The following is a 93,032-nucleotide window of genomic DNA, read 5'->3' as shown; positions in this document are numbered from 1 at the left end:
GGGCGGGGAAGGGTGCGAGAGAAGACCCTTCCAGCGGATGCCGCCGCGTTACAGCTTTCTTCCTCGACACCCCCGCCCCACCGTCATGGCGACCGTAGCGAAGCAACCCCGGGGCGCTGCGCGATCTTAAGCTGGTGCATCACCGGGTCGCTTCGCCGTGCTCGCAATGACGGCGTGAAGCGCGCATGATTCGGCCAGAAGCTATCCACAGACACGTCGATCACGCGCTGTAGCGAGCCTGGAAACTCGTCGTTCTCAGGTGCGCTCGCTCACTCGGAAAAGCGCCCGTCAGCCCTCGATCCCCGCCCGGTCGAGGGCCGCTCGGATATCGTCCGCACTCAGCGTCCGGATCACCGGACCCGAGGTCCAGATCAGCATCGGCCGAATCGTCCGCTCCGGATAGATCTCGCCGAGCAGGCGCGCGTAGAGCGCGATCTGTCCGGCTTCCGCAGGCGGTAGCGGCGCGTCCTCGGGCGGCGGGCGGCCGGTCTTGAAGTCGGCGATCCGGATCGTGTCGGTCGCGACGGAGAGGCGGTCGACGCGGCCCTGCACCACCCGTTCGCCACCGCCGGCTCGCACCCGGCCGGACAGGTTCACCTCGGCCCGGGCGTCGGGTGCGAAGAGCGGGGCGAGGTCCGGATCGTCGATGATCCGCAGCACCGAGCGGACGATTCCGGAGGTTGCCGGCCGCGGCAGGCCGGGGGCGCGGGCCCGCACGAAAGCGAGGCCGGCCGCTTCCCGGCGCCCGGTCTCGACCCGGGGCAGGTGCTGCAGCAGGGAATGGATCAGGATGCCCCGGCGCCGCGCCTGGGCGTCCGCGAGGCGGGGCGGGGGCACCCGGGCACCGTCGGCCGCCTGCAGGGCGCCGGACGGGTTGAGAACCGGGATCTGGGGTTCCGCCGGCACGGGGCTGCGCAGCCAATCCGGCTCCGGCTTCGTCGCCGCGATCGGCGACGGCACGTCCGGCGGACGGTGCTGCGTCTCCGCGCCGTCCTGCCACAGCGTCGCGGGTCCGTAGGGCAGCTCCAGGGTCTGCCCGGCGCCGAGGGCGGCTTCCAGGCCGGCCCGGACCATCCGGCACCACGCGGCCTCGCTCTCGCGCTCGTGGCCCCGGAACGGCGCCACGATCAGCCGGTCGGCGGCCCGGGTCATGGCCACGTAGAGAAGGCGGTTGTGCTCCTGGCGCGCCCGGGCGAGCAGTGCCGCGCGGGCCTCGCCGGTGGCGGCGCAATCCTGCGTCTTCCCGCTGGACCAGACCGGCGGCAGCATCGCGCGACCGACCGGCAGCGGCAGCAGCGGCGGGTCGTTGCGCCCGAGCGGCTCGCAGCCGTCGATCACGACGACGACCGGCGCCTCCAGGCCCTTGGCCCCGTGCACCGTCATCACCCGGACCTCGTCGCGGCCCGATTCCATGTCGCGCTTGACCGTGTGGCCGGCCTCGGTGCCGACGTAGCGGGCCAGGAAGCCGCCGAGCGAGGGTGCGTCCTCGCCTGTCTCGGCCTGGGCGGCGGCGGCGAGGAAGACGTCGATGGCGTCGCCGGCCTCGCCCCCGAGCCGGGCGACCAGCTTGGCCCGCCCGCCCTGCGGCCCGAGCAGCCGCGCGTAGAAGCCGAACGGGCCGTGAAGACCCGCCAGGGCGATCCAGTCCGACAGCGCAGCGAGCCCGCGGATCGCCGCGGCATCGCCGGCCGCTGCGTGCCGGTGCAGGGAATCCTCCAGGGTCTCGGACAGGTCCCGGCGCGCGGCGAGCCGGACCAGATCCTCGTCGGTGAAGCCGACCAGCGGCGTCTTGAGCGCGGTGGCGAGCGTCAGGTCGTCGGCCGGCAGCAGGCCGGCGCGCCCGGCGGCCACGAGGTCGGCCACCGCGATATGGGCCGAGACCTCCAGCCGGTCCTGGCCGGCGACCGGGACGCCGAGGCCCTTGAGGGCGCGGATCACCTCCTCGAAGGCCGGCCCGCGCTTGCGGACCAGGATCAGCACGTCGCCGGGGCGCCAGACCCGGCCGGTGGCGTCGCCCTGGATCGTCCAGGTCCGCACCGCCTGCGCCACACGCCGCGCGGTGACGATCGCCGGGGCGCTGGTCTCGGGGGCGTCCACGGGCGCCGTCCAGGCATCCGGCTCCGGGGCAGGCTCGGGCTCGGCGATCGGCCACAACTCGACCGCCCCGGGGGCGCCGGGCCGGGCGCTGGCGTGGACGGTCCGGCGGGCGACGTCCTCGAACGACAGGCCCTCGTTGTGCGCGTCGAGGGCGAACACCGCGTCGACCGCCTGAAGCACCATCCCGGTCGAGCGGAACGACAGGGTCAGCGGCACGTCCTCGAAGGTCAGGCCGGCGGCTCGCGATTCCTGGATCCAGGCCGCCCGGGTGAGCGCGAATTCCCGCGGCTCGGCGCCCTGGAAGCCGTAGATCGATTGCTTCGGGTCGCCTACCGCGAACCGGGTCCGGGTCCCGGCCCGGGCACCCTCGCCGGCGGCGAATTCCTGGGTGATCGCCCGCAGGATCTCCCACTGCTCCGGGTTGGTATCCTGCGCCTCGTCGACCAGCACGTGGTCGATGCCGCGGTCGAGCTTGTAAAGTACCCACCCGGCCCCGACCCGGGCCAGCAGGTCCAGGGCCTTGTGGATCAGGTCGTCGAAATCGAGCGCGCCGAGCCGGGCCTTCTGCGCCTCGACCCGGCGGTGGATCTCGGCGGCGAGCTGGAACAGGGCCTGGGTGCGGGCATGCGCCCGTGCGGCGCGCAAGCGATCGAACAGCGGTTCCAGCCGATTGCGCTCGGCGATCAGGCACGCCTTCACGTCCGCCGGGACACCCTTGGTGCCGAGGCTGGTATCGGCCTTGGGCTCGTCCTTCTGGGTGAAGAACACCCCACGGTAGAGATCGAGCGCTTCGGACCGGTCCGGCAGATCCTCCGATCGCGCCCGCTCGGCCTCGGCCGCCGCCAGGGCGTCGGCCAGCTTCTCGTCGTTGGCCTTGCCGGTGCGCAATCCGTCGATCAGCGCTGCCCGGTCCTCGGGTCTGCAGCCTGGGCCGCCGTCCAGGATCGCGGCCTCGACAGCCTCCGCGTTCTCTTCGTCGGCTAGCCCGAGGGCCCCGTGCAATTCTTCGAAGGAACGCTCCATTCGGGCGCGGTCGCCGATCAGACTTCGCGCTCGCAACGCGGAGCGGATCGCCGCCCGCAGGGTGTCGCCCGTCGCCTCCGGGGTGACCCGCGCCAGCGCCGCACTGAGCGGCGTGTCGCCGTTCGACACCGCGTCGGCCAGTACGTTGGCCATCTCGATGTCGAAGATCTCTCTCGCTTTGGTCTCGTCGAGCACCACGAACCGGGCCGGCACGTTCGCCTCGAACGGGAACATGTGGAGCAGCCGCTCGCACAGGGCGTGCAGAGTCTCGATCTTGAGGCCCCCCGGCGTCTCCACCGCCCGGGCGAACAGCCGCCGCGCCATGCGCAGCCGCTCCGCGTCGGCCCGCTCGCCGGTCAGCGCCGTGAGCTCCGCCGCAAGCGCGGCGTCGTCCAACGTCACCCAGCGGCCGAGCAGGCGGAACACCCGGATCGCCATGTTGGCAGCCGCCGCCTTGGTGAACGTCAGGCACAGGATCCGGCCCGGGGGCGCCCCGTCGAGGAGCAGGCGCACGACGCGGTCGGTGAGGACCTTGGTCTTGCCCGCACCGGCATTGGCCGATACCCAGGCCGAGGCGCGGGGATCGGCCGCCCGGCGCTGGTTGGCCTGGGTCAGGTCGTCGACGACGAAGGGTCGGGGCGCGGGTACGCTGCTCAAGGTCTCGTCCGGATCGGCTGTCGGACCTCTCTACAACAGAAACGCCCCTGCGGGCCGAGCAAGGCGTCACACGAGGCGTTGCGGGATTGCCCCCAGCGCGGTCGCACCGCATGGATGCAGGCACCCGCCACGCGACACCGAAAACGCCCGTGACCCAGCCGACATCCGAGCCGGCGCGCCCGCCGATCCGCTTCCGCGGCCGCTCCTTCATGGCCACCGTTCTCGCCCCCGTGCCGCCCGTGGCCGAGTGGCTCGGCGACCTCGACGCCCTGAACCGCCGCGCGCCCAACTTCTTCGCCGGCCGGCCGGTGATCCTCGACCTCGCCGGCCTGCGGCTCACCCGGGAGGACCTCGACGGCCTGCTCGCCGAACTCGCCGCCCGCCGGATCGCGATCCTGGGCATCGAAGGCGCGCCGCCCGCGATCCTCACCCCCGAACTGCCGCCGGCCCTGTCGGGTGGCCGCCCCGCCGGCGAGGTCGCCACCCCGGGCGAGGATGCACCCGCCGAGCCGGCCGCCAAGGAGATCGCTCGGTCGCTGATCCTGGATGCGCCGGTGCGCTCTGGCCAGACCGTGCTGCATCTCGAAGGCGACGTGACTGTGCTCGGCGCCGTGGCCTCGGGGGCCGAGGTGATCGCGGGCGGGTCGATCCACGTCTACGGCGCCCTGCGCGGCCGCGCGGTCGCGGGCGCCGCCGGCAATCCCGGCGCTCGGATCTGGTGCCGTCGATTCGAGCCGGAACTGGTGGCGATCGACGGCCTCTACCGCGCCGCCGACGACCTCGATCCGACCTTCCAGGGGCAGGCCGTGGAGGTGCGGCTCGTTGAGGACGCGATCAAGCTCAGTCTGTTCGAGCGCGGGTAAGGAAGCGGCTTACCATCTTCCCGGGCGCCCGCCCGACGAACGGTTGGAATCCATTTCCCTGCCGGATGGTCTGACGCCGGACTATTCGAAGATTTGACGGTTCGATCGCAAACGCGAGGCCTGAAACAGCGCCGCGAGAAAAACCTTTTTTTTGTCGTTGTTTAAGAAGAATCGGCCGGACCCGTCAGGCGCTTGCGTGTCGACGGCCGGGACGCAAACGCTGAGGTGCGGAGTGTCCCCGATGACGGGGTCCAAGGACCGCACAGATCCGCCGATACCAGGATCCCGGCAGAATTTGCCGACCGGATCCAAAACTTAACCCTTCGGTAACCATGCCAGCCGTCAATGGTCCGGTAAGGACTCTTAACGGGCCGACATGAGCGAAACCCTCCCCGAGCCGATCGACGACCCGCAGACCGCCCCCGCGGCGGCTCCTGCGCCCCGGCCGCTCAGCCTTCGCGGGCGGGCGTTCAAGGGCCTCGCCCTCACCCCCGAGCCGCCGCTTCCCGAGTGGCTCGCGGGCCTCGACGCGGCGCTGAAGCGCTCGCCGACCCTGCTGAAAGGCCGGGCCGTCATCCTGGATTGCGCCCAGTTCAAGCCCGAGCCGGACGCGCTCGAAACGTTAATGAACGAACTCAAGGCCCGCGGCATCACGGTCCTGGGGATCGAAGGGATCGACGCCGTCGCGGCCGGATTTCCGCCGCTGCTGGTACAGGGGCGTCCGTCGGACACGGTCGAGATGCCGGCGGCGCCCGCCGAGCCGGAGCCGCAGGTGGTCACCTCGATCACCGTGGAGGGCTCGGTCCGTTCCGGTCAGAGCGTGATCAACCCGACCGGCGACGTCACCGTGATGGGGTCGGTCTCCTCGGGGGCCGAGATCCTCGCCGGCGGTTCGATCCACGTCTACGGCGCTCTGCGCGGTCGCGCGATCGCCGGTGCCGCGCGCAACCCGCGCGCACGAATCTACTGCCGCAAGTTCGAGCCCGAGTTGCTGGGGATCGACCGCCTCGTGCGGACGGCGGAGGACATGGGCACGGCCCTGCGCGGCAAGGCCGCCCAGGTCTGGCTCGATGGCGGCAACATCCGAATGGCAAGCTTAGACTAATCCAAGCTTAGAAATCAGGGAGATCCACGCGTGGCAAAGGTTCTCGTCGTCACATCGGGCAAGGGCGGCGTCGGCAAGACGACGACGACCGCGGCCCTCGGAGCGGCCCTGGCACAGGGCGGGCAGAGCGTGTGCGTCGTCGATTTCGACGTCGGCCTGCGCAACCTCGACCTGGTCATGGGTGCCGAGCGCCGGGTGGTCTATGACCTCATCAACGTCGTCAACGGCGACGCCAAGCTGCCGCAGGCCCTGATCAAGGACAAGCGGCTCGACACCCTGTTCCTGCTGCCGGCCTCGCAGACTCGCGACAAGGACGCGCTCACCGATGTCGGCGTCGCCCGGGTGATGGAAGAGCTGCGTGAGCGGTTCGACTGGGTGGTGTGCGACTCGCCCGCCGGCATCGAGCGCGGCGCCCAGCTCGCCATGCACCACGCCGACGTGGCCGTGGTTGTGACCAACCCCGAGGTCTCCTCGGTGCGCGACTCCGACCGGATCATCGGGCTGCTCGATTCCAAGACCGCCAAGGCGGAAAAGGGCGAGGAGATGGAGAAGCACCTCATCCTCACCCGCTACGACCCAATGCGGGCCGACCGCGGCGACATGCTCAAGACCGAGGACGTCCTCGACATCCTGTCGATCCCGCTGCTGGCGATCATCCCCGAGAGCCAGGAGGTGCTGCGCGCCTCGAACCTCGGCTGCCCGGTCACCCTCAACAACCCCCTCTGTGCCCCGGCGCGGGCCTACGCCGATGCGGCGCGCCGGCTGAAGGGCGAGGACGTGCCGATGAGCATGCCGACCGAGCGGAAGTCGTTCCTGGACAAGCTGTTCATGCGGAGGGCGGCATGAGCATCCTCGGCATCTTCCAGAAGCGCAACTCCGGCGCGGTCGCCCGCGACCGCCTGCAGCTGATCCTCGCCCACGAGCGCGCCGAGTCGGGCCGCCCCGACCTGGTGATGCAGCTCCGCGACGAGATCCTGGCGGTGATCGCCAACCATGTCTCGGTGGAAGCCGACAAGGTGAAGGTCACCCTGGAGCGTGGTGAGGGCGTCTCGACGCTGGGTCTCGACATCGAGCTTCCGCTCGGTGTCTCGGCCAAGCTCGATGCGAAGCTGGCGGCCAAGCTGGCCGAGGTCGCAGCCAACAGGGGTGGGCGCAAGCCCGCCGCCAAGAAGGCCGCTTGAGCCGGACCGGGATCGTCACCGCCGGCACGAACGTTTGCAAGCCGCGTCCGCCGAGCCGGGCGCGGCTTCGTCATGTCGGTCTCGACCGCGCGTGATTGCGCCCCATCTCGATTCGGCGGCGGCGATCGGTCGTCGATCGCGTCGGGAGAGTAGACCGTGCCGAGCGCCACCACGGATGACGGGATCCGCCTCCATTACGAGGAGAGCGGAAGCGGCACGCCGCTGATCTTCGTGCACGAGTTCGCGGGAGACCACCGCAGCTACGAGGCGCAGCTTCGCCATTTCGGCCGACGCTATCGCGCCATAGCGTTCAACGCCCGGGGTTACCCGCCGTCCGACGTTCCGGACGCCGTCTCGGCTTATTCGCAGGCCCGCGCCGCCGACGACATCCTGGCGATCCTCGATCATATCGGCGCTGCGCGCGCCCACGTGGCCGGAATCTCGATGGGCGCCTTCGCGACCCTGCATTTCGGGCTGCGCCATCCCCACCGCGCCCTGTCCCTCTGCCTCGGCGGCTGCGGCTACGGCGCAGAACCCGACCGACAGGAGCTGTTTCGCGCCGAGGCCGAGGCAACCGCGACGATCCTGCGGCGGGACGGCATGGAGGCTTTCGCCGAGCGCTATGCCTACGGGCCGACCCGGGTCCAGTTCGAGACAAAGGATCCCCGCGGGCATGCCGAGTTCAAGCGCATGCTGGCCGAGCATTCGGCGACCGGATCGGCCAACACCCAGGCGGGCGTGCAGAAGGGACGACCGTCCTTGTACGACCTGCAGGATGCGCTGGCGCAGATCACCGTGCCGACCCTGGTCGTTTCCGGCGACGAAGACTGGCCCTGCCTGGCTCCGAGCCTGATGCTGAAACGGGTCATCCCGTCGGCCGCGCTGGCGATCCTGCCCAATACCGGCCACGCGCTCAGCGTCGAGGAGCCCGACGCCTACAACCGCCTGCTGGGCGAGTTCCTGGCGCAGGTCGAGAGCGGGCGCTGGCCGATGCGGGATCCGCGGGCGATCTCGACCACCATCACGGGAATCAAGGGTTGATCGGTTCCCGCGGGACGAGCCGGAACTTCGCGAAGCGCTGGGGCTGCGTGGTGACCACGGCGTGGGGCAGGATCGGCTCCCGGTCCTCCAGTTCGAGCCGGAACCGGGCCAGCAGCCGGGCCAGCGACAGCACCGTCTCGATCAGCGCGAATTGGGCGCCGATGCAGACGCGCGGGCCGGCCCCGAAGGGCAGGTAGGAGAACCGCGCCGGCGGCTTCGCGCCGGGCAGGAAGCGCCCGGGGTCGAACGCTTCCGGGTCCGACCAGAGCAGCCGGTGCCGGTGGAGCACCCAGGGGCTCACCATCACGATGTCACTCTTCCTGACCGGATGGCCCGCAAGAATGTCCGGGCCGAGCGCCCGCCGGACGATCACGAATGCCGCGGGGTACAGGCGCAGGGTCTCGTCCACCGTCGCCCGGATCAATGGCAGTCGCCCGTCGCTCTGGCAGCCGGTCGGATCGCTGAGGTCGGCGGCCTGCGCCTCGGCGGCGAGCCGCTCCTGCAACTCGGGGGCGAGCGCCAGCATGTAGGCGGCCCAGAACAGGGTGCCGGCCGTGGTCTCGTGGCCGGCCAGGATCATGGTCGCGACCTGGTCCCGCAATTCGGCCGCGCTGAACGGCGCGCCGGTATCGGGGTTGCGGGCGGTGGCAAGCAGGTCGAGCAGGTCGCCGGAATGGCCCTCGTCCCGCGCCGCCGCCTGGCGGGCCGCGATGATCCGGTCGAGGAACGGGATCCAGCGTCGTCTGAACCGTCCGCGGGCCCAATCGAGCGGCACCGGCCAGCCGGGCGGGATCACGATGTCGAGGAGGTGCGGACGCCCGATCTTGACGCTGTACTCGGCGATGAAGTCGCGCAGCTCCGGACCGTACCGGTCCATCCCGACCGAGAACATGCTTCGGCCGGCGATCTCGAGCGCCAGCCGATGGAAGGCGGCGAACAGGTCGATCGGACCCGCAGCCGCCTCCGAGACGATGCGATCCATCCCGTCGTTCACGGCGGCGGCGATGTGCGGCACGAGGCCATCGATCGCCCGGGGCGTGAACGCCGGCGCCAGGGTGCGGCGCTGATGGCGCCAGGCCGAGCCTTCGCTGATCAGCAGGCCGTCACCCAGGATCGGCCGCAGGATCCGCATCGTCCCGGTGGTGCGGGCGTAGTTGGCCTGGTTCTCCACCAGGAAGTGCCGGATCGCCTCGGGATCGTTCAGGACGTAGCTCGACCGTCCGAGCAGGCCGCGCCGGGTGATCGGCTCCTCGAACGCGCGCCGGGGGAAGCCCGCCAGGCCGTTGTCGCGGATGGAGCGCAGGTAGGCCGGGAGCGGAAGCTCGTGCTCCGCCAGGGCCGGGTGCGGCGGCACCAGGCGCGGCAGGCCGGCGAGGCTCGGATGTGTCCGGTCCGAAGTCGCGATCGCGTCCGATGATGGGGGCATGTCGGACCATCCTGTGCCGGAGTCGCGCCGCACTGTAAACCGCCGGCTCGCGCCGGTCGTGCGCTGCGGCACCGTCAGGCCTGGGTCACTCGGCGGCGTTGCGCAGGCGGGACTCGTTCGGCCGAAGCTGCAATCGCGCCGGGAAGCGGGCCGCCTCGGCTTCGCTGGACAGGCTGGCCACGAGACTGCCTTGGGGCAGCACGGCCCCCGTCACGTCGAGCAGCGTGTCGACCCCGCGCTCCAGCTGCTCGCTCACCCGGTCGACCACCAGGATCTCCGGATCGCGCAGCAGCGCCCGTGCCAGGCCGATCCGGACGCGGACGCGCTCGGTGAGCAGCTGGCCGCGGTTGCCGACCTCCTTGTCGAGGCCGCGCCGCTGGACCGGGCGCTCCAGGTCGAACTCGCGGAACACCGCCCGGGCCTCGCGCTGGATGATCGCCTCGCCGTGCATGCGCGCCGTATCGATGCGGCCGAACAGCAGGTTGTCGAGGACGGTGCTGCGCGGGTTGATCCGATTCGGGTCGTACGATTCGATGTCGCAGCCGTCGTGTCCGTGCATGAACGCCTGGACCACACCCCGCGCCCCGACGATCCGGAGCTGCAGCGGATGATCGAGCAGGCCGAAGCGCATCCGCGGCTCGACGTAGGCGAGCGCGAGAGCCATGAACGCCACGCTGTCCGCCTCGTCCAGCCGGCCCTCCGCGGGCAGGCGGGCGAGCCGGCGGAGGTAATCGGGCAGGGCGTCCGGGGTGATCAGCGAGAAGCGCCGGAACAGCGGGTGGCCGGGCGGCACGTCGGCGAAGATGTCCTTGAGGTTCTGGGCGATCGCCACGCCCATGCGGTCGAGTTCGTCCAGCAGCTTCACCCGCTCCAGCGCCTCGCGGAACAGGCGCACCCCTGCGAGCCGTCGCGGATCCGTCAGCGTCGGGTCGCGCGGCACCCCGAACATCAGGTTCTCCGCGACGGTCGCCTGCGCGTTGTAGCTGCCGCGCGAGAACGGGATCACGAGGTCCGCGAGCCCGCTCTTGGCGAAGTGTTCGCGCAGATGATCGCGGGCGGCGATCATGCGCTGACCGGCGGGCGTATCGTGGACCACCGTGCTGAGGGCACCGAGGCCGAACCGGTAGAGGTCGTCGCCGAGATCCAGGCGGAAGAGCAGGTCGAGCAGGCGTTCGTCGAGTTCCCGGGCATCGCGGATGCCGAACCGGGCGTAGTCGATCCAGGGATCGTCGATGCTGTCGGCCGGGTTGCCGGTCTTCACCGCCTCGTTGATCCGCGCCTTGCTGAGATCGATGCCACGGGTCCGCAGCGGCTGGATCCGCAGCCCGTACAGCAGGTTGTCGCGCACCGTCCCGGGGAACAGGACCGGTTCGAGATCCGCGAAGGCGATGCGGCGGGACCGGACGGCCCGCGGCAGGGTCGACAGGTCGTGGTCGCCGATCCGGATCGTGCCGCTGGGCGGGACGCGCAGCCCGGCCAGGACCCGGGCGAATTCCTGCGCGATCGGTCCCGGCGGCGCCAGGGCGAGCCGGCCCGGCAGAGCGGCCTCGACGTCCGTCGTCTCGATCGGCAGCCCCCCCTGGGGATCCCGTAGCGCCAGCGCCTCCACGCGCAGCGGTCCGCCCAGGCGCGGCGGCGTCGCCCGCGAGTCCCGCTCCGCGGGCTGGAGGCGCTGCGGCCCGAAATGCGCCGCCACGGTCTCGTACTTCACCTCGACGTCGAGGCGCTGCTGATCCCAGTCGATCAGCTCCTTCAGGGGCGGCGGGAGATCGCGATAGGCGGCGAGCACCGCCACGAGCTGGCCGATATCGAGCTCGCCCTTGAGGGCGAACACGCCGCCGATGGCGTAGAACAGGAACGGCGTCACCTGCGCGAGCAGGTTGTTCAGGTACTTGACCGCGAATTTCCGCCGGTAGATGCGCAGGCGCAGGTCGTAGAGGCTGTACAGCCGGCCGCCGATTTCAGCCCGTTCCCAACGTCCGGTGTCGTTGAGTGTCACCGCCGGCAGGCCGTCGAGCACCTCGGCGACCCGGCCCGCGAGGTTGCGCGAGGCGATCTGGCGCTGGCGACTGAGCAGGATGATCTGACGCCGCAGGCGCGGGATCACGGTCATCTGCACCGCCACCATCCCGCCGGCTGCGAGGCCGAGCCAGATGTTCTGCATCATGATGAAGGCGAGCGCGGTGGCCGCCTGGGTGCCGAGGAAGACCGGCACCACGATCGCGTCGCCAATGAACGAGCCGATCGGCTCGACCTCGTCCCGGATGATCGTCGCCGTCTCTGAGGATTTCACCTCACGCTGCGCCTCCGGGGTGAAGCGCAGCATCAGGGAGAACAGCTGGAAGCGCAGGCGGCGCAGCATCCGCTCGCCGAGAATTCCCTTCTGCAGGTTGATCCAGAACTTGAAGGCACCATTGATCAGGACGAGCGTCAGGAACAGGGTCGAGAGGCCCAGCAGCAGCTCGAATCGGTCGAACTGGAAGCCCTCGAACAGCCGCGTCGTCCCGCCGCCCAGCAGGTCCGGCCAATCGACCGTGATCTCCAGGAAGGGAGCGGTCGCCTCGCCGTGCGCGAAGGCCTTGCCGGTGATGGCATCGTTGACGATGCGCTTGGGCAGATCGAGGGAGGCGAAGTAGAACGGCAGCGAGGCCAGGACCACCGCGCAGATCTTGAGCTGGTCGGCCTTCGAGTAGCGCCAGATATACGGGAAGAGCCGCGGCTCAAGCTCGCGCATCGGATCCGTCCGGTGAAAGCCCGTCCTGGCGAAATCGATGCGAGCCGGGTGTGCGCGCACGCACAGATCTGAGCGAAAACTCCATCGAACGACGCGGTTCCATCCATCGGGCTCGAAGACACGCGAGATCGGCCGCGCGGCGTCACGGTGACATCGCTGACCTGAGGAGGGCCGGCAGCGTCATCGCGGCGTCATATAGGGCATGCCGGCCGCGCGGCGGCACCCAGCGATCACGGAACCGCTACCCGCGCGGACAGCATGTCCGTACGCCGCCGCGGATCGGAGCGGCCGCGTCAGGTCGCCGTGAACGCGCAAGCTCCGGCCGGTGCATCTCGGCCGCACCAGCGGTAGCGGGCAACGTGAGCGACGCCGCGCTTAATCGAGGCGGGCGGCCGACGCATCCATGCCGCTACCGAGTGCTGTCTCGCCTGCTACCTTTCCGTGCATCGTGGTCGCCTCCGCGCGTTTCGGCCCGTATGCCAAGCCCGCCGTAGAGCGGGGAGGGGCGGCGAATCGCCACCGCCCGCCGGTCCGCGCGGACGACGGCCAATCGCCAGTGGAACGGCGCCCGAAAATCACCGAGCGCGGGGTCCACGAAGATACACGTGTGCGAGCGCGCGATTTCCGGTTTCTCCCGCCAGTGAATTCTCTGTCGCGACCTGTGGTTTATTGGGGTATGGGCGTTCCGTAATACACCGGCATGCGTGCGGCGGCCTTGCCGCGGGGCGCGCGGGCTTATATTGCGACGCAACCACCACGACTCCGTACCTCACCCGGCGCGGACGGCCGCGCCGCGCGGCCGCCAGGGAGCCGGCACAACCCGTTTCGGGCCACCATGAATCTGCGCAACATCGCCATCATTGCCCACGTCGACCACGGCAAGACGACGCTCGTCGACAAGCTGCTGGCCCAATCCGGCACCTTCCGCGAGAATCAGCGGGTCGAGGAGCGGGCGATGGACTCCAACGACTTGGAGAAGGAACGTGGCATCACGATCCTGGCCAAGGCGACCTCGGTCGTGTGGGAGGACACCCGCGTCAACATCGTCGACACCCCTGGCCACGCCGATTTCGGTGGTGAAGTCGAGCGCATCCTGTCGATGGTCGATGGCGTGATCGTGCTGGTGGATGCCGCCGAGGGGCCGATGCCCCAGACCAAGTTCGTGGTCGGCAAGGCCCTCAAGATCGGTCTCCGCCCGATCGTGGCGATCAATAAGGTCGATCGTCCGGATGCGCGCATCAACGAAGTCGTGAACGAGGTGTTCGACCTGTTCGCGGCGCTCGACGCCACCGACGAGCAGCTCGACTTCCCGATCCTGTACGGGTCCGGCCGCAACGGCTGGATGGCCGACGCCCCCGAGGCGGATCCGTCGGTGGGCCTCAAGCCGCTGTTCGAACTCGTGCTCAAGCACGTGCCGCCGGCGCGCGTCGAGGAGGGTCCGTTCCGGATGCTCGGGACCCTGCTGGAGGCCAACCCGTTCCTCGGCCGCATCATCACCGGCCGCATCGCCTCCGGCACCGTCAAGCCGAACCAGCAAATCAAGGTGCTGTCGCGGGACGGCAAGGTGGTCGAGACCGGCCGCGTCTCGAAGATCCTGGCCTTCCGGGGCCTGGAGCGCGCGCCGATCGATATCGGCGAGGCGGGCGACATCGTCTCCATCGCCGGCCTGATCAAGGGCACGGTGGCCGACACGTTCTGCGACCCGCAGGTGGACACCCCGATCCAGGCCCAGCCGATCGATCCGCCGACCGTGACCATGTCGTTCATCGTCAACGATTCGCCGCTCGCCGGCACCGAGGGTGACAAGGTCACTAGCCGCATGATCCGCGACCGCCTGTTCAAGGAGGGCGAGGGCAACGTCACGCTCAAGATCGAGGAAGCGGCCGACAAGGACTCGTTCTACGTGTCCGGCCGCGGTGAGCTTCAGCTCGCCATCCTGATCGAGACGATGCGGCGCGAGGGCTTCGAGATCGCGGTCTCCCGTCCCCGCGTCGTCTTCGAGAAGGACGAGAACGGTGAGCTTCTCGAGCCGATCGAGGAGGTCGTGATCGACGTCGACGAGGAGCATTCCGGCGTCGTCGTCCAGAAGATGTCGGAGCGGAAGGCCGAGATGCTGGAGATGCGGCCTTCGGGTGGCGATCGCCTGCGCCTCGTGTTCCACGCCCCGACCCGCGGCCTGATCGGCTACCAGGGCGAGCTGCTGACCGACACCCGCGGCACGGCGATCATGAACCGCCTGTTCAAGGCCTACGAGCCCTTCAAGGGCGAGATCGCGGGCCGCCGCAACGGCGTGCTGATCTCCAACGACAAGGGCGAGGCCGTGGCCTACGCCATGTGGAACCTCGAGGACCGCGGCCCGATGATGATCGAGCCCGGCTGGAAGGTTTATCAGGGCATGATCATCGGCGAGCACAACCGCGAGAACGACCTCGAGGTGAACGTGCTCAAGGGCAAGAAGCTCACCAACATCCGCACCACCTCGAAGGACGAGGCTGTGCGCCTGACGCCGCCGATCCGCATGACCCTGGAGCGCTCGCTCGCCTGGATCCAGGACGACGAGCTGGTCGAGGTGACGCCGAAGTCGATTCGGCTGCGCAAGACGGTGCTGGACCCGAACGACCGCAAGCGCGTCGAGCGGTCCTCGAAAGACACCGCCGCTTGAGCTGAATGCGCGGCAACCGGGCACTCAGCTCCGGTTGCCGACGGGACTTTAGGTTAGTCCCTGGTTGACCCACCGAACGGCACTACCGGGCCAGATCGCCCGGCAGCCCGTCCGGTCCGGGCCGCGTGAACCCTGTGACACCGATGCCCATCGCCACGCATGCCAGTCAGCACGTTTGTCCCGCCGCACCCTTTCGGGTCGGTCAGGACGGAGACGGTCGCTGGATCGCCGTAGAGATCGGCGGCAGGGCAGGGGGGCTGTTCCGCACCCAACGCGACGCCATCCGTTACGCCTGCGCCGAGACCGGCTGCCGTCCGGATGAGGTCGTGCTGTCCGTCGAGCCGCTCAGTTTTGGCGTGTCGTAAGCATCGGGGGCGCATCTGCTGCGTGATCGGTGAATGATGTCCGCTCCGGCCGCTACGACTTTCACTAGCCCCGAAACGTTCGGCACCAGACCGGCACGCTTCAACGCCGTAACTTTCTAGCGACAATCTGCCGGTGGCGAAGAGGCCCAATCCCATCGCCACCTCTCCGTGAACGGGCTCTCAGCTGCTGCCCGGATCGGTCTCGTCGTTCTGGCTGTCTCCGCCCTGGGGCCCCATCCCGGGCTTTCCGTCTGTCTTCTCGTTCGGGTCCTTCACCGCGTCGGGGGCAACGTTGGCCGGCTTCTTCGGCTTCGGATCTTCGCGCTCGCTCACGATTGATTCTCCTGCTCGACGCGATAATGGCCGTTCGCGACTTTCTCATCGGCGGCGGGGCCGCGGGACGCTTTCTGGTCCGAATGACCGCCTGAGGAACCACCGACCGCGGGCGGTGCCCGTCCGGCCTCGCCGGATTTGCCCCAGCCTTCCTTCGGCTCGGTCTTCGGCGCGCCGCCCCCGCCCATATCGGTGATCGCCGCCTGTTCGGAAGTTTGATGACCGCCACCCGCAGGGTGTTCACCCGGTGTGCCGACCGTATCGTCGGGCTTGCGGGTCACCGTGCCGGAATCGCTGGTGAGTCGGGCCATCAGCGCTTCCCGTCGTCCTGGCCGACCGCCGCGGTGGCACGGTCGATGGCCTTGGTCATATTCGCGCCCGTGCCGAAATCGCCCTGAAGCTTCTTCAGGTTCTCCGGGGGGGTCTCGGCCTCGGTGGCATCCGTGGCATCCGATCCGGGCGTTCCGGACGCGATCCGGGCTGCCTCCGCGTCGCCGGCCGGATCACGCTTGAGGTCCGCTTGTGTGTTGGCCGCCAATCCCACGTCGAGGGGCGAGTCCTGGCCGAGGTCCTGGCCGTTGCGGTCGGCATGAGCGTCGAAATCCTTCAACGACGGCCGTTTCGTCTGATCTGCCATGGCTCATGCCTCTCGTGCGTCACGCTGTGGCGGGACAACGGGGGCGGGTGACCAGGGTTGCGTCGGGCCGGCCGTTCCGGCTCGGGTTGGTCGTGCGACCTATGCCTCAGGGGCCCACGATCTTCGGGACAACGTTCTGCGTCAGCGCCAGCACCGAATCCTCGGCATGCCCGGGATTGTCCGCCCGGGCCTGGATCGTCAGCAGGTCGCCGTCGCGCAGGATCACCGCGGTCGACCCCCCGCCATTCGCCAAGGCATAGACGGTGATCCACCCGACCGCCGGACTGACCGGCAGGGCCGAGAGGCGGCAATCGGGGTTCTGCTTGATGCAGAGCGATTCGAGTTTCGCCAGGGATGTCTCCCCGGATCGTACGCGCTTCTCGGTCCCGTCAGTCGAGCGTCCGACCTGTATCTCGACGGACGGTGACCCCTTGCACGAGGCGCAGGTCAGGTTGAGGTCGAGCGGTGTCGCCTGCACCGCCGCATTGCTGCCGATCGCGACGCGAATTGGGTCTACGAAGCCCGTGAGGTCGTGACTGACGAAGCCCTGCGCCTGTGCGGCCGGGGCAACGAGACAGCCGAGGAGAACGAGAAGCCAGCGCATGCGGACAGATCCGTCTTGTCGTCAGGCCGCCCGCGGCGCGCCAGCAACCCGGGACTCAGATGACCCATGCGCGAAGGTTTTCCAAGATTGCCGCAAGTGATGGCCCTCTTGCGGCACGTGTGCAACCAATGACGCGAAGACGTAGTTTGACTGTATAGATCCGCGTCAGACTTATAATCGCGCGCAATTAACTATTTAATTAAGCCATTTTCTCGTAAATAAAAAAACAATACTGCCTTAAGGTGATTGAGGAAAATTGGCCGGGCGGCGGTGAGATCGTCGTGCAAACTCTCATGACGAAACGGCCATTCGGCCATCCGCTGTGCCAGGGTGACGCCTTGAAAAGAAAGGCCGCACCGCCTCCGAAGAGCCAATGCCGCCTGACACCCAAGATGCGGCGCGGGCTGCGCGCCGCAGCGATGGCGGATCAGCCGATTCCGTCGAACAGGGCCGACGAGATGTAGCGCTCGGCGAACGAGCAGGCGATCGTGACGATCCGCTTGCCCTGGAACTCCGGCCGCTTCGCCAGCTCCAGTGCCGCCGCGACGTTGCCGCCGGTGGAGATGCCACCCGGTATGCCCTCAAGGCGGGCCAGCGCCCGCGACGTCTCGAAGGCGGTGTCGTTGGAGACCTTGAGCACGCCGTCCAGGATGTCCGTGTGCAGGTTTCCAGGGATGAAGCCCGCGCCGATACCCTGGATCTTGTGCGGACCGGGCTGGCCGCCGGAGATGACCGGGGAATCCACCGGCTCGACGGCGAACACCTGCAGGCCCGGCAGGCGCGGCTTCAAGACTTCGCCGACGCCGGTCACGGTCCCGCCGGTGCCGACGCCGGCCACGAACGCGTCGAGCTTGCCGCCCGTGTCGGTCCAGATCTCCTCGGCGGTGGTCTTCCGGTGGATCTCCGGGTTGGCCGGGTTCGAGAATTGCTGCGGCATCACCGAGCCAGGGATCTCCTTCAGCAGTTCCTCGGCCTTGGCGATGGCGCCCTTCATGCCCTGCGCGCCCGGGGTGAGCGCCAGCTCAGCGCCGAGGAACGCCAGCATCTTGCGCCGCTCGATGGACATCGTCTCGGGCATCACCAGGATCAGCCGGTAGCCGCGGGCCGCGGCCACGAAGGCCAGCGCGATCCCGGTATTGCCGGATGTCGGCTCGACCAGCGTACCGCCGGGTTGCAGCTTGCCCGAGGCCTCGAGGGCGTCGATCATGTTGACGCCGATCCGGTCCTTCACGCTGGCGATCGGGTTGAAGAACTCGAGCTTCAGCAGGATCTCGGCATCGACGCCGTGCTCCTTGGGCAGGCGGTTGAGGCGCACCAGCGGGGTGTTGCCGATGGTCTCGGTGATCGAGCCGTAGACACGGCCGTGGCCGACCTTCGCCGGCGCGTTGAGGGAATCGGCCATCGCGGAACTCCTGCAGGTGACGGGTCGAACTGATGTCGGGTCCGTGCGGTCCAGGCCAAGGGGTGCCTCGGCCGACCGGCGGACAGGAGGCTGCGATATCGCGTCGCCGAACCCGGGGCAATTGGGCTAAGTGGCCTGCACGAAAGTTCTTTTTGCAGATTCCGTGGATTGCAGGCGAATATGGGAGACCGTCGCTGACGCGCAATCGTTTTGTGGAATATCTTTCTCCGGACGTGATCGAGGTAAGCTTTCGGATCGAGGTCCCATATGGAACGCGATTGTGCCACAGCGACTCGCCGCGTGGCTCTCACGGCGGCTCTCGGCCTTCTCGTCACCCGAACCGCGCGGGCCGCGGAGCCGGTGCGCGTCGTGCTCGCCACCGCAACGGCCGGCGGCGGCTTCCCCGCTTTCGGGGATGCCTTCGCGGCGGCGATCAAGGCGGCGGATCCCGAGCTGACCATCGAGACGCGCGCCAGCGGCGGATCGGCGGAGAATGTCGCCCTCCTGCGGGCCGGCCGGGTCGATCTGGCGCTGGTCCAGGGAGAATACGCCTATCCCGCATTGGCCGAGCCCGGGGACCTCACGGTCCTGGCGCCGATGTATCCCACGCCGGGGCTGTTCGCCGTCCCGGCGGGAAGCCCGATCCAGGCCGTCGTGGATCTGCGCGGGCGAACCGTGGTGCTGGGCACGCACAATTCCGGATTGACCGTCATGGGCCGCAGCGTCCTCGAAGCCTCGGGTCTCGACCCGGCGCGCGACATCCGCCCGATCCTGCTCGACCGAGCGGGCGACGGGCCGCCCATGGTTCAGGATGGTCGTGCCGACGCGCTCTGGGGCGGCGGTCTGGGATGGCCGGGTTTCGTGGCGATGGCGAAAGCGCCGGGCGGCGCGCGCTTCTTCGGGCCGTCCGAGGCCGGTATCGCGCGCCTCGCGCAACCCGGCACGGCCCTCAAGCGCCTGACCGTGCCGGCCTGCAGCTTCGCAGGTCAGCCCGCCGCGATCGAGACGGTGGGCTCCTGGAGTCTCATCCTGGCGCGGCCCGGCTTCGAACCGGAGACGGCCTTGCGGATCGTCCGCACCCTGGCCCGGACCGACATGGCCGCGCGGCATCCACAAGGTGCCGACACCCATCCAAGAAATCTCGTCGGGGTCGTGCCGGCATCCCGGCTCAGCCCCGGCACCCTGCGCTATCTCAACGAGACAGGCGTTCCGGTCCGCTGACGCCCTGTCCCTACCGGAACGAGGCGACGCGGCGGTCGCGCTTGCGCTCGGCTGCGGGCTGGTAGGCGATCTCGGCGTGGTGGGTGCAGTACGGCAGCCCGGTGATCGAGCGGGCGCCGCAGAACCGGAATTCCGGCGTGGTCGGATCGCCCAGCGGCCAGCGGCACATCGATTCCCGCAGGTCCATGATCGTGACCCGCTTCGACACCGCCAGCGCCACCGGCTCGGGGGCGGGAGCGGGCGTCGGGAAGACCGGTGCCGGACGATGCGATAGGATCGCCACCGGCTCAGGAGCCTGCGTCTCGACCACCGCGATGGCGGTCTCGATCTCGACGGCCTTGGGGGTCGGCGTCGAAGCGGGAGCCTCCTCGGCACCCCGGGCGCGACCACCCAGGCCGAGGCGATGCACCTTGCCGATCACCGCGTTGCGGGTGACGCCGCCGAGCTGCGCCGCGATCTTGCTCGCGCTCTGCCCGTCTTCCCACAGCCGGCGCAGGAGCGCCACGCGATCATCTGTCCAGCTCAGGCCCGCTTCCATAGTCCCCCTCCGCCCCTGCGGCCCGCGCGCTCTGCCGAGGTGACGCTATGCGTTCCGGGCCGATCAAGACCCTCGCAGCTCATAAGAGCCGTGCGAACAACACCCGTGCGCGTCACCCGTGCGCGTCGGCTGCCGCACCACGTGCGACACCCTGTCTCGTCAGGCCACGGCCGGACCCTAGCGCGGCGCTCGCGGCGCTTGCAAGGGCGGCCCGTTGCCCGAGTCGCCCCCTGTCCACCGGCAATGACCGGTCGGCCTCGGAAGGTGGTTACCGCCGCCGGGGGGCGTCGCGCACCCCGACGTCACGTGTCGCGGGCGTCACAGGCCGACGTAATCGCATCACAATCGTACCGAATGCTAAGCTTAGCCGGAACGAGGTCACGGCCGAGCTGCTTCCTTGTGGCAGAAGGGGCAAGCGTTGCTGTTTTCCGAGGTGAGGACGATGGGTTACCGTCAGGGGGGTCTGCGCGTGTTGCTCGCGCTCGGGCTGGCCGGCCAGGTCGCGGCCTGCGGCAGCGTCCCGCGCACCGCCTACACCGCCGAGCAGGCGGCGCTCGCCAGCGTGCCCGGGATACCGGGCGCGCGCGTCTACGCCGACGCATCGGTCGATACGATCGCCGAACTCGCCGGCAATCCGCTGCGCCGTTCCGCGGGCTTCAACTATCTGGCGCTGTCGGGCGGCGGCGGCGACGGCGCCTACGGGGCCGGCGTCCTGAACGGCTGGACAGCCTCGGGCACGCGCCCGGAATTCACGCTGGTCTCCGGCGTGTCGACCGGGGCGCTGATCGCCCCCTTCGCGTTCCTGGGGCCGGTCTACGACGCGTACCTGACCGAGTTCTACACCAGCGGCGTGGCCGGCGAACTCGTGACGTCGCCCAGCATCTCAAACATCCTGTTCGGCTCCGGCCTGTTCGGCGACGGGCGCCTGCGCAACCTGATCGCCCGCTACGTCACCCCGGAACTGCTCACCGCCATCGCCGAGGAGCACGCCAAGGGGCGCCGCCTCATGGTCGTAACGACCAACCTCGATTCGCAGCGCTCGGTGATCTGGAACATGGGCGCCATCGCGTCGAGCGGTGCGCCGAACGCCCTCGATCTGTTCCGCGACGTGCTGGCCGCCTCCGCCAGCGTCCCGGCGGTGTTCCCGCCGCAGATGATCGACGTGACCGCCGCCGACGCGCGGTTCCAGGAAATGCATGTCGACGGGTCCGTGGTCACCCCGGTGTTCACGCTGCCGCAGACGCTTCTGCTGCGCGACGGGAAGATCCGCACCGGCGGCAAGGCCAACATCTACGTGGTGATCAACGGCCGGCTGGAGCCGGACTTCGAAGTGACGAAGGACAACACCCTGTCCATCGTCGAGCGCTCGTTCACGACGGCGAGCCGCGCCCGCTCACGCGCCACGCTGACCGCGACCTACGCGCTGGCCCGCAGCAACGGGATGAGCTTCAACCTCACCTATATCGACGAGAACGGCCCGAAGGCCTCAGCCGCGAAAGGCTTCGACACCGCCTACATGCGGGCCCTCTATCAGGAGGGTCTCGAAAAGGGCCGGACCGGCACCTTCTGGCAGCACACCATCCCGGCCTCGCCGACGCTCAAGCAGACCGCGGCGGCGGTCGCGAACTGACGGATGCGAACAGCAACGCCGCGCACCCGAGCGGGCGCGCGGCGCGGCGACTGAGGTTACTTGCCCAGGATCTTGGTGACCAGGCGACCGATCGGCGTCGCGGTGCTGGCGTTCCGGTCGTCGCGGTCGAGGGGGCGGTTCTCGTTGCCGAGAAGCTTGGTGACGATGCGTCCGATCAGGCTCATGGGTCTCTCCCGGCGTTCGCGCCAAAACGGCGCAGCTTGCCCATTAACGGGCGATGCGCGCGCGGCGTTCCCCGCTGAACGGCGTCAGACCTGCATCAGCCGGATGTTGTTGGTGTTCCCAACAGTGTGGAACGGGATGCCGGCCGTCACGACGATGATGTCGTTCGGCTTGGCGAAACCTTCCGCCCGCGCGTACTCGCCTGCTTTGGCGGTCATCTCCTCGTAGGAATCGACGTCGTCGGTGAGGACGCTGTGTGCCCCCCAGAGCAGGCACAGGCGCCGCGAGGTGGCGAGACTCGGGGTCAGCGCCAGGATCGACGAGGCGGGGCGCTTGCGCGCGACCCGGGCGGCCGTCGTCCCGCTGGTGGTGTAGGTCACGATCGCACTGGCGCGCACCGCCTCGGCCAGGTCCGCGGTGGCGGTGGCCACGGCATGGGGCGGGGTCTCCTCCTCGCCGGGCTCGGAGGCCGCCACGATCGAGTGGTAGAGCTTGTGCCCCTCCACGCTGCGGATGATCCGGTCCATCATCGACACGGCCTCGACCGGGTACTTGCCGGTGGCCGATTCCGCCGACAACATCACCGCGTCGGCGCCGTCGTAGATCGCCGTCGCGACATCCGACGCCTCGGCGCGGGTCGGGGCGGGGGCCTGGACCATCGAGTCGAGCATCTGGGTCGCCACGATCACGGGCTTCACGGCGAGCCGACAGGCGCGGATCAACTCCTTCTGCCGCCCGGGCACGTCCTCGTGCGGGATCTCGACGCCGAGATCGCCCCGGGCGACCATCACGGCATCCGAAAGCCGGATGATGTCGTCGATCCGCTCCAGCGCCTGCGGCTTCTCGATCTTCGACATGATACCGGCCCGGTCGCCGATGATCCCGCGCGCCTCGATCAGGTCGGACGGCTTCTGGACGAAGGACAGGGCGACCCAGTCGACGCCGAGGTCGAGCCCAAAGGCGAGGTCCGCACGGTCCTTCTCGGTGAGAGGCGACAGGTCCAGGAGCGTTCCCGGCAGGTTGACACCCTTGCGGTTCGAGATGACGCCGCCCGTGATCACCTCGGCGGTGATCGCGTGTCGATCCGGCCCGAGGACGCGGACCCGCACCCGCCCGTCGTCGATCAGGAGTTCCTGTCCGGGCACCACCGCGGTGAAGATTTCCGGGTGGTGGAGCGGGATCGCCTGCTTGTCGCCCTCGGCCCCCTCGAGGACGAAGCGGATCGTCTCCCCGGCGACGAGATCCTGGCGTCCGCCCTGCAGCGTGCCGATGCGGATCTTCGGTCCCTGCAGGTCCTGCAGGATGCCGATCGGGCGGCCGACCTCCCGCTCGAGGGCGCGGATCGCCGCGTGGACCTTGGCGTGGTCGTCCTGCACGCCGTGGCTGAAGTTGAGCCGGAAGGTGTCGACGCCGGCGAGGAACAAGTCGCGCAATCGGTCGGGTGCCGAACTGGCCGGGCCGACGGTGGCGACGATCTTGGCGTGGCGGTGACGGCGCATGCGGGCCTCTGCCATGAAGACGATCTCCGGGAATCGGCCGGGCGATCGGGCCCGCCGATGGCCCCCACATTGGTAAGGATGAGCACGGAGGCGAGCGTTTTCTGGCGGTCCGGATAAATTCGCCGCTCGGACCGTCTCCTACCTGGCGACCTCCCGGGCGATGCCGGCGAGCCCGTCATCATAGATGCCGGTGATATCCTTGAGGGCGTCGGCGTCGCTCATGCCCTCGGCGTCGAAGGTCGCGGTCCAGACCACCGTGGAGCCCGCGCCGTTCGGGCGGACCGCCAGGGTCGCGTTGTAGGCGCGCACCGGCAGCGGGCCCTGGATGAAGCTGTAGCTGTAGCTCATGGCCGCCTCGTCGCGGGCGGTCTCGACCTCGACGATCGTACCGAGGCCGCCCTTCGCCACCAGGCCGCGGATCTGTGCGCGGATGCCGTCGTCGTCGTCCTCGCGCGACAGGATGCAGCGTTCGACCTGCGGGTGCCACAGGCCGATCGCGCAGAAATCGCCGATCAGCGCCCAGACCGCGGCGGGCGGTGCCGGGATGTCGCGGCTGCGGGTGACTTCGAGGGCGCAGGCCGGGCCGGCCGCCAGCAGGCCTGCTGCGCAGATCGCCCACGGGGTGGGTCGCTTCACGATGGGGCCTCCGCCGGATGTCGCAGGTTGGAAGTAGGGCGCCTGCCGAACGAAGCCCATGCGGACACCGGCCGCCGATCCCTGGAAACCGCCCGGCTCAGCCGGTAAGACGGTTGGGTCGAGCCGGTGGCTTGCTCGACGGGATTCGTCGCTGCGCGCGCAATGACGGCGGATCAGCGTTTGATCTGAGCTGCATGTCAGGCTTGGAGCCGGAGACGCCGTTGGACGATCGCATCATGTCGGCTTCCACATCGCAGCGAGGCAGGCATACGGGCTTTCGCGCTCTCAAGCTTGGGATCGCAGGCCTGGCGCTGGCTCCGGCGCTGGCCGTCGCGGCACCGGAGGCGGTCCCGTCGTCCGTGCCGACCCCGTCCTTCGAAACCTGCCGCACCGACCTCATCGCCTGGGCTGCCGCGCACGAAGTCCCACAAGCCGTCGCGCAGGCGCAACTGGGCGACCTGCAGCCCGACCCGGACGTGCTGGCCGCAACGCAGAATCAGGGTGAGTTCGTCCGGCCGATCTGGGACTACATCGAAGCCAGCGTGACTCCGGCGCGGATCGAGGCCGGTCAGCGCAAGCTCGTGGAACTGGCGGCGCCGCTGGCGGCCATCGAGGCTCAGTACGGCGTCGACCGCTACACCCTGATGGCCTTCTGGGGCGTCGAATCGAGCTACGGCGCCGTGCTCGACAACAGCGCCGTGGTGCGGCCCGTGGTGCGCGCGCTCGCGACGCTCAGCTGCGGGGACCCCACCCGGGCGTCCTACTGGCGCGACGAGCTGACCGCCGCCCTGCAGATCGTCGCCCGCGGCGAGGCGCCCCTCGACCGCATGCCCGGCGGCCTGACCGGGTCCTGGGCCGGCGCGATGGGCCATACCCAGTTCATGCCCAGCGTCTACCAGCGCTACGCGGTGGATTTCGACGGCGACGGGAAGCGGGACATCTGGACCTCGGCCCCGGACGCGCTCGCTTCCACGGCGAATTACCTGCGCGATCACGGCTGGCGAACCGGCGAGGGCTGGGGCTATGAGGTGGTGCTGCCGGACGGGTTCGACGCCGCGCTCGCCGACGAGATTACGCCGCGCAGCCTTGCGGCGTGGCGGGACCTCGGCGTGAAGCCCACACGGGATCGCCCCTTCCCGGACGAGGCCGCGACGGCGACCCTGATCCTGCCCGCGGGACTCCGCGGGCCCGCCTTCCTGCTCCGACCGAACTTCTCCGTGATCCTGCGTTACAACACGGCGTTGGCCTACGGCCTGACCGTGGCGCTGCTGTCGGACCGCCTGCGCGGCGATCCGGGTCTGTCGCGCGACTGGCCCCGGGGCGACCGGCCGCTCACCGGGGACGAACGCCGCGACCTCCAGACCCGGCTGATCGAGCGCGGCTACGCCACCGGCGGCGTCGACGGGAAGATCGGCCCGAAGACCCGGGCGGCCCTGCGGGCCTACCAGGGCTCGCAGGGTCTGCCGGCGGATGGCTACGCCGACGCGGTGCTGCTTGACCGCATCCGCGCAGCGCCGTGACGGACGTTCAGGCCAGGAAGGCCGGCTCGTCCCGGGCCAGCACCCGCTTGACGCTTTCGAGGTGCAGGCGCGCGCTCTCGGCGCGGCCGGCCGCCTCCTGCGCGGCCACGTGCTTCACGATCGCCTCGGGGACGATCTTGAGGGCGCGGCCCGTGCTCATGGCGAGCACCTGCGCCTGGGCGGCGCGCTCCAGGTAGTAGAGGTCGTCCCAGGCCTCCGCGATGGTCTCGCCCAGCACCATGACGCCGTGGTTCTTCAGGAACACCACGTCGGCCTCGCCGGCACTCCGGGCGATCCGTTCGCCCTCGCTCGAATCGAGTGCCAGCCCGTTGTAATCCTCATCCACGGCGATGCGGCCGTAGAAGCGCAGGGCGGTCTGCCCGGCCCAGAGCAGCGGCTGCCCCTCCAGCATGGCGAGCGCCGTCGCGTAGGGCATGTGGGTGTGGAAGGCGGCCCGGGCGTTCGGCTTCAGCCGGTGCAGCTCGGCATGGATATGGAAGGCCGTCGCCTCAGGCTGGCCGTCGCCCTCGACGACGTTTCCGTGAAAATCGCACAGGAGCAGACTCGACGCCGTCACCTCGGCGAAGGCCAGGCCGTAGGGGTTGACCAGGAACAGGTCTGGACGCTCCGGCAGCACCGCCGAGAAGTGGTTGCAGATCCCTTCTTCGAGGCCGTTGCGCGCAGCCCAGCGCAGGCAGGCGGAGAGGTCGATGCGGGCGCGGCGGACGCTGTCCGCGTTCAGGGGCTCGTTGGTGCGCAGGGGGGGCGTGCCAGAGGCTGTGACGGCGTGCGCCATGCGGGAAGGCTCTCTCTTTCTCGGTTCGAATCCGGGCCGCCGGAATCAGGCAGCCCAACATGATACGCGTTCGCGCCAGGCTGCGGACCACCGTTGCGTGCAGACCGTCAGGCCCGCCCGTCGGTGACGCCGCCGACGAGGTTGAGGCCCAACAGGAAATCGGAGGCGAAATCCGTGCGGACCACCGGATCACGCCGCACCGGCTCCCGCAACGCCTCGCGCTCGTTTCGGCGCGCGGTTACCGCCTCCGCCACGGTGAGGCTCCGGAACGACAGCATGGTCCCGCCCTGCGCCTGAGCGAGGCGCCCGAGATCCGGCCCGATCACGGTGGCGATCTTCGGATAGCCGCCGGTGGATTGCCGGTCGGCCATCAGGATGATCGGCAGGCCGTTGCCGGGCACCTGGATCGCGCCCATCGCCACGCCGTCCGAGACGATGTCGTGACCCTTGGCATGCCTGAGCGGTGCGCCGTCGAGGAAGCAGGCCATGCGGTCGCCGCGCGGCGAGACGGTCCAGGGCCCGGCCAGGAAGGCATTGAGCTGATCGGAGGCGAAATAGTCGTCCTGCGGGCCGAGCACGACCCGAATTTCCTTCGGATCGCGGTCGAGCCAGGGCGCCAGGAGCCGGTGCGGCGAGGCCGTGCCGGGCCGGACCTCGGCCACGGGAAGGCGGTCGCCGGCCGCCAGCCCGCGCCCGTCCAGGCCGCCGAGGCCGGAGCGGGTATGGGTCGCGGTCGATCCGAGCACCGGCGCCACGTCGAGCCGCCCCTGCACGGCGAGGTAGCCCCAGGCGCCGGACGAGCCGGCGCGCACCGTCAGCGTCCGGCCCGGCTCCAGGGTCAGCGCCACCGCGTCGGGAAGCGTAACTCCGTCGAGGGTGATCCGGAAACTCCGGGAGACCATCGCGATCCCGAGCGGCCCGCCGTCGGCCGTGACGGTGAGGCCGCCGGTGGAGACCTCGATAGCGGTGGCGTCCAGGGGATTGCCAGCCGCGCGGTTGGCGGTGGCGTGCATCAGCGGGTCCATCGGGCCCGCGGCCGTGATGCCGTAGCGCAGGTAGCCGTGCCGGCCGCCATCCTGCAGCGTCACGCCGGGGCCGGCAGCCTCGATAACGAGGGCGGTCATCGATCGGCCTCCCCACGGCGGGCGACCGGCTCGCCCACCGCCTCTCGGGCGGTGAGGGCATCGAAGGTCGCGACGTCCACGGCCTCGAACCGGATCAGGTCGCCGGCGCCGACGAAGAAGCTCTCGGTGCGCTCCGGGGCGTAGAGCCGGGCCGGGGTGGCGCCGATCACGTACCAGCCCGTGGGCATCGGCACCGTGGCCACCGCGGCGAGGCCGCCGCCGATCACCACCGCATTCTTCGGATGCGGGGGCCGCGGGCTCGCGCGCCGGGGTACCGCGAGGGTCTCGGGCAGGCCGCCGAGATACGCGAAGCCCGGCGCGAACCCGTACATGTAGACCCGGTAGGTGGCGCCGGCATGGGTCGCCACAACGGCGTCGGCGGAGAGCCCGGTGCGTTCGGCGACCTGCGCGATGTCCTCGCCGTGGGGAGCGTCGTAGCAGCAGGGCAGCGTCCAGAGGGTCGGCGTGCCGGCGCGGGCGACGGCCCCGGCGACCAGCGTCCGGACCCGCTCCGCCAGCGTCTCGCGGTCGAGCACCAGCGGGTCGTAGTGAAGCATCAGGGAGCGATAGGTCGGCACGCGCTCGCGCAGGCCCGTTGGCGGGTCGGCGCCGAGGGCGTCGTCGAGTGCCAGGACCCTGTCGCTGATCGTGGGATCGACGGTGCTACCGAACTCGACCACCAGGGCAGCCTCGCCGGAATCGAGCAGCCGTGGTTCGCTCACCGGGTCGCTCATCGGCGGAACGGCGCCAGGGTCACGCCGGCGCCTTCCAGGCGGGCGCGCACCGCCCGGGCCGTGGCGACCGCGTGGGCGGAATCCCCGTGGACGCAGACCGAGCGGATCGGCGTCGGCAGGGACTTGCCCGAGGCGGTGAGGATCGCCCCGCCCTCGACCATGCGCAGGACCCGGTCCGCGGCCGCATCGGCCTCGGTGATCAGCGCGCCGGGCTGGTCGCGCGGGATCAGCAGGCCGGCTTCGGTGTAGCCGCGATCGGCGAAGATCTCTTGGTGGACTTCCAGGCCGCAAGCCTCGCCGGCCGCCACCTGTGCGGTGAGCGCGATCGCGAGCAGCGCCAGGTCGCGGTCGACCGCCCGGACCGCCTTGGCGATGGCGTCGGCCACCGCACGATCCTCGGCGGCGAGGTTGGCGAGTGCCCCGTGGGCCTTCACGTAGGTGATCCGGTGGCCGGCGTAAGTTGCGAGCGCCTGGGCGGCACCGACCTGGTAGGCGACCAGCCGCTCGATCTCGGGCGGGGTGAACGGCATGCGGCGGCGTCCGAAGCCCCAGAGGTCGGGGAAGCCCGGATGGGCGCCCACCGCCACGCCGCGATCTTTCGCCAGCGCGAAAGTGCTGGCCATGATCTCGGGATCGCCCGCGTGCAGGCCGCAGGCGACGTTGGCGGAGGTGACGACGCCGAGGATCGCCGCATCGTCACCGCAGGCGTAGGCGCCGTAGCCCTCGCCGAGATCGGAGTTCAGGTCCACGCTGGCCAACGGACTCGTCCCTTCCTGCTGCGCGCCGGTCCGGGCAGGCAGGCCGGGAGGGCGGCCCGCATCGCGACCGGATCACGCTCCTTCCACACCGCCGACGCTCAGAAGTCGAGAGCGCCCGGCCGCCTGGAAGCGTGAGAGCACGAGCAAGGCCGATGCCGCGCAGTCGTCTCCGAGGTCCGGCAGCCCTTCGTGCGCAACGCAGATCTCAGTGAGGTTGGCCGGATCCGGGCTGGGCGATGAGCCGGCGGCCCAGCAGGGCCAGGGTCGCGCGTCGCCCGAGCTTCATCATCGGATAGAGCAGGCGGGCGCGGGAGGGGCTGCGCAGCAGCCGCGACAGGGCGCGGCCGATCGCGCCCCGGTCCTCGCTGAGGGTCGAGAGCAGGACCAGGGCGTCCGGGCCGTAATACAGGGTCCGGCCGTGGCGCACGACCATGCCGTTGTTGAGGTCGTAACCGCGGCGGGTCAGGTCTTCGACCACCGGGCCTCCCTCGCGGGCATCGACCAGAGCCACGGTCCCGACCGACCGGCGCAGGGCCATCAGGCGCACGTAGTTGCTGCAGAACGGGCATTCGCCGTCGTAGACGACCGTGAGGGCTGCGTCGGTCATGGCTTCAGATCGATCCGATGCTCGGCTGCCGAGACCAGCCGGCGGACCGGCACGCCGTCCTGCAGGCTGAGGCAGACGGATTCACGCCGATAGATGTAGGCGACGATGTCGTGCAGGCCCACGCCGTCGAAGCTCGCGCCGTGCTGGAGCGGGACGAAGAAGTGATGCGGGTAGAAGGCATGGGGAAACGACCCCAGCCTGTCGGCGATTCCGGCGACGAGGCGGTGATAGCCGCGGATATAGGCATCGACTGCGGGCCGATCGATCTCGTTCTTGGCGAGATCCTGCCCGGCGCCGTCCCGGGCGGTCAGGACCGGAACGTCGCAGGACAGCGACGCGAGCACCTTCCGGTAGACCTGGGTTCCGCCATTCGGGTTGTCGAGAGCGAAGGCGGTCTCGGCATCCGGCGATCCGTAGGCCATGTGGGCGAAGGGGTATGAGTAGAAGGTGAAGAAGTTCGTCGGGACGTAGTGGCGTCCGCCGTCCTTATCGACCGCCTGGAAGTACAGCTTGTTGTTCGCGGCGGTGTCGTACCAGCCGAGCCGCGCCTGGGTCATGAAGCTGTTGTCGCTCAGGATGAACAGCACCGAGAGCACCCCGACCATCAGCGGCGGCCGCTGGTAGTGCCGGCTGATCACCACGGCGCCGATCGCCAGGTTCAGCAGGATCCATGGGGCGAAGTTGGCGCCCATGACGACCACGATGGACAGGTGCATCGCGTCGAAGCCGAGCAGCAGGACCACCAGCCAGCGCCGCGGCATCAGGATGCCGACCAGTGCCGCCCCTTGTCCGACCAGGATGAGCGTGTTCGTGAAAGGTCCGGCATGGCTCAGGATCGCCCGCATGCCCTCCACCGGCCAGGCCCAGCCCGCGTAGAAGACGTGGTTGTTGTCGAGGCCGACGCTGAACAGTTTTCCGGGGTCGTTCGCGAGCAGCCAGGATGTCGGGCCGGCATCCAGCGTCACCTTGGCCAGGAAGGATGAGTAGTAGTTCCCGAGGTGGATGCTGATCGCGGCGGCGATGAGAACCTTCGAGAACAGCGCACTGGCGGTGGCGATGTCGGACCTGGCGGCAGCGGGCACGCTCGGCGATGCGCTCACGCGGGTTGTGAGGGCGACGACGCCGAGACCGGCCAGCAGGCAGAAGCTGACCTCCGCCAGGGGCACGACGTCGATAATGTGCCCATGCCAGAGCCCCGTCACCCGGCTGACGGCGAGCTTGCTCCAGACCAGGTAGGCCGCCCCCACCACGCCGAGCGACGGCCAGCGCAGGCACAGGATCCCGCAGGCCACGGCGGCGATCCAGAGGCCCACGAGGGCGCCCAGCGTCGCCATCGCCTTGAAGCCATGCTCGACCACCGGGAACAGCGGGTAATGCACGAGGGCGTAGGCCCCGGAGATCACGCCGATCAATTGGAGCAGCCGGACGGCGGCGGTGTCGGCGTCAGCGTAGGTCCGGCGCAGCATCGCGGCCGCCAGCATCAGCGGCAGCACGATGATGTAGTAGTTGTTCCGCTCGTCGACGATCCGCGACAGCTTGATCACCATCAGGAGTGCGGTGATCTGCGCGAGCAGGATCAGATACGGCCGGGCCTGCGCCAGCGAGAACGGTCCGGCCAGCCAGGACTCTCGGACCGGGAAGGTCTTGGTCGGATCCGAGCTTGAGAGAGATCTGCCCATCGTCGCGCTTCGCTGCCGGAGTGTGATGGCGGCCGCAGCGGCAGCGCGGCGACCGGGTGGCTTCAGAGGGCGCGGCGGCGGCCCTCATCGCTTCGACAGCCAGAGTGCCATGGTACCGGCGCGGGCCAAGGGTTAACTCGGGTACGTATGGCTACGTCTTTGGGTTGTATTGCTGGCTTGGCCGCCACACCCCGGCCCTGGAGGAGAGGCGGCCACGGGATCCGAGCCGCCCCGCGCGGCGGCGTGTACTTCGCTTATCCGAATGGATCGTCGGCGCTCTGCGTTCGTTGAAAACGCTGAACTGAGTGAGCCCCAAGCGGCGCAAGTCGGACCCGGAGGCTGCACCGGATCGACCGACGTATCGTTGCCGACGATCCCGCACGCGAGGGGCCGACTGGATGCGGTCAAGACCGTTGCGGAGAACGGCCCTGCAGCGGCCGCTGCTACGGGGACATCGTCGAGTAGGGTGAGACTTCGTCGACGAACACCGTCTGGCCCGCCATGCGCGCGGTCAGAAAACGGCGCCGGGCCGCCAGCAGCGGTTGGAACAGGCGATTGCTCTTCAGGAAGCCGCCGACCCGGGACCCGGATGTGAAGACCGTCGATTCGAACGGCTTGATCGAGACCGGGTTCGGGGACATCACCCGGGCCCGGGCGATGGCTTGGCGATCGAAGAAGTATTCCCAGTTGTCCGCCGCCGCCACGACGGGCCGGTTCACCTTCAGGATGCCTTCCGCCGCCTGCCGGGTGATCACGTAGGCGGCCGTCGTTCCGAGTCCGGCCATGTTCATGGGCAGGCACAGCCGGTAATCGCCGATCGGGTCGGCGTTCACGGTGCTGAAGGCGGCGCGATGCTGCGGCCGATTGTAGAGCAGGACGACGTCGCCCCGGCGCAGGGTCGCCTCGACCCGGACCAGGATGTCGTGGATGTCCGACGGCAATACCGCGTCGTCCTCGACGATGAGGGCCCAGGGTAACTTGCGATCGATCATGGATTCGTAGGCGGCTAGGTGCGAGAGGGCGCAGCCTACCTGTCCCGCGCTAAGATCGGATTCGGGCGACGCGTCACGGCCCGCTACAGATCCATCGATACCGAGGATTTCGAAATCCGCCCCCCATACCGTATGGAGATGCCGCGTAATATAAGCATGTCTCTCGCGGAATCGCGGGATTGATATTGCAATGCAGCACATTGTACCATCCTTCGACGGGGAATGATGCGCTGACGTTAACCGTTTTGCAATCATATTTTACGTTCGAATTCAGTAATCCTCGTTTGAAATTTCCACGATGAGCAAATGTCTCGGCTTGCAGACTTTTCCGGGATAACAAATACGTCGAATCGGTTGGGGTAGTAGGCCAGGAAATCAATTTTCGAGCAAAGAACGGACGATCGCAAAATTGTCGCCCAGGGCGCGACCCATATCCACAAAAAATGTTCGCGTGATACTGTATAAGGCCGCATGCGCGGGCCGGACCATACGCTGCGCGTCCTGCTGCCGGCGACGTGGTGGCCTCGGTTTCACCTGGTCAAGCCGTCGGCCGTTGCCGCAGGACCGGAAGGATCGCCGCCAGCAGGAACTGATGCATCCCGTGATTCATGAATAGAGGGCACTCGAAGCAGATGAAGACGACGAGCTGCGCGAGGAACAGGATCGGCCAGGCTTCGACATAGCCCGGCGACCGGGCGAAGTGCGAGATGACGCGGCGCGCCGTATCGAGCAAGACGCCCGTGAAGATGATCAGGCCGACGACGCCGAATGCCACCGCAACGTCGATGAAGTTGTTGTGGAAGAACCAGAGCTTCTGCTTCGTGGTGAAGTGGAGGTAGGGCGCCGTCGTGATCGGACTTTCCCAGTAGGCCTTGTATCCGATCCCGAAGAGGGGCTCCCGCCAGAACTGATCCATGCCGAACTGCCAGAGGATCGTGCGGCCGGTGAGCGTCGTGTCCTTGCCGAGGTCGGAGAGCAGGCTGGCCGAGAGGTCCGCCCCGTAGGTCGCGGCGACCAGGATGCCGATGCCGGCGAGCGCGATGGCGATCCCGAGGCAGAAGCCGGTCACCAGGTTCCCCTGTCGCCACGCCGTGACCACGCAGAGCGGGGAGAGCCCCACGGCGCCGGCCACCAAGGCAGTAGCGGAATGGGACGAGACGAGGAGCAGCACGGCGCCCAGGAAGGCCGCCCCTGTCAGGAGTCGGTGCCAGCCCTGGAGGAACAGGGAGGCGGCGCAGAGGAGCTGGAGGCTCATCAGGCTCCCGAGCACGTTCTTGTGCGAGTAGATCCCGGACCATTCCCCGCTGAGGCCGCGCGTCATGCCGGGGGCGGCAACGCCCAGCACCACCGACAGGATCTGCCCGCCCAAAAGCCCGAGGAAGACGATCCTGACGACGCCCGAAAGCCCCATCGTGGCGCGCATCGCGATCCCCGCCACGATCGTGGCGAGCAGCTGGAGGCCGTGATAGGCCGAGATGTCCGGGGTCAGCGACCAAGCCGCCGACATCACGGCGAGCGCCGGCCAGAGCAGGATGACGGGCCGGCTGCCGAACAGCGTGCTGGCGAGATCGCGCCGCAAGACCAGGAAGGCGAGCGCGGCCAGATCGGCGCCCAGCCAGACCGCCTTATCCAGACCCGGGAGCTTGACCTGCTCCCCGCTGATCGGCGCGAGCAGGATCAGCAGGACCCAGAGTATCGCGGCCGGCTTGAGCCGTGGCAGACCGTGCGCGCCGAGCCTGCAGCGCGACGGGCGGGCGGCATGCCACGCACCATGCTCATCGAGCCCGCCGGTTGGAAGCCAGGCCGGTCCGGTCTCGTCCGGTCCGAAACCCGCCATGTCTCGACGAAACGCCATCACCCTCAGCCTTCGACGTCCCAGGCGCTCCGCGCCGACGCTCGGCCGAGGCTCCCGACGGCTTCGCTTGGAGGCGAACCGTCAGCCGGTCCAATTCCGCCAAACGAGGTAGGCCGGTCCAGCCGGCCCCGCGCTGCGCGCCGACGACAGGGAGGCGCCCCGGATTTGGGACGGACGGATGCACGCCGCCGTGGTCGGCGTGGACCGACTTTAACCTGCTCGCCAGCGTCGGTGCGACCGGTGGGTGGGACCGACCAGTGAATCAAACCGAGCCCCGGCCAGGATCCAGGTTCCGCCATTGACGAAAGCACGCCCGCACAATAGATGATGACCATCATTTTTGTGAAGGATCGGATCGATGTGGAGGCGGGCCATGGACGTGAGATGGATGCTCGCGCTTTCCGCATCGGCGCTGGTGGGCTGCTCGCCGGCCGAGACCGCCGTGCCTCAGGAACCTCCGTTGGTGCAGACCGTCGAGGTCGCCCCGGGAACGAAGGGGGTCGCGCGCTACACCGGCGTCGTCCGGGCCCGCACGGAGAGCAATCTCGGTTTCCGGGTCGGCGGCAAGATCTTCGAGCGCCTCGTCGACCCGGGGGATCACGTCCGGCTCGGGCAGCCCCTGATGCGTCTCGACCGGACCGACTTCACCCTGGCGCTCAACGCGGCGCGGGCCTCCGTCGAGGCCGCGCGCGCCCAGATGATCAAAGCCAAGGCCGACGAGGAGCGCAGCCGCAAGCTGGTCGGCGACGGCTGGACCTCGAAGCAGACCTACGATCAGAACAAGGCGGCGGCGGATGCCGCCATCGCCCAGTTCGCCAACGCCGAGGCCCAGGCGAGCCAGGTCTCAAACCAGGCCGGCTACTCCGAACTCCAGGCGGATGCCGATGGCGTCGTCATGGAGGTTCCGACCGAACCCGGTCAGGTGGTCGCCGCCGGCCAGACCGTCGTCAAGCTGGCGCGCGATGGTGCCCGCGAGGCGGAGGTGTTCCTGCCGGAGGCGAGCCGCCACCTGGCACGGGGCACCGCCTCGGCGACGCTCTACGCCGAGGGCGAGACGACCTATCCGGCGCGGCTGCGCGAACTGTCGGCAACCGCCGACGCGGCCACCCGTACCTATAGGGCACGCTACATCCTCGCCGGCGGCGGCGAGGATGCGCCGCTGGGCGCGACCGTGACGCTCCGGCTCAAGCCGGCGGAAACCGGACGTTCCGCCTCGGTCGAGGTGCCGCTCGGGGCCCTGTTCGACCTGGGGCAGGGCTCGGCCGTCTGGAAGTTCGATGCCGGCACGAAGACGGTTTCCGCCCAACCGGTCTCTGTCGCCCGCATGTCCGAGGAAGATGCCGAGGTCGTGTCCGGCCTCAGCCCCGGCGACCGCATCGTGTCGCTCGGCGCGCATCTCCTGAAGGCCGGAGAGACCGTGCGCCAAGCGCCCCCGAGCCTGACGGGAGTCGCCCGATGACCGGCTTCAACCTCTCAGCCCTGGCGGTCCGCGAGCGGGCCGTCACGCTCTTCCTCATCATCGCGGTGACGGCCGCCGGCTTCTTCGCTTTCCAGAAGCTCGGCCGCGCCGAGGATCCGGCCTTCACGGTCAAGACGATGGCCGTCTCGGCCTCATGGCCCGGCGCCACCACCGACGAGATGCAGCGGCAGGTGGCCGACCCCCTGGAGAAGCGCCTGCAGGAACTCGTCTACTACGACCGCGTCGAGACCACGGTTCGGCCGGGCCTCATGCTGATGAAGGTCTACTTCAAGGACAGCATGCCGCCGGCCAAGCTCCAGTCGGAGTTCTATCAGGCCCGCAAGAAGCTGTCCGACCAGGCGTCCACCCTGCCGCGTGGTGTGATGGGGCCGCTGTTCAACGACGAGTTCTCGGACGTCTACTTCGCGCTCTACGCCCTCCAGGCCCAGGGTCTGCCGCACCGGAACCTCGTGCTGAAGGCCGAAGATCTGCGCCAGCGCCTGCTGCGGGTGCCGGGGATCGAGAAGATCAACATCCTGGGCGAGCAGGCGCAGAAGATCTTCGTCGAGATCTCCTATCAGCGCCTCGCGACGCTCGGCATCACTGGCCAGCAGCTCCTGACCGCTCTGGCCAACCAGAACGACGTGACCCCGGCAGGCTTCGTCGAGACCGCCGGACCCCGGGTCTACCTGCGCCTCGACGGTGCCATCGACAGCTTGGACGTCCTGCGAAACCTGCCCGTGAGTGCGGGCGACCGCAGCCTCAAGCTCGGCGACATCGCCGAGGTGAAACGCGGCTACGAGGATCCGAAGGTCTTCGCGATCCGCAACGACGGCGAACCGGCCCTGATGCTCGGCCTCGTGATGAAGCCCGGCTTCAACGGGTTGCAGCTCGGCGAAGCGTTGAACGCCGAGGAGGTGGCGATCCACCACGCGTTGCCGACAGGCATCACGTTCACGAAGATCACCGACCAGGCCAAGGTGATCGACGAGGCCATCCACGAGTTCATGGTGAAGTTCTTCACGGCGCTGTCCGTGGTCATCGTGGTCAGCCTCGTCGCCCTCGGGTTCAGGGTCGGCATCGTCGTGGCGCTCGCCGTTCCGATCACACTCGCGGCCGTGTTCGTGGTGATGATGGTCACCGGGCGGGATTTCGACCGCATCACCCTCGGGGCTCTGATCATCTCGCTCGGCCTGCTCGTGGACGACGCCATCATCGCCATCGAGATGATGGTGGTGCGCATGGAGGAGGGCGCCGACCGCATCGAGGCGGCCACCCATGCCTGGAGCGCCACCGCCGCGCCGATGCTTACCGGCACGCTCGTCACCATCGCGGGGTTCCTGCCCGTGGGCTTCGCCGCCTCCACGGCGGGCGAATACGCCGGCAACATCTTCTGGGTGGTCGGCTTCTCGCTGATCATCTCGTGGATCGTGGCCGTGACCTTCACGCCCTATCTCGGCGTCAAGCTCCTGCCCAATATCAAGACGGTGGAAGGCGGCCACGCGGCAATCTACGCCACGAGGAACTACCAGCGCCTGCGTCGGATCGTGCGGGCCTCCGTCGATCACAAGTGGATGGCGGCCGGCATCACCGTGGCGCTGTTCGCGGTGGCGGTGGTCGGCATGGGCAAGGTCGAGAAGCAGTTCTTCCCCAACTCGGAGCGCCCGGAACTCATCGTCGAGGTGACCCTGCCGACGGGCGCGGCCTTCGCGACCACCGAGGCCAGCGTGAAGAAGGTCGAGGCGGCCGTGCGTCAGCTGCCCGAGGCGCGCGAGATCACCAGCTACATCGGCCAGGGCATGCCCCGCTTCGTGCTGTCCTTCGACCCGGAGCTGCCCGACCCCGCCTTCGCGCAGATCGTGGTGCAGACCGCCGACGCCGCAGCCCGTGACGCCCTTCGGCTCAAGGTCCGCAAGCTCGTGAGCGACGGCCTCTTCCCCGAGGCGCGCGTGCGCGTGCTGCAGATCGTGTTCGGGCCGCCCATCCGCTTTCCGGTCGCCTTCCGCGTGGTGGGGCCGGATCTCGACGTCATCCGCGGCATCGCGGCCGAGGTCGCCGAGGCCATGGCCTCCAACCCGAACATGCGGCTCGTGCACCTGGACTGGGGTGACAAGACCCCGAGCCTGCACCTCGTCCTCGACCAGGAGCGCCTGCGCCTGATCGGCCTGACCCCGAAGGAGGCTGGCCAGCAACTGCAGAGCTACCTCAACGGGACGCCCGCGACCCAGGTCCGCGAGAACCTGCGCTCCGTCGACGTGCTCCTGCGCAGCCCCGGCCCGGAGCGTCGCTCGCTCGGCGAGATCGGCGACCTCACGCTGGCCACCCATGACGGGCGCCAGGTGCCACTGTCCCAGGTGGCGCATCTGGAGAGCCGCAACGAGGATGCGGTGCTCAAGCGCTACAATCGCCAGACCTACATCCGGGTGCAGGGCGACGTGCTCGACGGCAAGCAGCCGCCGGACATCCACGCGCAGGTGCTGCCGCTCCTCGACCCGATCAAGGCGAAGCTGCCGCCGGGCTACCGGATCGACACGGCCGGTGCCGTGGAGGAGAGCGCGAAGGCGATGAACGCACTGGTGGCGGTCTTCCCCCTGATGCTGATCGTGACGCTGACGGTCATCATGCTGCAGGTCCGGTCGTTCTCGACCATGTTCATGGTGTTCGCGACCGCGCCGCTGGGTCTCGTCGGGGCGGTGCCCACGCTGTTGATCTTCCAGCAGCCCTTCGGGTTCAACGCGATCCTGGGATTGATCGCGTTGTCGGGGATCCTGATGCGCAATACGCTGATCCTGGTGGATCAAATCCATCACGACCGGGCCTCCGGCCTATCGGACTACGAGGCTATCGTGGAATCCACCGTGCGGCGGGCGCGGCCCGTGATCCTCACGGCGGCTGCCGCGATGCTGGCCTTCATCCCGCTGACGCACTCGGTGTTCTGGGGGGCGCTCGCCTACGTCCTGATCGGCGGCGTCGGCGTAGGCACGCTCCTGACGCTGCTGTTCCTGCCGGCGCTCTACGCCCTGTGGTTCCGGGTGGCCCGGGAACCCCGCACGGACAGCGCCGCCGCCGGCTCCGGCGCATTGCCGATCCGGTCCGAGGCGTAGCCCGGACTTCGCGGACCGCGCGTTCTGCATCGAAGGCGCGGTCGATCGAAATTCTCGATCCGCGTCGTCGGGCGCGCCGCTCGGTTGCCGGACCCCATCGACGGGTAACCGGTCACGCCCTTTTTTAGATGATCAGACGCATCTATATCGGTAGCAGGAACGCCGAAGGATCAGGTCATGCCCAGAGTTTCCCAAGAGCAGGCCAAGCTCAACCGCCGCCGCGTCGTCGAGGTCGCCGCGGCACTGTTTCGGGAACGGGGCCTCCACGGCGTCGGGGTGGCCGACATCATGGCGTCGGCCGGCCTGACTCATGGCGGGTTCTACGGTCAGTTCTCCAACAAGGAGGCCCTTGCCGCCGAGGCGTTCGACAGCGCGCGCGCGGGCTCCAAGGAGCGCCTCGGAAGTCTGGATGACCTCATCGCGAACTACCTGTCCCTCGGGCACGTCCAGACGCCCGGTAAAGGCTGTCCGCTCGCGGCCCTGGCGAACGACGTCGCGCGCGAGCCGATCGGCAGCCCCGTCCGGGCCCGGTTCACCGACGGCGTCCGGTATTTGGCCGACATCCTCGCCGGCCTGACGCCCATGGCAGCCAAGGAGCGCCGTAGGCAACGGTCCCTGGCGACGCTGTCGACGATCGTCGGCGCCGTCGTGTTGGCGCGGGCGGTCGACGACGAGGCTCTCGCGAGCGAACTGATCCAGGCGGCGCAGTCTGCCGTCACCGGATGACGTCCACCAGGCCGGCACGGCCCGCATCTCCCGCACGTGCGTCCTCTTCGCCTGAACGCGCGACCGTACCGCTCCTGCCGGGATCCGCATGTGCCGTGCGCCGTCCGCGGCATACCCAGAACTCCGCGAGAGGATGAAGATGCGCGAACGGATCGTGGTCACGGGAATGGGCGTCGTCTCCCCGCTCGGCTGCAGCGTCGAAGGAATGTGGCGCCGGCTCGTCGCATCGGAATCCGGCTTGCGGCGCTTGCCGGACGACCTCGTCCCCGACATCGATGCGAAGGTTGCCGGGCTCGTGCCGTCCCGGGATGAGGATCCGGACGGGTTCGATCCGGGCGCCCTCATCCCGGTCAAGGACCTCCGCAAGATGGACCGGTTCATCCAGTTCACGCTGACGGCCGCGGAACAGGCGCTTCGGCAGTCGGGCTGGAAACCCTCCAGCGAGCGGGAGCGGGTCCGCACCGCGACCATCGTGGCCTCCGGCATCGGGGGCTTCCAGACCATTACGGACGCCGTGGAGACCGTGCGCACCCGCGGTGCGCAGCGCCTGTCGCCGTTCACGGTGCCGGCCTTCCTGGTCAACCTGGCCGCCGGCCATGTCTCCATCCGCTACGGCTTCAAGGGACCGCTCGGGGCTCCCGTCACCGCCTGCGCGGCGAGTGTCCAAGCCATCGGAGATGCCATGCGCCTCATTCGCGCCGGCGAGGCCGATGTCGTCGTCTGCGGCGGTGCCGAAGCTTGCGTCACACGCGTCGCGCTCGGCGGCTTCGCCGCCGCGCGCAGCCTCTCGACGGCCTTCAACGACACGCCAGCCACAGCGTCGCGGCCGTTCGACCGAAGCCGCGACGGCTTCGTCATGGGCGAGGGCGCCGGCATCCTCGTGCTGGAAACGCTGACGCACGCGCAGGCGCGTGGCGCGGTCCCGCTGGCCGAACTGGTCGGGTACGGCACAAGCGCCGACGCCTACCACCTCACCGCCGGCCCCGCGGATGGCAGCGGCGCCCGCCAGGCGATCACCACGGCCCTGGCCATGGCAGGGTTGGAGCCCGCCGCCATCGGCTACGTCAACGCGCACGCGACCGCGACATCGGTCGGCGATTCGGGGGAGCTGGCGGCACTCAGGTCCGTCTTCGCCGAGGACGGACCGGCCATTTCCTCGACGAAGTCCGCGACCGGTCACCTCCTCGGTGCCGCCGGCGGGCTGGAGGCGATCATCACGGTGCAGGCATTGCGCGAAGGAATCTTGCCGCCCACCCTCAATCTGACCGATCCCGACGAGGGCGCGACAGGCCTGGATCTCATCGGACCGGAGGCTCGGCACACCACCGTGGACTACGCGCTCTCGAACGGTTTCGGGTTCGGTGGCGTGAACGCCAGCATCATCCTCAAGCGGATGAGCGCCGTTCGGGAGTTGACGTCCGGATACTGATATTTCGAGGAGAGATACCAGGGTGTTTGGAGCTTACTCCAATCTCAGCTAAATTGAGCCGAGGAATAAGGGGTCTACGATGCTGTGACCGGGGAGCGAGGCACCATGAACAAGGACTTCGTGTTCCAGCGGTATCGCGCGTAAGTCAGCCCGCGTTGCGCTGCAGGCGGTGGCAAACCTGCACATGTTGTCAAACCGGCTGCTGAGCGCATTCAGGCAACGAAAAACCCGCCAAGTCACTGACCGGGCGGGCTGAATTCGATGGCTGGGGGACCTGGATTCGAACCAGGACTAGAGGAGTCAGAGTCCACCGTTCTACCGTTAAACTATCCCCCATCGCGTCTGTCGGCCCAAGGTCGGCGCAACCGAGCAACGTCCGCGCCGACGTGTCGGCTCAGGCGTGGGCGGTGAGATAGGCGGAATGCGGAGACAGGTCAACCGCTCGTTCTGCGGTTGACGCGGCGCCCGGGGCCGCCATAACCGGTGTGCCGCAGGCGCGGCCGGGAAGGGTGGCCGAGTGGTTTAAGGCAGCGGTCTTGAAAACCGCCGTGGGGGCAACTCTACCGTGGGTTCGAATCCCACCCCTTCCGCCACCGTGCCTGCCTGCGAAGTGGACCCTCGACACCGGACATACGTTGCACTGGCTCGCTCGGCGGATCCGATGTGGTCCGATACGCACGATAAAGCTGTTCAGGGCCAGATTTACGCGGCCTTAACGATGCATTCGCAATCTCCGCGCGACGGGAGGGCGCGGAATGCTCGATCAGTATGGCGGGCGGGCACGCGGTGCTGCGTCGGGGGCGGCTGCCATGCGCAGCCTCACGAAGGCTCGGGACCATCGCGCCTCGGGGCGATTCGATCGGGCCGAGTCCAGCCTGCGCCGCGTGCTCGATGCCGAGCCCAATCATCCCGAAGCGCATTACGAACTCGGCCAGATCGCAGCCAGCCGCGCGCCCGAAAAGGCCGTGACCCATTTCGTCGCGGCGCTGCGAGGTGCCCCGGAGCGGCCGGGCTACTGGCTGGCGCTCGCCACCGCGTTGCTGGCCGTCGAACGGCAGCCCGATGCGCGAGCGATCCTGGAGCGCTACAAGGCGCAGGGTTTCGGGCCTGAGGCTCAACCGCTCGACGCCGCCTTCATGGAGCGTACCTTCGCGGCGGCGCAGATCCGCTACGACCAGGGCGAGTTCCGTCCGGCGGAGGCCCTGCTCGACCTGGTTCTGCTCCTCGACGACAGCCACGCCCACGCGACCTATCTCGCCGGCGCCATCGCGGCCCGGACGAACCGGCCCGAGCTGGCCTACGACCTGATCAGCATCGCGCTCTACCGCGAGCCGAAGAACCCGCTGTTCTTCAGCGGGCTCAGCTCGGTCCTGACCAACCGCGGCGACCATGACGGCGCCATCTCTGCGCTCGAGAAGGCTCTCGAACTCGATCCCGATCTCGCGATTGCCCATGCCAACATCGCCGGGGTCTATCAGCGGCGCTTCCGGTACGGCGAGGCCTTGCGGCATGCCGAGCGGGCGATCGTGCTCGAGCCCGGGAATGCCGGCGCGCACAGCAACCGCGGCAGCGCCCTGCTGGCCCTCGGGCGCCTGGGCGAGGCCGTGGAGGCGTTCGACCGCGCCCTCGGTCTCGACCCGTCGAAGCTGTTCGTCGCCTCCAACCGCCTGTTCGCAAAGCTCTACGCTGCGGATATTCCGCACACGGAATACGCCGAAGACGCGCTGGCCTATGGCCGCCGCTACGCGGATCCGCTGCTGCGCCGCCGCCCCTTCGCCAACGATCGCGACCCCGAGCGCCGGCTGCGCATCGGTTTCATCTCTGGCGATTTCTGCAACCACGCGCTGGTCCGCTTCTTCGAGCCGTACCTGTGCGCCGCCGACCGGGAGGCCTTCTCGATACAGGCCTACATGACCCACGCGAGCGAGGACGCGGTCTCCGAGCGGCTCAAGCCGCTGTTCGACGGCTGGACCAACCTCGCCTGCCTGGACGACGACGCCGCGGCTGACAGGATCGAGGCCGACCGGATCGACATCCTGGTCGATCTCTCCGGGCATAGCGCCGGCAACCGTCTGCTCGTGTTCGCCCGCAAGCCCGCGCCCGTCCAAGTCACCTGGATCGGGCATCCCGGCACCACCGGCCTCTCCGCCATCGACTATCGCCTGACCGACCCGATCACGGACCCGCCCGGCCTGGCCGAGCCCCTGCACGCGGAGCGCCTCTGGCGCCTGCCGCGGGTCACGGCGACCTATAGGGGCGTCGACGACCTGCCACCCGTCCGCGAGCGCGCGCCTTTCGAGGATGCGGGATACATCACCTTCGGGTGCTTCAACCGCCTGACCAAGGTGTGCGACGCGGCCCTGAAGACCTGGGCCGACATCCTGCTGGCGGTGCCTGACGCGCGTCTGTTCATGGTGGTGGGCGACATCGGGACCGTGGAAGTCCGCGAGGCGGTCGATAAGCGCCTCGCCGCAGCCGGGATGCCCCTCGATCGGGTGAACTTCCAGCCGCGCGTGAACAGCGGCTATCACGAACTCTACCACAGGGTGGATATCGCCCTGGATCCGTACCCGTACAACGGCGGCACCACGAGCTACGACACCCTGTCGATGGGGGTACCGTTCGTGACCCTGCGTGGCGCACACGCGGCGGCACGCACCGGGGTCTCGGTGCTCACGGCGATGGACCTTCCCGATCTGATCGCCGACACCGAGGACGCCTACGTGGCGATCGCCCGAGACCTGGCGACGAATCCGGAGCGCCTTCGCGCGATCCGGAACGGCCTTCGCGAGCGTCTGCATGGCAGCGCGCTCATGGACCACGCCAGCTTGGCCGAGGATGTCGCGACGGCGTTCCGGGGCATGTGGCGCGACTGGCTGTCCGGCGCGCAGGTCTGACGGCACAGCCGGCAGCGGGCTTCTCCGATGGCCGGCTGACGATCCGGGTCTCCGGTCCCGCGTGACGGCCGCATTGCGACGAGGCGCCCTCCCGTCCTGCAATGCAGCGATGATCGGGATGGACCGGTCACCCTATGTGGCGCTGAGTGCCTGCGCGCGCGGCCCGAGGTCCTGGATTCGAACCGTTCGCCGATGCCGAACCGGTATGCTTCTCAACGGCGAGCGCTCTGAGATCGAACTGTTCGAAGCGCATGCCGTGCACTCGCTGGTCGTTCAGACGGGCCGCCAATGGCTCACGACAGCACGCCTGTGACGGACCAGAGCGTCAGGAGGCGACGTTCGGATTTGCGGTAATCTGGGAATGATATCCAGAGCAATAACGGAAACGGTCTACGGCGTCTCCAAGTGCGAAAACAAACAACATTCTGAACATAGTCGCCCGGGGATGGTGCTTATTGCCGCAACGATTTTGGAGTTCTGACTTCGCGATCACAGTATTCGATCCAAATATCTGAAAATACCGCCCGCGTTCAATCTCGGATAAATATTTTTAACCATGCCGCGCAGATACATTTTTTGAGAGATCGAATTAATATCTCGGCAAGCGGTTGGGCGATACATCGCAGGAGCCGCCAATAAGACGGCTTCTCGATCAAAAGGATCGTCCCGATGTCTTCCAGCGTCACCCTCACCGCCGCCACCCGCCAGAACCTGCTCTCCCTGCAGGACACGGCTTCGCTGACCGCGACCACTCAGAACCGGCTCTCCACCGGCCTGAAGGTCTCCTCGGCCCTCGACAACCCGGTGAGCTTCTTCACCTCCCAGTCCCTCAGCCAGCGCTCGGGCGATCTCGGCAACCTGCTCGACGGTATCTCGAACGGGATCCAGTCGATCCAGGCCGCCAACCAGGGCATCACCTCGATCCAGAAGCTGGTCGATCAGGCCAAGTCGGTCGCCAACCAGGCGCTGTCCACGCAGATCACCACCACCGGCACCGCCTCGACCGCCTACTCGGCCCCGGCCACCGCCACCACCTTGAACCTCTACGTGAACGGCTCGGCGACTACCGTCGCGCTGGCCACGACCGACACCCTCGACCAGGCCCTGACCAAGCTCAACACCGCGGTCGGCGCCGGCAGCTTCTCGAAGAGCACGGACGGCACCAAGATCGTGATGAACGCGTCCTCGGACGTGGAATTCAAGACCTCGGCCGACCAGACGGCGCTCGGTTTCTCGGGCGGCACGGCGTCCTCCGGCCCGACCTACGGCACCACCGCCGCGGCCGGCCAGAGTTCGGACCTCAGCGTGTCGGGTGTGACGGCCCGGGCGACGCTCGCCTCGCAGTACAACAGCCTGCTGACCCAGATCGATCAGCTCGCCGGCGATTCGAGCTTCAACGGCACGAACCTGATCAACGGCAAGGGCGACAACAACAACCTGACGATCAACTTCAACCCGAAGGGCAACTCGAACCTCACGGTCAGCGCGACCGACGAGACCTCGAGCGGTCTGGGGCTGACCTCGATCACCAGCACCTCGGCGAAGACGTCGACGATCGGGCAGGGCAACTTCCTGCTCAATTCCGACATCAACACGACGCTGGGCAAGTTGACGACCGCCTCCAGCCAGCTGCGCACCGACGCCTCGACCTTCGGTTCGAACCTGTCGGTGGTGCAGAACCGTCAGGACTTCAGCAAGAACCTGATCAACGTGCTCGATACCGGCGCGTCGAACCTGACCTCGGCCGATCTGAACCAGGAGGCTGCGAACTCGCAGGCCCTGTCCACCCGTCAGTCGCTGGGCATCTCGGCCCTGTCGCTGGCGAACCAGGCGCAGCAGGGTATCCTGCAGCTCCTGCGGTAAGCCTCGGCTCACGCACGATCGGAACGGCCGGGGCCTCGCCCCGGCCGTTTCCGTTCGTGCCGCGTCCGGTTCTGTCCGGACGAAGGCGTTCTCAGCTTCGCTTGCCGGGCGTCGTCCCCGCCCGGCGGAGCGCATCCGCGAGGGCGCCCCCGGTCTCCGCGGGTGGACCGGAGCGCATTCGCTTCGGGTCCGGCGCCGGTTCGCCGGGGCGCCGCACCGGCGAGCCGGGCTCGATCGGGTCGTCGAGCCGCATCGACAGGGCGATGCGCTTGCGCGGGACATCGACGTTGAGCACCAGCACCCGGATCACCTCGCCGGTCCGGACCACCTCGGCGGGCGATGCGATGCGACGGCGCGCCATCGCCGAGATGTGGACGAGCCCGTCCTGGTGGACGCCAATATCCACGAAGGCGCCGAAGGCGGCGACGTTCGTCACGACGCCTTCGAGCTGCATGCCGGGGCGGAGGTCGCCGATGCTCTCGACACCCTCCTCGAAGCTCGCGGTCTTGAAGGCGGGGCGCGGATCGCGTCCGGGCTTCTCCAGCTCGCTGATGATGTCGCGCACGGTGGGGGTGCCGAAGCGCGCATCCGCGAAGGCTTCGGGGGAGAGCTGGCTCAGGGCCGCAGCGTTGCCCAGCAGCACACGGATGTCGCTCTTGGTCGCCTGCAGGATCCGGCGGACCACGGGGTAGGATTCCGGGTGGACGCCCGAGGCGTCGAGGGGATCGTCCCCGCCCTGGATGCGCAGGAATCCGGCAGCCAGCTCGAACGTCTTCGGGCCGAGGCCCTGGACCGCTTTGAGCGCCGTGCGCGTCCGGAACGCGCCGTTCGCGTCGCGATGCGCCACGATCCTGTCCGCCATCGACGTGCCGAGGCCGGAGACCTGTGCCAGCAGGGCCGGGGAGGCGGTGTTCACATCGACGCCCACCGCGTTCACCGCGTCCTCGACCACCGCTGAGAGCTGCCGCGACAGCTTCGCCTCGCTGATGTCGTGCTGGTACTGGCCGACACCGATCGATTTGGGATCGATCTTCACCAGTTCGGCGAGGGGATCCTGCAGTCGGCGGGCGATCGAGGCGGCACCGCGATGGGACACGTCGAGATCGGGCAGTTCCCGCGAGGCGATCTCCGAGGCCGAGTAGACCGAGGCGCCGGCCTCCGAGACCGTGACCTTGGCGAGCGTCAGGTCGGGATTGGCCGCCACGATCTCGGCGGCGAGCCGCTCGGTCTCCCGGGAGGCGGTACCGTTGCCGATGGCGATCAGCTCGACCTTGTGCGTGCGGCAGAGCCGTCCGAGGCTCGCGACCGCCTCCTTCCAGCGCCGCTGCGGCTCGTGCGGATAGGTGGTCTCCACCGCCACGATCCGCCCGGTCCGGTCCGCCACCGCGACCTTCACGCCGTTCCGGAAACCCGGATCGAGCCCCAACGTCGCCCGCCCGCCCGCGGGAGCTGCGAGCAGCAGATCCTTCAGGTTGCCGGCGAAGACCTTCACGGCCTCGTCCTCGGCGCGCTCGAACAGTCGGGTCCGCAGATCCTGCTTGATCCCGGTGCGGATCTTGGTGCGCCAGGCGACCCGCACGACGTCCAGCAGCCAGGCATCGGCCGGCCGGCCCCGCGCGGCGATGCGATGCCGGCTGCAGATCGCGGTCTCGAACGGGCCTGGGCGGCCGGGGTCCGATTCTTCACCGTCGGCGGTGAGGGCGACGTCCAGGATGCCTTCGCGTTCTCCGCGAAAGATCGCCAGGATCCTGTGCGAAGGCATCCGCTCCAGGCGCTCGCTCCATTCGAAGTAATCCGAGAACTTCGCGCCTTCCGCGACCTTATCCTTGCGGATCTTCGACGTTAGCTGGCCGCTCCGCCAGAAATCCGCGCGCAAGCGGCCAACCAGATCGGCATCCTCCGCGAGGTGCTCGATCAGGATGGCCCTGGCGCCCTCCAGCGCCGCCTCGGTGTCGGCGATGCCCGTCTCGGCGGACACGAACGCCGCGGCGGCGCGTTCGGGTGCGATCTCGGGCTTCGTCAGCAGCGCCTGGGCCAGAGGCTCGAGCCCGGCCTCCCGGGCGGTCTGCGCCTTGGAGCGGCGCTTCGGCTTGAATGGCAGGTAGAGGTCTTCGAGGCGCGCCTTGGTGTCGGCGGCGTCGAGGGCGGCGGCGAGCACCGGGGTCAGCTTCCCCTGGGCGCGCACGCTCGCCACGATGGCGGTGCGGCGGTCGTTGAGGTCGCGCAGGTAGACCAGCCGCTCGTCGAGCTTGCGCAACTGCGTGTCGTCGAGCCCCCCGGTATTCTCCTTGCGGTAGCGCGCGATGAACGGAACCGTCGCGCCGCCGTCGAGGAGCGCAACGGCGGCGGCGACCTGCGCCTCCCCAACCCCGAGTTCCTGGGCGATCAGCGCGGTCACGGATATCATGCGGGCTCCGACGGGCGAGGGGCGGGGCCCTGCCATAGCCTCCGCGCGGTCGGATGCAAGGCGCCGGGCGGCCGCCCCCCATTAGCGCTCGCGGCATTGCCGGCGGGGATGAAGTTCGGGACGCGCGATCGCTACGACGGATTGGCGATCGAACGCCCGAGATGCAGCAGCGCTAGCGTATCCCCAAACGCGTGCGGCGCCGTCGCCGCGCAAACATCTCCGGCGACGCTGCCCAGGGTCCGAGGCGCGAGGCTGAGCCGGTCGGCTGAGGATTCGTCGCCGCCCGTCATCACCCCGTCACCGATCGGTGCCGGAATCGGGGCGGCCTGTTCTGGACCGGCGAGCAGCCCATGCGCTTCGAGATCCGCGCCACCGACCGGACGCGCTGGACCTGGGTTCTCATGAACGAGACCGAGGAGCCGATAGCCGAGTCGCGGCGGGGCTTCCCGTCTCGGGCGCAGGCCACGGCGGCCGCGATGGCGTTCGCGCAGCTCGTTGCCCGGGCCGGACGTCATCTCGCCGGCGCTCCCCGGGCCAGCGGCTTCCTGTAGCGCGCCGGGCGTCAGGCGCGATGACGCAGCAATCCCATCACGCTCCAGCAGGCGATGAAGCAGCCGACGCCCATGGCGCCGAGGCAGCTGATGGTGCGCACCGGCTCCCCCCGGGCCAGCACGATGGCCAGGGCGAGGGGCAGCAGCAGGAACGCGAACACCAGGGTCATGGACAGCTCCGTTTGGGCTGAGCCGACCCTAGGTGCTGAATGGTTAATCAGCCCTCACGTGGGCCAATCCGACACCGCCGCGGATGTAGGGCCGGTCCGGCGACAGCGTGCGTGTCGAACAGAGCGCTCGGCTCCGAGCAACTCGGCCCGTGATGCGAGCAACCGCGTCACGGGCCGTGAAACGAGTCGTCGCCCACCTGTTCCAGCCAGGTCACGGCCTGGCCGTCCAGCCGCTCCTGGATGGCGATATGGGTCATCGCCGTCGTCGCCGTGGCACCGTGCCAGTGCTTCTCGCCGGGCTCGAACCAGATCACGTCGCCCGGCGCGACCTCCGCGACCGCACCGCCCTCGCGCTGGACCCAACCGCGCCCGAAGGTCACGATCAGCGTCTGACCGAGGGGGTGCGTGTGCCACGCGGTTCGCGCACCTGGCTCGAAGGTCACGCTCGCCATGGCGACGCGTGCGGGATCGGGCGCGCTGTGGAGCGGGTCGATCCGTACCGTGCCGGTGAACCACTCGGACGGTCCCGGGCCCGACGGCTGGCGTCCGCTGCGCTTGATGTCCATTCGATCGATCCTCCGTCGTCGCGTAAACGTCCCTCAGAGCGACCAACCGCCATCGACCGAAATCGACGCACCGGTCACGAAGGCGCCGAGGTCGGAACACATCCAAAGGACGGCTTCCGCAATCTCCTCGGGCCTGCCCAGCCGCCCGACCGGCTCGAGGTCGATCGCCTTCTGGATATCGCCACCGGTGAAGCGGTCCATCATCGGCGTCGCGATGTTCCCGGGCAGGACGGCGTTCACCCGGATGTTCGATTTCGCATAGTCGAGGGCGGCCGACTTGGTGAGCCCGATCAGGGCATGCTTGGAGGCGGCGTAGCTCGCCCCGCCCGCCACGCCCCGGATGCCGGCGCCGGACGCGGTGTTGACCACTACGCCGCCGCCCTGGCGCAGCATCTGCGCGATCTCGTGCTTCATGCACAGAAACGTGCCGCGCAGGTTGATGGCGATGATCCGGTCCCACGCGTCCAGGGCGATCCGGTGGACCGGAGCGGCCGTGTTCTCCACGCCGGCGTTGTTGAAGGCGCAGTCGAGCCTGCCGAATCGCTCGACGGTGGCAGCCACCGCGTTTTCCACGTCCTCCGGCACCGACACGTCGCAGCGGATCGCCAGCGCCTCACCGCCGCCCGCTTCGATCTCGCCGCGAAGCTGCTCCAGCGGAGCCTCCGTGCGGTCGCTGATCGCGACGCGCGCGCCCTCCTGCGCGAAGGCGAGCGCGGCGGCGCGGCCGATGCCGCTGGCTGCGCCCGTGATGAAGGCGACCTTCCCGGTGAAACGGCGCATGTCTCGATCTCTTCGCTGACCTCGATGAGGTGCTCGACGTAGACTCTGGACGGGTCGCCGGTCAGCCGTCCCTTCCTCATCGGATCGATGAGTCGAACTCATTGCCGGGTGGCGCCACCTCTACAGGCCGAGCGGTTTCACCGCGCGGATCAGGTCCAGGAGGAGGCGCAATCCCGTCGGGAGTTGGCGGCGTCCGGGATAGTAGAGGTGGAAGCCCGCGCCCGTCGGGGCCCAGTCCGCCAGCACGATGCGCAGGTCGCCTCGGGCGACGGCCGGTCCGACGCAGGGCTCCGGGAGATAGGCGAGGCCGCCGCCCGACATTGCGAGCGTCAGGGCGAATTGCGTGTTGTCGATCGTCACCGCGCCCGGAACGTCGTGCGCGAGCGCCTCGGACCCCTTCTCGAACTCCCACCGGTAGAGGCTCTCGTCGCCGAGGCGAATGCGCAAGCACCGGTGTGCCAAGAGGTCGGACGGATGGTCGGGCGTTCCATTCCGGTCGAGATAGCCAGGAGCGCCGACCACCACCCAGCGCAGATCGGCCGACAGGCGTTGCGCGACCATGTCCTGGGGCACCGTTCCGCCATAGCGGATGCCCGCATCGGCCCCGGTCTCCACGACGTCGAGCAGATCGTTGGACACCCGGACGTCGATCTCCACCCGCGGATGACGCGCTTGGAAGAGGGGCAGAACCGGCGCGAGCAGGAGCGTACTCGCATGTTCGAGCACGTTGAGGCGGATCCGCCCCGTTGCCTCTGCCGGCTCCCGGTGCCGGTTGAGCACGTCGAGGGCGCTCCCGATCGCCGCGAACGGTGCGTCGAGCGAAGCGAGCAGATCCTCGCCGGCCGCGGTCAGGGTCACGCTCCGGCTGGTGCGGTTGACGAGGCGGACGCCGAGGCGTGCCTCCATCGCCTTGAGCGCATGACTCAATGCTGACGCGCTGACGCCAAGCGCAAGGCCCGCCCGCCTGAAGCTACGGTGGCGCGCGATGGCGACGAAGGTTCCAAGGTCGGCGAGCTCGGTCCGATTGATCCGCATCGTCTTGTCCCGGCAGTCGGCGGCCACCGTTAGGGATCGCGTTCTAGCCGGGCGCGATCCGCAGCGCGCAGATCTCCGCGCCGCTCTCGTCCGTGACCCAGAACCGCCAATTCGGGCTATCCCAGAACGCTCCGCCGAGATCCTTCAGCATTTCGGCGGCGGCGACCACCGCCTGGACACGAGCCGCGTTCTGGTCGGCAAGCTCCAGACCGTCCTCGTCGAGGCTGGTCAAGTGATCCTGGTAGTGAAAGTAGTAGCGCGGCATCGGTAAACCCCCGTGCAGTTCGAGCGGGAGTCCAGACGAGTCTCTCAGCCATCGGCGCTCGTGCGGTCAGCCGACGATACTCAATCCTACCAGTAACGCAGCGCCTTGTCGCCGCCCGTGCGGCGATAGGTATCTGTGAGCGGGTGCTTCAGGACTTCGAGCCCGAAGCATCCGCGTCCCAGTATTCCAGTCCGTCATTCCCGAGCGTTGTCGTGCTCCAGCCGTACCAGCCGATCGAGTAGGGCACGGTCGTGAAGCAGCGCCATGCGTTCCTTCGGAGAAAGCCAGGCCCGAGCCTCCGTCACGGTCGCGGCCTCGCAAATCTTCGCGGTGGCCAGGGTCTGGTCTGGGTCGATGGCACCCCGGGGCCGTGACAGGCCGACGGGGAGCATGCGGGCATGGGCCTCGGCCAGCGCCGGATCGGCGTGGAGCGCGGCGAGTGCATCGGCCTCGTCGAGCCCCTGGCTGGCGTTGCGGGCCGCCAGGATGCCGGCCCGGACGGCGATCTCCGGCGGGGTCTCCTCCTCGGGTGTCGCGAGCAGGCGGCGGCGCTTGAGTGCCAGCCCGAGGCCGAGCTGACCGCTCGCCCAGGAGATCGGGATTGCCAGGACCAGACCCAGGATCGTGGGGCTCATCCAGAGGAACAGTGAGGTCGCGAGCGCGAAGGCCGCGATGCCGGCGACCAGGCCGAGCGCCGTATGCCAGCGATGGCGGGCCACGATGTCCCGCATCGGGATCGAGCCGTCGTCGCGGCGCTGCGGATTCCAGCCGGTATCGCGTCCGAGCAGGATACCCATCACCGATCCGGACTGGATCACCATGGCCACAGGCGCCACCAGGGCCGACAGCAGGACTTCGACGAGGCTCGACAGGATCAGCCGGCCGGCGCCGCCGCAGGCCCGCCGCACCGGTCCGTCGAGGAGGGCCAGGATCAGGCCCAGGAGCTTCGGGGCCAGCAGGACCGCCATGGTCAGGCCGAACAGCTGGAGCGCGCGGACGGGATCGAACCGCGGGAAGACCGGCGAAAACCCGGCGCCGCCAAAGTAGTCCGGCCGCTCCGTAGCGGTCTGCAGGACCAGCAGGATACCGACCACGAGCTGGCAGAGCCAGAGCGGGGAGGCGAGGTAGCCGGCGATGCCAGTGGCGAAGTGCTGGCGCGTGGCCGGGTGCAGGCCGGCAGCGCCGATCACCCGGGCGTGCTGCAGGTTGCCCTGCGCCCAGCGGCGGTCGCGGACCGCCACGTCGATCAGCGAAGGGGGGCTCTCCTCGTAGGAGCCGGGCAGTTGCGGGAGCATGTAGACCGCCCAGCCGGCGCGGCGGATCAGGGCTGCCTCGACGAAGTCGTGGGACAGGATGTGGCCGCCGAAGGGCGGCTTACCGGGCAGGTCCGGCAACCCGCAGGCCTGCGCGAACGCCCGTGTGCGGATGATGGCGTTGTGGCCCCAGTAATTGCCGTCGCGACCCGACCAGGCGGACAGCCCGGCGGCGATCACCGGTCCGTAGATCCGGGCGGCGAATTGCTGGAGACGGGCGAACAGGGTGTTGCGGTTGATGATCAGCGGCAGCGTCTGGACGATGCCCGAATCCGGGTCGGCTTCCATGGCGGCCGCGAGCGCCACCACGGCCGGACCGCTCATCAGGCTGTCGGCGTCGAGAACCAGCATGTGGTCGTAGTGGCCGCCCCAGCGGGTGACGAAGTCGCCGATATTGCCGGCCTTGCGGTGATGGTTCTTCGGCCGATGCCGGTAGTACAGCCGGGCATCCGGGCCGAGGCGGTGGCGCAGGTCGAGGAAGGCGCGCTCCTCGGCGATCCAGGCGTCGGCTTGCGTCGAATCGGAGAGTACGAACCAATCGAAGTGGTCGCCGAGCCCCGTGGCCTCCACGGCCTCGCGCATGGCCTCGACGCCGGCGAACGTCCGGGCCGTCGCCTCGTTGTAGACCGGCATCAGCACGGCGGTACGGGTGTGGAGCGCAGTCGGGACCGGGGCCGGGCGCGGCCGGCGCAGCAGCATCGCGAAGCCGAGCAGGCCGCTGGTGAAGGCCAGGGCGATCCACGAGAAGGTCAGGCAGAACAGCACGACCAGGACGAGCTGCAAGGCGGTCGGGCTGCCGGAGACCGACACGGTCTCGACCATCTGCCAGCCGCCATAGAAGGTGAGCGCCAGCGCGCCGCCGAACACGAACAGCCGGGCCGCCCAGGGAGTTTTTCGCGGTCGCGCCGGCCGGTGGCCGCCCGTGCGATCCCAGGTCGAGAGGTCCTGCACCGGCATCGCCAGGGGCGCCTCAGGTGGCATCGCAGCAGTCTTCTCAGGGCGCGCGGTGCCGGCATCCGGGCTGGATGCGGGCGGCGTCAACGTGGTGGTCTCGTCCAGGCGCACGGCGGGGTGTGATCCTCGGGGTGATGGGCGATTGAAAATCACGGCGTCCAGCGGAACAGCCAGGTCTCGCTGGCCCGCTCCTGTCCGCGCCGGAGCCCGAGGCGCAATTCGCTCGCCCGCTCGCTGCCGGGATCGAGCTCGAATAGCACCCGCAGGGTCCGGCGCTCGGGATAGGGGAACCGATCCTGCCGGGTGATCGTCCCGGCGGAGGCGCTGAGCGCCACCTCGATGTCCTCGGGCCGGGTCAGCCCGTCACCCTCGAAATCGACCGCGAACAGGCGCCGGTTGCCGGCGCTGCCGTGGCCGCAGCGGCTGTCCTTCACCCGGGCGAGCTCGGGGGGCAGCGGATCGGGCCAGCCCCTCGACCAGTGCTGGCGACAGAGGAAGCGCATTTCGCCGCCCTTGGCGAGCTTAGCCTTCGGGCGCCAGTAGGCGAACACGTTCTCGTTCAGCTCCGAATCGCTCGGGATCTCGAGGAGCGTCACCGCGCCCTCGCTCCAATCGTCCTGCGGCTCGATCCACAGGGACGGGCGCCGCTCCCAGTGCCGACGGTCGTCCTCGAAGTCGTCGTACGAGCGGGCGCGCTGCATCAGGCCGAAACCCTTCGGCCCCCGGTCCAGGAAGGCCGAGACCTGCAGCGCCTCGGGATTGTGCACCGGGCGCCAGATCGGCTCGCCGTAGCCGTTGCGGATCGCCAACCCCTCCACCGAGAAGGCGGCGGCGCGCAAGTCGTCCACCTTCTGCCGGTCGAGCGGACCGAACAGGTAGCTGCCCTGCATGCCGCCGAGGCCGATGTGGTCGAGTTCGGCCCGGGCGAACACGGTGCCGTCGATCCCGGCCACGGAGGCCTCGCGGCCCGGCGTCAGCGTGAGCTTGAACGCGGCGGCGGCCGATTCCGACTCGACCAGCGCGTGCACGACGATCGGCTGCCCGGGTGCGGGCGCCTCGATGAACAGGGCGCGGAACAGCGGGAACTCCTCGCCGCGGGAATCGGCCGGCCGCAGGGCCAGTGCCCGGGCGTTGATGCCGAAATCCTGGCCCTCGGCCACGAGGCGGAAGAACGAGGCGCCCTGGAACAGCGCGAAGTTCGACAGCTCGGTCCCGTCACCGAAGCGGGCGCGCAGGCGGAACCCCGAGAAGGCGGTGTCGGCGCTCAGCTCCGGCAGGGCGATGTTGGCGGCGATCAGGCTGTCCCTATCGTAGGCGATCGGCTGCACCAGCCCGTTCTCCACGACGAAGAGCGACACCGGCGTGTCGAAGATCGACCCGCGCAGCAGCGGCTCGACCTCGTAGCCGAAGTCCCGGCCGGCCCAGACCGCGCGGCCGGGCACCGGGTGGATCGCCTCGTAGGCGTCCCGGGACAGCCCCTTCAGCACCGCCGGCACGTCGTCGGTCTTCGGCGCCGCGTAGGGAGCGGAGGCCCGGGCCCGGGCGATGTCGGCGAGGGTCCCGGCCTCGAACGGCGCGCCGGCGCCCGGCAGGGTCGTCGCCGGGTTGGCGCCGGCCGGCTCGGCCGCGTGTGCGATCGCCGGCAGGGATCCCGCGGCGATACCCACGGCTCCGGCCAAAAGGGCACGGCGGGTGGGGGCGGCGGCGAATCCGTCGGCGGTGGTCATGAGGGCCTGCATCTCAGGTGTCGGAACGGTGCCTGTATACCGGGAGGCCGGCTGAACCCAGGGTTAAGCCGCGGTCCGGACGGAACGGACCCGACTCCGTTGACTTAGAGCAAGCCGGCTCTCTAATTCTCGGGACTGAATCGCACGGGGGAGGAAGCATGGGATCGTTGCGGGTCACAGGCCACGGCGTGGATCTCGGAGAGAGTCTGCGCGGCCGTGTCGATGAGCGGATGTCCGCGACTTTGACGAAGTATCTCGACTCGCACATGAGCGATTCCTGCACCGGCCACGTGACGCTCCGGCGCGACGGAACGGCCTACCGTACGGATTGCGTCCTGCACCTCGTGTCGGGGCTGACCATCGAGGCGGTCGGCGTCGCCCACGACGCGCGGTCGAGCTTCGAGCAGACCGCCGACAAGCTCGAGACGCGCCTGCGCCGCTACAAGCATCGGTTGAAGCAGCACGCCACTGGCCCCAACGATCCCGCGGCGATCGAGGCTGCCTACGCTGTGTTCGCCCCGCCGGACGAGGTGGACGAGGACGAGCCGGAGGACGGCGATGCCCACCCGCCGATCGTTGCCGAGAGCACCAAAACCCTGCAGCGCCGGACCATCGGCGAGGCGGTGACCGCGCTCGACATGACGGGATCCCCGGTGGTTGTGTTCGTCCACGCTGGCACCGGGCGCGTCAACGTCGTATACCGGCGCAGCGATGGCGCGATCGGCTGGGTGGACCCGCCGGGCGCCGTCGACTGACGCGTGTGGACCGGGAGGAACGGAGCCGGAACCGGCCCGTTCTCCGGCCCATTGATAGTCAGAGGCGTCGCCCAAGACGCCTCTGCGACGAGGCCCGTTCCGACGTGGATGGGTGACGGGGCAACGGTCGATCGATGCCAATTCTGGAATTCCTCGACCCCGAATCGGTCGTGCAGTCGCTGCGCGCGCGCGCCAAGAAGCAAGTGCTTCAGGAGCTCGCGTCACAGGCCGTGCGCCGGCTGCCGGCGCTCGACGAGCGGCCGGTCTTCGATACGCTGCTCCAGCGCGAGCGCCTCGGCTCGACCGGGATCGGTGACGGCGTGGCGATCCCGCATGGCAAGCTGCCGGGCCTCGACCGGTTGTTCGGCCTGTTCGCACGCTTCGACAAGCCGGTGGATTTCGAGGCCCTCGACGGGCAGCCCGTGGACATCGCGTTCCTGCTGCTCGCACCCGAGGGCGCGGGCGCAGACCACTTGAAGGCGCTGGCCCAGGTCGCCCGGATCCTGCGCGAGCCTGGCATGCTCAACCACATCCGCGCCGCCCGCGATGCCAGCGCGCTCTACGCTCTGCTGACCCGCTCGACGGCGCCGCAGGCCGCCTGATGCCGATCTTCCGTCTCGCCGCGATCCTCGTGATCCTCGGGGTGGCACCCGGCATCGCGCTGGCTCAGGGGGAAGCCACGTGCGGCCGAGATGTCCTGGTGGCGCAATCGATGCAGCGACAGGCCCTGGAGCAACTCGAGCAGGCGGATGGCGACGATGCCAAGAACTGCCGCGTTTGGCGCCGTCACGTCGATACGATGCGCCGGGTCGCGAGCGTCTACGGACGTTGCCTTTCGGGTTCTGAGCGCGCCCAGAGTCTCGCCCAGGTTCAAGGTTCGGATCGGGAATTCTCGGCGGCGATCAAGGCGCGCTGCGGCGCGCATTGAGGTCTGGTATCGAGAACACGCGTTCGGGTAGTGGTCGCCGCATCTGCTTCTCGCTCGAAAATCCGCCCTGTCATTCCGGGTCCGCGCAGCGGCACCCGGGATCCATAACTGAGACAGATCAAGGTTTTGCTCGGTCGGCGGCCCGGGATTCAGGGCTCGCCTGCGGCGCCGCGCAATGACCCGGTCGGTTCGATCGATCGGCCGACGAAACCTAACCGGAGAACCTCAATCGAGTCCGCGCATCATGAGCGGCTCGGCGACCATCTTCACCGGCTTGCCGCGGCCGATCAGGATCGCCGCCCGGGAGCGCTCCGGATCCTCCTCGAAGCGAGTGCGGACCCAGCTCGCCAGGAACTTCACGTATTCGGAGGCCAGAAGCCTGGCCGTGGGCGGGCTCCGCCACCAGCGGTCGGCATCCAGACCCTCGGTCACGACCGGATGCGGCAGGACGCGGTCGCTGTCCTGCAGCGCATGGTCCAGCTCGATGAGAGTGCGCGGCATGTGGTAGTTCGAAGTCACCACCGCGACGGTGTTGAAGCGGTGCGCCCGCATCCAGCGACGGGTCTCGATGGCGTTCCCGATCGTGTTGCGGGCCCTGTAGTCGAGATCGACGCAGCAGGCGATCAGGGCGCGCTGGGTGGGGTTCAGACGGGTGATCTCGTCGCGGCTGGTGCGCTCGTTGACGCCGGTGATCAGCAGGCGCCGCCCGTAGCCGCCGGCCAGCAGGTCGATCGCGTCGCCGATCCGCTGCGCCCCGCCGGTCAGCGCAACGATTCCGTCGGCGCGATCGGCCGGGCTCCGCTCGTGCCGGGCCAGCGCGCTGACGAAGATCAGGAAGCCGACGAAGAGGGCCAGGCTGCCGGCACCGGCGGCGAGGCCACAGGCCCATACGGCGAGCCGGTGCCGGGGATGGGACCGGGCCGGTACGAAGACGCGGCGCGGGAGAACCCACTCGTTCCAGGCCCAGCCGAGGGCGTCCGTCGGGTAGGGGGCCGGTGCGCGTTGCATCCGCGTGGTCATCCTCCGGAGGATCGGCGTCGAATGCGGCGGCCCGGAGGCGGCCCGATCGACCACATCCACACCGCCGCGATAACCTTTCCCAACCCTTAACGGTTTGCCGTGACCCCCTGTTTCCCGTGCATGCCCATGTTGTTACGCGCTCAGGACAGGAAGCGCCGGACGGTGATCCGCGAAACGATTCCCGTGACCAGCGAAGCGATCACGCCGATCAGGATCACGCTGGCATAACCGCGCAGCCCGACCTGGACCGCGCCGAACAGGGCTTCGACCTCCTGTCCGGCCGGGCCGGAACGGGCCGCCCGGGCCAGCAATCCGGCGATCGCGAAGGCCAGGATCGCCAGGCCGGCGCCGATCGCACCCCCGCGCAAACCCAGTCCGAAGAACCGGCGCTGGAACGCGCGGGCGATGTAGTCGTCGTCGGCGCCGACGAAGTGCAGCACCTCCACCACCTCGCGGTTGCCCGCCATGGCACCCCGCGTCGCGAATGTGACGGCCAGACCGGTGGCGACCAGCACCAGCACCACCATCCCGATGCCGATGCCCACGAACGCGTTGGCCGCCGTCGAGAGCCGTTGGAGCCAGAGCGCGTGGTCGTCGAGGCTCGCCACGCCGGGAAGCGCCTCGGTGAGGCGCGTGCGCAGGCGCTTCAGGTCCGCGCTCCGGTCGTCGGCGAGCTTGAGGGCGATCAGGCGCGGAACCGGGAGGTCCGACAGATCGAGGCCGCTGCCGAGCCAAGGTTCCAGGAGCCGCTCGGCCTCCGCCTTGGAGAAGACCCGCGCCTCGGCGATCCCGGGTTCGGACTTGGCGATGGTCTCGGCCCGGGCGACGTCGGCGTCGACCTCCCGGCCGGGGCCGGGCCGTACCTGGATCGTGACTTCCTGGGCGACGTCGCCCTGCCATTGTCCGGCATTGGTGGCGACGATCTCGGCGGCGCCCGCGCACAGGCCCGCCAGGAATGTCAGGATCGCGATGACGGCAGCCAGCGACCGCCCGGCCGCGGTGTCGGTGGGGACCAGGGCGGCGTTGCGGCGTAGGCCCGTGGGCAGGACCGGATCCGCCGGTCCGGACGCGGAGTCTGGTTTGGGCCGGGCCGTCGCGGGGGCGCTCATTCCTCGATCCGCAGCCCGCCTTCGCCCAGCACCATGCGGCGGGCGTCGACGGCGTCCATGATACCGAAATCGTGGGTCGCGATGATCACCGAGGTCCCGAGCTTGTTGAGTTCCAAGAATAGCCGCAGCAGGCGGCGCCCGAGGCTGGGATCGACGTTGCCCGTTGGCTCGTCGGCCAGCAGCAGGTCCGGACGGGCGATCAGCGCCCGGGCGATGGCGGCGCGCTGCTTCTCGCCGCCCGACAGGAGGGGCGGCAGGGCGTGCATGCGCTCGCCGAGGCCGACCCAGCGCAGCAACTCCACCACCTCGGCCCGGTAGCTGGTCTCCGACCGGCCTTGGACGCGCAGCGGCAGCGCCACGTTCTCGTACGTGGTGAGGTGGTCGAGAAGGCGAAAATCCTGGAACACGACGCCCATGCGCCGCCGCAGGCCGGTTAGCGCCTTCGCGGATATGCCGCTGACCTCCTCGCCGAAGATCGAGACGAGGCCGCGGGTCGGACGCACCGACAGGAGGATCAGGCGCAGCAGCGTCGTCTTGCCGGCGCCCGACGGGCCGGTGAGGAACTGGAACGAGCGGGGCGCGATCCGGAAGCTCACGTCCGACAGCACTTCCGGCCCGAGGCCGTAGCGCATGCCGACATTCTCGAACTGCACCACCGGCCGCTCCGCGCCTGGCAGCAGGCTCTTCATGCTCGCCTGTACGTTCAAAGCCGTGCCGGGTTTCGCCGATCCATGATGCCGAAATCGCCGGATGGGCGGGCGTTTTCAAGGCCGGTCAGCTTTCACTGACGCTTAACCCTGTTCGGGCACGCTTTCGCAACTGATTTTGCCGTCCGGCTCCGGCCGGGATGATCGGACGCGGGACTCGATCCCGGACGGAACCTGCCCGCCCGACCGGAGGCGAGCGCCCTGAGCGAATGGCTTGCGTATGCTGATCGTCTGCCCGAGCTGCGCCAGCGAATACCGGCTCGATGCCGGCAAGGTCGGCATGGAGGGCCGTTCGGTTCGCTGCGCCGCCTGCCGCGAGACGTGGTTCATCACCCCCGCCGACGTGCTGGCCGGCCACGAGGCCGAGTTGGCCGAGCGGGCCGAGGCGGAGCCCGATCCGGTCGCCGACGCAGCCTGGCAGGAAGCCTCCGCCACGGTCCGGGCGGCAACCGACGCGCCTGATCCGCCGCGGGTCCGCCGGCGCGCACCGCCGCGGGCCGACCGAGCCAAGGGCTGGCGCAGCGTGCAGGGTCTGTCGCCGTCCCTGGCCGTCGGGCTGACATTGCTGGCGGCGGTGCCTCTGATCTGCCTCGCCCGTGACAGCGTGGTCCGTGCGGTCCCGCAGAGCGCCGCCCTGTTCGCCCGGGTCGGTCTGCCGGTGAACCTCCGCGGCATAGAGATCCGCGATGTCGTGGCCTTCAGCAATCCGTCCGAGGACGGCCGTCCGGCCGAGCTGGTCGTCGAGGGCGACCTCGTCGGAATCGCCCGGACCGATGTGCCGGTGGCGACGTTGAGCGCCGAGATCCGCGACGCCGCCGGACGCGTGATCCGGTCCTTCCCGGTCGCGCCGCCGCGGGCCGTGCTCGGGACGGCCGAGACCGCGCGGTTCCGTGGCACGCTGATAAGCCCGCCCGCCTCAGGCCGGGCCGTGGTGCTGCACTTTGCCGATTCCGAACCGGCGCGCGACGACGCCCGAACCCCGACCGGCGGTCATTGAAGAGAATCGAAGTTGGCTACGGTCGGCCGGGCGTCGGATCGATCGACACCGTGCGTGGGGACGCCGCCGCGGGATTCTCTTGGCAGCCATTGACTTGCGGACCCGTCAGGACGGCAGACCAAATCCATCTGCCCGGCGTTCTCTGTCGTCACCCCGGAACGATCCGCACATCGCACGGCCTGCGGCGGCGCTAGATCTGTCTCCGGTGCCGCTGCCACGGACAGGATCAGTCGGTGGCGAAGAACGGCTGATCCTGATCTCGTCGTCCGGGTAGCGCGCGCGAGGGATGCCATGTGACGAGATTTGGGCGGCAGCGGTAATCTGTAACGGTCGGCGGTTTTCGAAACTCGTCGAGGGTTTCTCGTCGAATTTCAGCTGACGCAACGGGGCGTTTAAAGTTTGGAAAGTGTTTCCTTCCGCCGCGATCGGCGTCGGAAGGAAGCTGTTGCTTGCCTATTGCCTCTTGAGAACGGATCTGAAACTCTAGGTCTGCTGTCGTACGGCGAGCGATCGCCAGCACTCGAATTTAAGGTTGTGGGGCGGGTCCGCCGTGGTTGCCAAGAAAACCGTCCCGATCTTCTTCGGAACGACAGATGCCGTCGAGCCGAAACAGGCGTTCGACTATTGGCGCAGCACCGTCATGGCTGGCACCGACCTCGAACGACTTGACTCGGAGGTTCCGTTCGCAGCCTCGCGCATGGTCGCGGCATCCCGCCACGGATCGATTTTCCGGACGATCAGCCAACCCTTCAGCCTGGAGCGCAAGCCGCACCACGTCCGCGGCGACGGTCGGGACGAGATGGGCATCATGCTGGTCACCCGCGGCCGCGGCTACATCGAACAAGGCAACAACGGCGCGCTGCTCAATGCCGGCGACATCACCTTCCAGACCTGGGGACGGCCGGGCGGCGGCGGGAGCCTGTCCGACTACGAGGAAATCCGTCTCGCCGTGCCGCGTGCGACCTTCCTGGCGCATATCGGCAACGTCGACGACTTCGCCGCGAGGAAGTTCGCCGCCGGCCCCCTGAACGAACTCTTCGCGGCCTATCTGCGCGCGTTCGCGGGGTCGGTGGAATCGATGTCGGATGCCGAAACCGGGATCGCGGTCGAAGGTGCGCTCCACCTGCTCCGGGGTGTCATCAACGGCCAGAATGCCCGCGCGGACAACGAATTGTCGGCCAACGCGCTGCGGTCCCTGGCGCTGGCGCGGATCGAGCATCGCCTGCACGATCCGACGTTCGGCCCGGATGCCCTGGCAGCCGACCTTCGTATCTCCCGCAGCCGCCTCTACGCCGCATTCTCCGGCGGAGAGGGAATCGCGGCGACGATCCGCGACGCGCGGCTCGACCGGGCCCACGACCGGATCGTCATGATGCGCAGGGCCGGGGTCCGGGTGTCGTCGATCATGGCGACCTGCGGCTTCACCGACCCGGCCGCCTTCAGCCGCGCCTTCCGACAGCGCTTCGGCTTCTCGCCGCGCGACCTCCTCGCCCAGGCTGTCGCCTGAACGGGTCCGGGCCGCCATGACGCTGTCCGCGAGGGTGCGGTCGGACACGGTGACGGGCGACGGCCCGGTTCATAACCGTAGCGCGGCTCGAGGCGGCACGATGCGCTGCTTCCTGCGTCGGTGAAGCCGATAGCGGACCGCCGAGTACGATTCCCACCGGGGGAGCACACGTCACGCGGCGGGTTGTCGGCGGGATCGGGCGTTGCGAGGCGAGGGCGCCGTGAGTGTCGAGGCGAAGGTCCCCATCTTCATTCAGACGACGGATGTGGTCGGGCCGAAGCATGCGTTCGCATATTGGCGGGACGCGGTGCTCAGCGCCGCGACCATCACGCCGTTCGATCCGGCCGCCGCCTTCTCGGCCAGCCGCACGGTCGCGCCCTCCGCGAGGGGGACGCTGCTGCGCACCGTCAGCGCGCCGGTCGGCGTGGATCGCACCGCGCGTCATATCGGCCGCGACGGGCACGACGACATCGCGATCATGCTGGTGGCGGCCGGGCGAGGCTTCATCGAGCAGGGCACCAACGGCGCGATCCTGGGCGTCGGCGATGTCGCCTTCCACGCTACGGGCAAGCCCGGTATCGCCGGCAGCAGCGTCGGTTACGATGAGATCCGCCTCTCGGTGCCCCGCGCCATCTTCGCGGCGCAGGTCGGCGACCCGCAGGATCTCATCGGCACGAAGCTGAGCGCCACGCCGTTGCGCGGGCTGCTGAGCGCTCATCTCGACGCCTTCGCGACCTCTGTCTCCGGCATGTCGGAAGCCCAGGCCGGTATCGCCATCGAAGGCGCCCTCCACATCCTCCGCGGCATCGTCCATGGGCGGCGGACGACCGAGGACGGTGAGTTGTCCGCCGACGCGGTGCGCTCCCTGGCCCTGGCCCACATCCAGCGCTGCCTGCACGAGCCCGGGTTCGGCCCCCTGTCGCTGGCCGCATCCCTGCAGATCTCCCGAAGCCGGCTCTACGCGGCCTTTTCGGGCGGGGAGGGGATCGCGGCGACGATCCGCGACGCACGGCTGGACCGCGCCCACGACCGCATCGTCATGATGCGGACGGCGGGCGCCCGGATCGCATCGATCATGGCGAGTTGCGGCTTCACCGACGCAGCCGCGTTCAGCCGGGCCTTCCGGCAGCGCTTCGGTCTATCGCCCCGGGATCTGCTCGCTCAAGGGAAGGGATGATCAGATCCGCCCGGCCTGCGAATCGGCGACCGGCTGTGCCGTCGCCGTCGCCCCGCCGGCGGCCGACCGGGTCAGGCCCGCGAGGCGCTGCGCCATTCGGATCCCGGTGATGCCTATCCGCGCGAGCCGGATCTGGCCCGGCAACTGACGCGGACCGATCGGCCGGTACGCCAGACGCGGGCTGGCGCGCTCCGCCTCCGCGATGGCCTGACCGAGGGGGAGCTCGGCGATCCGGACGGCCTCCGCCCGGTCGATTCCGATGGCCTGCGCCCAAGCGTCATTCCTCCGCAGGCTGCCCGAGCCGTGCAAACGCCGGAACCGCCGCCGCCAGAGATGACGGCGCACCACCCGCGGAAAGGTCTCCATCCGGGCGTCGCAGAGCGCGTCCGGCTCCTCGCAGCGGGAGCGGATCGTGTCGGCCACGCCGCCAGGAGCCCGGCCGGTGAGCCGCGCCGAGATCGTCACGCAGACATCGGTGGCGTGCCGGACCCGCAGGCCGTGCTCGATCAGCCGCGCGATGAACGCACCGTCCTCACCGAGCGGGATCTCCGGCATGCCCCCGACCGCCCGGTAGGCGTTCCGGGTCACCGCCAAGGTCGCGCCGATCGCGGTCCGGTGGCAGGGCCATGGGTCGTTCGGGTCCGGATCGATCCGCGCTTCAGCCTCGGTGATCAGGGCATCGTAGATGTCCTCGAGGCGCCCGCGGGCGGGGAGGGATGGCGGCAGGAGCGCGGCCTCCGCGGCGTCGAGTTCGACCCGGCCGGCGACCGCGTCGGCGCCGGCCTCGATGGCGGCGCGGTTGCGGGCGACCCAGTTCGACGGGACGCGGCTGTCCGCATCCGTCGACAGGATCATCCCCGTATTCCCCGCATCCCCGAGCCAGGCGGCGGCGAGATCCATGGCCTTGCGCCGTGCCCAACCGGCATGCGCGCCGGAAAAGTCCTCGTTCGCGACCCGTACCGAGATCGACAGGGTCGGCACCAGCCGATCCACGAGGGCGTCGGTGCCGTCCGTGCAGTTGTTCAGGAACAGGACGAGGCCGAGGCTTCCGGGGGCGAGCCCGACCTGCGCGTCGATGGCCCGGAGGCAGGCCTCGATCCGCTCGACCTCGTTGCGCACCGGGATCGCGATGATCGCGGAGGGCGTGGAATCGGCTGGCTGGGTGGTGCGCGTCACCGGGGCGGTCTCCGTCTGGGCCCGCACGGATGGGACCGGACGCGGGCCTCCCGGCTATGCCCGACGCCGCCTGAACGAAACCGGAAAGCGCAGCACCGCCCGGATCGATCGATCAGAGGGTCTTTTCGAGCAGGCCCTCAATCCATTCCGGCTGGGTCTCGCCCACCGAGCGGCCCATCTCGGTCTCGCCCTTGTAGGCGATCAGCGTGCTCTGCATCCGCACATTGAGGCGCCGCAGCAGCTCTTTCTGACTGTCGAAATCGACATCGAAGATCTGGAGATCCTTGAAACGCGGCTCCCCGGCGAGCTTGGCCAGGATCGGCTTCTGTGTCTTGCAGATCGGGCACCAGGGGGCGCTGACCTCGATCAGGATCGGCTTGCCGCTCTTCTGCGCCGCCTCGAACGACGCCGCCGAGAACGGCATCGTCTCACCGGCAAGGGCCGGCGACAGGCTGGCGGCGAGGGCGAGACAGGCGAGCGCAAGCGCGGCGCGTCGGCTCTTCATGATGCATTTCCTCCGGCGCCAGGGCCTTGATGGTCTTTCGGCGTCCTCCCCGGTGTCGTTACACGATGGGGTCCGGAACGCGGCGCCGAAGGTGGGATCAGGCGCCGGCGCGTTGTCACATCATCGAGAGGCATCGCCCGATCGGTCCTGTTCGATCAGATCCGCGATGTCCTGCGCGTCCACGGCGTCCATCGGACGCCGGATCCGGAGTGCCCGCGTGGCGACACCGGCCCGCATCACCAGCACGATGGTCTCCATGTCGGGGCAGCCGGGATCCGCGCAGGCGATCTCGTTCACGGCCAGCGCGTCGGCCTCGCTCAGGCCGAGCGCAACGATCAGCTCCTGCTTGAGACGCGCGGCGATCCCGGCACGCTCCGCCGAGCGCGTGCGCCACGCTTTCAGACTCACGAAAGCCATGCCGAATGGTTTTCCCTGTGGCGAACGCGGCAGTACTATGCCCGTCTTTTAGAGGGTGCGACGCGATTCGACCGATTACGAGCCGATCGTGTTGCGCCTTTCAGGGCGGGTCAAGCAGTCGGCCCCCGTTCATGACCGAAACAAACGTCGTGCTCGACCGTAATGCCTGCGCGCGCGCAGAGGACATGAAAACTTGCGACCCTGGCGAGACGGACCGGGTGACCGGCGAAGCTATCACCACGGGAACCTCAAGGAGGCCCTGATCGAGGCCGCGCGCCGGTTCATCGCCGAGCGCGGGATCGGCGGATTCGCGCTGGTGGATGCCGCCCGCCTGGTCGGGGTGACGCCGGCCGCCCTCTATCGGCACTTCCGCGGCCGCGATGCGCTGCTCGAAGAACTGGCCGGGCGCGGCTTTGCGGAACTCGCGGCCCGGCTGGCGAGGGCGCTGACCTCCCGGGGTACGCCCCTCGAGCGCTTCACCCGGATGGGCGAAGCCTACCTCGCCTTCGCCGAAGAGGAGCCGGCCTATTACGCGGCGATCTTCGAGACCCGCGGCGCCGTGGCCGAGCCGTCCGAGACGGAGGCGGGGGCGCCCGGCCGCCCATCTCCGTTCGACCTGCTCGTCGAGGCGCTGCAGGCGACCTTCGCGGACGGGTTCGGGGGCGTGGCGCCCCGGTTCATCGCCCTCGAGGTCTGGGCGCTGGCACACGGCATCGCGACCCTGTCGGCCGCCGGGCACCTGCCGCGGGGACCGGGCTTTCCGGACAAGTACGAACTCCTGCGCGCTGGCGTGCTGGCGCTGGTCCATGGCGTTGCGCAACCAGGTGAACGAGCCCGGTCTTGAAAGCGCGCCCCGGCACCCGCATGTTAACTCCGTTCACATGAGCAGCGGAGCCAAGCCGTGACCACGCAATCTTCTTCCCCCTGGGCGACCGGCAAGCTCTGCCGCTCCGGCCCATTCCCCCGTCGGTCCCTCGAAATCGGCGCGATCGTCGTCGGGTTCATCTACTGGTGGCCGGTCGGCCTCGCGCTCGTCGCCTGGAAGATCGCCGGCTATCCCGCCTTCTCGGAACTGCGCGACGCCGCACGCCGGGGCGTGGCCGGCTTCGAGGGCAGCGGACGCTCGGCCTCGCGCTTCGCCCGAACCTTCGAGGCCGCCAACCGTGGCGGAACCGGCAATGCGGCGTTCGACGCCTATCGCCGGGCCGAGCTCGATCGGCTCGAAGCGCAGCGGAAGGCCCTGGAAGACGAGAGCCGCGCCTTCACCGACTTCGTCGAGGAGCTGAAGCGGGCCAAGGACCGCGAACAGTTCGACGCCTTCATGGCCAAGCGCCGCGGCGAGGGCGGCCAAGACCGCTCCTACACGGCCTGAACGCGAGCCAGATGCGGGGCCCGGCCGGACGGCTGGGCCCCGTTTTTATGAGGTCTCAGGCTGCCCGCACCGTATCGAGGAAGCGGGACACCTCCGCGGTGAGATGCTCGGATTGCCGCGACAGCTCGGAGGCCGCGCCGAGCACCTGCGCCGCCGATCGTCCTGTCGCCTCGGCAGCCTCTGCGACGCCCGCGATGTTGCTGGTGACCTCGCCGGTGCCGATCGCGGCCTGTCCGACGTTGCGGACGATCTCCTGCGTCGCCGCGCCCTGCTCCTCGACGGCGGCGGCGATCGAGGTCGCGACGGTGCTGATGTCCTGGATCCGCCCGGTGATCGACCCGATCGCCGTCACGGCCTGTCCGGTCGATCCCTGGACGCGGGCGATCTGGCCGGCGATCTCCTCGGTCGCCTTGGCGGTCTGCTCGGCCAGCGCCTTCACCTCTGACGCCACCACCGCGAAGCCACGCCCCGCATCTCCCGCGCGGGCCGCCTCGATGGTCGCGTTGAGCGCCAGCAGGTTGGTCTGGCCGGCGATCGACGAGATCAGCCCGACGACGTCGCCGATCCGGGCCACGGCACCGCTCAGTTCGTGCACCAGCGCACTGGTCTGCCCGGCCTCGTCGGCGGCTCTCTGGGCCAGCTTGGCCGATGCGTCCATCTGCCGGCCGATCTCCTGTACCGACGAGCCCAACTCCTCGGCGGCCGCAGCCACGGTGTTGACGTTGCTGGCCGCCTCCTCGGCTGCGGACGCGACCGCGCCGGATTGAGCCGATGTCTGCCCGGCCATGGCCGACAGCGCGCTCGCGGTGGTCTGCAGTTCCGTCGCGGAGGACGAGACCTGACCGATGATGCCGCCGACCGCCTTCTCGAATTTCTCGGCCATCTCGCGCATGCCGGCCTTGCGCTGCTCCTCGGCGGCGGCACGTGCCTGCGCGGTCTCGGCCTCGAGAGCGCAGGTGCGGATCAGGTTGTCCTTGAACACCTCCACGGCCGCCGCCATGGCGCCGATCTCGTCGTGCCGGTCACGGGCCGGCACCGTCACGCCGGTATCGCCGCCGGCGAGCCGGGACATGATCTCGGTCATCCGCTGGATCGGACGCGAAATCCGAAACAGGGAGAAGGCCGCCGCCGCGAGCGCCGCGATGACCGACAGGATGACGTTGCCCCAGGCGGCCGCGGACGCGGTCTTGGCCCGATCCACCGCCTCGTCGACCTCCCGGGTGGCGTTCCGTTCGTTCAGGGCGACCAGACGCGAGAGCGAGGCACGCGCATCGTCGTAGATCTTCACCGTGTCGGGTCCGCCGAGCTGCGCGAGCGCCTCGGCCTGCTTGCCGGAGGCGATCAGCCGCCGCATCGCGCCGTCGATCTGCTCATAGCGGCTCCATAGGGCGGCGAACGCGTCGTAAAGGCCCCGCTCCTCGGGCGTGGAGATCAGGCGCTCGTAGGTCTTGCGCCGCTCGGCGAGCTGCGTGAGCGTCACCGCGAGTTGCGTCTCGCCGGCCCTGAGGCTGTCGGGATCCTTGGAGAGGGTTATCAGGCGGAATTGCTTGATCCGCACCTCCGAGGCCGCGACCTCGACTTCGTTGATCCGCGACACTGACGGAAGCCAGTTGTTCGCGACCTTCGTCATCGCATGCCGAATGTCGGTTAGCTCGATAATCGATAGACTACCCTGACCTGCCGCAATAACGGCGAACAATCCAAATATCGCTGCAAGCGTCGTCTTGAGTGAAACGGTGAGGCGCATGGCTTTGAACCGATACCGCGGTGATGGCGCCAGCTAGCAGACCGGGTGTGTCTTTGAAAAGTCGTTCGAAAATGTTTGAGGGCAGTTTATGTTTCAAGTGGGCGTAAGTTTGTTTCGCATATTATAGAACAATCATGACATTGAGTTTGTATATTTGGCGGTTAGATCAAGGAAACAAATCAAGGAATTTATAGTTCGATCGAATAGTGATCACATCACGCAAAAATGAGCGTGGGTTTCTGCCGCAACCGGGGACGATTTTGTGAGGGTCGGGCGCGCATGCGCGTCGTCACCCGACCGCTGCCCCGTGCCGATGTAGTTCCGGGGTCCGGTGAACGCGTGGCCTCGATCGGGTTCGAATAGGTGTATTCGCGCCGTGTCACGTTGCGCCCCGGCGCTCGCTCCGGCATTCCTGCCCCTCTGGGGTGGAGGGATGTGCGATGCCGGCGAGTCGGGTCACGGTGGTCGATCACCCCCTGGTGCAACACAAGCTCACCTATCTGCGGGACAAGAACCGCTCGACCAAGGGGTTTCGCCAGCTGCTGAACGAGATCGGCATGCTGCTCGCCTACGAGGTGACCCGGGACCTGCCGCTGGAACCGGTTACCATCGAGACGCCGATCCAGCCGATGGAAGGCCGACAGATCCAGGGCAAGAAACTGGTCTTCGCACCGATCCTGCGGGCGGGCGTCGGTTTCCTCGACGGGATGCTGTCGCTGGTGCCCTCGGCCCGGGTCGCCCATGTCGGGCTGTACCGCGATCCCGAGACGCTCGAAGCGGTCGAGTATTATTTCAAGGCCCCGTCCGACCTCGCCGACCGGACCGTGCTGGTGCTCGACCCGATGCTCGCCACCGCGAATTCCGCCATCGCGGCGCTCGACCGGCTGAAGGCCCGGGGCGCCTCCGACCTGCGTTTCGTCTGCCTTTTGGCCGCCCCGGAGGGTCTGGCGAAGTTCCAGGCCGCGCATCCCGACGTCCCGATCTGGACGGCGGCGATCGACAGCCATCTGAACGACCACGGCTACATCGTACCGGGCCTGGGCGATGCGGGTGACCGGATGTACGGCACCCGCTGATCGAACAGCCCCCGGCTGGGCCAATTCTATCGATCAGTCCGCCGCTGTTTCGCACATTGGCTGGATGCACATTGTATTCATCTCGCCGAATGCTACAAAAATCGTCCGACCCCCGATGCGGCGCCAAAAGCCGCACGGCCCGGAGGAGGAATCAGCATGGCGATGGATCGCAGCGTGACGAGCCGGGCGGCGGCCCTGCTGGCAGCGGCCGGGTTGTTGGCCGCGGGTGAGTCCCGGGCGGCGGACCCGATCAAGATCGGGGTGATCGCGGAGGCGCAATCGGTGGTCGGGGCCTCGATCCCTCAGGCTGTCCAGCTCGCCGCCGACGAGATCAACGCGAAGGGCGGGGTCGACGGGCGCCAGATCCAGGTGGTCTCCTACGACGACAAGAGTTCGGCCTCCGACGCCGTCCGGGCGTTCCAGCGGGCGGTCTCCGAGGATAAGGCCCACGTCGTCATCGCCAGCTACATCTCCGAAGTCGTGCTGGCGCTGATGCCCTGGGCTGCCCGGCTCAAGACCCCGATGATCACCCCGGGTGCCGCCTCCAACGAAATCAGCCTCGCGGTCCACAAGGATTACGCCCGCAACAAGTACACCTTCCACGGCTATCTCACCTCGGCGGCTCTGGCCCAGTCGATCTGCGACTCGACCAAGGACATGCTCCTCGACCTGATGAAGGTGAAGACCGCCTCGATCATGAGCGAGGACGCGGCCTGGACCCGTCCGCTCGACGCGGCCTACGAGAAATGCCTGCCCGAGATCGGCGTGAAGGTGGTCGATCACATCCGGTTCTCGCCGGATACCGGCGACTTCACGCCGATCTACAACAAGATCGAGGCCGGCAAGCCGGACCTGATCGTCACCGGCATCTCGCATGTCGGGGTGCAGCCGACCGTGCAGTGGCGCAACCAGCAGGTGCCGCTGGCCATGACCGGCATGAACTCGCAGGCGACCTCCTCGACCTTCTGGGCCAACACCAACGGGGCGACCCAGGGCGTGATCTTCCAGAGCATCGCGGTGCCGGGCGCCGCGATCACCGACAAGTCGCTGGCCTTCAGCGAGGCCTTCAAGAAGCGCTTCGGCAGCGATCCGTCCTATGCCGGCTACATGGCCTACGATCAGGTCTACTACACGGCCGATGCGGTGAAGCGGGCGGGCTCCACCGAGGCCGACAAGCTCGTCGAAGCCCTGGAGAAGACCGACTGGGTCGGCACGGTGGGCCGGACGCAGTTCTACGGCAAGGACGACCCCTTTACGCACTCGATCAAGTACGGGCCGGGCTTCGTCACCGGGCTGATGGCGCAGTGGCAGGACGGCAAGCAGGTCGCGATCTGGCCGACGAGCCTGGCGCAAGGCAAGATCGTTCTGCCCCCGGCCGTGAAGGCGGCGGTGCGATAGGCCGGCCGCCTCGGCGCCGCGCTTGCCAAGCGCGCCCGTTGCCGCAAGTACAGCCGGACCGCGTCCCCAGGGGCGTGGCCCGGAACACGCACGCGTTGAGGACGCTTCGATGGCCAGCACCGCCCTGCCCGAGACCATGCGCCGGATCCACTTCACGGGACCGGGCGGGCCGGAGGTCCTCGCCGTCGAGACTGCGCCGCTGCCGAGCCCCGGACAGGGCCAGGTCCTGATCGAGGTGGTGGCCGCCGGCGTGAACCGCCCGGACGTCATGCAGCGCGCCGGCCTGTACCCGCCCCCGCCCGGCGCCACCGAGATCCCGGGCCTCGAAGTGGCCGGCCGCATCGCGGCTTTGGGGGAGGGGGTCCAGGGTCTCGCCATCGGCGAGGAGGTCTGCGCCCTGGTGATCAGCGGCGGCTACGCCGAGTTCGCAGTGGCCGAGGCCTCCCATTGCCTGCCCCGCCCCAAGGCGCTCTCGCTGGTCGATGCAGCCGGCCTGCCGGAAACCTTCTTCACGGTCTATTCGAACGTGGTCCAGCGCGGTCGTCTCGCGAAGGGCGAGAGCTTCCTGGTCCATGGCGGGTCGAGCGGCATCGGGGCGACGGCGATCCAGATCGCCAAGCATGTCGGCGCCCGGGTCTTCGCCACCGCGGGCTCGGCCGAGAAGTGCCGCTTCTGCGAGGATCTCGGCGCCGATGCGGCGATCGACTACAAGCAGGCCGACTTCGCCGAGGAGATCAAGCGTCTCACCGACGGCCGCGGCGTCGACGTCATCCTCGACATGATCGGCGCGAGCTACCTCGGCCGCAACATCAAATCACTGGCCCCGGACGGCCGACTGGTGATGATCGCCCTCATGGGCGGCTACAAGGTGGATGGGCTGAACATCACCCCGATCATGCGCAACCGGCTGACCTTCACGGGCTCGACCCTGCGGCCCCGCCCGAAAGCCGACAAGGCCGTGATCGCCGAGGGCCTGCGCAAGGATGTCTGGCCGGAGCTCGAGGCCGGCCGGATCCGCTCGGTGACCCATGCCACCTTCCCGCTGGAGCAGGCGCAGAAGGCCCACGAACTGATGGAATCGAGCGCCCACCTCGGCAAGATCCTCCTCACCACCGGCCGGTAACCGGCGCGCTCGACAGGAACCCGCTTCGGCGACGCCGCGTTGGCGGCCGGTAACGAAATCGTGTCGCGTGCGTCGCGTCCGGGTGGGGAGGGTGTGAGAATGGTGGAGAAACTGAACCCGCAGGAGAGCCGGCAGGGCCAGCGCGGCAAGCCGGTTTTGTGGGTCCTGGTCGGCAGTCTCGTTCTGCTGGCGATCGCGACGGTCGGCCTGCTGACCTGGAACGGCGCCAACTCTCCGAAGGACTATGCCAGCCAGAGCCAGGATGCGTCGCGGCGCGAGGTAACCGGCTCGGTCAACGGTCAGTCCGGGAGCGCCGCACCGTCGAACAGCAGCGCGGTCCCGGGGGGCAACCCGTCCTACCCGCAGCCGGCTCAGCCGAACGCGAACGGCGGGACGGCGAAGTAAGTCTGGTGATTTGGGACGGCGCCCGGCGCCGTCCCATGAGCCGTTCGCTTCGACCCGGCGCTCAGCGCGTCGGGATCGGCGTCGGCCCGCGATAGTCGTAGAACCCGCGCTTGGCCTTGCGACCCAGCCAACCGGCCTCCACGTACTTCACCAGAAGCGGGCAGGGCCGGTACTTCGAATCAGCCAGGCCTTCATAGAGCACCTGCATCACGGACAGGCAGGTATCCAGCCCGATGAAGTCGGCCAGCTGCAACGGCCCCATCGGGTGGTTCGCCCCGAGCTTCATGGCGGTGTCGATCGACTCGACCGACCCCACGCCCTCGTAGAGCGTGTAGATCGCCTCGTTGATCATCGGCAGCAGGATGCGGTTGACGATGAAGGCCGGAAAATCCTCCGACATCGTCGAGATCTTGCCGAGCTTGGCGATGAACGCCTTGGCCGACTCGTAGGTGGAATCCTCCGTGGCGATGCCGCGGATCAGCTCAACGAGCTGCATCACCGGCACGGGATTCATGAAGTGGATGCCGATGAACCGCTCCGGCCGATCGGTCGCCGCGGCCAGCCGGGTGATCGAGATCGACGACGTATTGGTCGCCACGATCGCATCCGGGCGCAGGGACGCGCAGAGGGTCGAGAAGATCTCCCGCTTGGTCGCCTCGTTCTCCGTGGCCGCCTCGATCACGAGGTCGGCGGGGCCGAGGTCGGCGAAGCCGTGCGCCGGCTTGATGCGCGACCGGATCTCCCGGCTCTCAATCTCTTCGATCGTGCCCTTGGACACGAGCCGCGACAGACCCGCGTCGATCGACGACAGGCCGGTCTCGAGACGGTTCGGGTCGCGGTCGTTCAGCAGGACATCGAGGCCGGCGGCGGCGCAGACCTGCGCGATGCCGCTGCCCATCTGGCCCGCGCCGATGATGCCGACCCGCTTGATCTCCATGTCCATCTGTCGACCTGTGCCCCCATACGGCCGTTGCTGCGCGACTGCCCGAGGGGGTGGACTGCGCCAACGCCGCGGCCCGCGCGAAGACGGGCCGTCCCTGACTTCTAGACCATTCTTGTTCGCAGAAGGAACCCGCCCGCAGGCGCGTTGCGACAATGCTCGCCCGGTGAACCAGGCCGGGCGAGCACGACCGTTACTGACCCTTTGCCTTGCCGATCTCCGCCTGGAAGTCCGGCACAACCTGGAATAGGTCACCGACCAACCCGTAATCCGCCACCTGGAAGATCGGCGCGTCCTCGTCCTTGTTGATCGCGACGATGACCTTCGAGTCCTTCATGCCGGCGAGGTGCTGGATCGCCCCGGAGATGCCGACCGCTACGTAGAGATCCGGCGCCACGACCTTGCCGGTCTGGCCGACCTGCCAATCGTTCGGCGCGTAGCCGGCATCCACCGCCGCGCGCGAGGCGCCGACCGCGGCGCCCAGGGCATCGGCCAGGGGCTCGATCAGCGCGTGGAACTTCTCCGACGATCCGAGCGAGCGGCCGCCCGACACGATGATCCGCGCCGAGGCCAGCTCCGGCCGATCCGACTTGGCGATTTCCTCGCCCTTGAAGGCGGACCCACCGGACTCGGGCGCCGCCGCGGAGACGGCCTCGACGGGGGCTGCCGCGCTGCCCTGCTCCGACGCCTTGAACGCTGCTGTACGCACCGTGATCACCGTCTTGCCGGCGGGGATCTGCACGGTCTGGATGGCGTTGCCGGCGTAGATCGGACGCTCGAACGTGTCGGGCGAGATCACCTTGATGATGTCCGAGACCTGGGCGACATCGAGCAGGGCGGCCACCCGCGGCAGGATGTTCTTGCCCGTCGTCGAGGCCGACGCGATGATGATGTCGTAGGGCCCGGCGATCGACGCGATCAGCGCGCCGACCGGCTCGGCGAGGTCGTGGTCGTAGACGCCGTCCTCGGCGTTCAGCACCTTCTCGACGCCGTCGAGCTTGGCCGCCGCCTCGGCGACCGCCTTCGAGCCGGCGCCGAGCACGAGGGCGTGGACCGGCGCGCCGATATCCTTGGCGGCGGTCAGCGCTTTCAGGGTGCCGTCCTTGATCTGGCCGTTGCCGTGTTCGACGAAAAGGAGTGTCGTCATGTGCGTGTGAACCTCGGTTGCGGCTGGCCGCGCTCGACCGCCTCGACGGGAACGCGGCTCAGCTCGGAAAAAATCAGATCACGCCGGCTTCGACCTTGAGCTTCTGTACGAGTTCCGCGGCCGACCCGACCTTGACGCCGGCGGAGCGTCCCGGCGGCTCGGCGGTCTTGAGCACCTTGAGCCGCGGGGTCACGTCGACTCCGAGCGCTTCGGGGCTCAGCTCCTCGAGCGGCTTCTTCTTGGCCTTCATAATGTTCGGCAGCGAGGCGTAGCGCGGCTCGTTGAGGCGCAGATCGGTGGTGACGATCGCCGGGAGCTTGAGCGTTACGGTCTGCAAGCCGCCATCGACCTCCCGGGTCACGTCGAGGCTGCCTTCGGAAGCCTCGATCTTGTACGCGAAGGTGCCCTGCGGCCAGCCGAGCAATGCACCCAGCATCTGGCCGGTCTGGTTCGAATCGTCGTCGATCGCCTGCTTGCCCAGGATCACCAGCTGCGGCGTCTCCTTCTCGACCACGGCCTTCAGGAGCTTGGCCACCGCCAGCGGCTCGCAAGTGACGTCGGTCTTGACCAGGATGGCCCGGTCGGCGCCCATCGCGAGGGCGGTACGCAGCGTCTCCTGCGCCTGCTGCGGGCCGATCGACACGGCAACGATCTCGGTGACGGTGCCCTTTTCCTTCAGGCGGATCGCCTCTTCGACGGCGATCTCGTCGAAGGGGTTCATCGACATCTTGACGTTGGCGAGTTCGACCCCGGAGCCATCGGCTTTCACGCGGATCTTGACGTTGTAGTCCACCACCCTCTTGACGGGCACCAGCACCTTCATGGCGGTCTCGATCCTTCCCCGTGGATTCTTGTTGCCGGACCCGCCAGGCCTTCGAACGTTCGACGCGTGGGGACGGCGGGTCCGCGAAGCGGGCGGACCGTAACGGCCACATTTCCGCCTTGTCAACGCGGGGCGGGTAATGGTGCTGCCGGGCCGGACTGGTCTTCGACGCAGCGATGCCCCGTTCCGATTCGCCTCAGCGGTTGGCGCCCGGCACCCAGAGCACGTCGTCGGCCCCATCGGCGTTGGCGGTGCGGCTCGCCACGAACAGGAAGTCCGAGAGGCGATTGAGGTACTGGATCGCCTGGGGCGAGACGATCTCGTCGTCGCGGTCGGCTAGGCTCACCGCCAGGCGCTCGGCACGCCGGCACACGGTGCGCGCGAGGTGAAGCGCCGCCGAGGCCGGTGATCCGCCGGGGAGCACGAAGGATTTCAGCGGCGGGATCGACGCGTTGAGGGCGTCGATGTCGCGCTCCAGCCGCTCGACCTGGCTGGCGACGATGCGCAGCGGCTCGTAGGGCAGCGGCTCCGGGCTCGGCGGGGTCGCGAGGTCGGCGCCCAGATCGAACAGGTCGTTCTGGATCGCCCCGAGCATCCCGTCGAGGGCGCCTTCCGTGTGCAGGCGGACCATCCCGATGCAGGCATTGGTCTCGTCGACCGTGCCGTAGGTCTCGACCCGGAGGTCCGCCTTGGACCGGCGCTGCCCGTCCGCCAGGGCGGTCGTGCCCTTGTCGCCGGTGCGTGTGTAGATCCGGTTGAGCTTGACCACGGGACCTGCGCCTCACAACGGCTGGCGAAGCCCGGCGGGCTCGCGACCCGTAGGGCCTAGAGCCCTTCCGTCGGCCGCGCAATCGGCCCGGTGATCAGAACGTGTAGCCGATCTTGCCGCCGAAATTGGTCAGGCCCCGGTTGTTCGCACAGAGGCCGGCATTCGACATGTGCTCGACCGTTGCCATGACGCTCCAATGCTCGGTCAGGCGATAGCCGAGCGCCGCCGCCTCGCGGAACATCGGTGAGCAGCCCAACGTGTTGAAGCCGTAGGGCGTCAGCGCCTTCGGCCCGGTATAGCCGTTATGGGCGACGCCGCCGAAGAAGCCGTCGAGGAACACGCGCCGACCCAGGGTCTCGGGGAAGATATCGACGGTCCAGGTCGCGCCGAGATACGCGTAGCTGGTCCGGCCACCGGTGTTGTAACTGCCGCCCACCGTCGGACGCGGTACGAAGGCCTGCCAGAACGGGTCGGCGCTGACCTGCGGCTTGGCGAACAGGATCTCGCCGTTGACGTTCGCCTTGCTGAAGCCCGGGAGCTTGCCCTCGGCGCTACCCGGATCCTGCACTGCACCGCCGATGCGCACCTCCGATACGATGCTCAGCGGCTGGGCCGGCGCCGCGTAAGCCGCAGGCAGGGCGGGAACGTCCGCCGCGGAGGCTGGCAGGATCGCCGCACCGATGATCAGGCTGACGACGCAGGTGCGGAGGGCGGCAATCATGGGGCTCGGCCGGTTGGGCAAGTCGGTCTGTCTCTACCGAGCGTAGCACGCCCCCTCAGGACGCCGGCGCCCAATTCATCCCGGTCCCCCGCGAAAGGCGCGCGGTGCGGCGACATGGACACAGTGAGGCGGCGTTTCGAAATGTGGCTGTCGGATCCGGAAGCCGCGTTCAGGCCGAGCGCCACCAGACCACGCCCATAATGACCACGATCGCCACGAACTGCAGCAGCACGCGCAGGCGCATCAGTCTTTGCGAGACGCTGGCGCTGCCACCCCGCATCATGTTGGCGAGGCCGAACAGCAGGACCACGGCGACTGCCGCACAGGCTACGAAGACAAGCAGATTGGAGGACATGGCAAGCGAAATCCGAACCCGACGGGCGCCGGGATCCGGCGCGCCGCCGCTTGACGAGAAGCATCCGGCACGCACGGCCGACGAGGAGCCGGTCTGGCGCACCGATCATGAGGCGACCGCGACGGCCGGCTAACCCAGGGGAAGCCGGCCCTCGCAGTCAATTGCGCCGGAGCAGGCGCTCGAAATAATCGAGCTCCTCCCGCGGCCGGGTGGGATCGCCGAGCTTACGCCGCAGCTCTTCCATGATGCGGCGCGCACGCTGGACGGCCGATTCGTCGGCGGTCGGCACCCGGACCCGGCCGTCGCTCATGTCCCGGCCCTTGGTCGGACGACCGAGGGGGTCGTCGTCGCGGGCGCCGGCCTGGCCCTGCTGACCGGGCTGTTGGCCGCCTTCCTGCTGACCCTCGCCCTGGCCCTCGGCCATCTCCTGCATCTGCTGCGCCATGCCTTCGGCGCCCTTCTTCAGGCCTTCGAGCGCGCGGCCCTGGGCATCCACCGCCTCGTCGGCATCGCCCTGCTTCAGGGCGTTCTCGGCCTCGCGCATGGCGTCCTCGGCGTCGGACAGGCCCTGCTCGCCGCGCATGCCGTTCTCCTTCATGCGCTGCTCGAGTTCCTCCAGGCGCTGCCGCAGGGACTGCTGCCGATCGCCGACATTGCCTTGCTCGCCTTGGCCCCGCTCGCCCTGGCCCTTTTGCTTCTGACCCGGTTTGCCTTGTCCCTGCTGACCCTGCTGCCCCGGGCTCTGCTTCCCCTGGCCCTGTTGCGGCTGCCCGCGGTTGCCCTGCTGCTGTTGCTGCCCGCGATTCGACGGACGCTGCTGGCCGTTGCCGGGCTCCTGCCCGTCCTTGAAGGTCTCGTCACGCAGGCCCTGCTGCTCGCGCGCCATCGCGTCGAGGTCGCGCATCTGTTTCTGCATCTCGCGGCTGGCCTGATCGGATTTGCCGCCCTTCTCCGCGGTCTGAAGATTCTCCAGGATGTTGCGCAACTGCTCCATCAAGCGTTGCGCCTCGGCGGTGTCGCCACGCTTCATCGCCTCGGCCATGTCCTGGATCATCTTGTCGAGATCCTCGGGCGTGACCGTCTTCGATTGCTGGTTGCTCTGACCCTTCTCGCCCGGATCGCGCGGCTGGCGGCCCTGCTTCTCCGCCATCTGCGAGAGGAACTTGTCGAGGGCCTGCTTGAGATCCTGCGTGAGGCGCTTGATCTCGTCGTCGGGGGCGTTGCGCTCGATCGCCTCCTTCAGCCGATCCTGGGCTTGCCGCAGCTGCTTCTCGGCATCCGACAGGTCGCCGTCCTCGATCTTCAACGCCATCTCCCACAGGAGATCGGCGACCTCGATTAGGTCGGCATCGGACTTCGCCCGGCGCAGGCGCTGCGTTGCGGTCCGAAGGCCGAGGAAGACCGGCGGCTGCGGCGTGAACATGTCGGGGGCGACCAGGAGCGCGTCGAGGGCACCCTGCACCCACAGGCGGTCCGTATCCGGCGCCGTGACGAGGCGGCGGCGATCCTCGGCGAGTGCCCGGGCCAGCGGATCCCGGAATTGCCGCGCCGGGAGCGTGATCTCGGCGGACGCCGTACGCCCCTCCTGGCCGGCCTCATCCTTGACGACGATCTGATAACGTACCCGGGCGCCCGACCACGGGCTGTCGGTGAGATCGACCAGGGTTTTTGTGTCGGTCTCGCCGGAGGCATCGGCCGGCAACGCAAGGTTGATCCGTGGGACCGGCGCCAGCGAGCGGCCGGCCTTCAGGGGCTCGATCACACCCTCCGCGGAGCTGATCCCGTAATCGTCCTTGGCACGGTAGGTGAGATTGAAGGTGCCGCGACCGTTCACTTCAGGGCCGCCGACGGCCGTCACCTCGGGCGGCCGGTCCGGGATTGCGTCCACGGTCAGCGTCTGTCGGCCGGCGGGCGTGACGATGACAAGTTCAGCCCCGCCGACGATGCGATAGCGCTCCTCGCGCAGGTCCGGCCGTTCCTCCTGGCCGGGGATCGGCTTGAGCCCGGCATTCGGCGTCAGCGTGGTGTTCGCCGCGGCCTTCCCCTGACCGGCGATGCGTACGATCAACTGCGCGTTGACCGGCGCCCGCAGGTGCTGGTCGCTGCCATCCATCGCGATCAGGAGCGGCGGAAGGCGGGTGTAGAGCGGCGGATCGATCCAGCCGTCGACCCGGAAATTCGGCCCCGGAGCCACCGGCTCGTGCCAGTCGAACGCGGCTCCGACGCGCGCCCACCATTCGGGGCCGGCCACGAACAAACTGGCCACCGCGGCCACCACGATCCCGGCCCGCAGGGCATAGGGATCGCGTCGCGTCATGCCGGGGCGCGGCAATCCGACCCGTAGGGCCGCGACCGCCTGTGCGGCCCGGCGCTGATGGAGCGCCCAAAGGGTCCGGCTGCCAGGATCCGCGGCGCCGACCGCCAGCGTATCCTGCGCCGCCGAGGCTGGTCCATGACGCAGGGCTGGATCGCGCGCGGCCGCCTCCCGGTCGAGCCGAGCCAGGGCGACCCGGCGATCGGGCCGCGCGAGATGCGCCAGCGGCAGCAGCGCGACGACCAGCATGACGGCCAGAATGGCGAGCCCGATCTGCCGCCAGAGCGGGCCGAGGTCGAGCCACAGGCCGGCCCAGGACAGAGCGAGGAACAACAGGCCGACGCCGAGGCCGCGCCACAGCACCGGCCAAGCCTGCTCCCAAAGGGATGCCGCCCGGGCCTGGGCGACGAGCCGGTCGAGCCGCGCGGCAGCCGCCTGTCCCGTCCCGGTGCTGCTGTCGAAGCCGTCCCTGTCGTTCACGCCGACCGTTCCGCCTCAATCTCGAGGATTTGCTGTAAGTGCCCGAGGAGATCCGGGCTCCGACAACGCGAGGCTAGCATGGTGGGCCGCGCTGGTCGGCGGGTCAAATCGGCGCGACCGCCGGTCTGTCAGCCGATCAGTTGTGCGCCTGGATGAAGTTGCGCACCTGCGGGTAGATCTGCGTCTCCCAGCGCTTGCCGGCGAAGACGCCGTAATGGCCTACGCCGGCCTGCAGGTGGTGCGTCCGCATGTAGGGGGCGAGCCCGGTACAGAGATCGTGCGCCGCCATGGTCTGGCCGGGGGCGCAGATGTCGTCCCGCTCGCCTTCGACGGTCATCAGCGCGGTGCGCTTGATCGAGCCCAGGTCGATCGGCTCGCCCCGGTAGCTCAGCTCGTTCTTGGCGAGCGTGTAGTCCTGGAACACGGTCTTGACCGTCTCCAGGTAGAACTCGGCCGCGAGGTCGAGGACGGCGAAATATTCGTCGTAGAAGGTTTCGATCGCCTCGGCTTTGTCATCCTCGCCGTTGGCCATGTGCCAGAACAAGTCGTTGTGGCCCTGCACGTGCCGCTTGGCGTTCATCGACATGAACGCCGAGACCTGCACGAAGCCCGGATAAACCTTCCGGCCGGCGCCCTTGTGACGCGACGGGACCGTGGCGATCAGGTTCTTCTCGAACCATGCGATCGGTTTCGAGGTCGCGAGCTCGTTCACCCCGGTCGGGTTGATCCGGCAATCCACCGGGCCGGCCATCAGCGTCATGCTGCGCGGGGCGGCCGCATCCTTCGCCTGCGCCATCGCGGCGGCGGCGACCAGCGCCTGCACGGTCGGCTGGCAGACCGCCACCACGTGCGATCCCTCGCCCATGACTTGGAGGAACTGGATCAGGTGCGCGACATACTCGTCGAAGCCGAACCGGCCAGCCGAGAGGGGGATGTCCCGGGCGTTGTGCCAGTCGGTGATGTAGACGTCGTGATCGGGCAGCATCACGCGCACGGTGGCGCGCAGCAGCGTCGCGAAGTGGCCCGACAGCGGCGCGACCAGCAGCACCTTGGGCTGCTCGGTGTGGATGTCCTTCTTGAAGTGCAGCAGCGTGCCGAACGGCGTGACCGTGACCGCTTCCTCGCTGACCGGCACGCTCCGGTTGCCGACCGTGACCGAGTCGATCCCGTAGGCGGGCCGCGCGAAGGTCAGGCCCGTCCGCATCATCATGCGCGCGTTGGCCGACATCCAACGGGCGGGCTCGCTCCAGCGGATCCAGGGCGACCAGGCATCGTTCAACATCCGTCCCCAGGCCCGCGTCTGGGCGGCGAGGTCGGTCTGCAGGTCGAACGCGTCGTACATCATCGGGCGGGCACTCGCGGGCGCCCGGCCCGACACGCGGGCGATCGGGACGGCAAACTCGGGCGGATGCCGGGATGAGGAATGCATCAGCATGGCCGGAGAGCATCTGCCCGCTGCACGGAGGCTGCAACCGCCCAGAGGGTGCATTCCAACAGGAAAGCGGAGGCCGTGGCTTTGATGTACCAGCTCTAAACTGGACACCCACCGCGCGGCCCGGCACCCGACCTGAAAAGCACCGCGCGGCGGATCAGGTCAGGTGCCGGCCGGATCAGATCGTCTGGTTGTAGGCGCCGACTTCGGTATTCTCCCGCAAGACCGCGTCGACGGCTTTGAACATGGCGTGCAGGCGCTCTTCGGAAGCCGGGCTCTCGATCACCACGACCAGCTCCGGCTTGTTGGACGAGGCGCGCACGAGGCCCCCAGGTGCCGTCCTCGGTGGTGATGCGCACGCCGTTGACGGTGACGAGATCGACGATCTTCGAGCCGGCGATCGGTTCGCCCGCGTCCTTCATGGCGCGGAAGCGCGCGGTGACGGCCTCTACCACCCCGTACTTCACATCGTCGGCACAATGGGACGACATGGTCGGCGAGCCTCAGGTCTTCGGCAACGCCCGGTAAAGGTTGGCCATCGACGTCCCGGGGTTGCGGTCGAGCATCTCCAGCACCGCCATGGCGGTGAGCAGGCCGTCGTCGTAGCCGCGCCCGATCGGCTCGTTGAAGAAGAAGTGGCCGGACTCCTCGAAGCCCGCAAGCGCCCCGAGCTCGTTCACCCGCCGCTTGATGTAGCTGTGGCCGGTCTTCCAGTCATCGGTCTTGATGGCCTGGGCCTGCAGTTGCGGGTCGGTGTGGTAGAGACCGGTTGATTTCACGTCGACCACGAAGGTCGAGCCGGGATGGAGCTTGCCGAGGTCGCGCGCCAGCATCACGCCGATCTTGGCAGCTGCTCGAAGGCGAAGGTATTCGGAACCAGGCCCGCTTCAGGCTTGGGAAACATCGCTCGGCCCCGCTCGACCTCAGATCTGCGGCGGGCCGAACGAAGCTTCCGGTCCGGGGAAAGGTCCGTCCGCCCTACGAGGCGCGGCGGACGACCCGGACGGGCTCGGCCTCGGTCCGGCGATGCTCGCAGGCGACCTTGAGGTAGCGGTCGCCGCCGCCGGGCAAGCCGGCCTGGGCCGCCATGGTCTGGGCGTGCATCAGGCACTCCATCGGCGAGTGCGCCGGCGCGATGATGATGTCGAGGGCGGTGTCGCGGGAGCAATCCTGCGCCAGCAGGGTGCCCGCACAGATGAGGGCGACGGACAACAGTTCGGACATGACGGACCTCGGCTTCGTGGATCGAAGGGTCCGCGGGGTGCTCTGGCGTCCGAGCCGCCGCGTTGTCGTTGCCTGGGTGTTTCCTCGCCTATACCGCCCGATTCTAAGCACGCGGCGTGCCAGCCGTATCGAATGCTCTCGAAGGACTGGATCTCGCCGGGTTCAATCCCGGGCCGAAAGCCACTGGGTTTCGGGTTCGGCTGCCGGCAGTAGCGCCGCGACGTCGTCCAGATCCACCACGTAATGGTCGGTCAGCACGCGCCACATCTCGGCCGAGGATCTGACCTGCGGCCTCAGCCCATCCAGCGTGTGGGCGAGCAGCGTCGCATTCACGAGCTTCGGGCGTGCCAGCAGCGGATCAGCGTTCAGCATCGGTGTCGACCCCGTTTCGGTGCGTGCACACTCCGCCGGGTTTGGTTAACGCGTGGTTACGCGATCACCGCAAACCTTCACTTTGTCTTGAGCCGGACGAACTATGCCTTGGCCGACCGGTGATATCTGGATGGCGCCAGACCTTCCACGACCCCCGGCCCGACGACTCTTGATTTCGGCGATCCACCGGCGGCCGGTTTTTCGCGGAGCGTGCATGACAATCGAGACGCTAGCGCCTCGGGCCGCCTCGGATATCCGGTGCGCGTCGAAGGCCCTGTCGTCGCGCGCGTTCTGATTGCTCCGGTTCACAAGCCCGACCCCATCCCTTATCAGGTGGGGGAGATCGAGACGGTCCCGGCGGAATGGGGACGCGCCACCCTTTCGCGCGATCATCCGCGCTGCGGCGCGGCCTCGACCTACCCGTACCGCTCTCGGACCATGCCTTTGTCGTGATGCGCCTGCCGCCGATCGGTCTTTCCGACGGCGGCGGATGCTCCAGGCCGAATATGCGAGCGGAACACCATGGACGCCATACCCGAAGCGATCGGTGCGACGCAGGGGCCGGCCACCCGGTTCGTGCTCGCCTCCGGATCGCCGCGCCGCCTGGCGCTGCTGCAGCAGATCGGCATCGAGCCGGATTCGCTCTTACCCGCGGACATCGACGAGACGCCGCGCAAGGCCGAGCCGCCGCGCGAACTGGCCCGACGCCTCGCACGCACCAAGCTCGCCGCCGCGGAAGCCGCCCTGCACCATCAGGACCATAAGATCCCGACCTGGCTGCTCGCGGCCGACACGGTCGTGGCGGTCGGGCGACGCGTCCTGCCGAAGGCCGAGGGGCCGGACGAGGCCGCCGATTGCCTGCGCCTTCTGTCCGGGCGTCCGCACCGGGTCTTCACGGCGATCTGCCTGCTGTCGCCGAACGGCCGCCGGGAGCGGATCGTCGAGACCCGCGTGCGCTTCAAGCGCCTCTCTGGCCGCGACATCCAGGGCTATCTCGCCTCCGGCGAGTGGCGCGGCAAGGCGGGCGGCTACGCGATCCAGGGCCTGGCCGGTGCCTTCGTGGTGAAGCTCGTCGGCTCTTACAGCGCCGTGGTCGGCCTGCCGCTCTACGAGACGATGAGCTTGCTCGATGGCGAGGGGTATCCGGTCCGCGCAGCCTGGGGGAGCCTCGCATGAGCGCGTGGCCGACGAACCCGGAGCGCTGCCCGATCTGCCGGCGCTCCTCCACCGAGCCGTTCCGGCCGTTCTGCTCGCAGCGCTGCGCCGATGTCGATCTCGGCCGCTGGCTCAACGAGCGCTACACGATCCCGGTGGAACTCGATCCCGATGCTCCGCCGCCGGAGCCCGATGACGAGGGCTGAAATTTTCCGGCGCCCAGGTCACACCGATGTCACGGCAAGGCTGGACAGGCCTCGAACTCCTCACTATACCCCGCGGCGTCCGAGACGCACAGCGGCCCGGACGACGCCCAGGTAGCTCAGTTGGTAGAGCATGCGACTGAAAATCGCAGTGTCGGTGGTTCGATCCCGCCCCTGGGCACCATCATCCCGCTAGGCGTGGGATGGTGCCGAAGTAATCACTCTCTCGCTCCAAGTCCTTCGCCAACCTCGCAAGACGTCGGGCCGCCGGACGCGTTTGGCGCTAGGCTCAACGTCTCCGGTGAAGCTTCACGGCTCCTGGATCGTCGTGACGCGTGTCGGCATGCATTAGCCGCCCGAGTAAGCGCTCGGGACCATCGACAACGCCGGATCGTCCGCCTTCGCGCTCTCGGCGATCATGGTGGGTTGCGATTCGATCCCGCATGGAAGCCGCGCGGGCGGTCACCCACCGAAAATGTTTCGTGCATCGCACCGAAAATTATTTGGTATACCAGTGCGGTGGCATCTCCCGGCAAGCTTCGCTACGCTGCTTTCAACATGGCTCGAGCCGACCCGTAGACCGCCTCAGCCCGTACGCCAGCGGGCCGGTCGCGCGATAAGACGAAGCCGAATGGTGGGAGTGGAAGCATGCCGCGCAACATCCTGATCCTGGGCGCCTCATACGGCTCCCTGCTGGGCACCAAGCTCCTGATGGCCGGTCACAACGTGACCCTGGTGTGCCGCCGCAAGACCGCCGACCTGATCAACCAGGAGGGGACGGAGGTCCGCATCAAGCTGCGCGACGAACCGAACCACCGCGCGATCCACTCGCGCGACCTGCCGGGCACCCTGGATGCCGCGCCGCCGGAGGACATCGATCCGTCGCGCTACGACCTCGTCGGTCTCGCCATGCAGGAGCCGCAGTACAACAACCACACGATCCGGGTGCTGATGATCAAGATCGCCGCGGCCCGGCTGCCGTGCCTGTCGATCATGAACATGCCGCCGCTGCCGTATCTCAAGCGGATCCCGGCCCTGGCGGCGATGGACCTCGACAACGCCTTCACCAATGCCGGCGTCTGGGATCGCTTCGAGCCGGGCCTCGTGTCCCTCTGCTCGCCCGACCCGCAGGCGTTCCGTCCGCCGGACGAGGGTGCGAACGTGCTCCATGTCGGCCTTCCCACCAACTTCAAGGCCGCGACCTTCGCCGACGAGACCCACAACCGGCTGCTGCGCGAGTTGGAGGCGGATATCGACGCCGTCCGCCTCGACGGCCACGACGTGCCGGTGAAGCTCAAGGTGTTCGACTCGCTGTTCGTCCCGCTGGCGAAATGGTCGATGCTGCTCACCGGCAATTACCGGTGCATCACCCCGAAGGAGCCGCAATCGATCCGCGACGCCGTGCACGGCGACCTCGCCAAATCCCGCGCCATCTACGAGCACGTCGATTCCATCGCGCGCAAGCTCGGTGCGGACCCGCAGGACCAGGTGCCGTTCGAGAAATACGCCAAGGCCGCCGAGAGCCTGCTCAAGCCGTCCTCCGCGGCGCGAGCCGTGGCGAACGGCACGCCGTTCATCGAGCGTGTCGACCTGCTGGTGAAGCTGATCTCGCACCAGCTGGGCATGCCCGATGCCGAGATCGACCGCACCGTCCAGATCGTGGACCGGAAGCTCGACGAGCGGGTGATCGAGGGCTGACCGGACGCGGCGGCAGTACGATCACTGGATGGTTTGCCGGATACGGTTGTGGCTGGCCCCGCGCTTAGGTAGATCCGCTCGCTCTGACGGGTGCGGCGAGGGGCATGCATGGGCGACGACGTGGCCGCTCTCCTCCTGGCGCTGGCCACCGAGAACGCCGAGCTGCGGGCGCAGCTCGCCGCCGCCCAGGACATGCTGATGGAGACGGCGATCGATGCGGGCCATCTGCATGCCCGGATCGAGGCGGTCCAGGACGAGCGCGATGCCTGGCGGGCCGAGGCCGAACGGCTGGCGCGGCGGAGCACCGGAACCGGTTGACGGAGGCCGAGCATCGCGGGCCGCAGGGCCATCCGTCGACGACCCGCCGGACGGTGACCCTTCGTCTCTGATACGAAAGGAAGGCCCTTTTATCGCGGAGGAACACGCGGTGTGTTCAAGCGGTTACAAACACGCAAAAGTTGAGCTTATGCGGATTCTTGCTCATTGAAGTTGCGGCCTGTTCCACTAAACCAGGTTAAATTCCGGTTCGGAACCAGATCCTGCGATGCCGAAATTCAAGCCGCTCGAATGCCAGACTTGCGCGACACCTTTCCGGGCGGCGCTCGACACGCTCGACGTGACCGGCAGCTGGTCCTGGGATGGTGCGTCGAACCGCGTCCGCGCGGACATGTTCGTGGCACTCCTGTTCAATGTCGATCCCGAGGCGGCCGAATTGGGACTGCCGGCAGCGGCCTTTGCGGCCGGTATCCACCCGGAAGATCGGGACCGGGTGCTGGGACTCCTCCGTCGTCGCGTCCGCGACGGCGATCTCTACGTCATCGAATACCGGGTCCGTTCGGCGGACGGCGACACCCGGTGGGTGCTCGGCCGTGGCCGGTTCCTGGCCGATCATCGCGGAAGGCCTATCAGCGGCCGGGGGATCATCGTCGACATTACCGACGTGCGGAGCGGTGATCGTGCCACCGGGGCCCTCGGCGCGCATGATAACCATGAGGCGGAGACGCCATTGGAACGCGCGGCGGACTTCGCCATGGCGGCCCATCGCGCGATCTGCGAGTTGGAGGATCCGGCCCTGCGGGCGCGGGCCGACGCGCTCCTGCTCGATCTGGGCCGCAGGCTGGCCGAAAAGGAACGGCGTGCCCATCGTGCGCAGATGAACTGAGCCGCGCGGACGCGTCAGGCCGGGTCCGGATCGGTGATGTGCAGGTAGGTCGGGTCGAACTCCGCCGCCGCCCGCAACCCGTCCCAATCGTGAACCGTCAGGCGGCGGCTGCGCAGCGTGATCAATCCGGCGGCCTTCAGGTCGCGGATCGTGCGATTCACGTGGACCGGCGTGATCCCGAGGGCGTCCGCCAATTCCGGCTGCGTCATCGGCAGGTCGCACGTCAGATCGGGGGCGAGGCCCACGACGCCCAGACGTGTGATCAACTCGCAGAACAGGTGGGCCATGCGCGCGAAGGCCTCCCGTCGCCCGGTGTTGAGCATCCACTCGCGGACGAGCGCAGCGTCGATCAGTGTCGCCCGCCACAGCGCATCGCCGAGCCGCGGGAACGCGCGCAGCATAGCTCGAACCGCCTCGTGCTGGACGAAGCCGACCTTGCTCGGGCCGACGGTGGCGATGCTGATATCGAGGACCTTCAGGTGCAGGCTCTGCATGTCGGGGATGTCGCCCGCGACATGATAGGCCATCACCTGACGCTTGCCGCCCTGCGTGGACTTGTAGGTGCAGGCGATACCCTCGAGCAGGGCGAAGCAGCGCCCCGGCTGGTCACCCTCACGCACGATATCCTGATAGGCCTCGAACTGCACAACCTGCATGGGCAGGGCGTTCAGTGCGGCCCGCTCGTCATCCGTCAAGGTGAAGAGGGCGATGCTCTCGATGCGACGGATGAAGGGATGGCGATTAATCTGGTCGAGAGCTCCCGTCATCATACCCCCACCGGCTGGCGAGCGTATCCAGTCTCGCAGCCCTCAGCGCTCGCGTTCGAGGGCTGATCCGGGGACGGCATAGCAGCAGCCTATGGCCTCGACCATAGGCGGATGACGGGTGTTCACCGGTGGACCGCCCCCCAAGGCGTCGAAATACATCGGTCGGTCGAGGCCCCGCGCAAGCCGCGCGGCCGCATACAGTGCGTGTTGGTGTAGACGGTAAGGGTGAAGCCCGAGACATCGCACGGCTAAGGATTCAGGATGCTGAACAGCGGTAGCGCAAGCGGGAAGCATCTCAGCCAGACCAGTGAGTCTCCTTCCGCGGCATCGCCAAGCCAGCAATAGCACCTCGCTGCCGAGGTCGCGCACTTCCTCGACACGGTACGGGCCGCCTGATCGGTCACCCGGCGGGCGGGCAGGCCCGGCGCAATGGGCCGTGGGGGCTGGAAATCTCGCGCCTCTCCGCGCACACACGCGATGCGGCGCGGTCGCCGTGCAGCCTGACGGAACGGTCCGATGAACACGGCAGATCTCGCCCCGCATGCCCACCAGGTCCTGCGCGAGGCGACGCTGTCCGAATTGCCGAACCATTACCGCGGCAAGGTCCGGGACAATTACGACCTGCCGGATGGGCGGCGCATCCTGATCACCTCGGATCGGATCAGCGCCTTCGACCGGGCACTCGCCGCGATCCCGTTCAAGGGCCAGGTGCTGACCCAGACCGCGCGCTACTGGTTCGAACGGACGGCCGACCTCTGTCCGAACCACGTCCTGGCCTACCCGGACCCGAACGTCGTGGTCGGCCGCCGCCTGGAGATCCTGCCCGTGGAGGTGGTGGTGCGCGGCTATCTCGCGGGCACCACCTCGACCTCGGTGCTCACGCGCTACCGGGCCGGCGAGCGGGAGATGTACGGGCATCGCTTTCCGGACGGCATGCGGCCGAACGAGCGCCTGGAGAAGCCCATCATCACCCCCACCACCAAGGCGTTCGATGGGGGGCACGACGAGCCGCTGACGGAAGCCGAGATCCTGGAGCGCAACCTGCTCACCCCGGAGCAATGGCGAACCGTCTCCGAGGCCGCCCTGGCGCTGTTCGCCCGCGGCCAGGAACTGGCGGCCGAGCGCGGGCTGATCCTGGCCGACACGAAATACGAGTTCGGAACCGATCCGGACGGGCGCATCGTGCTCGCCGACGAGATCCACACCCCGGACAGCAGCCGCTACTGGTTCGCGCAGAGCTACCCCGAGCGCTTCGAAGCCGGGACCGCCCCAGAGAGCTTCGACAAGGATTTCGTGCGCAACTGGGTCGTGGCCCGATGCGACCCGTATAAGGACCCGATCCCCGAGATCCCGGCCGAGATCGTGCTGGAAACCGCTGCGGTCTACATCCGGGCCTACGAGACGATCACCGGCGCACGCTTCACGCTCCCCGACCCGGGCGAGGTGCCGCTCGACCGTGTCCGGCGCAATATCGGCGACTATCTGGCGGCCGAGCCGATCGTCCGAGCGCGGGACGGCGCCTGAGCGCCGCCCCCTCCGGTCTCGTCAGGCGGCCGCCTTGATCGGGGCCGGGGCGGGTGCATCCATGGCGCGCAGGTAGACGTCGAGCAGCGTCTCGTGCTCGTCGCGCTCGTCCTTGTCCTGCTTGCGGATCTTCAGGATCTCCTTGAGGATCTTGACGTCCAGGCCCTCGCCCTTGGCCTCGGCGAAGACCTCCTTCTTCGCCTCCATCAGGTCCTTGATTTCCTCCTCCAGCCGTTCCACGCGCTCGATGATCGAGCGGATACGGTCGCCCGCGACGCCCACGGTGTCGGTCATGTCGGTCATGCAAAGCCTCGTCGTATGACGGGCCGTACCCTCGCGGCAGAGGGTAAGCAGGGGGTTAAGGCCGGGGATTGCCGGCGCCGATCCGGCCCTCGATCCACCCGACGATCGCGTCCGCCACCTGATCGCTGTTCGTTTCCAGCATCATCATGTGGCCGTTGCCGTGAATCCCGTGCTCGGCCAGCGCCAGCCGGTCCGGCTTGGCGCCAGCTTGGGTGAGGAAGGCCGCCGTGCAATCGTCCATGGTCGCCCGGAACGAGGCCTCCGCGGTCACGATCACGGCCGGCACCTTGGCGAGGTTCGGCAGGGCTCGGGCGGGCTCGGCCTGCAGCCAGCAGCGGATCTTGTCCGGCCCGGCCGCGCGCTCGGCCTGGACAACGGTCAGGTCCGTCGGGCTGCTCACCGGTGGTTCGAAATGCAGCGGCACGCGGGTGATGCCGTAGGGACGGGCCCGGGCGTCCCCGACCCGCTCGTACCAGTCGGTGCCGCCCTTGAACCGGACATCGAAGAAGGTCGGCCCGTTCGGCTCGACGGCCACATGCGCCTTGACGAGGTCGGGGCGCTGATCCGAGACCGCCCAGCCGAACACGCCGGCCTGCGAATGGGTCAGCACGATCGCCGGCCCGATCTTTTCCAGGAGCGCGATCAGCGCCGGATCGACCAGCTCCTCGCTCTTCAGGGCACTCGCGATGTAGGGCACCTGCGAGCGGTAGAACTGGTCGAAGGCGGCGTTGCCACGCAGGCCCGGCCCACCCGGCCATTGGGTATGCAGCTTCGCCTGCGGGTAGAGTTCCGAGCGTTCCTGGCCGGTGAACACGGTCTCCAGGTCCTCGGCGGGCAGACGCGCGTAGGGGCCGTACGTTTCCGCATCGCCGCCCGACCGGCCGCGCCCGACCTGATCGATCACGTAGACCGCGAAACCCTTGGCGGCGAAACGGTCGGCCCAGCCGGGTCGTCCATCGGGCGTGCCGAGGAAGTTGGTCCCGGTCTGCGCCGTGCCGTGAACCATCACCACCGGATAGGGCTGCGTGACCCGCTCCGGCGCGCGATACGCGACGAACATCTGCCCGTGGGCGGTGGTCCGGTTGTTCGCGATCTCGTAGCGGCCGCCGACGAAGAAGTAGCCGGCGGGTCGGGTCGGCTTGAACGGCCCGGCTTCCTCGGACCAGGCGCCGTGCGCGGCCCCGAGACAGAGCAGCGCCAGGGCGCCCGCAGTGACGATCTTGAGCATCGTGTCCTCCCGCCATCGTCTCGCTCGACCGGCGGGAGGCCGGCCGTCAAACGTATGGGCCAGCCGCCTCATCCGGGCAGCCGGTTTCAGGCGTGGGCGAAGCGGCGCTTCTTGCCGAGCGCCTCTTCCACGGTGCCGGCACCGTCGAGATAGCCGTGCACCTTCGGGTTCGGCATGATCAGCGAACCGACGAACGCCACCGCCATCAGCACGGTGACGTACCAGAAGAACGTGCTCTCCATGCCGGCATCCTTGAACCACAGGGCGACGAACTCGGCGGTGCCGCCGAATAGGGCGTTGGCCAGCGCGTAGGAGAGGCCGACGCCCAGGGCGCGCACGTTGGTGGGGAACAGCTCGGCTTTCACGATGCCGCTGATGCCGGTGTAGAACGACACCACCGACAGGCCGAGGGTGATCAGGGCGAAGGCGAGGTAGGGGTCCTTGTTGGTCCCGAGCGCCGTCATCAGCGGCACCACCATCAGCGTGCCGAGGCCGCTGTAGAGCAGCATGTTCGCCTTGCGGCCGATCTTGTCGGACAGCGCGCCGAACAGCGGCTGGATCGCCATGTAGACGAACAGCACGCAGGTCATGACCTGCGACGCCGAGGTCTTGGGCATGCCGGCGGTGTTGACCAGGTACTTCTGCATGTAAGTGGTGAACGTGTAGAAGCTCAACGAACCGCCGGCCGTGTAGGCCAGGACGACGCAAAACGCCCGCCAGTGCTTGAACAGCTCGGCGAAGGTGCCCGCTGTCTCCTTGTCGCCGGCTTCCTTGGTCTCGGCGAGCGAGCGGCGGAGATAGAGCGCCACCACGGCCAACCCGGCGCCGATGAAGAACGGGATGCGCCAGCCCCAGGCGGTCAGCTCCGGGGCGGTCATCACCGTCTGGAGCAGCACCAGGACCAGCGAGGCGAGCAACTGGCCGCCGATCAGCGTGACGTACTGGAACGAGGCGAAGAACCCGCGCTGCCCCTTGATCGCCACCTCGCTCATGTAGGTCGCCGAGGTGCCGTACTCGCCGCCCACCGACAGGCCCTGGAGCATGCGCGCGAGCAGCAGAAGGACGGGGGCCAGCGTGCCGACATGCTCATAGGTCGGCAGGATGCCGATCAGCAGCGAGCCGAAGCACATCATCAGCACCGAAACGACCATCGAGGTCCGGCGTCCGACCCGGTCGGCGATGCGCCCGAACAGCCAGCCGCCAACGGGGCGCATGAAGAAGCCGACCGCGAAGATGCCTGCGGTCTGGAGGAGTTGGCTGGTCGAATCGCCCTTGGGGAAGAAGGCCGGCGCGAAGTAGAGCGCGAAGAACGCGTAGCAATAGAAGTCGTACCACTCGACGAGATTACCGGAGGACGAGCCGACGATCGCCCAGATCCGTCGCTTGCGGTCGGCCGCGTCGTCGGCGGCACTCGGTGCGATACCGATCGTATCGTCCCTCAGGGCGGACATGGCGTCTCCGTCTTGTGGTTCATCGGCCGGTAACAGCCGGCCTATTCTTCGATGGCGGCGACGTTACAGGCGACGACCGTGATCGCAAGTCCGTGATCGGACTTTGGCTGGGACAGCAGCTGACTGTGTCATTTGTCGTCGGCCCCGTCCGCCGCCGTGTACGGAACGGTTTCGCGCGGCACCCCGTTGCGGCCCGGCACGGGTGCCGAAGGCGCCACAACCACAACGGGACGACAGGCCATGACGCGGATCTTCAGGGACACGGTGGCGGCCGCCATCCTCATCGCCGGCGCGGCGACGGCGTTTGCGCAGGGAGGCCCCGGCGGTGGTGGCGGCCCGGGCGGTGGCGGCGGCGGCCCCGGCGGCGGTGGCGGGCCGGCGGCGGGCGGCGGAGCGG

85 protein-coding genes, 3 tRNA genes and 1 pseudogene are annotated in these 93,032 nt (G+C 68.7%); 37 read left to right on the top strand and 52 right to left on the bottom strand.

Annotated features, from left to right (window positions below; all coding sequences use genetic code 11):
• Positions 1 to 288 precede the first annotated feature (288 nt).
• Positions 289 to 3,777 carry a double-strand break repair helicase AddA gene (gene addA / locus FV233_RS04240; RefSeq protein WP_147896685.1) on the bottom strand — a complete coding sequence of 1,163 codons (3,489 nt, stop codon included), beginning with the start codon at positions 3,775 to 3,777 and terminating at the stop codon, positions 289 to 291.
• A gap of 209 nt (positions 3,778 to 3,986) precedes the next feature.
• Between addA and minC (FV233_RS04235) the strand changes: the two genes are divergently transcribed.
• From minC (FV233_RS04235) to FV233_RS04215, 5 genes are all read left to right on the top strand, one after another.
• The gene (gene minC / locus FV233_RS04235; RefSeq protein ID WP_246689903.1) at positions 3,987 to 4,640 is read left to right on the top strand and encodes a septum site-determining protein MinC; all 654 of its coding nucleotides are present in this window, start codon (positions 3,987 to 3,989) and stop codon (positions 4,638 to 4,640) included.
• Positions 4,641 to 5,016: 376 nt separating this feature from the next.
• Complete coding sequence (gene minC / locus FV233_RS04230; protein WP_147896683.1) at positions 5,017 to 5,745, top strand: septum site-determining protein MinC; 729 nt, start codon at positions 5,017 to 5,019, stop codon at positions 5,743 to 5,745.
• 30 nt (positions 5,746 to 5,775) lie between these two features.
• Positions 5,776 to 6,591: a septum site-determining protein MinD gene (gene minD, locus FV233_RS04225; RefSeq protein WP_147854822.1), complete on the top strand. Its 816-nt coding sequence runs from the start codon at positions 5,776 to 5,778 to the stop codon at positions 6,589 to 6,591.
• Positions 6,588 to 6,926, top strand: coding sequence for a cell division topological specificity factor MinE (gene minE / locus FV233_RS04220; RefSeq protein WP_147854821.1), 339 nt, complete (start codon positions 6,588 to 6,590; stop codon positions 6,924 to 6,926). The genes minD and minE overlap by 4 nt, the downstream gene beginning before the upstream one ends.
• Before the next feature lie 156 nt (positions 6,927 to 7,082).
• Complete coding sequence (locus FV233_RS04215; RefSeq protein WP_147854820.1) at positions 7,083 to 7,967, top strand: alpha/beta hydrolase; 885 nt, start codon at positions 7,083 to 7,085, stop codon at positions 7,965 to 7,967.
• Here FV233_RS04215 and FV233_RS04210 read toward each other — a convergent pair.
• On the bottom strand, positions 7,957 to 9,393 hold the full coding sequence (locus tag FV233_RS04210) for a cytochrome P450 (protein WP_187278047.1): 1,437 nt from the start codon (positions 9,391 to 9,393) through the stop codon (positions 7,957 to 7,959). The two genes, FV233_RS04215 and FV233_RS04210, sit on opposite strands and share 11 nt — an antisense overlap.
• 85 nt (positions 9,394 to 9,478) lie before the next feature.
• Positions 9,479 to 12,127 carry an ABC transporter ATP-binding protein gene (locus FV233_RS04205; protein WP_147896682.1) on the bottom strand — a complete coding sequence of 883 codons (2,649 nt, stop codon included), beginning with the start codon at positions 12,125 to 12,127 and terminating at the stop codon, positions 9,479 to 9,481.
• An 835-nt stretch (positions 12,128 to 12,962) separates the two neighbouring features.
• Here FV233_RS04205 and typA point away from each other — a divergent pair.
• Both typA and FV233_RS04195 read left to right on the top strand, forming a co-directional pair.
• Positions 12,963 to 14,789: a translational GTPase TypA gene (gene typA, locus FV233_RS04200; RefSeq protein WP_147854075.1), complete on the top strand. Its 1,827-nt coding sequence runs from the start codon at positions 12,963 to 12,965 to the stop codon at positions 14,787 to 14,789.
• Positions 14,790 to 14,932: 143 nt separating this feature from the next.
• Positions 14,933 to 15,154 carry a DUF2188 domain-containing protein gene (locus FV233_RS04195; RefSeq protein WP_147854074.1) on the top strand — a complete coding sequence of 74 codons (222 nt, stop codon included), beginning with the start codon at positions 14,933 to 14,935 and terminating at the stop codon, positions 15,152 to 15,154.
• A 180-nt stretch (positions 15,155 to 15,334) separates the two neighbouring features.
• Here FV233_RS04195 and FV233_RS30150 read toward each other — a convergent pair whose 3' ends face one another.
• The 5 genes from FV233_RS30150 to cysK form a co-directional block, all read right to left on the bottom strand.
• A complete protein-coding gene (locus FV233_RS30150) occupies positions 15,335 to 15,487 on the bottom strand; it encodes a hypothetical protein (RefSeq protein ID WP_187193374.1) in 153 nt (50 codons plus the stop codon).
• A complete protein-coding gene (locus tag FV233_RS04190; RefSeq protein WP_147854073.1) occupies positions 15,484 to 15,798 on the bottom strand; it encodes a hypothetical protein in 315 nt (104 codons plus the stop codon). The genes FV233_RS30150 and FV233_RS04190 overlap by 4 nt, the downstream gene beginning before the upstream one ends.
• Positions 15,798 to 16,124, bottom strand: coding sequence for a hypothetical protein (locus tag FV233_RS04185; protein ID WP_147854072.1), 327 nt, complete (start codon positions 16,122 to 16,124; stop codon positions 15,798 to 15,800). The genes FV233_RS04190 and FV233_RS04185 overlap by 1 nt, the downstream gene beginning before the upstream one ends.
• A gap of 106 nt (positions 16,125 to 16,230) precedes the next feature.
• Positions 16,231 to 16,728 (bottom strand): hypothetical protein, encoded by a 498-nt coding sequence (locus FV233_RS04180; RefSeq protein ID WP_147896681.1) that lies wholly within the window; start codon positions 16,726 to 16,728, stop codon positions 16,231 to 16,233.
• A gap of 427 nt (positions 16,729 to 17,155) precedes the next feature.
• Positions 17,156 to 18,130: a cysteine synthase A gene (gene cysK, locus FV233_RS04175; protein WP_147854070.1), complete on the bottom strand. Its 975-nt coding sequence runs from the start codon at positions 18,128 to 18,130 to the stop codon at positions 17,156 to 17,158.
• A 300-nt stretch (positions 18,131 to 18,430) separates the two neighbouring features.
• Between cysK and FV233_RS04170 the strand changes: the two genes are divergently transcribed.
• Positions 18,431 to 19,351, top strand: coding sequence for a TAXI family TRAP transporter solute-binding subunit (locus FV233_RS04170; protein ID WP_246689900.1), 921 nt, complete (start codon positions 18,431 to 18,433; stop codon positions 19,349 to 19,351).
• A 10-nt stretch (positions 19,352 to 19,361) separates the two neighbouring features.
• On the opposite strand, the gene FV233_RS04165 is transcribed toward FV233_RS04170, so the two are convergent.
• On the bottom strand, positions 19,362 to 19,889 hold the full coding sequence (locus FV233_RS04165; protein ID WP_147854068.1) for a GcrA family cell cycle regulator: 528 nt from the start codon (positions 19,887 to 19,889) through the stop codon (positions 19,362 to 19,364).
• Positions 19,890 to 20,331: 442 nt separating this feature from the next.
• Between FV233_RS04165 and FV233_RS04160 the strand changes: the two genes are divergently transcribed.
• Entirely contained in the window at positions 20,332 to 21,519 is a 1,188-nt protein-coding gene (locus FV233_RS04160) for a patatin-like phospholipase family protein (protein WP_147896680.1), read from the top strand.
• Between the two features lie 56 nt (positions 21,520 to 21,575).
• Here the strand turns inward: FV233_RS04160 and FV233_RS04155 are convergent, their stop codons facing one another.
• The 3 genes from FV233_RS04155 to FV233_RS04145 form a co-directional block, all read right to left on the bottom strand.
• Complete coding sequence (locus tag FV233_RS04155; protein ID WP_092042423.1) at positions 21,576 to 21,704, bottom strand: TFIIS helical bundle-like domain containing protein; 129 nt, start codon at positions 21,702 to 21,704, stop codon at positions 21,576 to 21,578.
• A gap of 84 nt (positions 21,705 to 21,788) precedes the next feature.
• On the bottom strand, positions 21,789 to 23,201 hold the full coding sequence (pyk, locus tag FV233_RS04150; RefSeq protein WP_147896690.1) for a pyruvate kinase: 1,413 nt from the start codon (positions 23,199 to 23,201) through the stop codon (positions 21,789 to 21,791).
• A 138-nt stretch (positions 23,202 to 23,339) separates the two neighbouring features.
• Positions 23,340 to 23,837 (bottom strand): SRPBCC family protein, encoded by a 498-nt coding sequence (locus FV233_RS04145; RefSeq protein WP_238259828.1) that lies wholly within the window; start codon positions 23,835 to 23,837, stop codon positions 23,340 to 23,342.
• A gap of 236 nt (positions 23,838 to 24,073) precedes the next feature.
• Here FV233_RS04145 and FV233_RS04140 point away from each other — a divergent pair, with 236 nt between their 5' ends.
• Positions 24,074 to 25,357, top strand: coding sequence for a lytic murein transglycosylase (locus FV233_RS04140; RefSeq protein WP_147896679.1), 1,284 nt, complete (start codon positions 24,074 to 24,076; stop codon positions 25,355 to 25,357).
• Positions 25,358 to 25,364: 7 nt separating this feature from the next.
• On the opposite strand, the gene FV233_RS04135 is transcribed toward FV233_RS04140, so the two are convergent.
• The 8 genes from FV233_RS04135 to FV233_RS04100 all read right to left on the bottom strand — a co-directional run bounded on the left by FV233_RS04135 (position 25,365) and on the right by FV233_RS04100 (position 33,902).
• The gene (locus tag FV233_RS04135) at positions 25,365 to 26,153 is read right to left on the bottom strand and encodes an aldolase (protein ID WP_147854065.1); all 789 of its coding nucleotides are present in this window, start codon (positions 26,151 to 26,153) and stop codon (positions 25,365 to 25,367) included.
• A gap of 107 nt (positions 26,154 to 26,260) precedes the next feature.
• A complete protein-coding gene (locus FV233_RS04130) occupies positions 26,261 to 27,277 on the bottom strand; it encodes a biotin-dependent carboxyltransferase family protein (RefSeq protein WP_147896678.1) in 1,017 nt (338 codons plus the stop codon).
• The gene (locus tag FV233_RS04125) at positions 27,274 to 28,011 is read right to left on the bottom strand and encodes an allophanate hydrolase subunit 1 (protein ID WP_147896677.1); all 738 of its coding nucleotides are present in this window, start codon (positions 28,009 to 28,011) and stop codon (positions 27,274 to 27,276) included. Before FV233_RS04125 ends, FV233_RS04130 begins: the two co-directional genes overlap by 4 nt.
• Positions 28,008 to 28,769: a 5-oxoprolinase subunit PxpA gene (locus tag FV233_RS04120; RefSeq protein WP_147896676.1), complete on the bottom strand. Its 762-nt coding sequence runs from the start codon at positions 28,767 to 28,769 to the stop codon at positions 28,008 to 28,010. The genes FV233_RS04125 and FV233_RS04120 overlap by 4 nt, the downstream gene beginning before the upstream one ends.
• Before the next feature lie 205 nt (positions 28,770 to 28,974).
• The gene (locus FV233_RS04115; RefSeq protein ID WP_147853388.1) at positions 28,975 to 29,376 is read right to left on the bottom strand and encodes a DCC1-like thiol-disulfide oxidoreductase family protein; all 402 of its coding nucleotides are present in this window, start codon (positions 29,374 to 29,376) and stop codon (positions 28,975 to 28,977) included.
• A complete protein-coding gene (locus FV233_RS04110) occupies positions 29,373 to 31,055 on the bottom strand; it encodes a hypothetical protein (protein WP_147896675.1) in 1,683 nt (560 codons plus the stop codon). The genes FV233_RS04115 and FV233_RS04110 overlap by 4 nt, the downstream gene beginning before the upstream one ends.
• 443 nt (positions 31,056 to 31,498) lie before the next feature.
• A complete protein-coding gene (locus tag FV233_RS04105; RefSeq protein ID WP_246689902.1) occupies positions 31,499 to 32,146 on the bottom strand; it encodes a glycosyltransferase family 25 protein in 648 nt (215 codons plus the stop codon).
• A 439-nt stretch (positions 32,147 to 32,585) separates the two neighbouring features.
• Positions 32,586 to 33,902, bottom strand: a complete 1,317-nt coding sequence (locus tag FV233_RS04100; RefSeq protein WP_147853386.1) for an O-antigen ligase family protein — start codon at positions 33,900 to 33,902, stop codon at positions 32,586 to 32,588.
• Positions 33,903 to 34,275: 373 nt separating this feature from the next.
• Here FV233_RS04100 and FV233_RS04095 point away from each other — a divergent pair, with 373 nt between their 5' ends.
• From FV233_RS04095 to fabF, 4 genes are all read left to right on the top strand, one after another.
• Positions 34,276 to 35,361 carry an efflux RND transporter periplasmic adaptor subunit gene (locus tag FV233_RS04095; RefSeq protein ID WP_147853385.1) on the top strand — a complete coding sequence of 362 codons (1,086 nt, stop codon included), beginning with the start codon at positions 34,276 to 34,278 and terminating at the stop codon, positions 35,359 to 35,361.
• The gene (locus tag FV233_RS04090; protein ID WP_147896674.1) at positions 35,358 to 38,465 is read left to right on the top strand and encodes an efflux RND transporter permease subunit; all 3,108 of its coding nucleotides are present in this window, start codon (positions 35,358 to 35,360) and stop codon (positions 38,463 to 38,465) included. The genes FV233_RS04095 and FV233_RS04090 overlap by 4 nt, the downstream gene beginning before the upstream one ends.
• A 177-nt stretch (positions 38,466 to 38,642) precedes the next feature.
• Positions 38,643 to 39,191 carry a TetR/AcrR family transcriptional regulator gene (locus FV233_RS04085; protein WP_147853383.1) on the top strand — a complete coding sequence of 183 codons (549 nt, stop codon included), beginning with the start codon at positions 38,643 to 38,645 and terminating at the stop codon, positions 39,189 to 39,191.
• A 133-nt stretch (positions 39,192 to 39,324) separates the two neighbouring features.
• Complete coding sequence (gene fabF, locus FV233_RS04080; protein ID WP_147896688.1) at positions 39,325 to 40,620, top strand: beta-ketoacyl-ACP synthase II; 1,296 nt, start codon at positions 39,325 to 39,327, stop codon at positions 40,618 to 40,620.
• A gap of 262 nt (positions 40,621 to 40,882) precedes the next feature.
• Here the strand turns inward: fabF and FV233_RS04075 are convergent.
• Positions 40,883 to 40,956: transfer RNA gene (locus FV233_RS04075), tRNA-Gln, on the bottom strand.
• A gap of 167 nt (positions 40,957 to 41,123) precedes the next feature.
• On the opposite strand from FV233_RS04075, the gene FV233_RS04070 reads away from it, so the two are divergent.
• The 3 genes from FV233_RS04070 to FV233_RS04060 all read left to right on the top strand — a co-directional run bounded on the left by FV233_RS04070 (position 41,124) and on the right by FV233_RS04060 (position 45,380).
• Positions 41,124 to 41,213, top strand: a tRNA-Ser gene (locus FV233_RS04070).
• 216 nt (positions 41,214 to 41,429) lie between these two features.
• Positions 41,430 to 43,517, top strand: coding sequence for a tetratricopeptide repeat protein (locus tag FV233_RS04065; protein ID WP_246689899.1), 2,088 nt, complete (start codon positions 41,430 to 41,432; stop codon positions 43,515 to 43,517).
• Between the two features lie 669 nt (positions 43,518 to 44,186).
• A complete protein-coding gene (locus tag FV233_RS04060) occupies positions 44,187 to 45,380 on the top strand; it encodes a flagellin (RefSeq protein ID WP_147896672.1) in 1,194 nt (397 codons plus the stop codon).
• Between the two features lie 91 nt (positions 45,381 to 45,471).
• Here the strand turns inward: FV233_RS04060 and FV233_RS04055 are convergent, their stop codons facing one another.
• Positions 45,472 to 47,787 carry a Tex family protein gene (locus FV233_RS04055; protein WP_147896671.1) on the bottom strand — a complete coding sequence of 772 codons (2,316 nt, stop codon included), beginning with the start codon at positions 47,785 to 47,787 and terminating at the stop codon, positions 45,472 to 45,474.
• A 350-nt stretch (positions 47,788 to 48,137) separates the two neighbouring features.
• Between FV233_RS04055 and FV233_RS04050 the strand changes: the two genes are divergently transcribed.
• Positions 48,138 to 48,338 (top strand): hypothetical protein, encoded by a 201-nt coding sequence (locus FV233_RS04050; RefSeq protein ID WP_147853379.1) that lies wholly within the window; start codon positions 48,138 to 48,140, stop codon positions 48,336 to 48,338.
• 11 nt (positions 48,339 to 48,349) lie between these two features.
• Here the strand turns inward: FV233_RS04050 and FV233_RS30145 are convergent, their stop codons facing one another.
• From FV233_RS30145 to FV233_RS04020, 7 genes are all read right to left on the bottom strand, one after another.
• A complete protein-coding gene (locus FV233_RS30145; protein ID WP_187277628.1) occupies positions 48,350 to 48,508 on the bottom strand; it encodes a hypothetical protein in 159 nt (52 codons plus the stop codon).
• 167 nt (positions 48,509 to 48,675) lie between these two features.
• Positions 48,676 to 49,074 (bottom strand): cupin domain-containing protein, encoded by a 399-nt coding sequence (locus FV233_RS04045; protein WP_147896670.1) that lies wholly within the window; start codon positions 49,072 to 49,074, stop codon positions 48,676 to 48,678.
• Positions 49,075 to 49,107: 33 nt separating this feature from the next.
• On the bottom strand, positions 49,108 to 49,854 hold the full coding sequence (locus FV233_RS04040; RefSeq protein ID WP_147896669.1) for a glucose 1-dehydrogenase: 747 nt from the start codon (positions 49,852 to 49,854) through the stop codon (positions 49,108 to 49,110).
• Positions 49,855 to 49,974: 120 nt separating this feature from the next.
• Positions 49,975 to 50,889: a LysR substrate-binding domain-containing protein gene (locus FV233_RS04035; protein ID WP_147896687.1), complete on the bottom strand. Its 915-nt coding sequence runs from the start codon at positions 50,887 to 50,889 to the stop codon at positions 49,975 to 49,977.
• Between the two features lie 43 nt (positions 50,890 to 50,932).
• On the bottom strand, positions 50,933 to 51,154 hold the full coding sequence (locus FV233_RS04030; RefSeq protein ID WP_147896668.1) for a hypothetical protein: 222 nt from the start codon (positions 51,152 to 51,154) through the stop codon (positions 50,933 to 50,935).
• Positions 51,155 to 51,348: 194 nt separating this feature from the next.
• Positions 51,349 to 53,508, bottom strand: a complete 2,160-nt coding sequence (mdoH, locus tag FV233_RS04025) for a glucans biosynthesis glucosyltransferase MdoH (RefSeq protein WP_281407991.1) — start codon at positions 53,506 to 53,508, stop codon at positions 51,349 to 51,351.
• A 62-nt stretch (positions 53,509 to 53,570) separates the two neighbouring features.
• A complete protein-coding gene (locus FV233_RS04020; protein ID WP_246689898.1) occupies positions 53,571 to 55,160 on the bottom strand; it encodes a glucan biosynthesis protein D in 1,590 nt (529 codons plus the stop codon).
• Between the two features lie 146 nt (positions 55,161 to 55,306).
• On the opposite strand from FV233_RS04020, the gene FV233_RS04015 reads away from it, so the two are divergent.
• The 3 genes from FV233_RS04015 to FV233_RS04005 all read left to right on the top strand — a co-directional run bounded on the left by FV233_RS04015 (position 55,307) and on the right by FV233_RS04005 (position 56,831).
• Entirely contained in the window at positions 55,307 to 55,903 is a 597-nt protein-coding gene (locus FV233_RS04015) for an HPF/RaiA family ribosome-associated protein (RefSeq protein WP_147853104.1), read from the top strand.
• A gap of 134 nt (positions 55,904 to 56,037) precedes the next feature.
• The gene (gene ptsN / locus FV233_RS04010; protein ID WP_147853105.1) at positions 56,038 to 56,505 is read left to right on the top strand and encodes a PTS IIA-like nitrogen regulatory protein PtsN; all 468 of its coding nucleotides are present in this window, start codon (positions 56,038 to 56,040) and stop codon (positions 56,503 to 56,505) included.
• Positions 56,505 to 56,831, top strand: a complete 327-nt coding sequence (locus tag FV233_RS04005) for a hypothetical protein (RefSeq protein ID WP_147853106.1) — start codon at positions 56,505 to 56,507, stop codon at positions 56,829 to 56,831. The genes ptsN and FV233_RS04005 overlap by 1 nt, the downstream gene beginning before the upstream one ends.
• A 225-nt stretch (positions 56,832 to 57,056) precedes the next feature.
• Here FV233_RS04005 and FV233_RS04000 read toward each other — a convergent pair whose 3' ends face one another.
• The 3 genes from FV233_RS04000 to ftsE form a co-directional block, all read right to left on the bottom strand.
• Positions 57,057 to 57,839: a YdcF family protein gene (locus tag FV233_RS04000; RefSeq protein WP_147853107.1), complete on the bottom strand. Its 783-nt coding sequence runs from the start codon at positions 57,837 to 57,839 to the stop codon at positions 57,057 to 57,059.
• 152 nt (positions 57,840 to 57,991) lie between these two features.
• Entirely contained in the window at positions 57,992 to 58,960 is a 969-nt protein-coding gene (locus FV233_RS03995; RefSeq protein ID WP_147853108.1) for an ABC transporter permease, read from the bottom strand.
• The gene (ftsE, locus tag FV233_RS03990; protein ID WP_147853109.1) at positions 58,957 to 59,649 is read right to left on the bottom strand and encodes a cell division ATP-binding protein FtsE; all 693 of its coding nucleotides are present in this window, start codon (positions 59,647 to 59,649) and stop codon (positions 58,957 to 58,959) included. Before ftsE ends, FV233_RS03995 begins: the two co-directional genes overlap by 4 nt.
• A gap of 238 nt (positions 59,650 to 59,887) precedes the next feature.
• Between ftsE and FV233_RS03985 the strand changes: the two genes are divergently transcribed.
• The 3 genes from FV233_RS03985 (at position 59,888) to FV233_RS03975 (ending at position 63,348) form a co-directional block, all read left to right on the top strand.
• Positions 59,888 to 60,664, top strand: coding sequence for a zinc-ribbon domain-containing protein (locus tag FV233_RS03985; RefSeq protein WP_147853139.1), 777 nt, complete (start codon positions 59,888 to 59,890; stop codon positions 60,662 to 60,664).
• 550 nt (positions 60,665 to 61,214) lie between these two features.
• Complete coding sequence (locus FV233_RS03980; RefSeq protein WP_147853110.1) at positions 61,215 to 62,171, top strand: helix-turn-helix domain-containing protein; 957 nt, start codon at positions 61,215 to 61,217, stop codon at positions 62,169 to 62,171.
• Positions 62,172 to 62,391: 220 nt separating this feature from the next.
• Positions 62,392 to 63,348 (top strand): helix-turn-helix domain-containing protein, encoded by a 957-nt coding sequence (locus FV233_RS03975; RefSeq protein WP_147853111.1) that lies wholly within the window; start codon positions 62,392 to 62,394, stop codon positions 63,346 to 63,348.
• Here FV233_RS03975 and FV233_RS03970 read toward each other — a convergent pair whose 3' ends face one another.
• The 3 genes from FV233_RS03970 to FV233_RS03960 form a co-directional block, all read right to left on the bottom strand.
• Positions 63,349 to 64,524 carry a glycosyltransferase gene (locus FV233_RS03970; RefSeq protein ID WP_147853112.1) on the bottom strand — a complete coding sequence of 392 codons (1,176 nt, stop codon included), beginning with the start codon at positions 64,522 to 64,524 and terminating at the stop codon, positions 63,349 to 63,351.
• 112 nt (positions 64,525 to 64,636) lie between these two features.
• On the bottom strand, positions 64,637 to 65,029 hold the full coding sequence (locus FV233_RS03965) for a thioredoxin family protein (RefSeq protein ID WP_147853113.1): 393 nt from the start codon (positions 65,027 to 65,029) through the stop codon (positions 64,637 to 64,639).
• Positions 65,030 to 65,149: 120 nt separating this feature from the next.
• Positions 65,150 to 65,446 carry a hypothetical protein gene (locus FV233_RS03960; protein ID WP_147853114.1) on the bottom strand — a complete coding sequence of 99 codons (297 nt, stop codon included), beginning with the start codon at positions 65,444 to 65,446 and terminating at the stop codon, positions 65,150 to 65,152.
• A 193-nt stretch (positions 65,447 to 65,639) separates the two neighbouring features.
• On the opposite strand from FV233_RS03960, the gene FV233_RS03955 reads away from it, so the two are divergent.
• Together FV233_RS03955 and FV233_RS03950 are read left to right on the top strand one after the other, a co-directional pair.
• Complete coding sequence (locus tag FV233_RS03955; RefSeq protein WP_147853115.1) at positions 65,640 to 66,290, top strand: TetR/AcrR family transcriptional regulator; 651 nt, start codon at positions 65,640 to 65,642, stop codon at positions 66,288 to 66,290.
• Positions 66,291 to 66,347: 57 nt separating this feature from the next.
• A complete protein-coding gene (locus FV233_RS03950) occupies positions 66,348 to 66,818 on the top strand; it encodes a DUF2852 domain-containing protein (protein WP_147853116.1) in 471 nt (156 codons plus the stop codon).
• Between the two features lie 55 nt (positions 66,819 to 66,873).
• Here FV233_RS03950 and FV233_RS03945 read toward each other — a convergent pair whose 3' ends face one another.
• Positions 66,874 to 68,565 (bottom strand): methyl-accepting chemotaxis protein, encoded by a 1,692-nt coding sequence (locus FV233_RS03945; protein WP_147896666.1) that lies wholly within the window; start codon positions 68,563 to 68,565, stop codon positions 66,874 to 66,876.
• 440 nt (positions 68,566 to 69,005) lie between these two features.
• Here FV233_RS03945 and upp point away from each other — a divergent pair, with 440 nt between their 5' ends.
• The 4 genes from upp (at position 69,006) to FV233_RS03925 (ending at position 72,567) form a co-directional block, all read left to right on the top strand.
• Complete coding sequence (gene upp, locus FV233_RS03940) at positions 69,006 to 69,641, top strand: uracil phosphoribosyltransferase (protein WP_147853118.1); 636 nt, start codon at positions 69,006 to 69,008, stop codon at positions 69,639 to 69,641.
• 156 nt (positions 69,642 to 69,797) lie between these two features.
• Positions 69,798 to 71,039: an ABC transporter substrate-binding protein gene (locus FV233_RS03935; protein ID WP_187277599.1), complete on the top strand. Its 1,242-nt coding sequence runs from the start codon at positions 69,798 to 69,800 to the stop codon at positions 71,037 to 71,039.
• 109 nt (positions 71,040 to 71,148) lie between these two features.
• Positions 71,149 to 72,162 (top strand): NAD(P)H-quinone oxidoreductase, encoded by a 1,014-nt coding sequence (locus FV233_RS03930; RefSeq protein WP_147853119.1) that lies wholly within the window; start codon positions 71,149 to 71,151, stop codon positions 72,160 to 72,162.
• A gap of 99 nt (positions 72,163 to 72,261) precedes the next feature.
• The gene (locus tag FV233_RS03925) at positions 72,262 to 72,567 is read left to right on the top strand and encodes a hypothetical protein (protein WP_147853120.1); all 306 of its coding nucleotides are present in this window, start codon (positions 72,262 to 72,264) and stop codon (positions 72,565 to 72,567) included.
• A 61-nt stretch (positions 72,568 to 72,628) separates the two neighbouring features.
• On the opposite strand, the gene FV233_RS03920 is transcribed toward FV233_RS03925, so the two are convergent.
• The 11 genes and pseudogenes from FV233_RS03920 to FV233_RS03870 form a co-directional block, all read right to left on the bottom strand.
• On the bottom strand, positions 72,629 to 73,510 hold the full coding sequence (locus FV233_RS03920) for a 3-hydroxybutyryl-CoA dehydrogenase (protein WP_147853121.1): 882 nt from the start codon (positions 73,508 to 73,510) through the stop codon (positions 72,629 to 72,631).
• 190 nt (positions 73,511 to 73,700) lie between these two features.
• A complete protein-coding gene (locus FV233_RS03915; RefSeq protein WP_147853122.1) occupies positions 73,701 to 74,654 on the bottom strand; it encodes an FAD-binding protein in 954 nt (317 codons plus the stop codon).
• 73 nt (positions 74,655 to 74,727) lie between these two features.
• On the bottom strand, positions 74,728 to 75,477 hold the full coding sequence (locus FV233_RS03910) for an electron transfer flavoprotein subunit beta/FixA family protein (RefSeq protein WP_147853123.1): 750 nt from the start codon (positions 75,475 to 75,477) through the stop codon (positions 74,728 to 74,730).
• Positions 75,478 to 75,673: 196 nt separating this feature from the next.
• On the bottom strand, positions 75,674 to 76,246 hold the full coding sequence (locus tag FV233_RS03905; RefSeq protein ID WP_147853124.1) for a cob(I)yrinic acid a,c-diamide adenosyltransferase: 573 nt from the start codon (positions 76,244 to 76,246) through the stop codon (positions 75,674 to 75,676).
• Between the two features lie 94 nt (positions 76,247 to 76,340).
• The gene (locus FV233_RS03900; protein WP_147853125.1) at positions 76,341 to 76,967 is read right to left on the bottom strand and encodes an acyloxyacyl hydrolase; all 627 of its coding nucleotides are present in this window, start codon (positions 76,965 to 76,967) and stop codon (positions 76,341 to 76,343) included.
• Positions 76,968 to 77,136: 169 nt separating this feature from the next.
• The gene (locus FV233_RS03895) at positions 77,137 to 77,322 is read right to left on the bottom strand and encodes a twin transmembrane helix small protein (RefSeq protein WP_147853126.1); all 186 of its coding nucleotides are present in this window, start codon (positions 77,320 to 77,322) and stop codon (positions 77,137 to 77,139) included.
• A gap of 157 nt (positions 77,323 to 77,479) precedes the next feature.
• Positions 77,480 to 80,116 carry a TIGR02302 family protein gene (locus tag FV233_RS03890; protein ID WP_147853127.1) on the bottom strand — a complete coding sequence of 879 codons (2,637 nt, stop codon included), beginning with the start codon at positions 80,114 to 80,116 and terminating at the stop codon, positions 77,480 to 77,482.
• 136 nt (positions 80,117 to 80,252) lie between these two features.
• The gene (gene phaZ / locus FV233_RS03885; RefSeq protein WP_147853128.1) at positions 80,253 to 81,461 is read right to left on the bottom strand and encodes a polyhydroxyalkanoate depolymerase; all 1,209 of its coding nucleotides are present in this window, start codon (positions 81,459 to 81,461) and stop codon (positions 80,253 to 80,255) included.
• Positions 81,462 to 81,726: 265 nt separating this feature from the next.
• A pseudogene (locus tag FV233_RS03880) lies at positions 81,727 to 82,399 on the bottom strand (phosphomannomutase/phosphoglucomutase); the annotation flags it as partial.
• A gap of 127 nt (positions 82,400 to 82,526) precedes the next feature.
• Positions 82,527 to 82,772, bottom strand: coding sequence for a hypothetical protein (locus FV233_RS03875; protein ID WP_147853129.1), 246 nt, complete (start codon positions 82,770 to 82,772; stop codon positions 82,527 to 82,529).
• A gap of 162 nt (positions 82,773 to 82,934) precedes the next feature.
• On the bottom strand, positions 82,935 to 83,144 hold the full coding sequence (locus FV233_RS03870) for a hypothetical protein (RefSeq protein WP_147853130.1): 210 nt from the start codon (positions 83,142 to 83,144) through the stop codon (positions 82,935 to 82,937).
• Between the two features lie 522 nt (positions 83,145 to 83,666).
• On the opposite strand from FV233_RS03870, the gene FV233_RS03865 reads away from it, so the two are divergent.
• From FV233_RS03865 to FV233_RS03840, 6 genes are all read left to right on the top strand, one after another.
• On the top strand, positions 83,667 to 84,320 hold the full coding sequence (locus FV233_RS03865; RefSeq protein WP_147853131.1) for a Maf-like protein: 654 nt from the start codon (positions 83,667 to 83,669) through the stop codon (positions 84,318 to 84,320).
• Positions 84,317 to 84,505: a DNA gyrase inhibitor YacG gene (gene yacG, locus FV233_RS03860; protein ID WP_147853132.1), complete on the top strand. Its 189-nt coding sequence runs from the start codon at positions 84,317 to 84,319 to the stop codon at positions 84,503 to 84,505. Before FV233_RS03865 ends, yacG begins: the two co-directional genes overlap by 4 nt.
• 105 nt (positions 84,506 to 84,610) lie before the next feature.
• Positions 84,611 to 84,686, top strand: a tRNA-Phe gene (locus FV233_RS03855).
• A 464-nt stretch (positions 84,687 to 85,150) separates the two neighbouring features.
• Positions 85,151 to 86,200, top strand: a complete 1,050-nt coding sequence (locus FV233_RS03850) for a 2-dehydropantoate 2-reductase N-terminal domain-containing protein (RefSeq protein WP_147853133.1) — start codon at positions 85,151 to 85,153, stop codon at positions 86,198 to 86,200.
• Between the two features lie 108 nt (positions 86,201 to 86,308).
• On the top strand, positions 86,309 to 86,518 hold the full coding sequence (locus FV233_RS03845; RefSeq protein WP_147853134.1) for a hypothetical protein: 210 nt from the start codon (positions 86,309 to 86,311) through the stop codon (positions 86,516 to 86,518).
• Positions 86,519 to 86,744: 226 nt separating this feature from the next.
• Positions 86,745 to 87,362, top strand: coding sequence for a PAS domain-containing protein (locus FV233_RS03840; protein ID WP_147853135.1), 618 nt, complete (start codon positions 86,745 to 86,747; stop codon positions 87,360 to 87,362).
• 14 nt (positions 87,363 to 87,376) lie between these two features.
• Here FV233_RS03840 and FV233_RS03835 read toward each other — a convergent pair whose 3' ends face one another.
• Positions 87,377 to 88,129, bottom strand: a complete 753-nt coding sequence (locus FV233_RS03835; protein ID WP_147896665.1) for a Crp/Fnr family transcriptional regulator — start codon at positions 88,127 to 88,129, stop codon at positions 87,377 to 87,379.
• A gap of 516 nt (positions 88,130 to 88,645) precedes the next feature.
• Here FV233_RS03835 and FV233_RS03830 point away from each other — a divergent pair.
• Positions 88,646 to 89,653 carry a phosphoribosylaminoimidazolesuccinocarboxamide synthase gene (locus FV233_RS03830; protein WP_147853136.1) on the top strand — a complete coding sequence of 336 codons (1,008 nt, stop codon included), beginning with the start codon at positions 88,646 to 88,648 and terminating at the stop codon, positions 89,651 to 89,653.
• 21 nt (positions 89,654 to 89,674) lie between these two features.
• On the opposite strand, the gene FV233_RS03825 is transcribed toward FV233_RS03830, so the two are convergent.
• From FV233_RS03825 to FV233_RS30140, 4 genes are all read right to left on the bottom strand, one after another.
• On the bottom strand, positions 89,675 to 89,956 hold the full coding sequence (locus FV233_RS03825; protein ID WP_058193308.1) for a DUF2312 domain-containing protein: 282 nt from the start codon (positions 89,954 to 89,956) through the stop codon (positions 89,675 to 89,677).
• Between the two features lie 55 nt (positions 89,957 to 90,011).
• Positions 90,012 to 91,184 carry an alpha/beta hydrolase gene (locus FV233_RS03820; protein ID WP_147896664.1) on the bottom strand — a complete coding sequence of 391 codons (1,173 nt, stop codon included), beginning with the start codon at positions 91,182 to 91,184 and terminating at the stop codon, positions 90,012 to 90,014.
• An 86-nt stretch (positions 91,185 to 91,270) separates the two neighbouring features.
• Positions 91,271 to 92,635 (bottom strand): MFS family transporter, encoded by a 1,365-nt coding sequence (locus FV233_RS03815; protein WP_147853138.1) that lies wholly within the window; start codon positions 92,633 to 92,635, stop codon positions 91,271 to 91,273.
• 128 nt (positions 92,636 to 92,763) lie between these two features.
• Complete coding sequence (locus FV233_RS30140; RefSeq protein ID WP_187277600.1) at positions 92,764 to 92,913, bottom strand: hypothetical protein; 150 nt, start codon at positions 92,911 to 92,913, stop codon at positions 92,764 to 92,766.
• Between the last annotated feature and the right edge of the window lie 119 nt (positions 92,914 to 93,032).

Source organism: Methylobacterium sp. WL7 (assembly GCF_008040085.1).
In the GTDB taxonomy this organism is placed as follows: domain Bacteria; phylum Pseudomonadota; class Alphaproteobacteria; order Rhizobiales; family Beijerinckiaceae; genus Methylobacterium; species Methylobacterium mesophilicum.
Note: the sequence above shows the minus strand (reverse complement) of the source record. Positions and strands in the feature narration are given on the sequence as shown.

Coding starts and splice junctions, on each gene's coding strand:
- minC (WP_246689903.1), top strand. CDS start 3,987: ATGGCCACCGTTCTCGCCCCCGTGCCGCCCGTGGCCGAGTGGCTCGGC.
- FV233_RS04085 (WP_147853383.1), top strand. CDS start 38,643: ATGCCCAGAGTTTCCCAAGAGCAGGCCAAGCTCAACCGCCGCCGCGTC.
- FV233_RS04055 (WP_147896671.1), bottom strand. CDS start 47,787: ATGATATCCGTGACCGCGCTGATCGCCCAGGAACTCGGGGTTGGGGAG.
- FV233_RS03815 (WP_147853138.1), bottom strand. CDS start 92,635: ATGTCCGCCCTGAGGGACGATACGATCGGTATCGCACCGAGTGCCGCC.
- FV233_RS03895 (WP_147853126.1), bottom strand. CDS start 77,322: ATGTCCTCCAATCTGCTTGTCTTCGTAGCCTGTGCGGCAGTCGCCGTG.
- cysK (WP_147854070.1), bottom strand. CDS start 18,130: ATGGCCGATTCCCTCAACGCGCCGGCGAAGGTCGGCCACGGCCGTGTC.
- FV233_RS04165 (WP_147854068.1), bottom strand. CDS start 19,889: ATGGAAGCGGGCCTGAGCTGGACAGATGATCGCGTGGCGCTCCTGCGC.
- FV233_RS03945 (WP_147896666.1), bottom strand. CDS start 68,565: ATGCGCCTCACCGTTTCACTCAAGACGACGCTTGCAGCGATATTTGGA.
- ftsE (WP_147853109.1), bottom strand. CDS start 59,649: ATGAAGAGCCTGCTGCCAGGCGCGGAGCGGCCGGTGGTGCAGTTCGAG.
- FV233_RS04005 (WP_147853106.1), top strand. CDS start 56,505: ATGCCGATCTTCCGTCTCGCCGCGATCCTCGTGATCCTCGGGGTGGCA.
- FV233_RS04180 (WP_147896681.1), bottom strand. CDS start 16,728: ATGCGCTGGCTTCTCGTTCTCCTCGGCTGTCTCGTTGCCCCGGCCGCA.
- FV233_RS04185 (WP_147854072.1), bottom strand. CDS start 16,124: ATGGCAGATCAGACGAAACGGCCGTCGTTGAAGGATTTCGACGCTCAT.
- FV233_RS03900 (WP_147853125.1), bottom strand. CDS start 76,967: ATGATTGCCGCCCTCCGCACCTGCGTCGTCAGCCTGATCATCGGTGCG.
- FV233_RS04110 (WP_147896675.1), bottom strand. CDS start 31,055: ATGGGCAGATCTCTCTCAAGCTCGGATCCGACCAAGACCTTCCCGGTC.
- FV233_RS04095 (WP_147853385.1), top strand. CDS start 34,276: ATGGACGTGAGATGGATGCTCGCGCTTTCCGCATCGGCGCTGGTGGGC.
- FV233_RS04020 (WP_246689898.1), bottom strand. CDS start 55,160: ATGCAGGCCCTCATGACCACCGCCGACGGATTCGCCGCCGCCCCCACC.
- ptsN (WP_147853105.1), top strand. CDS start 56,038: ATGCCAATTCTGGAATTCCTCGACCCCGAATCGGTCGTGCAGTCGCTG.
- FV233_RS30140 (WP_187277600.1), bottom strand. CDS start 92,913: ATGGCGGCCGCCACCGTGTCCCTGAAGATCCGCGTCATGGCCTGTCGT.
- minC (WP_147896683.1), top strand. CDS start 5,017: ATGAGCGAAACCCTCCCCGAGCCGATCGACGACCCGCAGACCGCCCCC.
- FV233_RS04195 (WP_147854074.1), top strand. CDS start 14,933: ATGCCCATCGCCACGCATGCCAGTCAGCACGTTTGTCCCGCCGCACCC.
- FV233_RS03840 (WP_147853135.1), top strand. CDS start 86,745: ATGCCGAAATTCAAGCCGCTCGAATGCCAGACTTGCGCGACACCTTTC.
- FV233_RS04130 (WP_147896678.1), bottom strand. CDS start 27,277: ATGACCGCCCTCGTTATCGAGGCTGCCGGCCCCGGCGTGACGCTGCAG.
- FV233_RS04190 (WP_147854073.1), bottom strand. CDS start 15,798: ATGGCCCGACTCACCAGCGATTCCGGCACGGTGACCCGCAAGCCCGAC.
- FV233_RS03870 (WP_147853130.1), bottom strand. CDS start 83,144: ATGCTGAACGCTGATCCGCTGCTGGCACGCCCGAAGCTCGTGAATGCG.
- phaZ (WP_147853128.1), bottom strand. CDS start 81,461: ATGATGTACGACGCGTTCGACCTGCAGACCGACCTCGCCGCCCAGACG.
- pyk (WP_147896690.1), bottom strand. CDS start 23,201: ATGCGCCGTCACCGCCACGCCAAGATCGTCGCCACCGTCGGCCCGGCC.
- FV233_RS03910 (WP_147853123.1), bottom strand. CDS start 75,477: ATGAAGGTGCTGGTGCCCGTCAAGAGGGTGGTGGACTACAACGTCAAG.
- FV233_RS03845 (WP_147853134.1), top strand. CDS start 86,309: ATGGGCGACGACGTGGCCGCTCTCCTCCTGGCGCTGGCCACCGAGAAC.
- FV233_RS04050 (WP_147853379.1), top strand. CDS start 48,138: ATGCGCTTCGAGATCCGCGCCACCGACCGGACGCGCTGGACCTGGGTT.
- FV233_RS04155 (WP_092042423.1), bottom strand. CDS start 21,704: ATGAGCCTGATCGGACGCATCGTCACCAAGCTTCTCGGCAACGAGAAC.
- FV233_RS03850 (WP_147853133.1), top strand. CDS start 85,151: ATGCCGCGCAACATCCTGATCCTGGGCGCCTCATACGGCTCCCTGCTG.
- FV233_RS04135 (WP_147854065.1), bottom strand. CDS start 26,153: ATGGCGCACGCCGTCACAGCCTCTGGCACGCCCCCCCTGCGCACCAAC.
- FV233_RS03820 (WP_147896664.1), bottom strand. CDS start 91,184: ATGCTCAAGATCGTCACTGCGGGCGCCCTGGCGCTGCTCTGTCTCGGG.
- FV233_RS03915 (WP_147853122.1), bottom strand. CDS start 74,654: ATGACGACACTCCTTTTCGTCGAACACGGCAACGGCCAGATCAAGGAC.
- FV233_RS03995 (WP_147853108.1), bottom strand. CDS start 58,960: ATGAGCGCCCCCGCGACGGCCCGGCCCAAACCAGACTCCGCGTCCGGA.
- upp (WP_147853118.1), top strand. CDS start 69,006: ATGCCGGCGAGTCGGGTCACGGTGGTCGATCACCCCCTGGTGCAACAC.
- FV233_RS04035 (WP_147896687.1), bottom strand. CDS start 50,889: ATGCGGATCAATCGGACCGAGCTCGCCGACCTTGGAACCTTCGTCGCC.
- FV233_RS03930 (WP_147853119.1), top strand. CDS start 71,149: ATGGCCAGCACCGCCCTGCCCGAGACCATGCGCCGGATCCACTTCACG.
- FV233_RS03925 (WP_147853120.1), top strand. CDS start 72,262: ATGGTGGAGAAACTGAACCCGCAGGAGAGCCGGCAGGGCCAGCGCGGC.
- FV233_RS03825 (WP_058193308.1), bottom strand. CDS start 89,956: ATGACCGACATGACCGACACCGTGGGCGTCGCGGGCGACCGTATCCGC.
- FV233_RS03920 (WP_147853121.1), bottom strand. CDS start 73,510: ATGGACATGGAGATCAAGCGGGTCGGCATCATCGGCGCGGGCCAGATG.
- fabF (WP_147896688.1), top strand. CDS start 39,325: ATGAAGATGCGCGAACGGATCGTGGTCACGGGAATGGGCGTCGTCTCC.
- FV233_RS04000 (WP_147853107.1), bottom strand. CDS start 57,839: ATGCAACGCGCACCGGCCCCCTACCCGACGGACGCCCTCGGCTGGGCC.
- FV233_RS03965 (WP_147853113.1), bottom strand. CDS start 65,029: ATGAAGAGCCGACGCGCCGCGCTTGCGCTCGCCTGTCTCGCCCTCGCC.
- FV233_RS04115 (WP_147853388.1), bottom strand. CDS start 29,376: ATGACCGACGCAGCCCTCACGGTCGTCTACGACGGCGAATGCCCGTTC.
- FV233_RS03830 (WP_147853136.1), top strand. CDS start 88,646: ATGAACACGGCAGATCTCGCCCCGCATGCCCACCAGGTCCTGCGCGAG.
- FV233_RS04015 (WP_147853104.1), top strand. CDS start 55,307: ATGGGATCGTTGCGGGTCACAGGCCACGGCGTGGATCTCGGAGAGAGT.
- FV233_RS04100 (WP_147853386.1), bottom strand. CDS start 33,902: ATGGCGTTTCGTCGAGACATGGCGGGTTTCGGACCGGACGAGACCGGA.
- FV233_RS03835 (WP_147896665.1), bottom strand. CDS start 88,129: ATGACGGGAGCTCTCGACCAGATTAATCGCCATCCCTTCATCCGTCGC.
- FV233_RS04210 (WP_187278047.1), bottom strand. CDS start 9,393: ATGCCCCCATCATCGGACGCGATCGCGACTTCGGACCGGACACATCCG.
- FV233_RS30145 (WP_187277628.1), bottom strand. CDS start 48,508: ATGACCCTGGTGTTCGCGTTCCTGCTGCTGCCCCTCGCCCTGGCCATC.
- FV233_RS04090 (WP_147896674.1), top strand. CDS start 35,358: ATGACCGGCTTCAACCTCTCAGCCCTGGCGGTCCGCGAGCGGGCCGTC.
- typA (WP_147854075.1), top strand. CDS start 12,963: ATGAATCTGCGCAACATCGCCATCATTGCCCACGTCGACCACGGCAAG.
- FV233_RS04160 (WP_147896680.1), top strand. CDS start 20,332: ATGGGTTACCGTCAGGGGGGTCTGCGCGTGTTGCTCGCGCTCGGGCTG.
- FV233_RS03960 (WP_147853114.1), bottom strand. CDS start 65,446: ATGGCTTTCGTGAGTCTGAAAGCGTGGCGCACGCGCTCGGCGGAGCGT.
- FV233_RS04060 (WP_147896672.1), top strand. CDS start 44,187: ATGTCTTCCAGCGTCACCCTCACCGCCGCCACCCGCCAGAACCTGCTC.
- FV233_RS04140 (WP_147896679.1), top strand. CDS start 24,074: ATGTCGGCTTCCACATCGCAGCGAGGCAGGCATACGGGCTTTCGCGCT.
- FV233_RS03935 (WP_187277599.1), top strand. CDS start 69,798: ATGGCGATGGATCGCAGCGTGACGAGCCGGGCGGCGGCCCTGCTGGCA.
- FV233_RS04040 (WP_147896669.1), bottom strand. CDS start 49,854: ATGCGCCGTTTCACCGGGAAGGTCGCCTTCATCACGGGCGCAGCCAGC.
- FV233_RS03875 (WP_147853129.1), bottom strand. CDS start 82,772: ATGTCCGAACTGTTGTCCGTCGCCCTCATCTGTGCGGGCACCCTGCTG.
- minE (WP_147854821.1), top strand. CDS start 6,588: ATGAGCATCCTCGGCATCTTCCAGAAGCGCAACTCCGGCGCGGTCGCC.
- FV233_RS04045 (WP_147896670.1), bottom strand. CDS start 49,074: ATGGACATCAAGCGCAGCGGACGCCAGCCGTCGGGCCCGGGACCGTCC.
- FV233_RS04030 (WP_147896668.1), bottom strand. CDS start 51,154: ATGCCGCGCTACTACTTTCACTACCAGGATCACTTGACCAGCCTCGAC.
- FV233_RS03865 (WP_147853131.1), top strand. CDS start 83,667: ATGGACGCCATACCCGAAGCGATCGGTGCGACGCAGGGGCCGGCCACC.
- yacG (WP_147853132.1), top strand. CDS start 84,317: ATGAGCGCGTGGCCGACGAACCCGGAGCGCTGCCCGATCTGCCGGCGC.
- FV233_RS04125 (WP_147896677.1), bottom strand. CDS start 28,011: ATGAGCGACCCGGTGAGCGAACCACGGCTGCTCGATTCCGGCGAGGCT.
- FV233_RS03985 (WP_147853139.1), top strand. CDS start 59,888: ATGCTGATCGTCTGCCCGAGCTGCGCCAGCGAATACCGGCTCGATGCC.
- FV233_RS04065 (WP_246689899.1), top strand. CDS start 41,430: ATGCGCAGCCTCACGAAGGCTCGGGACCATCGCGCCTCGGGGCGATTC.
- FV233_RS04205 (WP_147896682.1), bottom strand. CDS start 12,127: ATGCGCGAGCTTGAGCCGCGGCTCTTCCCGTATATCTGGCGCTACTCG.